This is a genomic window from Streptomyces sp. NPDC018833, assembly GCF_044390825.1.
Lineage (GTDB): Bacteria > Actinomycetota > Actinomycetes > Streptomycetales > Streptomycetaceae > Streptomyces.
Map to the genome: position 1 here is coordinate 320682 of NZ_JBIRZM010000004.1, position 115343 is coordinate 436024.

General features: G+C 70.9%; 93 protein-coding genes and 1 pseudogene (1 of these 94 only partly in view). 31 read left to right on the forward strand and 63 right to left on the reverse strand.

What is annotated here, in order from left to right:
- Positions 1-129: 129 nt before the first annotated feature.
- The 9 genes from ACH5AF_RS11190 to ACH5AF_RS11230 form a co-directional block, all read right to left on the reverse strand.
- Positions 130-3777, reverse strand: coding sequence for a LamG domain-containing protein (locus ACH5AF_RS11190; RefSeq protein ID WP_398901280.1), 3648 nt, complete (start codon positions 3775-3777; stop codon positions 130-132).
- A 23-nt stretch (positions 3778-3800) separates the two neighbouring features.
- Positions 3801-5327 (reverse strand): FG-GAP repeat protein, encoded by a 1527-nt coding sequence (locus ACH5AF_RS11195; protein WP_398901281.1) that lies wholly within the window; start codon positions 5325-5327, stop codon positions 3801-3803.
- 556 nt (positions 5328-5883) lie between these two features.
- The gene (locus ACH5AF_RS11200) at positions 5884-7452 is read right to left on the reverse strand and encodes an FG-GAP repeat domain-containing protein (RefSeq protein ID WP_398901282.1); all 1569 of its coding nucleotides are present in this window, start codon (positions 7450-7452) and stop codon (positions 5884-5886) included.
- A 515-nt stretch (positions 7453-7967) separates the two neighbouring features.
- Positions 7968-10637, reverse strand: a complete 2670-nt coding sequence (gene glgP / locus ACH5AF_RS11205) for an alpha-glucan family phosphorylase (RefSeq protein ID WP_398901283.1) — start codon at positions 10635-10637, stop codon at positions 7968-7970.
- A 287-nt stretch (positions 10638-10924) separates the two neighbouring features.
- Positions 10925-12214, reverse strand: coding sequence for a flavin-dependent oxidoreductase (locus ACH5AF_RS11210; RefSeq protein ID WP_398901284.1), 1290 nt, complete (start codon positions 12212-12214; stop codon positions 10925-10927).
- Positions 12215-12259: 45 nt separating this feature from the next.
- Positions 12260-13381 carry a monodechloroaminopyrrolnitrin synthase PrnB family protein gene (locus tag ACH5AF_RS11215; RefSeq protein ID WP_398901285.1) on the reverse strand — a complete coding sequence of 374 codons (1122 nt, stop codon included), beginning with the start codon at positions 13379-13381 and terminating at the stop codon, positions 12260-12262.
- A gap of 119 nt (positions 13382-13500) precedes the next feature.
- A complete protein-coding gene (locus ACH5AF_RS11220) occupies positions 13501-14961 on the reverse strand; it encodes an MFS transporter (RefSeq protein ID WP_398901286.1) in 1461 nt (486 codons plus the stop codon).
- On the reverse strand, positions 14958-16418 hold the full coding sequence (locus ACH5AF_RS11225; protein WP_398901287.1) for a 4-hydroxyphenylacetate 3-hydroxylase family protein: 1461 nt from the start codon (positions 16416-16418) through the stop codon (positions 14958-14960). The genes ACH5AF_RS11220 and ACH5AF_RS11225 overlap by 4 nt, the downstream gene beginning before the upstream one ends.
- A 148-nt stretch (positions 16419-16566) precedes the next feature.
- The gene (locus ACH5AF_RS11230) at positions 16567-17532 is read right to left on the reverse strand and encodes an AraC family transcriptional regulator (protein ID WP_398901288.1); all 966 of its coding nucleotides are present in this window, start codon (positions 17530-17532) and stop codon (positions 16567-16569) included.
- A gap of 118 nt (positions 17533-17650) precedes the next feature.
- Here ACH5AF_RS11230 and ACH5AF_RS11235 point away from each other — a divergent pair, with 118 nt between their 5' ends.
- The 5 genes from ACH5AF_RS11235 to glgB all read left to right on the forward strand — a co-directional run bounded on the left by ACH5AF_RS11235 (position 17651) and on the right by glgB (position 27713).
- The gene (locus tag ACH5AF_RS11235) at positions 17651-18598 is read left to right on the forward strand and encodes an SDR family oxidoreductase (protein ID WP_398901289.1); all 948 of its coding nucleotides are present in this window, start codon (positions 17651-17653) and stop codon (positions 18596-18598) included.
- A 344-nt stretch (positions 18599-18942) separates the two neighbouring features.
- Positions 18943-20940, forward strand: coding sequence for an alpha-1,4-glucan--maltose-1-phosphate maltosyltransferase (locus ACH5AF_RS11240; RefSeq protein ID WP_398901290.1), 1998 nt, complete (start codon positions 18943-18945; stop codon positions 20938-20940).
- Complete coding sequence (gene treS, locus ACH5AF_RS11245; protein WP_398901291.1) at positions 20937-22709, forward strand: maltose alpha-D-glucosyltransferase; 1773 nt, start codon at positions 20937-20939, stop codon at positions 22707-22709. The genes ACH5AF_RS11240 and treS overlap by 4 nt, the downstream gene beginning before the upstream one ends.
- Positions 22710-22885: 176 nt before the next feature.
- Positions 22886-24250: a maltokinase gene (locus ACH5AF_RS11250; protein WP_398901292.1), complete on the forward strand. Its 1365-nt coding sequence runs from the start codon at positions 22886-22888 to the stop codon at positions 24248-24250.
- Between the two features lie 745 nt (positions 24251-24995).
- On the forward strand, positions 24996-27713 hold the full coding sequence (gene glgB, locus ACH5AF_RS11255; RefSeq protein WP_398901293.1) for a 1,4-alpha-glucan branching enzyme: 2718 nt from the start codon (positions 24996-24998) through the stop codon (positions 27711-27713).
- Between the two features lie 46 nt (positions 27714-27759).
- Here glgB and ACH5AF_RS11260 read toward each other — a convergent pair whose 3' ends face one another.
- The 4 genes from ACH5AF_RS11260 to ACH5AF_RS11275 all read right to left on the reverse strand — a co-directional run bounded on the left by ACH5AF_RS11260 (position 27760) and on the right by ACH5AF_RS11275 (position 31659).
- Entirely contained in the window at positions 27760-30027 is a 2268-nt protein-coding gene (locus tag ACH5AF_RS11260; RefSeq protein WP_398901295.1) for a HelD family protein, read from the reverse strand.
- Between the two features lie 320 nt (positions 30028-30347).
- Positions 30348-30686, reverse strand: coding sequence for a thioredoxin (trxA, locus tag ACH5AF_RS11265; protein WP_398901296.1), 339 nt, complete (start codon positions 30684-30686; stop codon positions 30348-30350).
- A gap of 3 nt (positions 30687-30689) precedes the next feature.
- On the reverse strand, positions 30690-31082 hold the full coding sequence (locus ACH5AF_RS11270; protein ID WP_398901297.1) for a MerR family transcriptional regulator: 393 nt from the start codon (positions 31080-31082) through the stop codon (positions 30690-30692).
- 55 nt (positions 31083-31137) lie between these two features.
- Positions 31138-31659: an Lrp/AsnC family transcriptional regulator gene (locus ACH5AF_RS11275; protein ID WP_398901298.1), complete on the reverse strand. Its 522-nt coding sequence runs from the start codon at positions 31657-31659 to the stop codon at positions 31138-31140.
- A gap of 85 nt (positions 31660-31744) precedes the next feature.
- Between ACH5AF_RS11275 and ACH5AF_RS11280 the strand changes: the two genes are divergently transcribed.
- Positions 31745-32665, forward strand: coding sequence for an NAD-dependent epimerase/dehydratase family protein (locus tag ACH5AF_RS11280; protein ID WP_398901300.1), 921 nt, complete (start codon positions 31745-31747; stop codon positions 32663-32665).
- On the forward strand, positions 32662-33540 hold the full coding sequence (locus ACH5AF_RS11285) for an aldo/keto reductase (RefSeq protein ID WP_398901301.1): 879 nt from the start codon (positions 32662-32664) through the stop codon (positions 33538-33540). The genes ACH5AF_RS11280 and ACH5AF_RS11285 overlap by 4 nt, the downstream gene beginning before the upstream one ends.
- A gap of 352 nt (positions 33541-33892) precedes the next feature.
- Here the strand turns inward: ACH5AF_RS11285 and ACH5AF_RS11290 are convergent, their stop codons facing one another.
- Positions 33893-35266, reverse strand: coding sequence for a cation:dicarboxylate symporter family transporter (locus ACH5AF_RS11290; RefSeq protein WP_398901302.1), 1374 nt, complete (start codon positions 35264-35266; stop codon positions 33893-33895).
- A 128-nt stretch (positions 35267-35394) separates the two neighbouring features.
- Between ACH5AF_RS11290 and ACH5AF_RS11295 the strand changes: the two genes are divergently transcribed.
- From ACH5AF_RS11295 to ACH5AF_RS11305, 3 genes are all read left to right on the forward strand, one after another.
- On the forward strand, positions 35395-37077 hold the full coding sequence (locus tag ACH5AF_RS11295) for an ATP-binding protein (protein WP_398901303.1): 1683 nt from the start codon (positions 35395-35397) through the stop codon (positions 37075-37077).
- Positions 37078-37648: 571 nt separating this feature from the next.
- Positions 37649-38329 (forward strand): response regulator, encoded by a 681-nt coding sequence (locus ACH5AF_RS11300; RefSeq protein WP_398901304.1) that lies wholly within the window; start codon positions 37649-37651, stop codon positions 38327-38329.
- A 508-nt stretch (positions 38330-38837) separates the two neighbouring features.
- Positions 38838-39449, forward strand: a complete 612-nt coding sequence (locus ACH5AF_RS11305) for a helix-turn-helix domain-containing protein (protein ID WP_398901468.1) — start codon at positions 38838-38840, stop codon at positions 39447-39449.
- Positions 39450-39470: 21 nt separating this feature from the next.
- On the opposite strand, the gene ACH5AF_RS11310 is transcribed toward ACH5AF_RS11305, so the two are convergent.
- The 4 genes from ACH5AF_RS11310 to ACH5AF_RS11325 all read right to left on the reverse strand — a co-directional run bounded on the left by ACH5AF_RS11310 (position 39471) and on the right by ACH5AF_RS11325 (position 45128).
- On the reverse strand, positions 39471-40445 hold the full coding sequence (locus ACH5AF_RS11310; RefSeq protein WP_398901305.1) for a LuxR C-terminal-related transcriptional regulator: 975 nt from the start codon (positions 40443-40445) through the stop codon (positions 39471-39473).
- 189 nt (positions 40446-40634) lie between these two features.
- Entirely contained in the window at positions 40635-42185 is a 1551-nt protein-coding gene (locus ACH5AF_RS11315) for a M4 family metallopeptidase (RefSeq protein ID WP_398901469.1), read from the reverse strand.
- Between the two features lie 477 nt (positions 42186-42662).
- Positions 42663-43763 (reverse strand): RICIN domain-containing protein, encoded by a 1101-nt coding sequence (locus ACH5AF_RS11320; protein ID WP_398901306.1) that lies wholly within the window; start codon positions 43761-43763, stop codon positions 42663-42665.
- Between the two features lie 339 nt (positions 43764-44102).
- Positions 44103-45128, reverse strand: coding sequence for an ATP-dependent 6-phosphofructokinase (locus tag ACH5AF_RS11325; protein WP_398901307.1), 1026 nt, complete (start codon positions 45126-45128; stop codon positions 44103-44105).
- A 336-nt stretch (positions 45129-45464) separates the two neighbouring features.
- Between ACH5AF_RS11325 and pta the strand changes: the two genes are divergently transcribed.
- The 3 genes from pta to pyk all read left to right on the forward strand — a co-directional run bounded on the left by pta (position 45465) and on the right by pyk (position 50334).
- Positions 45465-47615, forward strand: coding sequence for a phosphate acetyltransferase (gene pta, locus ACH5AF_RS11330; RefSeq protein WP_398901470.1), 2151 nt, complete (start codon positions 45465-45467; stop codon positions 47613-47615).
- On the forward strand, positions 47612-48829 hold the full coding sequence (locus ACH5AF_RS11335; protein ID WP_398901308.1) for an acetate kinase: 1218 nt from the start codon (positions 47612-47614) through the stop codon (positions 48827-48829). The genes pta and ACH5AF_RS11335 overlap by 4 nt, the downstream gene beginning before the upstream one ends.
- 74 nt (positions 48830-48903) lie before the next feature.
- On the forward strand, positions 48904-50334 hold the full coding sequence (pyk, locus tag ACH5AF_RS11340) for a pyruvate kinase (RefSeq protein WP_398901309.1): 1431 nt from the start codon (positions 48904-48906) through the stop codon (positions 50332-50334).
- A gap of 74 nt (positions 50335-50408) precedes the next feature.
- Here the strand turns inward: pyk and ACH5AF_RS11345 are convergent, their stop codons facing one another.
- From ACH5AF_RS11345 to ACH5AF_RS11360, 4 genes are all read right to left on the reverse strand, one after another.
- Positions 50409-51716, reverse strand: coding sequence for a hypothetical protein (locus tag ACH5AF_RS11345; protein ID WP_398901310.1), 1308 nt, complete (start codon positions 51714-51716; stop codon positions 50409-50411).
- 1 nt (position 51717) lies between these two features.
- Positions 51718-52266 carry a DUF6114 domain-containing protein gene (locus ACH5AF_RS11350; RefSeq protein WP_398901311.1) on the reverse strand — a complete coding sequence of 183 codons (549 nt, stop codon included), beginning with the start codon at positions 52264-52266 and terminating at the stop codon, positions 51718-51720.
- 97 nt (positions 52267-52363) lie between these two features.
- The gene (locus ACH5AF_RS11355; RefSeq protein WP_398901312.1) at positions 52364-53020 is read right to left on the reverse strand and encodes a DUF6230 family protein; all 657 of its coding nucleotides are present in this window, start codon (positions 53018-53020) and stop codon (positions 52364-52366) included.
- Positions 53021-53670: 650 nt separating this feature from the next.
- A complete protein-coding gene (locus ACH5AF_RS11360; RefSeq protein WP_398901313.1) occupies positions 53671-54639 on the reverse strand; it encodes a tetratricopeptide repeat protein in 969 nt (322 codons plus the stop codon).
- Between the two features lie 216 nt (positions 54640-54855).
- On the opposite strand from ACH5AF_RS11360, the gene ACH5AF_RS11365 reads away from it, so the two are divergent.
- The gene (locus ACH5AF_RS11365; protein WP_398901314.1) at positions 54856-55503 is read left to right on the forward strand and encodes a TetR/AcrR family transcriptional regulator; all 648 of its coding nucleotides are present in this window, start codon (positions 54856-54858) and stop codon (positions 55501-55503) included.
- Between the two features lie 181 nt (positions 55504-55684).
- Here ACH5AF_RS11365 and ACH5AF_RS11370 read toward each other — a convergent pair whose 3' ends face one another.
- The 8 genes from ACH5AF_RS11370 to ACH5AF_RS11405 form a co-directional block, all read right to left on the reverse strand.
- Entirely contained in the window at positions 55685-57385 is a 1701-nt protein-coding gene (locus ACH5AF_RS11370) for a methylmalonyl-CoA mutase (RefSeq protein WP_398901315.1), read from the reverse strand.
- A gap of 78 nt (positions 57386-57463) precedes the next feature.
- On the reverse strand, positions 57464-57793 hold the full coding sequence (locus ACH5AF_RS11375; RefSeq protein ID WP_398901316.1) for a DUF3817 domain-containing protein: 330 nt from the start codon (positions 57791-57793) through the stop codon (positions 57464-57466).
- A gap of 53 nt (positions 57794-57846) precedes the next feature.
- Positions 57847-58356, reverse strand: a complete 510-nt coding sequence (locus ACH5AF_RS11380; RefSeq protein WP_398901318.1) for a MarR family winged helix-turn-helix transcriptional regulator — start codon at positions 58354-58356, stop codon at positions 57847-57849.
- 532 nt (positions 58357-58888) lie between these two features.
- Positions 58889-59545 (reverse strand): TetR/AcrR family transcriptional regulator, encoded by a 657-nt coding sequence (locus tag ACH5AF_RS11385; RefSeq protein ID WP_398901319.1) that lies wholly within the window; start codon positions 59543-59545, stop codon positions 58889-58891.
- Positions 59542-60222 (reverse strand): DUF4166 domain-containing protein, encoded by a 681-nt coding sequence (locus tag ACH5AF_RS11390; protein ID WP_398901321.1) that lies wholly within the window; start codon positions 60220-60222, stop codon positions 59542-59544. Before ACH5AF_RS11390 ends, ACH5AF_RS11385 begins: the two co-directional genes overlap by 4 nt.
- Positions 60219-60908, reverse strand: a complete 690-nt coding sequence (locus tag ACH5AF_RS11395; protein WP_398901322.1) for a hypothetical protein — start codon at positions 60906-60908, stop codon at positions 60219-60221. The genes ACH5AF_RS11390 and ACH5AF_RS11395 overlap by 4 nt, the downstream gene beginning before the upstream one ends.
- A 160-nt stretch (positions 60909-61068) precedes the next feature.
- A complete protein-coding gene (locus ACH5AF_RS11400; protein WP_398901323.1) occupies positions 61069-61362 on the reverse strand; it encodes an MTH1187 family thiamine-binding protein in 294 nt (97 codons plus the stop codon).
- Entirely contained in the window at positions 61359-61703 is a 345-nt protein-coding gene (locus ACH5AF_RS11405; protein ID WP_398901324.1) for a DUF3817 domain-containing protein, read from the reverse strand. The genes ACH5AF_RS11400 and ACH5AF_RS11405 overlap by 4 nt, the downstream gene beginning before the upstream one ends.
- 169 nt (positions 61704-61872) lie before the next feature.
- Between ACH5AF_RS11405 and ACH5AF_RS11410 the strand changes: the two genes are divergently transcribed.
- The 4 genes from ACH5AF_RS11410 to ACH5AF_RS11425 all read left to right on the forward strand — a co-directional run bounded on the left by ACH5AF_RS11410 (position 61873) and on the right by ACH5AF_RS11425 (position 64544).
- Positions 61873-62511, forward strand: a complete 639-nt coding sequence (locus tag ACH5AF_RS11410; protein WP_398901325.1) for an AIM24 family protein — start codon at positions 61873-61875, stop codon at positions 62509-62511.
- A gap of 1 nt (position 62512) precedes the next feature.
- Complete coding sequence (locus ACH5AF_RS11415) at positions 62513-63163, forward strand: AIM24 family protein (protein WP_398901326.1); 651 nt, start codon at positions 62513-62515, stop codon at positions 63161-63163.
- Positions 63160-63942, forward strand: coding sequence for an AIM24 family protein (locus ACH5AF_RS11420; protein WP_398901327.1), 783 nt, complete (start codon positions 63160-63162; stop codon positions 63940-63942). The genes ACH5AF_RS11415 and ACH5AF_RS11420 overlap by 4 nt, the downstream gene beginning before the upstream one ends.
- A 125-nt stretch (positions 63943-64067) precedes the next feature.
- The gene (locus tag ACH5AF_RS11425) at positions 64068-64544 is read left to right on the forward strand and encodes a MarR family winged helix-turn-helix transcriptional regulator (protein WP_398901328.1); all 477 of its coding nucleotides are present in this window, start codon (positions 64068-64070) and stop codon (positions 64542-64544) included.
- Positions 64545-64593: 49 nt separating this feature from the next.
- Here ACH5AF_RS11425 and ACH5AF_RS11430 read toward each other — a convergent pair.
- From ACH5AF_RS11430 to ACH5AF_RS11440, 3 genes and pseudogenes are all read right to left on the reverse strand, one after another.
- Positions 64594-64824 (reverse strand): annotated as a pseudogene (locus ACH5AF_RS11430) (ATP-binding protein); the annotation flags it as partial.
- A gap of 232 nt (positions 64825-65056) precedes the next feature.
- Entirely contained in the window at positions 65057-66013 is a 957-nt protein-coding gene (gene meaB / locus ACH5AF_RS11435; RefSeq protein ID WP_398901329.1) for a methylmalonyl Co-A mutase-associated GTPase MeaB, read from the reverse strand.
- Between the two features lie 25 nt (positions 66014-66038).
- Positions 66039-67241: an acetyl-CoA C-acetyltransferase gene (locus ACH5AF_RS11440; protein WP_398901331.1), complete on the reverse strand. Its 1203-nt coding sequence runs from the start codon at positions 67239-67241 to the stop codon at positions 66039-66041.
- A 143-nt stretch (positions 67242-67384) separates the two neighbouring features.
- On the opposite strand from ACH5AF_RS11440, the gene mce reads away from it, so the two are divergent.
- From mce to ACH5AF_RS11475, 7 genes are all read left to right on the forward strand, one after another.
- Positions 67385-67813, forward strand: a complete 429-nt coding sequence (gene mce / locus ACH5AF_RS11445) for a methylmalonyl-CoA epimerase (RefSeq protein ID WP_215184991.1) — start codon at positions 67385-67387, stop codon at positions 67811-67813.
- Positions 67814-67980: 167 nt separating this feature from the next.
- Positions 67981-72024 carry a polarized growth protein Scy gene (gene scy, locus ACH5AF_RS11450; protein WP_398901332.1) on the forward strand — a complete coding sequence of 1348 codons (4044 nt, stop codon included), beginning with the start codon at positions 67981-67983 and terminating at the stop codon, positions 72022-72024.
- A gap of 113 nt (positions 72025-72137) precedes the next feature.
- Entirely contained in the window at positions 72138-73076 is a 939-nt protein-coding gene (locus tag ACH5AF_RS11455; RefSeq protein WP_398901333.1) for a cellulose-binding protein, read from the forward strand.
- A 143-nt stretch (positions 73077-73219) separates the two neighbouring features.
- Positions 73220-74203 carry an ABC transporter ATP-binding protein gene (locus ACH5AF_RS11460; protein WP_398901334.1) on the forward strand — a complete coding sequence of 328 codons (984 nt, stop codon included), beginning with the start codon at positions 73220-73222 and terminating at the stop codon, positions 74201-74203.
- Between the two features lie 3 nt (positions 74204-74206).
- A complete protein-coding gene (locus ACH5AF_RS11465) occupies positions 74207-74986 on the forward strand; it encodes an ABC transporter permease (RefSeq protein WP_398901335.1) in 780 nt (259 codons plus the stop codon).
- A 138-nt stretch (positions 74987-75124) separates the two neighbouring features.
- Positions 75125-76276, forward strand: coding sequence for an ABC transporter ATP-binding protein (locus tag ACH5AF_RS11470; protein ID WP_398901336.1), 1152 nt, complete (start codon positions 75125-75127; stop codon positions 76274-76276).
- Positions 76273-77106, forward strand: a complete 834-nt coding sequence (locus tag ACH5AF_RS11475; protein ID WP_398901337.1) for an ABC transporter permease — start codon at positions 76273-76275, stop codon at positions 77104-77106. Before ACH5AF_RS11470 ends, ACH5AF_RS11475 begins: the two co-directional genes overlap by 4 nt.
- A gap of 15 nt (positions 77107-77121) precedes the next feature.
- Here ACH5AF_RS11475 and ACH5AF_RS11480 read toward each other — a convergent pair whose 3' ends face one another.
- Entirely contained in the window at positions 77122-77451 is a 330-nt protein-coding gene (locus ACH5AF_RS11480; RefSeq protein ID WP_398901338.1) for an ATP/GTP-binding protein, read from the reverse strand.
- A gap of 214 nt (positions 77452-77665) precedes the next feature.
- Here ACH5AF_RS11480 and ACH5AF_RS11485 point away from each other — a divergent pair, with 214 nt between their 5' ends.
- Positions 77666-78697, forward strand: coding sequence for an LLM class flavin-dependent oxidoreductase (locus tag ACH5AF_RS11485; RefSeq protein ID WP_398901339.1), 1032 nt, complete (start codon positions 77666-77668; stop codon positions 78695-78697).
- A gap of 136 nt (positions 78698-78833) precedes the next feature.
- Here the strand turns inward: ACH5AF_RS11485 and ACH5AF_RS11490 are convergent, their stop codons facing one another.
- Entirely contained in the window at positions 78834-79226 is a 393-nt protein-coding gene (locus tag ACH5AF_RS11490) for an SCO5389 family protein (RefSeq protein WP_215185009.1), read from the reverse strand.
- 242 nt (positions 79227-79468) lie between these two features.
- Between ACH5AF_RS11490 and nucS the strand changes: the two genes are divergently transcribed.
- Entirely contained in the window at positions 79469-80131 is a 663-nt protein-coding gene (gene nucS, locus ACH5AF_RS11495; RefSeq protein WP_398901340.1) for an endonuclease NucS, read from the forward strand.
- Positions 80132-80606: 475 nt separating this feature from the next.
- Here nucS and ACH5AF_RS11500 read toward each other — a convergent pair whose 3' ends face one another.
- The 3 genes from ACH5AF_RS11500 to ACH5AF_RS11510 all read right to left on the reverse strand — a co-directional run bounded on the left by ACH5AF_RS11500 (position 80607) and on the right by ACH5AF_RS11510 (position 84725).
- Entirely contained in the window at positions 80607-83138 is a 2532-nt protein-coding gene (locus ACH5AF_RS11500; protein ID WP_398901342.1) for an ATP-binding protein, read from the reverse strand.
- Between the two features lie 266 nt (positions 83139-83404).
- Positions 83405-83728 (reverse strand): STAS domain-containing protein, encoded by a 324-nt coding sequence (locus ACH5AF_RS11505; protein ID WP_215185013.1) that lies wholly within the window; start codon positions 83726-83728, stop codon positions 83405-83407.
- Positions 83729-83876: 148 nt separating this feature from the next.
- Positions 83877-84725: a 3-hydroxyacyl-CoA dehydrogenase family protein gene (locus ACH5AF_RS11510; RefSeq protein WP_398901343.1), complete on the reverse strand. Its 849-nt coding sequence runs from the start codon at positions 84723-84725 to the stop codon at positions 83877-83879.
- Positions 84726-85000: 275 nt separating this feature from the next.
- Here ACH5AF_RS11510 and ACH5AF_RS11515 point away from each other — a divergent pair, with 275 nt between their 5' ends.
- Positions 85001-85573, forward strand: a complete 573-nt coding sequence (locus ACH5AF_RS11515; RefSeq protein WP_398901344.1) for a cob(I)yrinic acid a,c-diamide adenosyltransferase — start codon at positions 85001-85003, stop codon at positions 85571-85573.
- A gap of 188 nt (positions 85574-85761) precedes the next feature.
- Here ACH5AF_RS11515 and ACH5AF_RS11520 read toward each other — a convergent pair whose 3' ends face one another.
- Complete coding sequence (locus ACH5AF_RS11520) at positions 85762-86358, reverse strand: hypothetical protein (protein ID WP_398901345.1); 597 nt, start codon at positions 86356-86358, stop codon at positions 85762-85764.
- A gap of 153 nt (positions 86359-86511) precedes the next feature.
- Here ACH5AF_RS11520 and ACH5AF_RS11525 point away from each other — a divergent pair, with 153 nt between their 5' ends.
- The 3 genes from ACH5AF_RS11525 to ACH5AF_RS11535 all read left to right on the forward strand — a co-directional run bounded on the left by ACH5AF_RS11525 (position 86512) and on the right by ACH5AF_RS11535 (position 90540).
- Positions 86512-87717: a sensor histidine kinase gene (locus ACH5AF_RS11525; protein ID WP_398901346.1), complete on the forward strand. Its 1206-nt coding sequence runs from the start codon at positions 86512-86514 to the stop codon at positions 87715-87717.
- A complete protein-coding gene (locus ACH5AF_RS11530; protein WP_398901347.1) occupies positions 87714-88520 on the forward strand; it encodes a response regulator in 807 nt (268 codons plus the stop codon). The genes ACH5AF_RS11525 and ACH5AF_RS11530 overlap by 4 nt, the downstream gene beginning before the upstream one ends.
- Positions 88521-88773: 253 nt before the next feature.
- Positions 88774-90540, forward strand: coding sequence for a glycosyl hydrolase family 18 protein (locus ACH5AF_RS11535; RefSeq protein ID WP_398901471.1), 1767 nt, complete (start codon positions 88774-88776; stop codon positions 90538-90540).
- Positions 90541-90756: 216 nt separating this feature from the next.
- Here ACH5AF_RS11535 and ACH5AF_RS11540 read toward each other — a convergent pair whose 3' ends face one another.
- From ACH5AF_RS11540 to lysA, 24 genes are all read right to left on the reverse strand, one after another.
- Complete coding sequence (locus ACH5AF_RS11540; protein WP_398901472.1) at positions 90757-91203, reverse strand: DUF2550 domain-containing protein; 447 nt, start codon at positions 91201-91203, stop codon at positions 90757-90759.
- Positions 91204-91333: 130 nt separating this feature from the next.
- Positions 91334-91708, reverse strand: coding sequence for a F0F1 ATP synthase subunit epsilon (locus ACH5AF_RS11545; protein WP_392325535.1), 375 nt, complete (start codon positions 91706-91708; stop codon positions 91334-91336).
- Between the two features lie 196 nt (positions 91709-91904).
- Positions 91905-93347 (reverse strand): F0F1 ATP synthase subunit beta, encoded by a 1443-nt coding sequence (atpD, locus tag ACH5AF_RS11550; RefSeq protein WP_398901349.1) that lies wholly within the window; start codon positions 93345-93347, stop codon positions 91905-91907.
- The gene (locus ACH5AF_RS11555) at positions 93347-94264 is read right to left on the reverse strand and encodes a F0F1 ATP synthase subunit gamma (RefSeq protein WP_398901350.1); all 918 of its coding nucleotides are present in this window, start codon (positions 94262-94264) and stop codon (positions 93347-93349) included. The genes atpD and ACH5AF_RS11555 overlap by 1 nt, the downstream gene beginning before the upstream one ends.
- A gap of 20 nt (positions 94265-94284) precedes the next feature.
- Entirely contained in the window at positions 94285-95883 is a 1599-nt protein-coding gene (gene atpA, locus ACH5AF_RS11560; protein WP_398901351.1) for a F0F1 ATP synthase subunit alpha, read from the reverse strand.
- Positions 95884-96020: 137 nt separating this feature from the next.
- Positions 96021-96836 carry a F0F1 ATP synthase subunit delta gene (locus tag ACH5AF_RS11565; protein WP_398901353.1) on the reverse strand — a complete coding sequence of 272 codons (816 nt, stop codon included), beginning with the start codon at positions 96834-96836 and terminating at the stop codon, positions 96021-96023.
- Positions 96833-97378, reverse strand: coding sequence for a F0F1 ATP synthase subunit B (locus ACH5AF_RS11570; RefSeq protein WP_398901354.1), 546 nt, complete (start codon positions 97376-97378; stop codon positions 96833-96835). Before ACH5AF_RS11570 ends, ACH5AF_RS11565 begins: the two co-directional genes overlap by 4 nt.
- Before the next feature lie 40 nt (positions 97379-97418).
- The gene (gene atpE, locus ACH5AF_RS11575) at positions 97419-97643 is read right to left on the reverse strand and encodes an ATP synthase F0 subunit C (protein WP_030545783.1); all 225 of its coding nucleotides are present in this window, start codon (positions 97641-97643) and stop codon (positions 97419-97421) included.
- 70 nt (positions 97644-97713) lie between these two features.
- Complete coding sequence (gene atpB / locus ACH5AF_RS11580; RefSeq protein WP_398901355.1) at positions 97714-98535, reverse strand: F0F1 ATP synthase subunit A; 822 nt, start codon at positions 98533-98535, stop codon at positions 97714-97716.
- A gap of 225 nt (positions 98536-98760) precedes the next feature.
- Positions 98761-99198 carry a hypothetical protein gene (locus ACH5AF_RS11585; protein ID WP_398901356.1) on the reverse strand — a complete coding sequence of 146 codons (438 nt, stop codon included), beginning with the start codon at positions 99196-99198 and terminating at the stop codon, positions 98761-98763.
- Between the two features lie 398 nt (positions 99199-99596).
- Positions 99597-99974: a hypothetical protein gene (locus tag ACH5AF_RS11590; RefSeq protein WP_398901357.1), complete on the reverse strand. Its 378-nt coding sequence runs from the start codon at positions 99972-99974 to the stop codon at positions 99597-99599.
- A gap of 204 nt (positions 99975-100178) precedes the next feature.
- Complete coding sequence (locus tag ACH5AF_RS11595; protein ID WP_398901358.1) at positions 100179-101516, reverse strand: MraY family glycosyltransferase; 1338 nt, start codon at positions 101514-101516, stop codon at positions 100179-100181.
- 101 nt (positions 101517-101617) lie between these two features.
- Positions 101618-102877, reverse strand: a complete 1260-nt coding sequence (gene glyA / locus ACH5AF_RS11600; protein WP_398901359.1) for a serine hydroxymethyltransferase — start codon at positions 102875-102877, stop codon at positions 101618-101620.
- 161 nt (positions 102878-103038) lie between these two features.
- A complete protein-coding gene (locus tag ACH5AF_RS11605; RefSeq protein WP_398901360.1) occupies positions 103039-103689 on the reverse strand; it encodes a protein-tyrosine-phosphatase in 651 nt (216 codons plus the stop codon).
- Positions 103690-103717: 28 nt separating this feature from the next.
- Positions 103718-104365, reverse strand: coding sequence for an L-threonylcarbamoyladenylate synthase (locus tag ACH5AF_RS11610; RefSeq protein ID WP_398901361.1), 648 nt, complete (start codon positions 104363-104365; stop codon positions 103718-103720).
- Between the two features lie 259 nt (positions 104366-104624).
- Entirely contained in the window at positions 104625-105470 is an 846-nt protein-coding gene (prmC, locus tag ACH5AF_RS11615; protein WP_398901363.1) for a peptide chain release factor N(5)-glutamine methyltransferase, read from the reverse strand.
- Positions 105471-105511: 41 nt separating this feature from the next.
- Positions 105512-106591 (reverse strand): peptide chain release factor 1, encoded by a 1080-nt coding sequence (gene prfA, locus ACH5AF_RS11620; protein ID WP_398901364.1) that lies wholly within the window; start codon positions 106589-106591, stop codon positions 105512-105514.
- A 103-nt stretch (positions 106592-106694) separates the two neighbouring features.
- The gene (gene rpmE / locus ACH5AF_RS11625) at positions 106695-106919 is read right to left on the reverse strand and encodes a 50S ribosomal protein L31 (protein ID WP_187811819.1); all 225 of its coding nucleotides are present in this window, start codon (positions 106917-106919) and stop codon (positions 106695-106697) included.
- 205 nt (positions 106920-107124) lie between these two features.
- Entirely contained in the window at positions 107125-108234 is a 1110-nt protein-coding gene (locus ACH5AF_RS11630) for an LCP family protein (RefSeq protein WP_398901365.1), read from the reverse strand.
- 201 nt (positions 108235-108435) lie between these two features.
- Entirely contained in the window at positions 108436-110460 is a 2025-nt protein-coding gene (rho, locus tag ACH5AF_RS11635) for a transcription termination factor Rho (RefSeq protein ID WP_398901366.1), read from the reverse strand.
- 390 nt (positions 110461-110850) lie between these two features.
- On the reverse strand, positions 110851-111771 hold the full coding sequence (gene thrB / locus ACH5AF_RS11640; protein WP_398901367.1) for a homoserine kinase: 921 nt from the start codon (positions 111769-111771) through the stop codon (positions 110851-110853).
- Between the two features lie 299 nt (positions 111772-112070).
- Complete coding sequence (thrC, locus tag ACH5AF_RS11645; RefSeq protein WP_215185062.1) at positions 112071-113141, reverse strand: threonine synthase; 1071 nt, start codon at positions 113139-113141, stop codon at positions 112071-112073.
- Between the two features lie 7 nt (positions 113142-113148).
- Positions 113149-114438: a homoserine dehydrogenase gene (locus ACH5AF_RS11650; protein WP_398901473.1), complete on the reverse strand. Its 1290-nt coding sequence runs from the start codon at positions 114436-114438 to the stop codon at positions 113149-113151.
- Positions 114439-114536: 98 nt separating this feature from the next.
- On the reverse strand, positions 114537-115343 hold the 3' portion of the coding sequence (gene lysA / locus ACH5AF_RS11655) for a diaminopimelate decarboxylase (protein ID WP_398901368.1). The gene runs 585 nt beyond the window's last position; only the last 807 of its 1392 coding nucleotides appear in the window; its start codon lies beyond the right edge, outside the window; the stop codon is at positions 114537-114539.

The following is a 115343-nucleotide window of genomic DNA, read 5'->3' on the forward strand; positions in this document are numbered from 1 at the left end:
GGGTCGGCGCGGTAACACCACCGGCCCACAAAAGGCAAACCGGTGTCCCCCACGTTATAACGGGCGGAAAAAACCCAGGGGGGGGGGGGCCCGCCCCGGGGGGGGCCCCGCCACCCCCGCCCGCGAGGACTACATGTCCGGCAGAGCCATCGGGTTGGACATCTGCTGGATCGCGGTCTTGTCCGCGGCACCGCTGTAGACGCGGACCTCGTCGATCGCGCCCGCGAAGTACTCGCTGCCGCCGCCGAGAGCCGAACGGCCCACCTGGAGGGCGCCGGTGGCGGCCCACAGGGTGTCATCGGTGCCGTGCGCGATGTCGGCGAGCTGGCCGTTCACGTACAGCCGGATCTCGTTGGCGAACGCGTCGTACACGACGGCCAGGTGCTGGCCCGCCGGGTCGGTGTCCGGCAGCTCCTGGTCGTCGGCGAACTTCTTCACCGGGGCCGTGGCCGAGTCGGACTCGGCGACCGCGAGCTCCCACATCGACGGGGTCTCGGCGTTCGGGGCGGGCCGGTAGCGGACCGCGAGGCGGTTGGCCGCCGTACCCGGCAGCGAGAGGACCGTCTGGGCCTTCTCCGGGTCGAGCGTGGTGAGCAGGGTCCGGGCGCTGACCGTGAAGCTGCTCGCTCCGGTGACCGGCGCGGTGGCCGTGGACGCGTAGTCCCCGTCACCGTCGAGCACCAGGTGGCCCGCCCCGACCAGGGGGTACGGCTCCAGCGACAGCGGGTCGGTAGGCGCGCCCATGACGGCGGCGTTGCCGGCGAGTGTCAGCGCCTGCCCGGTCCCGGTGTCCGGGGACGAGCCAGAGGAGGCCGAGTCGAGCTGCCAGTAGTTCTTGCGCTCCGGCTTGACCGTCATCATCTCGGCCACCTGGGCGGCGGGCAGGACGCGGTCGAAGACGCGGACCTCGGCGAGGTCGCCGTCGAGGTTGTCGCGGTAGCCGCTCTTCGCCGTGGTACGGCCGAGCTGCAGCGGGCCGTAGGACCGCCACACCGAGCGGCGGGAGGCGACGCCCTTGGAGTACTGGTTGACGTACAGCCGCAGTTCGGACTTGGTGGCGTCGTAGACGCCGGTCAGCAGGACCCACTGGTCGGCGAGCACGCTGACGCCGGTGGCGACGGCCTTCCACTCGCCGAGCGAGTCGACGTCGGTCACCGGGACGGAGAATGCCCAGGTGCCCGCGGTGTGGTCGTAGCCCAGGGTGAAGCCGGGCTCGCCGGTGCCGTCCTGGCTGACGACGGCCATGTCACGGGTCGGGGTGCCCTTCGGGCGGACCCAGGCGCTGACGCTGAAGCTCTTCGAGGAGTCGAGGACCGTCTCGTTGACATCCGCGTAGGCGGCGGAGGTGCCGTCGAAGCGGGCGGCCGCGTCGACCTTGCCGCCGGGACCCTCCACACCAAAGGTGACGCCCGTGCCCGCGTCCGCGGAGAAGGCTCCGGTCTCGTCGTGCGCCTCGGTGCTGGTCGGCGCGTCGGCGAGGTTCCACTGGGCGGTGACGGGGGTGCCCTCGGTCACGAGGAACTCGTAGTGCGCCTTGGTGCTCGGGTTCTCCGCCTTGTCGACGGCGATGACGTCGACCCAGTGGCGTCCGGAACGCGTCGGCATCCAGCTCACGGTCGCGGGACCGCCGGCCGTCGTGGCGGGGACCGTGGTGGCCGGGGTGGCGGTGCTGTCGAACGCGTACCGGTACTTCACGATGTCCGTGTCGGGCACGGAGTCGTTCGGGTTGGGCGAGAAGGTGAACGAGCCGTAGGTGCCGACGCCGTCGTGGTAGACGCTGTCGGACGGGTACTGCTTGGACAGCACGTTCGGCTTGCCCGGCAGGGTCTTGTCGTAGATGAACTCGCAGCGGACCGTGTCGCCTTCATAGCTCCACGGGCCGTAGCCGTCACCGTCGTAGGCGCGGGCACTCCAGTAGATGACGGTGTTCTGCGGGATCGTCGACTTCACCGTGTGGGTGAACTTGGTGCCGGACGTCGGCGCCAGCCAGGTCGGGGTGAGGTACGTGTAGCTCTTGGCCTCGTTGGTGACCGGGTCCGTCCAGTCGACCTTGAACTCGACCTTCACCTTGTCGGTGCTGGTGCTCGTGTGGTCCGGGTCGCTGGCGATGGCCTGGAGCTGCGGCGGGACCTCCGCATAGGGGCGGCCCGCGCCGGAGGTGCACACACCGCCGGGGTTCTGCGACAGCGAAGTGATCTTGCGGGGCAGGTTGTTGTAGCTGATGGAGAGGTAGGCGTTGCCGCAGATCCGCTTCCACTCGGGCAGCCGGGTCTCGTCCGCCGCGCGCAGGCCGAGCGTCATCGAGGACCAGCCCTCGGCCGCGGCGGTCTTCACCTCGGTGGTCAGTTCACCCGTGGCGCCGGCCTCGAAGTGCAGATTGGCCTGGCTGGAGCAACTGGTGGGCGAGATCGCCTTGTCGACCGTGCCGATGTGGTCCAGCCAGTCGTCCGAGGTGTTGGACCAGCTGGAGGAGGAGGTGATGCTGTAGTTCTTGCCGCCGATGCGGTAGAGCCGGATCGGCTCGGCGGTCGGCGAGGCGCTGTAGATGTGCTCGACGCGCGCGGAGAACGAGGCGCCGAGGATCTGCTTGCCCTGGTAGAACGACATCGGCATCGTGAACAGCAGCCGCCGCACCCCCACGCCGTTGCATGACACCGGGCTGTAGTCGGTGGGGCACTTGCCCACGCCGGCGCTGCCGGAGTACTTCCAGTCCTGCTCGCTCGGCATGCCCGACATCACGCCAGTCCACGCGGTGCGCGAGGTGGTGCGCTGGATCGGGTCGATGACGACCGGGAAGACCGTGTCCTTGCCCTTGAGCATCTTCTGGTCGGGCACCAGGGACAGCTTCCCCTTGCCGACCTCGACGCCGAGCGGCGACGTCTTGCCACCACCGCCGGGACCCGCGAGCGCGGGCTCCGGGGCGACGGCCGGGGCGGGAACCGCGTCCGCGGACGCGGCGGCGAGCGCCTTGGAGACGGCCTTCGGGCCCTGCTTCCTGGCAGCGGCCTCCTTGACGGCGGCCGAGTCCCACATGACGGGCTTGCCGGCCTCGAAGACGGTGCCGCCGACCGCGGCGTCCTCGGCCTTGAGCGCGCCGGTGGCGGCCTCGGTCACCTTCAGCCCGTCGGTCTTCAGCCCCAGGTCAAGCCGGGCGAGCTTCGGATCGGCGGCGGCCTCGGGGGTCTTGACGATCAGCAGGTGGCCGAAGCCGTCGGCCTCCGCGCGCACCGCGAGGTCCACGCCGGGCAGCGCGTCCTTGTACGTGGCCGTCTCACCGTCGAGGACGGGCGCCGGCAGCTTTCCGTACGGCCAGGTCAGGGACAGCTCGCGGCCGGCCTGGTTCATCGTGACGAACGGCCTGCCGGCCGTGCCGTCCGAGAACGACAGGGCCACGGCGGTGGCCTTGGGCGTCACCCTGCCGTCGGACCGGCGCACCAGGGTCTTGTCGATGTCGACCCAGGAGCCGTCCTGGAAGGTACGGATCGGGTCGGTGTACTCCCGTGCCGTGAACGTTCCGTTGGGCTCGGCGTAGATCTCCCGGCGCGCGGTGCGCATGCCGAGGATCTCGATCTTCTTGTTGCTCTTCTTGGCGACCGCGAGGGCCTCGGCCTCCGTCTGCACGGGGGTCCCCGTGCCGACGGCTGCCTGCTTCGGCGCGGCGTCGGCGCCGTCCGAATCGTCCGGCAGGGCGCTGAAGCCGCCGGTCAGTACGGCGCCGGCCGCCACCGCGGCGATCGCGCCGCGCAGCACGAGGCCGCGTCGCATACGTCTGGACACGTGTCCGTTCTCCTTGTTGTCCATCAGCGGACCGTCGCACCGAAAGCGGTGTCGCCCGCGGGAATACCGCCCTCGCCGGGCCTCAATGTCTGCGTCGGAGCACCACCGTTCGCCGTGTTCCACGGGAAGAGGTGGACCGCGTGACCCGCCGCCGGCCCGTAGGGCATACCGACATACAGCCCGCCCGGCGTGGCAGCCAGGCTCAGACCCGCGAGCTGGAGCGGCGCCGGTTCACCGGGGATGCCCCAGCCCGGGTCGATCCAGGAGTCCGACGCTCCGGGCACACCGACCATCGGCACGATGTGGACGCCGCCCTTCTCGCGGTGCTCCTCCGACGACTCCTCACCGGGGACACCGATGGCAAGCCGGGTGTTCGTCCCCGAACTGGTGCTGCTCGGCGCCGTATTGACGGCCGCGAGACGCTGCCCGAAGAAATCGCCCGGCTCGCTCGCCTGCTCGACCTCGGCGCTGTCCTGCTCGATCCACATGGTCTCGGTGAAGGCACCGCTCGCCGAGATCTTGAAGACCTGCACGGCGCCCGCGTCGACCACGCTCTTGAGGTCCTCACCGGGCACGCCAACCGCGAGCAGCGACTCGGTGGTGGAGGTGGCACCCGACGCCCGGTACGGCACCATCGCAAGAGCGGTCCCGAAGCCGTCGCCCGGTTCCTCGGCCCCGGTGATCACGTCCTGGTCCTGGGCCAGGCCGGCAAGGGGCTTGGGGTAGCCCGAGGACAGCGTGTGGCTGAAGACAGCCACGCCACCGGCGAACGGCACGGTGCCGAGCGCCTCGCCCGGGGTGCCCACGGCGAAGTGGGTCGGCGTGGTGGCGAGCGACGCGCCGAACCGGTCGTCCGGCTCGGCGACACCCGGCACCGCACCTCCGGTCTCGACGTCCTGGTGGATGATGCCGACGACGGTCTGCGCGGTCCCATGGATGTAGACGAAGCCGCCGGCGTCCTCCACGGTGCCGATGGACTCGCCCGGTACGCCTGCGATGAGGTACGGGCTTCCCGTGGACGTCCTGCCCGCGGCGAGTGCGTACCCGAGCCAGTCGCCCGGCTCGGCCGCACCGCCGATGGTCGTTCCCTCGCCCTGGAGGTGCTCCTTGGGAACCTTGCCGCCGTTGAGGCCTGCGGCTGAGCCGTAGACGATGTGCACCAGGCCGGCGTCGGCGTTGGTGGAGACGTCCTCGTACGGGGCACCGACGGCCAGGTCGGCACAGCCGTCGGCGTCGGCGTCGTAGACGGCGAGGGCGAATCCGTACCGGTCTCCCCGCTCGGCCCAGCCCTGTACGTTCGGCGAGTCCTGCGAGAGTTCGTACGTCCCCTTGCCGCCGCCGTAGACGATCCTCACGAGCCCCGCCTCGGCGTGACCCGCGACGGTCGCCTCCGGATCCGCGATGGCGGTGTCGCGGATTCCGTCGCCGTTGAAGTCCGACTCCACGCCGGAGCAGCCGGCGGCGGTCGCGGCGTGGGTCGGCGAACCGACGCCCAGGACCGAGGCGGTCAGGACGAGGGCGCCGGCGGTGAGCGCCGTTCGTCCCCGCATGGTGCGTCGTGGCCGACGCGTTGGACTGGTCACTGCGTTGGGTCCTCCCCATTTGATCCCGGCGGCTTCCGCCGGTGGTTTCGGCGTGGGCGCCGTGCGTGGCATCCACGTGTGTCGATGGGCCGTTCGGTCCTGAGCGGCCGTTCCTTCGAACGGCCCGCGGGGCCCGGGGGTTGGAGGTCGGTTTGCTTTCCGGCGGTTTTCGGTGGACGGACTGTGCGTGGCCGAGGGCGCCGCTGTGTCCTGACCGGGGAGGGCCGCCGCGTCGCCCTGCGGTCCCGGCCGCCGATTGCCTGCTGGACGCGGCCCGCCGGAGAGCCGGTCGCTGCCCTCGCGCAAGCGAGGTGCTGTGTCCGGGCGGGGGCCGGGCTGCCCGGGCGGGCGTGGCCCGGCCGGAGCCGGGCTGCCCGCTTCACTGGCGCGACCCGTTCGGCCAGGGCCTGGCACCGTCATGGGGCTGGACCGGTCTGCCGGTGAGCCGTCACCGCCCCTGCGGCACGGCAGGATGCGACGGCCCCGTGGCGCCGGGCCCCGCGAGGACCGGCCGCCGCGCCCGTCAGCTCAGGAACGCTCCGAACGCGACGTTGTCCAGCGGGATGCCGCCCTCACCCGGCCGCCAGCTCTGCGTGGGTGCACCGCCGTTGGGGGTGTTCCAGGGGAAGGCGTGTACGGCCCTGTTCGCCACGGGCCCGTACGGGACACCGACGTACAGCGCGCCGGGGCTCGATCCGAGGCCCATGCCGGTGAGCATGCGGGGCGCACGGGTCGCGGGGATGCCGTTCCCGGGCGAGATCCAGCTGTCACCGGTTCCGGGGTCACCGAGCAGGGGCAGGATCTGCACCCCGCCCTCTTCCGGATACTCCTCCGTCGACTCCTCGCCCGGGGCCCCGGCGGCGAGCCGCATCGTCGCCGCCGTGCCCGTCACGGTCGGGGACGTGTTGACGGCGGCGAGCCGCTGGCCGAAGAAGTCGCCCGCCTCGGCCTCGCCCTCCACGCCCGGCTGGTTCTGGTCGATCCACTTGAGGTGCTGGACGGTGCCGTCGGCCTTGATGTGGTAGGTGTGCACGGCGCCGGCGTCGACGGTGGTCGCCAGGTCCTCGCCCGGTACGCCGACCGCGAGGAGCGAGTCGTTGTTCGCGGTGGCACCGGCGGGGCGGTAGGGCGCCATCGCCAGGGAGGAGCCGTACTGGTCTCCGGCCTGGGCGGTGGTGTCACCGGTGCCGCTGCGGCCCTGCCCCATGCCGAAGAGCGGGTCCGGGATCCCGTCGGTGTTGATCGACGGCCGGAAGGCGATCACGGCACCGGCGAACTCCATGTTCTGCGTGGTGGTGGCCGTGGACTCACCGGGAGCACCGACGACGAAGTGGCGGTCGGTGGCGGCGATCGACGCGCCGAAGCGGTCGTTGGGCTCGGGGTCCTCCCACACGCCGGCGCTGTCCTGGGCGACGTGCGCCACGTTGTAGCCGGTGCCGTAGACGTAGTGGAACATCCCCATGTCCTTGCCCTCGGCACCGTCCTCGCCGGGGGCGCCGATCACGAGGAAGGGGATGTTGGTGGCCGACCTGCCCGCTGCGACGGCGTATCCGACCCAGTCCTCGGCCTCGTAACCACCGCCGAGTTTCCCGTCGGCTCCCTGCCGGAAGCCGTAGGTGCCGAGTCCGGCCGAGGCGACGCCGGTGGGCGAACCGTAGATCAGGTGAACCAGGCCGGCGTCCTTGACGGTCCGGTCGGTCAGGTTGATGTCCTCGAACGGGATGCCGACGGCGATGTCGCTGCACCCGTCGTTGTTGGCGTCGTAGACGGCGAACGAGAAGCCGAACTGGTCACCGGTCTCGGCTGCGTCCGACACGTTCGGCGAGTCCTGCGACAGAGCGAACGTGCCCTTGCCGCCGCCGTAGACGATGTGGATCTGCCCGGCGCGCTCCTTGCCGGAGACCGTGGCCTCCGGGTCCGCGAAGGCCATGTCGCGGATGCCGTCACCGTTGAAGTCGTTCTGCGCTCCGGCGCAGCCCGTGGCCGCGGCGGCCTGCGGCACCGGTGCCGCCCCCTGCCCGAGCAGGGTGACCGCGGCGCCCAGAGCGAGCGCCGTCACCCCCCGGGCCGTACGCGTGCCGACACGCGGCATTCTTCCCCCCACCTGCTGTGCCGTGTGGCGTCCTTCGAGCAACGAGAAGCACGGCATCCATGTGACTGGTCCACGAGGCAGCCCGGATCGGTCGTCCGGGCAGCCTCATGCCTCTGCCGGCCGGTACGGAGGTGGGGGACACCACCGGCACAGCACATTGGTGCCGATCCGGCCGATGCCAAACGAAGCCTCCCTGCTCCGCCGACTCCCCGTCACATCCTGGTTCCGGCCCCCCGCGACCAGCAGAAGCGGAACGGGACTATGACATGAACGGCGCAACCTCACAAGATCACAAGTCCGACATCGACTCATCAGTGATCATCAGTGATCATCACGCCTTGATCACATCGGCTGCACCAGGGCGTCATGGAACGGTCACGAACCGGGCGCACTCGACCGGACCGGACGCCGCTCCGCGGCCACACCTCCGCGGTGCGGCCGCGTCGGCTCCGGGCAGCAAAACGGGCGCGGTCCTCCCCGAACCGGGAAGGACCGCGCCCGAACAGCGGCCGGACTCAGCGCATCAGCATGCCCGCTTCCTGCCCCGCCGCCTCCGACGGCAGGGCCACCAGACCCATGTCGGCGCCCGCCGGGATCAGCCGGTGGGCGGGCAGCACCCGCACCGTGTAGCCGAACGGTCCCGTGCGGTCCAGCGCCATCGGGCCCTCGTACACCCAGCGGCCCTCCAGATCCGGGCCGCTCGACGGCTTCAGCGGGAAGGTCTGGGCGTCGCGGATCGCGTCGTCGGCGTCGACCCGGCCGGCCACCGCCTGCACCTCCACATCGTCCGGCCGCAGGTCACCGAGTCTGGCCTGCACCCGCAGCGTCAGCGTGGAACCCAGTCCCGCCGTCGCCGCGGCCCCCGCACCCGCGTCCTGGTCCACAGCCTCCACATGGTCGACCGCGACCTGTGGCCAGCCAGCGCGGACCCGCGCCTTGAAGTCCGCCAACTCTCCGGCGGCCGAGGCGTCCAGGGCCCGGTGGGCCTTGGCGGCGGGGGTGTACAGCCGCTCGACGTACTCGCGCACCATGCGGCCGGCCAGCACCTTGGGTCCGAGCGTGGTCAGCGTGCGGCGGACCATCTCGATCCAGCGGTCGGGCAGTCCGCCGGCCCCCCGGTCGTAGAAGCGGGGCGCGACACGGTCCTCGATCAGCGAGTACAGCGCCGCCGCCTCCAGTTCGTCGCGGCGGTCCTCGTCGGTGGCCGCGCCGTCGGCGGTGGGGATCGCCCAGCCGAAGTCCGGCTCGTACCACTCGTCCCACCAGCCGTCGAGCACCGACAGATTGAGGGACCCGTTCAGCGCCGCCTTCATGCCGCTCGTGCCGCAGGCCTCCAGCGGACGAAGCGGGTTGTTGAGCCAGACGTCGCAGCCCGGGTAGAGCTTCTTGGCCATCGCCATGCCGTAGTCGGGCAGGAAGACCAGGCGGTGGCGCACCTTCGGGTCGTCGGCGAAGCGCACCAGCTCACGGACGAGACGCTTGCCCCCGTCGTCGGCCGGATGGGCCTTGCCCGCGACGACGATCTGGATCGGCTGGGTGGGGTGCAGCAGCAACTCGGTCAGCCGGCGGCGGTCGCGGAGCATCAGCGTGAGCCGCTTGTACGAGGGCACCCGCCGGGCGAACCCGATGGTGAGCACGTCGGGGTCGAGCACCCCGTCGATCCAGCCCAGTTCGGCCGCGCCCGCACCGCGCTGGCGCCAGGAGGCGCGCAGTCGCTCGCGGACCTCCAGCACCAGCTGTTCGCGCAGCGAGCGGCGCAGCTCCCAGATCTCCGCGTCCGGAATGTTCGCCACGGCGTCCCAGCGCGAGGACCCGCCGACCGACAGGGCGTCCTCCGCGCGCCCCGGGCCGATCTGGCGCGCTCCCAGCCGGAAGACCTCGGGTGCGACCCAGGTCGGCGCGTGCACGCCGTTGGTGATCGAGGTGATGGGCACCTCGACGGCGTCGAAGCCGGGCCACAGGCCGGAGAACATCTCGCGGCTGACGGCCCCGTGCAGCCGGGACACGCCGTTGGCGAGCTGGGCGAGCCGCAGGCCCATCACCGCCATGTTGAACAGGCCCGGCTCGCCGCCGGGATAGCTCTCGGTGCCCAGCTGGAGCACCCGGTCGACGGGGACTCCGGACAGTTCGGCGTCGTCCGCGAAGTGGCGGGCGACGAGGTCGCGGTCGAAGCGGTCGATCCCCGCGGGCACCGGGGTGTGGGTGGTGAACACCGTGCCCGCGCGCACGGCTTCGAGGGCCGCGTCGAATCCGAGGCCGCTGCCGCCCTTGTCGGGGGACTCACCCAGTTCGCGGATGCGTTCGAGGCCGAGGAAGCCGGCATGGCCCTCGTTGGTGTGGAACACCTCGGGCGCGGCGTGCCCGGTGATCCCGCAGTACGCACGGACCGCCCGTACGCCGCCGATGCCGAGCAGCATCTCCTGGAGCAGCCGGTGCTCGCTGCCGCCGCCGTACAGCCGGTCGGTGACGTCGCGGGCGCCCGGTCCGTTGCCCTCGACGTCGGAGTCGAGCATCAGCAGCGGGACGCGGCCGACCTGGGCGACCCAGATGTGGGCGTGCAGCAGGCGGCCCCCCGGCAGGGCCAGGGACACGCCGGCCGGGGTGCCGTCGGCCTCCCGCAGCAGATCGAGCGGCAGTTCGTTGGGATCGAGCACGGGATAGTGCTCCTGCTGCCAGCCGTCGCGGGAGAGCGACTGGCGGAAGTAGCCGTGCCGGTAGAGCAGGCCGACGCCGATCAGCGGCACGCCGAGATCGCTGGCGGCCTTGAGGTGGTCACCGGCGAGGATGCCGAGGCCGCCCGAGTACTGCGGCAGGGCGGCGGTGACGCCGAACTCCGGTGAGAAGTAGGCGACGGCGGCCGGGAATTCGGTGGTGTCGGGGCCGCCGTCGCCGGACTGGTACCACCTGCGGCCGTGCAGATAGTCGTCCAGGTCGTCGGCGGCCGCGGCGAGCCGGCGCAGGAAGCGCCGGTCCTTGGCCAGGTCCGCCATCCGGGCGGCGGACACGTTCCCGAGGAGCCGCACGGGATCGCCGGCGACGGCCTGCCACCCCTCGGGATCGACGGAGCGGAACAGTTCTTGGGTCTCGGTGTGCCAGGACCAGCGCAGATTGCGCGCCAGGCCGCTGAGCGGTTGCAGTGGTTCGGGGAGGACGGGGCGGACGGTGAATCGACGAATGGCCTTCACAGGTCCCACCTTCGCAGGGGATGTACGCATCCGAGCGGACGCACGGCGGTGTGCGCCCTTTTCCGTCGGTGCGACGTTAGTCGCACCCCGTCCCCGCCCACCACGGCGCACGGTTCGCCAGGGGGCGCACACCCCTACCGGTCGCATTGCCCGACCGCCCCGGTGTGGCCCCCGCCGCACGGCGAATTCAGGCCCGTTCAGGACCTGCCGTCGGCCCCAGGCTCAGGACCTGCCGCCGACCCGAGGAGGCCCATTACAGGCAGCAACCGCCACCGACCGCTGCCCCGTCAGCCACGGCCCCCGCCGCTCACCGTTCCTCCGTACGGGGAGCCCTGGTTGACGCTCCCCGGGTCGAACGCGCCGGTGGCCGCGTATCGTGCCGCGATACCGGTGAGTTCGGCCTCCGGGATCACGTCGTGGATGTCGGTGAATCCGCCGGGTGCACGCCGGTGGGCCAGGTCGATGACCACCTCGGGTCCCTTCTGCCGGTTGGACAGCTGCAGTCGGGTCATGACGGGCCGGCGGTCCGCCTCGTAGGCGGCGAGCGCCGCCACCGGGTCGCGGTGGCCGGCCAGCGCGTGGGCGAGGGCCCGGCCGTCGACGACGGACTGGGTCGCCCCGTTGGAGCCGATCGGGTACATCGCGTGTGCCGCGTCGCCGATCAGCGTCGTACGGCCCCGGGACCACACGGGCAGCGGATCGCGGTCCACCATCGGATACTCGTACGCCGCGTCGGCGGCGTGGAGGATCTCCGGGACGCTGACCCCGTCGAACTCCCAGCCCGCGAATCGGCCGGCGATCGCGGCCACGGGGACGGACCGGTTCCAGTCGCCGCGGAAGGTCTTCCCGGCGGTCTCGGAGGGCGCGGCGAGCGCCCAGTTGACGAGGACGTCACCGCCGTCGGCGGGCTCGGAGATCGGGTAGACCACGGCCCGCAGCCGGTCGTCCCCGGCGATGAACATGAAGTCGCCCGCGCGCTGCGCGGGCACGCGCGAGACCCCGCGCCAGACGAGCATGCCGTTCCACGGTGGCTCGCCCTCGCCGGGACGGAGCGCGGCGCGTACCGCGGAGCGGATGCCGTCCGCGCCGATGAGCAGGTCCGGTTCCAGCGAGGCCCGGCCGCGGCGTGCGCCGTCGCTGTGTTCCAGGGTGACGCGGGGGCGGCGGCCGTCGATCCGGTCGACGCGCGTCACTCGTACGCCGCTGAGCAGTGCGCTCTCGCCGAGCCTGTCCCGTACGGCCTCGGCGAGCGTGAGCTGCAGCGCGCCGCGGTGGACGGACAGCTGGGGCCAGTGGTACCCGGCGGCGAGTCCGCGTGGATCGCGGGAGATCAGGCAACCGCTGCGGTGGTAGTAGCGCAACTCCCGGGTGCGTACGGCGTGTCCCTCGATGCGGTCGAGCACACCGAGCGCGTCGAGTTCGCGCACCGCGTTGGGCATGAGGTTCAGGCCCGCGCCGAGCGGGCGTATCTCCGGGGCGGCCTCGACCACTGTGATCCGTTCGAACCCGGCCGTGTGCAGGGCGAGCGCGGCGGTGAGGCCGGCGATGCCGCCGCCGACGATCATGATGTGGGTCATGGGGACGAAATCTCCTCGAACTCTCCTGTGGCTCTCCTGTGGCGGTCAGCGGGCGCTGGTGCCCGGCCGCTCCACCGAGCGGCGCACCAGGGTCTCGTTCTCGCGGGTCAGGTCGAGGACGGAGCGCAGGAGGGCCACCGGTGCGCCGCCGCTGCCGGCGTCGTAGAGCCGCACCTCCTCGCTGTAGGCCTTGCGGGCGATGGTGAGGTGGCGGGCGCGGAAGGTCTTGAGGATGCGCAGCACACGGGCGAGGGAGACGGCCGACGCGGTGAGCGTGGCCGGCACGCGGCCCCCGCCCTCCCAGCTGAAGGCGGCGGAGAGCTTGGAGACGGCGGAGACGCCGCCCCGGTGGGCCGCGTAGTGGGCGCGCCAGGACGGCAGGCTGTACTGGACGGACTCCTCGAGGAAGGCGTCGTAGCGTTCGTCGCCGCGGTCGCACTGCCAGAGCGTCAGGTCGACGAGCCACAACGGGACCTGGGCGGCGGCGGGGCCGAGGTAGTCGCGCCCGGCGACGTCGATCTCCTCGAAGTAGGAGCGCATTTCGCGGGCGAAGAAGACGGGGGAGACGCGGGCGACGGTGAAGTCGATCGAGTCGACCATGGACTGCACGTGCTGGGCGGTGCGGTCGAGGGCCAGGGCGAACCCCGGGTCGTACGGCTCCAGTCGGGCGAGCTCCGCGCAGGTGTCGAGCGAGGCGACGAGGCTGGGGAAGACCATGCGGACGGCGTCCTGGAGGTTGCCCTCCATGGGGTCGCCCGTGTACATCCGCCGGCGCCGTCCCGAGGGGTTCCAGGTCGTGTAGTGGTGCACGGTGTCCCGGGGGACCATGTCCGTGCGGCGGCCCAGTTCCTCCAGGACGGGCAGGGCCTCCGGAACGGCGGCGAGCGGCTGTACGCCGTGACGCTTCAGCGAACCGAGGAGGATGCCGAGGTCGCGCATCGCGGCGAGCGCGTCGACGATGCCGAGCGAGGCGACCCGGTTCTCGTCGGGTACGAGCGTGCGCAGGGCGACGGTGAGCGCGGGCACGTCCGCGTCCGCGTTCATGGCCGGGAGCGCGGCGAGCAGCGCGTCGGCACCGAGCGGGTCGGCCGCACGTATCTCCCCTATCCGGTAACGCGGTTCGCCGAGCACATCGAGACCGGGCGCGACAAGGTCGTACAGGGTCAACGGAATGTCCCTTCGGACAGAAAACGGTTCACTGGTGGGATGTGGGGCGGGCGAAGCGCGGGGCAGCCCTGTGCCGCGGTGGGCGCACGGCGTGTACCCGGCACCGTCCCCGCCCCCGGTCACTCCACGGCGCCGCCGACCCGGTCCTGGCGTGGCGGCGCCATAGCGGGCGCGGGTAGCCGCAGCCGGGAGGAGAGCAGGGCGGCCAGGGCCGCGAACGCGGCTCCGGCCAGAAGGGCGGACCTGAAGCCCGCGGTCTCGGCCGCGGCGTCGCCGGGCGCCGCGGTTCCCGCGGTGGCGACGGCGACGAGTACCGCGAGCCCGAGGACCGAGCCGAACTGCTGGCTGGTGTTGACCAGTCCGGAGGCGAGTCCCGTCTCCTCGGGCGAGGCCTCGGCCGTGGCGGCCACGTTGGTGGTGACCATCACCAGCGGAAGGGCGGCGCCCAGGACGAGGCTCGGGGCGAGGACGGTGGTGAGGAAGGTGCCGTCGGCATCGAGGGCGAAGGCGAGCCAGACCATGCCGGAAAGGAGCAGCCCGAAGCCGAGGGTCATGGCGGGGCGCAGCCCTAGTCGGCCGATGAGCCGGCCGGTCTGCGGGGCGACGGCGACGACGACGAGGGACAGCGGCAGCAGGCCCAGTCCGCCGGTGAGCGGCGAGTGTCCGAGCACCTTCTGCAGGTGGAGGCTGACCAGGAAGAACATCGGGAACAACGCCATCTGGGCCAGTGCGCTCAGGATGTTGGCCCGTCGCAGGGCAGGCCGGCGCAGCACGGCGGGCGGTACGAGCGGCCGGGCGACGCGCCGCTCCAGCAGGGCGAAGGCGGCGAGCAGGCCGAGTCCTCCGGCCCCGCTCACGAGGGTCCGCGCACCGGTCCAGCCCGCCTCGCCCGCGCCGACGAGGGCGTAGGCGAGGAGTCCGAGACCGCCGGTGGCCGTGAGCGCACCGCCGAGGTCGAAGCCCGTGCCGCGCCCGCGGGCGCCCGGCGCGAGCAGCCGCAGCGCCGCCGCGGCGAGCACGAGCGAGACGAGGACGTTGAGCCAGAACGTGGAGCGCCAGCCGAGGACATCGGTCAGTACGCCCCCGAGCACGGTGCCGAGCACGCCGCCGAGGCCGCCCATCGCGGCGAACACGCCGAGCGCCCTGTGCCGGGCGGGCCCGTCGGGGAAGAGGGTGAGCAGCAGGGCGAAGGCGGCGGCCGCGGCGAGTGCGGCGCCGATGCCCTGTGCGGCCCGCGCGGCGACGAGCTGCCCGACGCTGCCCGCGACGCCGCCCGCGGCGGACGCGGCTGCGAGCAGCCCGAGTCCGGCGAGGTAGAGCCGCCGGTGCCCGAGGAGGTCGGCGGTCCGCCCGCCGAGCAGCAGCAGCCCGCCGAAGGTGATGAGGTACGCGTTGGCCACCCACGACAACCCGGCGGACCCGGACCCGAGGTCGTCGCCGACGGAGGGCAGGGCGACGTTGACGATCGCGGTGTCCATGATGAGGAGCAGCTGGGTGGCGGCGAGGAGCGGGAGCGCGGGGCCGGCCCCGGACGCGGCCCGGTCGGCTGGGGCAGCGTCCGTGGTGCGGTCGTGGGTCACCGCTGTGCGGTCCTCTCGTCGAGCGCGTACCCCGACAGGCACGCCCGCGCCAGCGACTCGCAGCTGTCCGTGTCGCCCTCCCACACCTGCTGCATCAGATAGACGTGCGGCGCGCCGTGGTAGAAGCGCTCGTACTGCTCGTGGCGGGAGGCGAACTCCGAACCCAGCGCGTCCCACGCCAGCTTGAGCAGCTTGATGCGGTCCTCCGCCGGATGGCCGGGCGAGCGGATGTACTTCCTCACCAGCGGGCCCAGCTCGGGGTGGAGCAGGTCGTCGGCCGACGCGGGGAGCTGGATGACCCCGCCGCCCGCCAGCGTCTTGATCTCCTGCACGGCCGCCGGGTACAGCTCCCCCGCCATGATCCGCTGCGCGTAGGAGATGTCCTTGCCGGGCATCACCCCGCCGCGTCCCCCTTCGACCACCTCGTACGACGCCTCCGCCGCCAGCACGAACGCCTTCGCCTGTGCCACCCTGCCCATGAGCCGGCCGATCGCCTGGGTGACCGGCGGCAGCCGGTAGGTGTTGTTCGCCTTGGTGAGGAGGATCGCGATGCCGGTGAGGAACTCCAGTTTGGTCCAGAAGCGCGTGGCGGCCTGGTGCACGAAGTTCACGTACGCCGGTGTCCGCCACCACATGCCGAACGTGGCGTCGACGTTGCGGTAGGTCAGCACCCGTTCCCAGGGCACGAACACGTCGTCGCACACCAGCAGCGCGTCGTTCTCGTCGAACCGCGAGGAGAGCGGGTTGTCGAAGACACTCCGGGCCTGCGCCTCGTAGGAGGTGCGGGAGAGGAACTTCAGACCGGGTGTGTCGATCGGCACCGAGAAGCACAGGGCGTGGTCGACGTCCTCGGGTGCGAGCGGTTCGATGGTGCCGACGATCACCTCGTTGCCGAAGACGGCCGCCGTGCCGATCATCTTGGCGCCGCGCACCACGACCCCGCCGTCCTTCTCCGCGACGACCCGGACGACCAGGTCGTCCTCCTCCTGCTGCGAGGCCCCCTTGGTGCGGTCGATCTGCGGATTGGTGATGGTGAAGGTCGGGTAGAGGTCGCCCTCGGCCAGTCTGCGGTGGTAGGCCAGCGCGTTGTCCGCGCCGTCGAAGCCGTCGGTGGTGAACAGGCCCGCAGCCGCGGCGAATCCGGCCGCCCCGCCCGCCATGTAGTCCGGGGTCCGCCCGAGGAAGCCGAAACTCGACTCGGCCCACACCTTGTAGGCGCGCCGCCGGGCGACCAGGTCCTCGTAGGTCTGCGGGACCTTGTACGCGCGATGCGCGCCGTCCGCGGTGAGCACGGACGCGTACTGCGGATCGTGTGCCAGGTCGTACAACCGCGCGAGCGAGGACGCGGTGTTGCGGAAGGCGGCATGGCGGGTGACATCGGCGACGCGCTCGCCGTCGAGCCACACCTCGCGCCCGTCACGCAGCGATGCGAGGTATTCCTGGCCGGACCTGGTCAACGTCTCTCCTCGAAGGGGCTGCGGATGGACGGGCCGCCGCCGGCCGCGCTGGAGCCGGCCGGGCGGCGGCTGGTTTCAGCCGAGCCTGTCCCCCGCCGAGGACACAGGGCAATGAACGACCGTCCAGCGGTCCTTAAGAACCGGCCAATCATGCGGCTGAGGCGCCTTTGCTGCGGTACTCGCCGGGCGTCATCCCGTACCACTTGCGAAAGGCCAGGTGGAAGCCGACCGCACTGAGGTAGCCGACCCGTTCGGGCACGGCGGACTGCGGGAGCGAGGTCTCGCCGAGCAACCGGGCCGCCTCCTGCATCCGGCGGCCCGTCAGATGCCGTGCGGGCGCTTCGCCGACCAGGTCCCGGAAGGCAGCGGTGAAGGCGGAGCGGGACATGCCGACCTCGCGGGCGAGCGACTCGATGGTCCACGGTTCGGCGAACCGGGTCGCGATGATCACCATGGCCTTGCTGATACCGGGATGCCTGAGGACGGGCAGTACGGACGGGTTGCCGGCCAGCTCGCGCAGCAGTGGCCGCAGCGCGAGCACGAGCGCCATCTCGAAGGCGCGCAGGGTGATCAGCCGGTCCCCCGGCCCCACGGGCCGGTCCGTCGTGGCGAGCAGCCGCAGGGTGTCGCGCAGCAGCGGCTCCTGGTCGACCTGCGAGCCGTCGAGCACCAGGGCCCAGGGCAGCGCCTCGTACAGGCCGGTCGCCGCACTGGCGTCGTAGTGCAGCCCGGCGCACAGCAGTCTGCTGACGGGTCCCTCCCCCTCGATGCGGATCTCGCCGGAGGTGCCGGGCTGCCGCTCGGGCAGCACCGCGGCGAGCGAGACGCCCCGCCGGTCGGGGCGGTCGGCGAGCCGGTGCGCGGATCCGGTGGGGAAAACGGCGAGGTCTCCCGCACGCAGTTCGATCGGCGTCTGGTCCTCGCCGGTGATCCAGCAGCCCCCTTCGGTGATGAAGTGCAGTACGGCGCAGCTCTGTTCCGCGTCCCCCTCGATGGCCCATGGCGCGCGCAGATGCCAACGGCTGTCGAAGACACCGGTGAGCCTCAGCGGCTTCAGCAGCTCGCTCAGCAGGTCGTCGCGTTCGCTCTGGGTTGGTTTCAGTGGTCGTTCCATTGGACGATCCTTCAACCCCCGCCCCGGATTGTTAATTGATCGGCCGAAGCCGTCGCCGCGAGCCTTGAGGAGCCGTTCACGGCAGCAGTGACACCCTATCGAAGGGCCCTTCTGAGACATGTCCGATCACATTCCTATGCGCGTGGCCGTGGTGGGGGCGACCGGTTTCCAGGGCGGTGCGACGGCCCGTCTGCTGGCCGAATGCGGCCATCGGGTACGCACCCTGAGCCGTAAGCCCGAGGAGGACCGCCCGAAGCTGCCCGGGGTCTCCGTCGCGAGCGGTGACCTGGGGCGGCAGGAGGACGTACGGCAACTCTTCGCGGACGCGACCCATGCCGCGGTGACGATGCCGCTGGTCTACGAGGCCGAGAAGGTCATGCGCTACGCCCAGCACATCGCGAAGGCGGCGCGGGACAGCAAGGTGCACCGGATCGTGTACAACGCCAACACGCGTGTCCCGCGGGGGACGACGAACATCGCGGCCTTCGAGACGCGCCGCCTGGTGGAGACCGTGCTGCGCGAGGGCCTCGCCGAGAGCGGCGTGGAACTGGTCGTCGTGCGCCCCCCCGTGTACCTGGACAACCTCTTCAGCCCGTGGAACGGCCCGGCGCTGGTCGACGAGGGCGTGCTCGCCTACCCGCTGCCCGCCGACGTCCCCACGGCGTGGATCTCCCACCGGGACCTGGCGCAGGCCTTGTACGCGGCCCTGCGGGCGGACGGGGTGGCCGGCCGCACGTTCGACATCGGCGGCGCACAGAGCCTCACCGGGCCCCAGTTGGCCGAGCAGTTCGCCCGTGGGCTGGGGCGTCCCGTGCGCTACACGGCTCTGGAGCCGCACGTCTTCGAACAGGGGCTCGCACAGATCGTGGGCCCGCGGACGGCGGGCGGGGTGGCGGGGATCTATCACTTCATGGCGAGCGGGGTGGAGCCGGGGCTGATGGCGGGTGACGGCGGCGGCTCGGCGCGCGAGCTGGGCTTCACGGCCGCCGCGGTGGACGAGTGGGTCACCCGGCAGCCGTGGCAGATGTGGTCGGGCCGTACGGCCGAGTCCGCCGGGACCGCCTGACGGCGCGTCGGGGAGGCCCGTATACAAAAGACAACGAGGAGGACCGGTTCCGTCCAGGTGACGGGTCCGGTCCTTTTTCGTGCGTCTTGCGCGTCCCGCTACGTCCTAGTAGTTAACACATCGCCGGATTGACCTCCCCGAAGGCGTGGGAAGGCTCATCCGGTACGTACGCGAGCACACCCTTCGCATCGCATCCTTTCCGTCCACCCGAGTGAACGCGGACAGGAGCCGACATGCCCGCACCCGGCCAGTCACCGACCGAGCAGTTACAAAGAAGACACACACTGCGCAAATCACATCTACGTGCTCGACCCGACCTGCCCGCACAGCCCTCAGGTGATGTTGTGAACTCGCTCATTGGCCGCATTCCCGTCCTGGACGTACGCCCGCTCGTCGACTGCGGCAGAAGGCCGGCGAAGGCCGTGGCGGGTGAGACCTTCCGGGTCACCGCCACGGTCTTCCGCGAGGGCCATGACGCGGTCGCCGCCAATGTCGTGCTGCACGATCCGAAGGGCCGCCCGGGGCCCTTCACCCCCATGCGGGAGCTCGCCCCGGGCACCGACCGCTGGGGCGCCGAGGTCACGCCCGACTGCGAGGGGGAGTGGACCTACACGGTGGAGGCGTGGAGCGATCCGGTCGCCACCTGGCGGCACCACGCCGAGATCAAGATCCCGGCCGGCATCGACACCGAGCTGGTTCTCGCGGAGGGCGCCGAGTTGTACGAGCGCGCCGCGGCCGCGGTGCCCAAGAAGGACGGCCGGGAGGCGGTCCTCGCCGTCGTCGACGCGCTGCGCGACACCGCGCGGCCCGCCGCCGCGCGCCTCGACGCAGCCCGCTGCGCCGAGGCCGCCGCCGCGCTGGCCCGTCATCCCCTGCGTGAACTGGTCAGCTCCGCACCGCCCCTGCCGCTGAAGGTCGAGCGCCGGCGTGCGCTGTACGGCTCCTGGTACGAGATGTTCCCGCGCTCCGAGGGCGCGGTGGTCAAGGAGGGCGAGCCGCCCGTCTCGGGGACACTGCGCACCGCGGCCGAGCGGCTGCCCGCCATCGCCGCGATGGGCTTCGACGTGGTGTACCTGCCACCGGTCCACCCGATCGGCACCACTCACCGCAAGGGCCGCGACAACTCCCTGACGCCCGGTCCGCATGACGTGGGCGTGCCGTGGGCGATCGGTTCGGCGCAGGGCGGTCACGACGCGATCCACCCGGATCTCGGCACGCTCACGGACTTCGACCACTTCGTCCGGGCGGCCCGCTCGCTGCGTATGGAGGTCGCGCTGGACTTCGCGCTCCAGTGCTCGCCCGACCACCCCTGGGTGAAGGAGCACCCCGAGTGGTTCCGTCACCGGCCCGACGGCTCCATCGCGTACGCCGAGAACCCGCCGAAGAAGTACCAGGACATCTATCCGATCGCGTTCGACGCGGACATGCCCGGCCTGGTCCGTGAGACGGTGCGGCTGCTGCGCTTCTGGATGGACCGCGGGGTGCGCATCTTCCGCGTCGACAACCCGCACACCAAGCCGGTCGTCTTCTGGGAGCAGGTGATCGCCGAGATCAACGGCAAGGACCCGGACGTCATCTTCCTCGCCGAGGCCTTCACCAGACCGGCCATGATGCACACGCTCGCCGCGATCGGCTTCCAGCAGTCGTACACGTACTTCACCTGGCGCACCGCCAAGCACGAACTCACTGAATACGTCACCGAACTGTCGGGCGAGCCCGCCGCGTACATGCGGCCGAACTTCTTCGTGAACACCCCCGACATCCTGCACGCCTACCTCCAGGAGGGCGGCCGGCCCGCGTTCGAGGTGCGGGCGGTGCTGGCGGCGACGCTGTCCCCGTCGTGGGGCGTGTACGCCGGGTACGAGCTGTGCGAGAACGTCCCGCTGCGCGTCGGCAGCGAGGAGTACCGCTGCTCGGAGAAGTACCAACTGCGGCCTCGGGACTGGGAGTCGGCCGACCGCGAGGGCCGCACGATCACCCCGCTCATCACCCTGCTCAACCGGCTCAGGCGCCGCCACCCGGCGCTTCAGCAGCTGCGCGACGTCCACTTCCACCACGCCGACAACGAGGCGGTGATCGTCTACTCCAAGCGCTCGGGCCAGGACGTCGTGCTCGTCGTCGCCAACCTCGACCCCCACCACACCCAGGAGGCCACGGTCTCGTTGGACATGCCGCGGCTCGGACTCGCAGCACACGAGACCGTACCGGTGCGCGACGAGCTCACCGGTGAGACCTATCACTGGGGCAGGGCGAACTATGTGCGCCTCGAGCCGGGCACCACGCCCGCGCACATCGTCACCCTGCGACCGTCCCCGCAGACCGGAGGGTCACCCACATCATGATCGTCAATGAACCCGTCCCCGACACCTTCGAGGACACCCCCGCTCGCGACCGCGACCCCGACTGGTTCAAGCGGGCCGTCTTCTACGAGGTCCTCGTCCGCTCCTTCCAGGACAGCAACGGCGACGGCATCGGCGACCTCAAGGGAATCACCGCCAAACTGGACTATCTGCAATGGCTGGGCGTCGACTGTCTGTGGCTGCCGCCGTTCTTCAAGTCCCCGCTGAAGGACGGCGGTTACGACGTCGCGGACTACACCTCCGTGCTGCCGGACTTCGGTGACCTGGCCGACTTCGTGGAGTTCGTGGACGCCGCCCACCAGCGCGGCATGCGCGTCATCATCGACTTCGTGGTGAACCACACCAGCGACCAGCACCCGTGGTTCCAGGAGTCTCGGGCCAACCCCGACGGGCCGTACGGCGACTACTACATCTGGGCCGACGACGACAAGCAGTACCAGGACGCCCGCATCATCTTCGTCGACACCGAATCGTCGAACTGGACCTTCGACCCGGTACGCAAGCAGTACTACTGGCACCGGTTCTTCTCCCACCAGCCCGATCTCAACTACGAGAACCCCGCCGTGCAGGAGGAGATCATCTCCGCGCTGCGGTTCTGGCTGGACCTGGGTATCGACGGATTCCGGCTCGACGCCGTGCCGTACCTCTACCAGGAGGAGGGCACCAACTGCGAGAACCTGCCGCGCACCCACTCCTTCCTCAAGCGGGTGCGCAAGGAGATCGACGCGCACTACCCGGACACGGTGCTCCTCGCCGAGGCCAACCAGTGGCCCGAGGACGTCGTCGACTACTTCGGCGACTACGCGGCGGGCGGCGACGAGTGCCACATGGCGTTCCACTTCCCGGTGATGCCGCGGATCTTCATGGCCGTGCGGCGCGAGTCCCGCTACCCGGTGTCGGAGATCCTTGCCAAGACACCGGCCATCCCGAAGAACTGCCAGTGGGGCATCTTCCTGCGCAACCACGACGAGCTCACGCTCGAGATGGTCACGGACGAAGAGCGCGACTACATGTACGCGGAGTACGCCAAGGACCCGCGGATGCGGGCCAACATCGGCATCCGCCGCCGTCTCGCGCCGCTGCTGGACAACGACCGCAACCAGATCGAGCTGTTCACCGCACTGCTGCTGTCCCTGCCCGGCTCGCCGATCCTCTACTACGGCGACGAGATCGGCATGGGCGACAACATCTGGCTCGGCGACCGGGACGCGGTGCGCACGCCGATGCAGTGGACCCCCGACCGCAACGCGGGCTTCTCCTCGTGCGATCCGGGCAGGCTGTACCTGCCGACCATCATGGACCCGGTCTACGGCTACCAGGTCACCAACGTCGAGGCGTCGATGTCCTCGCCGTCGTCCCTCCTGCACTGGACCCGGCGGATGATCGAGATCCGTAAGCAGAATCCTGCCTTCGGACTGGGGTCCTACACGGAACTGCCTTCGTCGAACCCGGCGGTGCTGGCGTTCCTGCGCGAGGCCCCGTCGAACGAGGACGGCGGCGACGATCTCGTGCTCTGCGTGCACAACTTCTCGCGGTTCGCACAGCCGACCGAGCTCGATCTGCGGGCGTTCAGCGGCCGGCACCCGGTGGAGCTGATCGGCGGTGTGCGGTTCCCGGCCATCGGCCAGTGGCCGTATCTGCTGACGCTGGCGGGGCACGGCTTCTACTGGTTCCGGCTGCGCAAGGACGCCGCACCGGCGGCGGCACAGGTCGCCAAGCCGGGAACCGGGACAGGCACCACTCCGGCCTGACAGCCCTGAGGAGGGAATCACGGGTCCGAAAGGCGCCCCCTGCGCCGGCGGGGCGGTTTCTGCCGCCCCGCACCGGGCACTCTCCCCCTCATCCCCGCGCGCCGCCGGACAGCCACAGCTGCAATCCGGGACACTTTGCGCATTCGTGGTGTACCCGGGGAAAGGACGCGATGCCCATGTCGGAGGCTGCTTCCACCCGGATCCCGCTCGCTCTGCTTCCGTCACTCGCCCCCCTGCTGCACCAATGGCTGCCCCGGCAGCGCTGGTTCGCGGGCAAGGGAACGCCGGTCACCGGCTTCTCCCTCGTGTCGGCAACCGAGTTGCTGCCGCTGCGGAGTCCGGGGCCGGGACTGTTGCACCTGCTCGCACGGGTCGAGCAGCCCGGTTCACCGGGTGACTGCTACCAACTGCTCATCGGTGTACGTGAGACCCTGCCGCCCACCCTCGCCCCGGCGCTCATCGGCCACCTCGCCGACGGTCCGCTCGCCGGGCGCACGGTGTACGAGGGCACCCACGACCCCCGGCTCGCCGCCCTGCTCCTGGAGCGGCTGCGCACGCCCGGGTCGCTGGGGCCGCTGCGCTTCCAGCGGTACGACGGCTCGCCGGCGATTCCCGGCGCTCTGGCCCCCCGGCCGCTCGGCGCCGAGCAGTCCAACTCCTCGCTCGTGTACGGCGACGCGTACATTCTCAAGCTCTTCCGCCGCCTCCACCCGGGACCCAACCCCGACCTGGAACTGCCGCTCGCGCTGGCCCGCGCCGGTTGCGAGCGGGTGCCCACCCCGATCGCCTGGTACGAGTCGGCCACGCCGGAACCTTTCACCCTCGGAGTGCTGCAGCCGTTCCTGCGCGGTTCGCGCGACGGCTGGGTGCTCGCCCTGGAGGCCCTGGCCGAGGGCCGCTCCTTCCGGACCGAGGCCGGCGAACTCGGGCAGGTCACCGCCGAGGTGCACACGGCGCTGGCCCGGGCACTGCCCAGCGTGAAGCTGAGCGGCGCGCACAGCGAGGAGTTGGCCGCCGCGATGATCCGGCGGCTTGAGGCAGCCGTCCGCACGGTGCCCGCGCTGGACCCGTACGCGCCCCGGCTGCGGAAGGCGTTCGAGGCGGTCTCGCTGCTCGGGCGGCGCGGCCGCATCTGGGCGGCTCAGCGGGTGCACGGCGATCTGCATCTGGGCCAGATACTGCGTGGTCCGGTCGCCACACCCTGGTCCGTCATCGACTTCGAGGGGGAGCCGGCCCGGCCGCTCACCGAGCGCTGCAGACCGCAGCCGGTGGTGCGCGACGTCGCCGGGATGCTCCGCTCCTTCGACTACGCGGCCCGTACGCACCGGCCGTGGAACCCGTCCTGGGCTGAGGCGTGCCGCGACGCGTACTGCTCGGGCTACGCGCAGGCGTGCGGCGCCGATCCGCGCGCCGAGCCCGAACTACTGCGCGCCTACGAGACCGACAAGGCCGTCTACGAGGTCGTGTACGAGGCCAGGCACCGGCCGGACTGGCTGCCGGTACCGATGGCCGCGATCGACCGCCTCGCGACGCTCGACTGACCCCACCGCTCCCTTACTCGCGCCCAGGAGGCCGACCCCCGTGACCCCCCGCCGCTCCCACCGCCCCAAGACCGACGCCACTCCCCCGCCCCCCGGCGACGTGCCGACCGCGCCCGGCGGCGGCACAGGAGCGACCGCCCCGCAGCCGTCGGAACGGACAGCCACGCCGGATTCCGAGGCGGGCCCCGCGGACGCACCCGGGCCGGCCGCGACCGCAGGGCCGACCGGGGACGCGCCCGAGGAGCGCGACACGGCCGCCGGGCCCGGGCACCCAACGGCGGCAGCCGGGCCCTGGGCCGTGTCCGGCGCCGGCCGGGAGCCGGGCGGGACATCCGCACCGGGCACCGAGCCGGCGGGCCGGCCCGCGCCCGGGACGTCCCCGAGCCAGGCCCGTGAGCCCGGCGCGGCGCACACCGGGCCCGCGCCGACAACGACCGAGGGGCCGACCGGGGACGCGCCGATGCCGACCGGGGACGCGCCCGAGGAGCGCGACACGGCCGCCGGGCCCGGGCACCCAACGGCGGCGGCCGGGGCGGGCAGGGGCACCGCGTCCGGGACGTCCCGGGCCGTGTCCCGACCGGCCGACGGGGCCGCGCCGGTGGCCTCGGACGCGCCCGGGACCTCCCTGACCGCGAGGCACAGCGCGGGCGCTCGCGACGAGACCCCCACGCCGGAGCCGACCGGTGGGGCGGCGCAGAGGAAGCCCGCCCCGGACGGGCGGAGCCGGACCCACAGGTCCGCCGACATGACGGGCACGCCGCGACCGGTGTCCGACGCCCAGGCGGCATCGGCCACGGCACGCCGGCCCGCGGCCGCCGCGCCACCACCGGCCGGTGAGCCCGCCCGCCGGGCCGCCGATGTCCCGGCACAGGCCGACGCGGCCGCTTCCGATGCCCGCAACGACGTGGCGGACGACGCCCCCGCAACCGGCGGCACGGGGCCCACCGCGCGGCGCGTGGCCTCCGCCCGCAGGGCCGGGGCCGAGGAACAGACAGACGCCCCCACGCCCAGCGGCACGGCACCCACCGCGCGACGCGTGGCCTCCGCCCGCAAGGCCGGGGGCGACGCACCCGACCGGCGGCGTGTCACCGCCGCGCGCAATGCCGACACCGCCGAAGAGGAAGGCGTCCGCCGGCCATTGGGGGTGGGCGGGTCCACGGCGCGGGCCGTGGCGGCCGGCACGACGAGCACGCCTGCCAAGAACTCCGGCCGCGGGCCCGCGAAGGGCACGGGCGGCGGGGGCCGGGGCGGCGGGGGCACGCCGCGCCCCCGGGCCGGCGGTGTGCGCGCCGCCAAGCCGCTCGGGGACGACGACCGCGGCCGGCTGCTGTACGGCAGTCACCACGACCCGCACGCGATCCTCGGCGCCCACCCCGTCCGCGGCGGTATCCAGCTGCGCGTCCTGCGCCCGCACGCGCTGTCCGTCACCGTCGTCGCCAAGGGGCTGCGTGCCGAGCTGAACAGCGACGGCGACGGCTTCTTCTCCGGCGTACTTCCCCAGCGCACCGTTCCGGACTACCGGTTGCTCGTGACCTACGAGGGCCACGAGGACGGCTTCGAGGTCGAGGACCCGTACCGCTTCCTGCCCGCGCTGGGCGACCTCGACCTGTATCTCATCGGCGAGGGCAGGCACGAGGAGCTGTGGAAGGCCCTCGGCGCGCACCTGATGACGCACCAGGGGGTGACCGGCACCCGGTTCACGGTCTGGGCACCCGACGCCCAGGGCGTCCGCGTGGTCGGTGACTTCAACTTCTGGGACGGCACCGGCCACCCCATGCGCTCACTCGGTGCGACGGGCGTGTGGGAGCTGTTCCTGCCGGGCGTCGCCGAGGGCACGCTGTACAAATTCGAGATCACCCGCCCGGACGGCTGCCACACCCAGCGGGCCGACCCGATGGCCCGGCGTACCGAGGTGCCGCCCGCGAACGCCTCGATCGTGACCGCGTCGCAGCATGTGTGGCAGGACGGCGAGTGGATGGCGCACCGCGGCGACCGCCCGGTCCACGAAGCGCCGTTCTCGGTGTACGAGGTGCACCTGCCGTCCTGGCGACCCGGCCTGACGTACCGGCAGCTCGCCGAGCAGCTGCCTCGGTATGTGAAGGAGCTCGGTTTCACGCACGTGGAGTTCATGCCGGTCGCCGAGCACCCCTTCGGCGGTTCGTGGGGCTACCAGGTCACCGGTTTCTACGCGCCGACCTCCCGGATGGGCACCCCGGACGACTTCCGCTTCCTCGTCGACAGCCTGCACCGGGCCGGGATCGGCGTCCTGGTGGACTGGGTGCCGGCGCACTTCCCGCGGGACGACTGGGCGCTCGCCCAGTTCGACGGGCGCCCGCTGTACGAGCACAGCGACCCGACGCGGGCCGCGCACCCGGACTGGGGCACGCTGGAGTTCGACTACGGCCGCAAGGAGGTGCGCAACTTCCTGGTCGCGAACGCCACGTACTGGTGCGAGGAGTTCCACATCGACGGGCTGCGCGTGGACGCCGTCGCGTCGATGCTCTACCTCGACTACTCCCGCGAGGACGGTCAGTGGTCGCCCAACGAGCACGGCGGCCGGGAGAACCTGGACGCGGTCTCGTTCCTGCAGGAGATGAACGCCACCGTCTACCGGCGCAATCCGGGCGTCGTCACGATCGCCGAGGAGTCCACGGCGTGGAACGGCGTGACGCGGCCCACCGACCACGGCGGTCTGGGCTTCGGCCTGAAGTGGAACATGGGGTGGATGCACGACTCGCTGCAGTACGTGTCGAAGGAGCCGGTGCACCGCAAGTTCCACCACAACGAGATGACGTTCTCGATGGTGTACGCGTACAGCGAGAACTACGTGCTGCCGATCTCGCACGACGAGGTGGTGCACGGCAAGCGCGCGCTGGTGAGCAAGATGCCGGGCGACTGGTGGCAGCAGCGGGCCAACCACCGTGCGTACCTCGGCTTCATGTGGGCCCACCCCGGCAAGCAACTCCTCTTCATGGGACAGGAGTTCGCCCAGGGCGCGGAGTGGTCCGAGGGCCATGGGCCCGACTGGTGGCTGCTGGATCCGTCGTACTCGGCGGAGCCCGACCACCGCGGTGTACGCGACCTGGTGCGCGAACTCAACGCGGTCTACGGCAAAGCGCCCGAGCTGTGGCAGCTCGACACGGTGCCGGAGGGCTTCGCCTGGGTGGACGGCGGGGCGGCCGAGGACAACGTCTTCGCGTTCCTGCGGTTCGGCAGGGACGGCACGCCGCTGCTCTCGGTGAGCAACTTCTCGCCGGTGGTGCGGCATGACTTCCGGCTGGGGGTGCCCGAGTCGGTGTCCGCCTGGAGGGAGGTGCTGAACACGGACGAGGAGCGGTTCGGCGGCTCGGGCGTGCGCAACGCGGACCCGATGAAGCCGGAGCAGGTCGAGTCGCATGGCCGGCGGACGTCGATCGCGCCGACGCTGCCGCCGCTGGCCACGATCTGGCTGCGCCCAACCTGACGGGCCGCGTGCCCCGCCGCGACCGGCAGCGGGGCACGGGCACGGTCTAGGCGTCGGTGCGCACCAGGCCCAGCCGCTGGGTGGCGCGGGTGCAGGCCACGTAGAGATCGTTCACGCCGCGCGGGGAGCCGGAGCGGATCAGCTCCGGCTCGACCACGATCACCGTGTCGAACTCCAGTCCCTTCGCCGCCTTCGGGTCGAGCAGCACGACGGGCCGGGTCAGATCCGGCTCATCGCCCGCGGCCGCCTCCGGCAGCTCGGCCGCGAGCGCGGGGAGCAGCGCGGCGGGTGCGATCACCGCGAGCCGCCCCTCGTGCGGCGCCCGGGCGACCTCCGCGGCCACCGTGCGGGCGAGGTCGTCCGGGGCGACGGCGACCTGACGGGGTGCCACGCCGGTCGAGCGCACGGAGCGCGGCGGCTCGAACGCCGGGTCCTCGCTGCGCCGCACCTCGGCCGCGAGCGCCATGATCTCTGCGGGCGTACGGTAGTTGACCCCCAGCCGGGTGTGCGTGAAACGGTCGCCGACGTACGGCTGGAGGATCTCCTGCCACGATCCGCTGCCCGCCGGGTCCCCGGTCTGCGCCGGGTCGCCGACGAGGGTCATCGACCGGGTCGGGCAGCGGCGCATCAGCAGCCGCCAGGCCATCGCGGACAGCTCCTGCGCCTCGTCGACGATGATGTGCCCGAACGCCCAGGTGCGGTCGGCCGCGGCGCGGGCGGCCGCGCTGCGGTGGTCGGCCTCCTCCTGGCGTTCGGCCATGCGCTCGGCGTCGATGATGTCGTGCGCGGCGAGCACCTCGGACTCCTCGTCCTCGAACTCGTACGTCTGCGAGCCGTGCGACAGCTCCAGCACGCCCTGCGCGTAGGCGATCCGGTCCTGGCGCTCGGCCTCGGCCGCGGCCCGCTCCGCGCTGTCGTCGACGCCGAGGAGCTCGGCGGCCTCGTCGAGCAGCGGTACGTCGGCCGGTGTCCAGGGACCCGTGGCGCGCCGGACCGCTTCCGCGTCCTCGGGGTCGAGGTACGGCTCCGGCTCGGTGAAAAAACCGGCGACGACCTGCTGCGGGGTGAGCGGGGGCCACAGCGCGTCGATGGCGGCGTGGACCTCGGCGCTGGTGGCGATCTCCTTGCCGAGCTGGGCGATGTCGTCGGGCCCCAGCAGGTTTCCGCCGCCGTACGGGTCGGCGCCGAGCCGGTCGGCGAGCTGCTCGGTCAGGGCGTCGATGACACGGAACGCGAAGTGCGGGCGGGCCAGGTTGTGCGGCAGACCGGTGGCGCGGGCCCGGTCGCGGGCCTCGTACGCCATCTCGCGGTGCAGCAGCAGCGTCCCGTACTCGGCGTGGTCGATCTCCAGGGCCGGTTCGGGCAGGGTTCCACCCTCCTCGCCCGTGGAGGCCGGCAGTGTCTCGGGGAGTGTCTGCCAGTCGGCGACGACGCGGGCCAGGACGTCCGCCATCGTGGCCGCGCCCTTGACAGCCGCGGCGCGCGGGGTGTCGGTGCCGGTGGCGTGCACGCCGGGGAACAGCTCGCCCATGGTGGACAGCAGGACGCCGGTCTCGCCGAGGGAGGGCAGGACTTCGCCGATGTAGCCGAGGAAAGCGGGGTTGGGACCGACGATCAGGACGGCGCGGCGGGCGAGCTGCTCGCGGTGGGCGTACAGGAGGTAGGCCGCGCGGTGCAGCGCCACCGCGGTCTTGCCCGTGCCGGGCCCGCCCTCGACGACGAGCACGCCGTGGCGGGGGGCGCGGATGATGCGGTCCTGTTCGGCCTGGATGGTCTGCACGATGTCGGCCATACGCCCGGTACGGGCGGCGCCGAGCGCGGCGAGCAGCACCTCGTCGGCGTCGTGCGCCTCGTACCCGGTGCGGGTGGTGTCGGCGAGGTCGAGGATCTCGTCGTGCAGAGCCGTGACCGTCCGGCCTGCGGTGCTGATGTGCCGCCGGCGTCTCAGATCCATCGGTTCGTGCCCGGTGGCGAGGTAGAACGGCCGGGCGACGGGTGCGCGCCAGTCGATGAGCAGCGGGGTGCGCTGCGGATCGTCCCTGCGCATTCCGATTCGGCCGATGTGATGGCGTGTGCCGTCCTTGAGATCGATGCGGCCGAAACACAGACCGTTGTCGACCGCATTGAGCGCGGAGAGGTGCGCACCGTGTTCGGCGACGCCCACGTCCCGTTCCACGCGCGACTGGGCGAGACCGGTGCTGGCCTGCCTCAACGTGGTCGCGATGGCGCCTTCGGCCTCCTCGCGGAGCGCGTCGAGACGCTCGTAGAGCCCGGTGATGAATTGCTGCTCGTTCTGCAATTCCTCGGTTGACAATTCCGCTCCTGCCGCGATATGGTGTCGCCAATGAACTTATCCGCGCTATTGCCCTACCGCGAAGTGGGCGAACACGGAAACAATTAATATACGCAGAGAAAGACCCCGGCCGTCAATTCGGTCCGGGGTGTTTTTCTGCGCATGGACACATCGGCGGAGCTGTCGCTGGGGATTGTCGCGGCGACGGCGCTGCTGCGGAGGTTCGGCGCGGAGGACATCGCGCATCCCGGGGATGCTCCTCGCTCATCCGGAGCGGGTCGAGAACCGCCCCGCCGGCTGGGGCGCCCGGCCGGCGCTGTGGCCGGCCGGACTGGTGTCCGTCAGCGGGCGAGCACCTCCTGAAGTTCTTCCAGGAGCCTGCGCTTGGGGCGGGCGCCGACCATGGAGCGGACCGGCTCGCCGCCGTCGAAGACCAGCAGCGTCGGCAGCGACAGGACCCCGTACCGGGTCACGGTCTCCGGGTTCGCGTCCGCGTCGATCTGCACGACCTTCAGCCGGTCGGCCTCCTCGTGGGAGACCGCGCTCAGCACGGGCGCGAGCTGGCGGCACGGGCCGCACCAGTCCGCGCCGAACTCCACCAGGACCGGGCGGTCGGCGCCCAGCACCTCGCCGTCGAAGTCCGCATCGGTCACCACGGCCACGTCCTTGGCCAGAATCATCACTCAGCCTCCGAATTCGCATCTGGGTTCCGGACCGTCCCGCAGCTCCGCCTCGGCGCGCAGCAGTTGCGCGCCGACGTGCGCACGCACCGATCGCAACCGGTCGATGAGCGCGTCCAGCTCGGCGAGCTTGGTCCGGTACACGGCGAGCGAGGCGGGGCAGGAGTCTCCGGCCGGGTGGCCGGCACGCAGGCATTCGACGAACGGCCGCGTCTCCTCCAGGTCGAACCCGAAGTCCTGAAGGGTCCGGATCTGCTGGAGCAACCGCAGATCGTCCTCGTCGTAGGTGCGGTAGCCGTTCACCGCGCGCCGGGCGGGCAGGAGCCCGCGGGACTCGTAGTAGCGCAGAGTGCGGGTGGTGGTGCCGGCCCGCTCCGCAAGCTCGCCGATTCGCATGTCCCCGACCGTAATCCTTGACGCCGACGTCAAGGCAACGGCCCGGGACCGTCGCTCAATCGCGGCGCGGCAGCAGCGGCTTGCGCTCCAGAGGTGAGGTCAGCACGATCGACGTCGTGGTGCGGCCGAGCGCCGACACCTGTTCCAGCACGTCCTCCAGGTGGACCGTGTCGGTCACGGCGACCTTGAGGATCCAGCAGTCCTCGCCCACGACGTGGTGCGCCTCGATCACCTCGGGGCGTTCCAGCAGTTCCAGCGTCCTCGGGTGCTTGAAGTTGTATCCGCCGTGCGGATCGACCCGGATGAAGGCCTGGATTCCATGACCGAGCCTGGCGGGCGAGACATGCGCCCCATACCCCGTGATCACACCGGACGCCTCCAGCCTGCGCACGCGTTCGGTGACCGCCGCCGGACTGAGCCGGACCCGGCGCCCGAGCTCGCTGAGCTTGACGCGACCGTCGCTCTGGAGGATCTCAAGGATGTGCCGGTCGACGGCGTCCAGAGCGGCCACCGACGTTTCGTCGGCAGCGGGCCTCGATTGCCGTGATTCTTTCGGCGCAGCGGCCCCATCTCCCATGACTCCCCCTTCATGACGCGGCCCGCAAACATAACACTGGTGACCCGTAAGGAAATCGGCGGCAGGAAATGAGGATCCGGGGCGTATGAGAGACGTACTGGTCATCGGAGGGAATCGGTATTTCGGAAAGCGGCTGATATCCCGGCTGCTGGATTCCGGCGACCGGGTCACCGTCCTCAATCGCGGTTCGTCGGCCCCGCCCGCGGGCGTGACCCGGCTGACCGCCGACCGTTCCGACGAGCCCGCGCTGCGATCGGCGCTCGGCACGCGCACCTTCGACGTGGTGATCGACCAGGTCTGCTACACACCGCGCCAGGCGGACATCGCCCGCCGGGTGTTCGCGGGCCGCACCGGCCGTCATGTCATGACGTCCACCGTCGAGGTGTACGAGTACGAGGACTCGGCCGCGCCGGTCCGCGAGGAGGCGGTCGACCCGCTCACCGTTCCCGTCGACCTCGCAGCGCCCTGGGACGACGCCGGCTACCGCGACGAGCACTACGGCGACGGGAAGCGGCAGGCGGAGGCGGTCTTCGCGGCGGGCACGGCCTTCGACTGGGTCTCGGTACGGGTCGCCCATGTGCTGGGCGGTGACGACGACTTCACCGGCCGGCTGGAGCACTACGCGACCCGGATGCGCACCGGCAGCCCGGTCGCGGTGCCCATGAGGAATCACCCCGCGACGTACATTCATGTGGAGGAGATCGCCGACTTCCTTTTCTGGACGGCCGGTCAGGACTTCACGGGCCCGGTGAACGCGAATGCGCACGGCCCGCTCACCACCGGCGACATCTGCACGGCCATCGGGCGCCGGACGGGCACCGAAGCGCAATTCACTACGGTGGAGGTGGGTGAGACGTCGCCCTTCTCGTTCGCCCGCTCCTACGGCATGGACAACACCCGGGCCACCGCACTGGGCTTCACGTTCGGGCACACCTCCGACTGGCTCGACCGGGCCGTGGCCGAGACGCTCGGCGAGCACGCGGCGGACGCGGAGGCCCGGCGATGAGGTACCGCATGGTCGGCGACATCCGCGTCGGGGCGATCGGATACGGGGCGATGCCCCTGTCCATCGAGGGGCATCCGGACGAACGGCAGGCCGTCGCCACCGTCCACGCCGCACTGGACGCGGGCGTCACCCTGATCGACACGGCCGACTCGTACCACGTACCCGGCGGTGAACCGGGGGCCGGCGAATCGCTCGTGGCCCGCGCCCTCGCCGCGTACGGCGGGGACACCGACACCGTGCTCGTCGCCACCAAGGGCGGCCGGGGCCGCACGGCCGACGGCGGCTGGACGGTCGACGGCGACCCGCGCTCCATCAAGCGGGCCGCACGGGCTTCCCTCGCCCGGCTGGGCGGCGCCGCGATCGGGCTGTACCAGCTCCACAAGCCGGACCCGGCGGTCCCGTACGCCGAGTCGGTCGGCGCACTGCGGGACCTGCTCCAGGAGGGGACGATCCGCTACGCGGGAATCTCCAACGCCGACACGGACCAGATCGCGCTGGCACACGCCATGCTGGGCGACCGGTTGGTGTCCGTACAGAACCGCTACTCGCCAGAGGTGCGCTCCAGCGAGCCCGAACTGCGGCTGTGCGCGCACCTGGGGACGGCGTTCCTGCCGTGGAGCCCGCTCGGCGGGATCTCGCGCAGTTCCCTGGACGGGCCGTCGGCACTCGCCGCGGCCGGGCCGTACGCGGCCTTCCACTCGGTGGCGCGTGAGCGGGGCGTCAGCCCCCAGCGGGTCGCCCTCGCCTGGCTCCTGGCGAAGTCGCCCACGGTCGTGCCGATTCCCGGGGCGAGCCGCCCGGGCAGTGTCACCGACTCCGCCGCGGCGGCGGATCTGGTGCTGACGGAGGCGGAGTTGGCGGCGCTGGACGCGTGAGCATCCCGCACAGGCCGCCCCGGAGTCCGGAGGTATCCCGGAGGCCCGGAGGCCTGGAGATCCCGGAGATCCCTGAGGCCCGGAGATCCCGGAGTCCGGAGATCCCGGAGTCCGGAGATCCCGGAGTCCGGAGGACCCGGAGGACCCGGAGGACCCGGAGGACCCGGAGGACCCGGAGGACCCCGAGGACCCGGAGGACCCCGAGGACCCGGAGGACCCGGAGGACCCGGAGGACCCGGACAACGGTGTGCGCAGTCCCCGGGGTGGCCCCGGACGCGACGCCGGGCGCCGGACAGCGGGGTGCGCCGGGCCCGAGGGGGTGGGGCCCGGCGCACACCGGTGGCGGCGAGGATCAGACCTTCACGGGCTCGCGCTCGTCGTCCCGCGGGTGCGGAACGCCGGTGTCCGTGTCCGCGGCCTCGTGCGGTGCGTGGTCGTCGAGCAGTGTCTTCTCGTCGAACGGCAGGCGTCCCGCGAGGACGTCCCGTACCTGTCCCTTGTCGATCTCCTTGGTCCAGGTGCCGATCAGTACCGTCGCGACGGCGTTGCCCGCGAAGTTCGTCAGGGCGCGCGCCTCGCTCATGAAGCGGTCGATGCCGACGATCAGGCCCACACCGTCGACCAGCTCCGGCCGGTGCGACTGCAGGCCGCCCGCCAGCGTCGCGAGGCCGGCTCCCGTGACACCCGCCGCGCCCTTCGAGGCGACGAAGAGGAACAGCAGGAGCCCGATCTGCTCACCGATCGACATCGGGTTGCCCATGGCGTCGGCGATGAAGAGCGAGGCCATGGTCATGTAGATCATGGTGCCGTCGAGGTTGAAGGAGTATCCGGTCGGCACGGTGATGCCGACGACCGGCTTGCTCACGCCCAGGTGCTCCATCTTCGCGATGAGCCGCGGCAGGGCGGACTCGGAGGAAGAGGTGGACAGGATCAGCAGGAACTCGCGGCCCAGGTACTTGAAGAGGGAGAGGATGTTGAGGCCCGCGACGATCCGCAGCAGCGCGCCGAGCACGATGACCACGAAGAGGAAGCAGGTCACGTAGAAGCCGAGCATCAGCACGGCGAGGCTCTTGAGCGCGTCGAGACCGGCCGAACCGGTGACCGCGGCGATCGCGCCGAACGCGCCGATCGGGGCCGCCCACATCACCATGCCGAGAATGCGGAAGACGAGGCGCTGGATGTGCTCGACGCCGCGCAGCACCGGCCGGCCGGCCGGGCCCATGGCCTGGAGAGCGAAGCCCGCGAACAGGGCGACGAGGAGAGTCTGCAGGACCTCGCCGCCGGTGAAGGCGGAGACGATCGTGGTCGGGATGATCCCGAGCAGGAACTCGGTCGTGTCCTTGGCCTCGGCAGTGACCTGCCCCTGGCCCGCTTCCTTGACCGCGTCGGTCACCGCGAGGCTCGAACCGGGGTCGAGGACGTTGCCCACGACCAGGCCGATCCCCAGGGCGACCAGCGACATCACCACGAAGTAGCCGAGCGCGATGCCGCCGACCGCGCCGACCTTGGCGGCCTTGCGCACCGAGCCGATGCCCAGCACGATCGTGCAGAAGATGATCGGCGAGATCATCATCTTGATCAGGTTCACGAACCCGGTGCCGATCGGCTTGAGCTCGACGGCGAAGTCGGGAGCGACCAGGCCGACGGCGATACCGAGCGCCACCGCGATGATCACGGCGATGTAGAGATAGTGGGTACGGTCCCGCCTGACGGCTCCTGTGGCCACGGGGTCCTCCTCGTTTTTCCGTTGCGTCCATGTCCCGATGGATGCCGTGAATATCCACCAGCCCTGTGACCCCGGTCACCCTTGCGTTCGTTTCGTTCACACAAAACCGGGCCAGGCAGACTTAACCCATGCGCATTCCCCGTCCCCGCAGCCTCGCGGGCCAGCTTTTCGCGATGCAGGTCGTGCTGGTCGCCGCCGTCGTGGCGGGCTGCGCGCTCTTCGCGTACGTCATCGACCGCTCCCAGGCCGAGGAGTCGGCCCGGCTGCAGACCAGCGCCGCCGCGTCCGCCGCCGCCCGCTCCCCGTCGGTCGTCGAGGCGGTCCGCTCCGACGACCCGTCGGCGACGCTCCAGCCGTACGCGGAGGCGCTCCGCAAGGACGCGGGCATGGACTTCGTGGTGATCATGGACCCGCGGGGCCGGCGCTGGAGCCATCCGGAGCCCGGCCAGATAGGGCGGACGTATCTCGGCCACATCGAGCCCGCTCTGCGCGGCGAGATCTACAGCGAGCAGTACACGGGCACGCTCGGTCGGTCCGTACGCACCGTGGCGCCGGTGCGTGACGGCGGGAAGGTCGTCGCACTCGTCAGCGCCGGCATCACGATCGAGGAGATCAGCGAGCAGGTGGCGAAGCAGCTCACGGCGCTGCTCGGCATGGCGGGCGGGGCGCTCGCCCTGGGCGGCGTCGGCACATACGTGATCAACGCCAGGCTGCGCCGGCACACGCACGGCATGAACGCCGCCGAGCTGGGCCGGATGCACGACTACCACCAGGCCGCGCTGCACGCCGTCCGCGAGGGCCTGGTCATGCTCGACGGCTCGCGGCGCATCGCGCTGGTCAACGACGGGGCCCGGGAGCTGCTGGGACTGGGCGACGACGTCGTCGGCCGCCCGGTCGCGGAGCTCGGCCTGCCGGCCCCGCTCACGGGTGCACTGCTGGCGTCCGAGCCGCGGGTCGACGAGGTGCACCTGACGGCGGACCGGGTGGTCGTGGTGAACACGCAGCCGGTCGTGGGGGGCGAGAAGCGCGGCACGGTGGTGACCCTGCGCGACCACACGGAGCTTCAGGCGCTGTCGGGCGAGCTCGACTCCGAGCGCGGGTTCTCCCAGGCCCTGCGCTCACAGGCCCACGAGGCGGCGAACCGGCTGCACACGGTGGTGTCGCTGATCGAGCTGGGGCGCGAGGACGAGGCGGTCGACTTCGCCACCGCGGAGCTGGAACTGGCGCAGGCCCTGACCGACCGCGTGGTGGGCGCAGTCGGCGAACCGGTCCTCGCGGCGCTGCTGCTGGGGAAGGCGGCGCAGGCGAACGAACGCGGTGTGGAGCTGGTGCTCGCGGAGGACAGCAGCATCGACGACGGCGTGCTGCCCTCGTCGCTGCCGTCGAGGGACCTGGTGACGATCCTGGGCAACCTGATCGACAACGCGGTGGACGCCGCGGGCGGCGTCGTGGCGGAGCAGGCGGCCCTGGTACCGGCGGACGTCGACGGCACGGGGCCGGTGCCCGCGGATCTACGGGTCGCGCCGCCCCCGCCCGGCGGGGCCCGGGCGCGTGTCAGCGTGACGGCACGGGCCGAACGGGACGAGCTGCTGCTGCGGGTCGTCGACACCGGTCCCGGTGTCGACCCCGGGTCCCTCGAGGACGTCTTCCGCCGCGGCTGGTCCACCCACGGCCCCGGGCGCGGCATCGGGCTGGCGCTCGTCCGCCAGGCGGTGCACCGTGGCCACGGCACGATCACACTCACCCACGGCCCGGACGGCGGCGCCGAGTTCACGGTCCGGCTCCCCCTGCACACGGAGGCCCGCGAATGACGCACCCTTACGGCCCCGCCCACCACGGCCGCCCGCCCCGCCACGGCCCGATCCCGGGCCGGCAAGCGCGCCCCCTCACCGTGCACCACGCACGCCCGGCCGCCGCGCCCCACAAGCCGGGCCACCGGGCCCACGCCCCTGAGCAGCCGCCCGCATCCGACGGGTCGGTCCCCGCCCCGCAAGCGCGCCCCCTCACCGTGCACCACGCACGCCCGGCCGCCGCGCCCCACAAGCCGGGCCTCACCGTGCCCCACGGCCGCAGGCCGGCGGCCGGCCCGGCGGCGCAGCCCGGCCACGGCCGGCAGCTCCACGCGCGCCAGGCCGCCACCGCGGCTCACCACGCCGGCTACGCGGCCCATCCCCCCGGACAGCCCGGATCCGGCACGCCGCACCGCGGCCATCGGCCCGAGACCGGTCCGGCGACGCAGCCACGGCCGCGCCGGGCCGCCCACACTCCCGAGACCGCGCCGGCGACGCAGCCTCGGCCCGTCGGCCCGGCCCGGGGACCGCGGATTCGCCTCACCGCACCACGACGGCCGGCGGATGCGCCCCCCGCCGCGGAGGCACGCTCATGACCATCCGGGTACTCGTCGTCGAAGACGACCCCGTCGCCGCCGACGCGCACGCGCTCTACGTCGGGCGCGTGCCCGGCTTCGCCGTCGTCGGGGTCGCCCACTCCCGCGCCGAAGCCGTGCGGGCGCTGGAGCGCGGGGGCGTCGACCTGCTGCTGCTCGACCTGTACCTCCCGGACGGGCACGGTCTTCATCTCGTGCGGTCGCTGCGCGCTGCCGGGCACTCCGCCGATGTCATCGCCGTCACCTCCGCCCGCGATCTCGCCATCGTCCGGGAGGGCGTCTCGCTCGGAGTCGTGCAGTACGTGCTGAAGCCGTTCACGTTCGCCACGCTCCGCGACCGCCTCAGCCGCTACGCCGAGTTCCGGGCGGCCGCCGGGGAGGCCAGCGGGCAGGAGGAGGTCGACCGCGCCCTCGGCGCACTGCGGGCACCGCGTACGGCGACGACGCTCCCCAAGGGCCTGAGCGGGCCCACTCTGGAGGCGGTCACCCGCACCCTGCGCGAGTCCGCCGAGGGGCTGACCGCCGCCGAGGCGGCCGCGGCCGTCGGCATCTCGCGGATCACGGCCCGCCGTTACCTGGAGCATCTGGTCACCGGCGGCCGAGCCGTCCGCAGCCCGCAGTACGGCCAGATCGGCCGCCCCGAGCTCCAGTACCGCTGGGTCAGCACCCGGCGCTGACATCTGGGCAGGCAGCCAATTCCTGTGCCTGCACGGGGATTGCCTTGTCAACTGACGGGTCATACGGTCACGGGCAGCCGCCCGCAGCCCGCACCCACGGCCCTGCGTCCGGCTCCCCGGCTCGGAGGCGGTCGTGCCCCTGCATCCCAAGCACGGCGCTGTCCCTCGCCGCCGCCCAACTCCCCTGGTACGTATGGCTGATGAAGAACTTTACGGACGGCGTGGCGGTGGTGCCGGAAGAGGCGGCTCGGCGGCGGGTTCGCCTCGGCGGGGCGGTCAAGGGGTGATCAGGGGAGGGACGATCAACGGCCCTCACGCCCGTACCCTTCGGTAGCCCCCGCCTACGTCGACCGCTGTTGATCAGCTCGGAGATTCCTACGACATGTAACTTGGGGGAAACGCACTGTAGTCGCCAAGGCATGTGTTCCCTTACCTTGAGCGCGTGCAGCACATCCCCTCCCCACCCTTCAACGCCCCCGCCGCGCGCCGACTGCGCCAGGCCCTGGGGATGGCGCCCGGCCATGTCGCGTACGGGCTGCGCGCCCAGTACGGGCTCCAGGTCACACCGGACACGGTCATGGCATGGGAACGCGGGCTCGCCGCACCCGGCTCCCGTGAACTGACCGCCCTCGCGGGTGTGCTGTGGTGCTCCCCCGGCGAACTGCTCGCCGCCGCGACGACCCTGCGCGAGCACCGCATAGCGCGTGGCATGGCGGTCGAGGACGTCGCCCGCCGCGTCGGTCTCGACACGGCCGCGTACCGGCGGATGGAGGACTCGGGCCGCTGGCGCGGCAACGAGCGCCAGACCACCGCGCTCGCCGACACCCTCGGCCTGACGCCACGTGAGCTGCTGCAGGCGACAGGTCGCGACGAGGAGTTGGCCGAGCTGCTGCGCAGCGCGGTGACCGCGCGCTGGCAGGCGTACGTCCGCCCGGCGGGCAAGATGCTCCCGCTGGACCGCGGCCGACTGGAGGACGTGCTCCAGCAGTTGCACGCCGACTACCAGTCCCGGATGGTGGCGACCCTCAGCTGGGGCGAGGCGTCCAGGGACACGGGTGGAGCGGGCCGCGACTTCCTGGAGCGCATCGTGGACCACTTCTGGGCCCTGGCCGACGTCTGACCCGCGCCGGCCGCGGCGTTTTCACAGCCAGCCGCGGCGGGCGGCGAGCGCGCCGGCCTGGAACCTGCTCGTGGCGCCCAGCCGTTCGAGCACGGTCTTGATCCTTCGCTCGACGGTGCGGGAGGAGACCCCGAAGTGGCGGGCGATGCGCAGATCGGTCGAGCCCGCGGCCATCAGGCACAGCAACTCCCGGTCCTCGTCGCCGAGAGCGGTGTCGAGCGTGCCTTCGACACCGAGCGGCATCGCCATCTCCCACACGGTCTCGAAGAGGCTGAGGAAGCCGTCGAGCAGGTCGGACGGGCCGATCACCAGCGATTCGGAGGTCCGGGTCCGCGACACCACCGGCACCAGGGCGAGATCCTCGTCGAAGATGACCAGTTTCATCGGGGTGCGGGCGATGAAGCGTCCCTCCTCGCCGTGCGCGAGGGTGTGCAGCATGCTCGCGCGGGCGGCGGGGTGGTTCAGCGCCTCGGCGGCGTAGATCGTCCGGTACGAGATGCCGTCGCCCATCCGCCGCAGCTGGCGCTGGTCGTTGGTGCCGATCACCGCCGCGAAGGGCGGCGCGGCTATGCCCCGCACGCCGACGCGGCAGTTCTCCTGACCGGTCTCGAAGAGGTGCAGCATCTCCTCGGCGGAAACGGCCCGGATCCGCGACGCGCTGCCCGCACCGCGGGCGGCGAGGTACTCCTGGGTGAGTGATTCGACGGCCTGGTGCGACTGGATCACCTGGTCCTCAAGGCGACGCACCCACTCGGCGGCCACCGCGCTCGGCGGCAGGAGCGCCACCTCGAGCGGCAGCCCGGTGGCGGGCTCGGCGGCCCCGAGGTCGACCAGGCGGTCCAGCGCCTCGCGGGTCTCGCGCTCGGTGAGGGAGGCCAGGGCGGCGAGCTCCCCGAGGTCGAGCCAGGGCGCGCGGGCGAGCTCGGCGTAGACCTTTTCCAGGACGGGGTCGTCGACCGGGAGGACGCGGCCCTTGCCCCTTGTCCGCTCCGCCATGACTGCTCGCTCCCCTCGGCCTGTTGCGTACGGCGCAAGGGATGATGTCAGAGGCCCGGCGGGGTGCGGTGGGGGGACCACAGTCTTTGCGGGAACCTTGCGGAACAGGGCCGTGCCGTCCGGCCCGGTGCGGCGGCGGTACGGCACGGCCCGGGGACGACGGGGTCGTCCCGGCGGCTCAGCGGGTGGTCACCTGACGTTGACCGCGGCCCAGGCGGCGTTCACCGCCTGGTACTCTGCGCTGCTCCCGCCGTAGAGGTCGGTCGCGGCGGACAGGGTGGCGGTGCGGGCGCCCGCGTAGTCGGTGGTGGAGGTCATGTACGCGGTCAGCGCCTTGTACCAGATCTGCTCGGCCTTGACGCGGCCGATGCCGGCGACGGCCCTGCCGTCGTAGGTCGGGCTGTCGTAGCTCACGCCGTTGATCGTCTTGGCGCCGCTGCCCTCGGAGAGAAGGTAGAAGAAGTGGTTCGCCGGGCCCGAGGAGTAGTGGACGTCGACGCGTCCGAGGCCCCTGTACCAGTAGTCCTTGGAGTTGCCGTCCCTGCTCGGCTTGTCCATGTAGCGCAGCGGGGTGCCGTTGCCGCGGATGTCGATCTTCTCGCCGATGAGGTAGTCGCCGGGGTCGGCCGTGTTCGACGCGCCGAACTCGGCGGCGGTGCCGAAGATGTCGGACGTGGCCTCGTTGAGGCCGCCGGACTCCCCGCGGTAGACGAGCCTCGCGGTGTTGGACGTGACGCCGTGGGTCATCTCGTGGGCGGCGACGTCCAGCGAGGTGAGCGGCTTGGCGTTGTTCGCACCGTCGCCGTAGGTCATGCAGAAGCAGGAGTCGGACCAGAAGGCGTTGACGTACGCGTTGCCGTAGTGGACGCGGGAGTACGCGGCGACGCCGTCGTTCTTGATGCCGCTGCGGCCGTGGACGTTCTTGTAGTAGTCCCAGGTGACCGCGGCGCCGTAGTGAGCGTCGACCGCGGCGTTCTGCCGGCCGCCGCCCCAGAGGTCGTCGGCGTCGTTGAAGAGGGTGCCCGAGCCGCTGGTGGACTGGTTCATGTCGAGGGTGCGGTGACCGCCACGCGCCCCGTCCTTGAGGTCGAAGGTGCTGCCGTTGGGCGTGGTGGTGAGCGGGACCGTGCCGTTGTAGTCGCCGGTGCCGGTGCCGGTGTGCACCGTCTCGTACGCGTACAGCTCGGCGCCGGTGGCCGCGTCGGTGACGACACGCAGCTCGCTGGGCGTGCCGTCGTGCTGCACGCCGGTGACGACGGTCTCCCAGGCCAGTACAGGCTTGCCGGATGCCGCCCAGACGACCTTGCGCGGGGCGCCCTCGGCCGCGGCCTTGTCGGTCTCCCCGGCCGCGGCGGTCTTCAGCGCGGACTTCTCGGCGGCCGACGCGGACACCTTCGCTTCGGTGCCGGGCACGGATATACGGGCGGCGGTCGCCTTGGTGACGGCGCGCTTGCCGTTCTTCCTCTCGTGGACAACGAGGTCGCCGCCGAGGACCGGCAGTCCGGCGTAGGTGCGCTCGTAGCGCGTGTGCACGGTGCCGTCGGCGTCCCTGATGACGTCACGGACGACAAGCTTCTCCTTGTCCCCGAGGCCGAGGGCCTTCGCCTCGGCGCCGGCCCGCGCCTGCGCCGCCCTGACGGCAGTGGCCCGGTCGGCGGACGCCGGCGCGGTCGCCGCCGCGCCGTCCGCCCGGTCGGCCTGGGCGGTGGCCGGACCGGTCTGCATACCCACGACGACCATCGCGGCCGAGGCCGCGAGAACGGCGGCTCGGGTGGTCGCCCTGCGGGTGGTACTGCGTGTCACTCAAGTCTCCTCGGCAGGGGGCCGCGCGGTGTCCGCGGCCCGGCGGGGGGTGAGCGGCGGGGTGTGGCCGCCCTGATGCGGTGTCAGGAGCTCGCGGGCACGCCGACGCCGGGCCCCGGCGGACATCGTGGGGAACAAGTGCCGGGTGGGGCGGGGGTGTTCGGCATGCCCGGTGGAACCTGGCCGAGACTGCCAGTAACGGATGACTGAATGACAGAGGTCAGACAAATGAAGGGCTGTCGTATACCCGACATGCCGAATCGCGTCAGCGGCTACGTCCGGTTTGCCAGCCCGAGGTGCCCCGCCGAAAGGCCGTTCGCGCGCATTGATGGCGATATGACCCCGTCAGCGCGAAGGTGCGTTTCCTCCGGGGCGGGCGAGCGGCCCTTCCCCCCTCGGCAGGCGGGCGCCGGTTCATCCCGCCGCGGCGGGTGTCCTGCGATCGAAGGCGAAGAGCTGCCCCTTCATGTCACCGGCGCACTCCAGCTGCCGTACCGGCTCCCCCGCCCGCGTGGTGCCGTCCGCCACGCCGACACACAGGTCGCTGTGGAGCGGCCGCAGCCGGTAACCGCGTACGGGTGAGCCGACCGGCTCCAGGCGGAACGCCTCGGCCGGGCCGCGCTTGCCGCACTCCTGGTCCTCGACCGGCGCGCCGGCTGCCGCCGACCTGTCCCGCACACCGGTGCAGCCCTCCCCGAACCGCTGATGGAACGTCACCAGCAGCCAGCCGCCGTCGATCCGCTCCAGCGAGAAGCGCGGGATCGAATCCGGTGCACAGGTGCGCTGGAACAGCTGGCCGTTCTGGCCGCCGTCCTCCGCGAGGCACAGCCCGGAGTGAACGGCTCTGATCGACACGGCTCCGGGCGCCGGCGCGGGCCCCGGCCCGGACGCGACGGGCAGGGGCGCGGACCTCTCCGTGCGTCCGCCGCCACTGCCGTCGCTGCCCTCGCCGCCGACGAGGGTGACGGCGGCGGCCACGGCGGCGGCGACGATCAGGACTCCGGCGACGGCCGGCACCCCCCATGTCCGGCGGCGCGACCGGTGCACCGGGGAGCCGGGTGCGGATGCCGATGCCGGTGCGGGGGAGGCGGGCGCCGGAGCGTGCGCCGCCGGGGCGGCGGGCCCGCCGACGGCCCGGCCGGCCGCGGGCGTCACGGCGTCCGGTGCCTCCCCCGCGGCCCCGGCGGCCGCCGACGTGACGTCCGGTGACTCCCCGGCCTGCCGCTCACCGCGCGCCAGCTCCTTGCGCACCCGCAGCCAGGTGTCCAGCTCGCCCGGATCGCATCCGCAGGCCCGGACGAAGGCGGCGACCAGCTCCTCGCGCGGCACCGTGCCGCGGCCGAGCATGTTGGCGACCGTGGAGCGCGGGAGCACGTCGCCGATGGTCTCGGCGCGGGAGGACAGTTCCCGGTACGTCAGCCCCGACCAGTCCTTGAGTGCCTGCAGAGCGGCCACGAACTCAGGTGCGCCGCCCGCCCGTTCCGGATCCGGAGCACCGCTCCTGGCCCCCGTCATCCGCTCTCCTTCTGCCGTCTCACCAGGCGGGACAGGGTGGGACATGTCCCGGACGGGCAACAGCCTTGCGAGGAGCGCCGCGGAACTCAAGAGTGATCTGCGCCAACCGGATTCACGCACTCACCACGACGCGGGCAGGCCGGGGGGCAGGGGGCACGGGGGATCACAGAGAGGGGCGACGGGGGAAGAACGAGTGGCCTTGACCGTCCACGGGGGGCGGCCAAGGCCATTCGGGCAGAAGCTCGGGCAGAACCGGCGAGGAGGACCCGCTCAGAACACGGACCCGCTCAGAACATTGGACCCGCTCAGAACACGGACCCGCTCAGAACGAGGACCCGCTCAGAACACGGACTCCGCCTCGAACATCCGGTCCTTCGGCACGGTCTTCAGCTGGGTGACCGCCTCGGCCAGCGGCACCATCACCACGTCCGTGCCGCGCAGGGCCGTCATCTTCCCGAAGTCGCCGCGGTGCGCCGCCTCCACCGCGTGCCACCCGAACCGGGTCGCGAGCACACGGTCGTACGCGGTGGGCGTGCCGCCGCGCTGCACATGGCCGAGGATGACCGGCTTGGCCTCCTTGCCGAGGCGCCGCTCCAGCTCCGCGGCCAGCCGGTTGCCGATGCCCTGGAAGCGCTCGTGCCCGTACTGGTCGATCTCGCCCTTGGCGTACTCCATCGATCCTTCGGCCGGGTGCGCGCCTTCGGCGACGCAGACGACCGCGAACTTCTTGCCCCGTGCGAAACGCTCCTCGACCATCTTCACCAGGTCGTCGACCTCGAAGGGCCGCTCGGGCAGGCAGATGCCGTGCGCACCCCCCGCCATGCCCGACTCCAGGGCGATCCAGCCCGCGTGCCGGCCCATGACCTCGACGACCATCACCCGCTGGTGCGACTCGGCGGTGGTCTTCAGGCGGTCGATGGCCTCGGTGGCGACCATGACGGCCGTGTCGAAACCGAAGGTGCGGTCGGTGGAGGAGATGTCGTTGTCGATCGTCTTGGGGACGCCGACGACGGGCATCCCGGCCTCGGACAGCATGCGGGACGCCGTCAGCGTGCCCTCGCCGCCGATGGGGATGAGCGCGTCGATGCCGTACTGCTTCGCCAACTCGGCCGCGTTCTCCGCCGCTTCGCGCAGTCGGCCGCGCTCCAGGCGGGTGGAGCCGAGGATGGTGCCGCCCCGGGCGAGGATGCCGCCCACCGCATTGAGGTCGAGGGGACGGTAGTGGCCGTCGAGCAGACCCCGGAAGCCGTCCTCGAAGCCGATGACCTCGTCGCCGTGACCGGTCAGGGCGCGGTGCACGACCGACCGGATCACTGCGTTGAGGCCGGGACAGTCGCCACCTGCGGTGAGAACTCCGATGCGCATCGTGCCCTGTCTCCTGCCCGTCGTGATACCTGTGAGCCCGGTCCGATTGTCCCACGGTGCCCGAACCGCCCGCGCTCCCAGCCTCACAGGACGGCCCGCGGATGGTCGGCGGACGGTCGGCGGACGGTCGGTGGACGGTCCACGCCCCGTCGTGCCCGACGGGCGCTTTATCTACCCCCAGGGGTATTGTCAAGAGGGCGATGCCGCCCCGGGCGGTTTTTCTGCACGCCCACAGTCGGCCGCCCGCGGCACGGCCTGCACGACGTACCGAAACGACGCGATGGACGGAGAGCACGCGTGACGAGCAGGGGGCACCACCCGCCGAAGGCAGGGGGAGTGTACGTGACCGGGATCGACCGCGGAGACGGACGGCAGGTGGTCGAGCTGGGGGTCATGGAGCTCCTGACCCGCCAGGTGGACCGGGTCGGTGTCTTCCGCCCGCTCGTCCACGACGGGCCGGACCGGCTATTCGAGCTGCTGAGGGCGCGCTACCGGCTGTCCCAGGACCCCGCGTCGGTGTACGGCATCGACTACCACGAGGCGGCGGCGCTGCAGGCCGAGAAGGGCACCGACGAGCTGGTCGCCGCCCTGGTCGAACGCTTCCTGCGGGTGGCCAGGGACTACGAGGTCGTCCTCGTACTCGGCACGGACTACGCGGGCACGCAGCTCCCGGACGAGCTGGCGCTCAACGCCCGGCTCGCGAACGAGTTCGGCGCCTCGGTGATCGCGGTGGTCGGCGGCAAGGGCCAGACGCCTCAGTCCGTCCGGGCGGAGACCCGCAACGCCTACCGGGCGTACGAGGGCCTGGGCTGCAACGTCCTCGCGATGGTGGCCAACCGGGTCGCGCCCGCCGACCGCACCGCGATAGCCGAGCGGCTCGCGGCCCGCCTTCCCGTCCCCTGCTATGTGCTGCCCGACGAGCCCGCGCTGTCCGCACCCACGGTCGCCCAGATCACGCACGCCCTCGGGGGCACCGTGCTCCTCGGGGACGACTCCGGCCTCGCGCGCGACGCCCTGGACTTCGTCTTCGGGGGCGCGATGCTGCCGACCTTCCTGGGTGCCCTGACGCCCGGCTGCATGGTGGTCACGCCCGGCGACCGCGCCGACCTGGTCGTGGGCGCGCTCGCCGCGCACTCCGCGGGCACGCCGCCCATCGCGGGCGTACTGCTGACGCTGAACGAGCGCCCGAGCGAGCAGATCCTCACGCTCGCCTCGCGCCTCGCGCCCGGCACGCCGGTGATCTCGGTCCCGGGCAACAGCTTCCCGACGGCCGGTGAACTGTTCGCGATGGAGGGCAAGTTGAACGCCTCCACACCCCGCAAGGCGGAGACCGCGCTCGGTCTGTTCGAGCGCCATGCGGACACCGCCGATCTGCTGGCCCGGCTCGCGGTCGCCCGCAGCGGCCGGGTGACGCCGATGATGTTCGAGCACGAGCTGCTGGAGCAGGCCCGTGCCGACCGCCGCCGCGTGGTGCTGCCCGAGGGCACGGAGGAGCGGGTGCTGCGCGCCGCCGATGTGCTGATCCGCCGCGACGTGTGCGACCTGACGCTGCTCGGGGACACCGAGCAGATCCGCAAGAGGGCCGCCGATCTCGGCATCGACCTCTCGGCGGCGCAGCTGATCGACCCGCAGACCTCGGAGCTGCGCCAGACCTTCGCCGAGCGGTACGCGGGGCTGCGCGCGCACAAAGGCATGACGGTGGAGCTGGCGCACGACGTCGTCGCGGACGTCAACTACTTCGGGACGCTGATGGTCGACGAGGGCCTGGCCGATGGCATGGTGTCGGGCTCGGTGCACTCCACCGCGGCGACGATCCGCCCCGCCTTCGAGATCATGAGAACAAAGGGGGCCGCGCGAAGGGGGTCCCCCCGGACGGAGTCCGGGGGAGCGTCGGACGGGGCGGTGGCGGGAGACGGGAGGGCCAAGCCCGAAGCGTCGATCGTCTCGTCCGTCTTCTTCATGTGCCTGGCCGACCGGGTGCTCGTCTACGGCGACTGCGCGGTCAACCCGGACCCGGACGCCGCGCAGCTCGCGGACATCGCGATCCAGTCGGCCGCCACGGCCGCCCGCTTCGGTGTGGAGCCGCGGATCGCGATGCTGTCGTACTCCACGGGCACATCGGGCACGGGCGCGGACGTGGACAAGGTGCGGGAGGCGACGAAGCTGGTCCGCGAGTCCCGGCCGGACCTGCGCATCGAGGGCCCGATCCAGTACGACGCGGCGGTCGAGCCGTCCGTCGCGGCGACGAAACTGCCCGACTCCGAGGTGGCGGGCCGGGCGACGGTCCTGATCTTCCCGGACCTGAACACCGGCAACAACACGTACAAGGCCGTGCAGCGCTCGGCGGGCGCGGTGGCGGTCGGCCCGGTGCTGCAGGGCCTGCGCAAGCCGGTCAACGACCTCTCGCGCGGCGCACTCGTCAGCGACATCGTCAACACGGTCGCGATCACCGCGATCCAGTCCCAGGCTCAGGAGCTCCCGGCATGACCGCCACCCGTGTACTCGTCCTCAACTCCGGCTCGTCGTCGGTGAAGTACCAGTTGCTGGACATGCGCGACAGCGCGCGGCTGGCGGTCGGCCTGGTCGAGCGGATCGGCGAGTCCACCTCGCGCCTGGTGCACACCCCGCCGGCCGGCGACGGCGAGCGGCGCGCGCGTACGGGAGCGATCGCCGACCACTCGGCCGCGCTGAAGGCGGTCGGCGACGAACTGGCGCGCGACGGCCTCGGCCTGGACTCCCCTGAACTCGCGGCGATCGGCCACCGGGTGGTGCACGGCGGCCTGCGGTTCACCGAGCCGACCGTGATCACGGACGAGGTGCTGGCGGAGATCGAGCGGCTGGTGCCGGTCGCACCGCTGCACAACCCGGCGAACATCACGGGGATCCGTACCGCGCAGGCGCTGCGGCCGGACCTGCCGCAGATCGCGGTGTTCGACACGGCCTTCCACACGACGATGCCGGAGTCGGCCGCCCGGTACGCCATCGACGTCGAGACGGCCGACACGCACCGCATCCGCCGTTACGGCTTCCACGGCACCTCGCACGCCTATGTGTCGCGGGCGACGGCGGCCCTGCTGGGCAAGGACCCGTCCGAGGTGAACGTCATCGTGCTGCACCTGGGCAACGGCGCCTCCGCGTCCGCGGTGCGGGGCGGCCGCTGTGTGGACACCTCGATGGGGCTGACGCCCTTGGAGGGGCTCGTGATGGGTACGCGCTCCGGTGACATCGATCCGGCGGTGACCTTCCACCTCATGCGGGTGGCGGGAATGTCGGCCGACGACGTCGATGTCCTGCTCAACAAGAAGAGCGGCCTGGTGGGCCTGTGCGGCGACAACGACATGCGGGAGATCCGGCGCCGTGTCGACGCGGGTGACGAGCGGGCGGGGCTGGCGTTCGACATTTACGTCCACCGGCTGAAGAAGTACATCGGGGCGTACTACGCCGTACTCGGCCGGGTGGACGCGATCGCTTTCACCGCCGGGGTCGGCGAGAACGCCGCGCCGGTCCGTGAGGCGGCGATCGCCGGTCTGGAGGCGCTGGGCCCGGTGGTGGACGCGGAGCTCAACGCCGTGCGCTCGGGCGAGGCGCGGCTGATCTCGCCGGCTTCCGCACGGGTCGCGGTGGCCGTGGTTCCGACCGACGAGGAGCTGGAGATCGCCAGGCAGAGCTACGACCTCGTGAAAAACATGGTGAACGCCTGAGCGGGCCGGCGCCCATTTGTACATTCCACCAGACGGAATATTCCGCAGGGAAACAAACCGATAGGATCCGCCTTATGCGCCGTTCCAAAATCGTCTGCACACTGGGCCCCGCCGTCGACTCCTACGAGCAGCTGAAAGCGCTCATCGAGGCCGGCATGAACGTGGCCCGTTTCAACATGAGCCACGGGACCCACGCTGAGCACGAGGAGCGGTATCACCGCCTGCGTCAGGCGTGCGAGGAAACGGGGCGCGCCATCGGCGTGCTGGCCGACCTCCAGGGTCCCAAGATCCGCCTGGAGACCTTCGCCGAGGGGCCGGTCGAACTGGTCCGCGGCGACGAGTTCACCATCACCACCGAGGACGTCCCCGGTGACAAGTCCATCTGCGGCACCACGTACAAGGGCCTGCCCGGCGACGTCTCCAAGGGCGACCAGATCCTGATCAACGACGGCAACGTCGAGCTGCGCGTCGTCGAGGTCGACGGCCAGCGGGTCAAGACGATCGTCGTCGAGGGCGGTGTGATCTCCGACCACAAGGGCATCAACCTGCCCGGCGCCGCGGTCAACGTCCCGGCCCTGTCCGAGAAGGACATCGACGACCTGCGCTTCGCACTCCGCATGGGCTGCGACCTGGTGGCGCTCTCCTTCGTCCGCGACGCGAGCGACGTCAAGGACGTGCACAAGGTGATGGACGAGGAGGGCCGCCGGGTCCCGGTCATCGCCAAGGTCGAGAAGCCGCAGGCGGTCGCCAACATGCAGGACGTCGTCATGGCGTTCGACGGCGTGATGGTGGCGCGCGGCGACCTGGCCGTCGAGTACCCCCTGGAGCGGGTCCCGATGGTGCAGAAGCGACTCATCGAGATGTGCCGCCGCAACGCCAAGCCGGTGATCGTGGCGACGCAGATGATGGAGTCGATGATCACCAACTCGCGCCCCACGCGCGCCGAGGCGTCCGATGTCGCCAACGCGATCCTGGACGGTGCGGACGCGGTCATGCTCTCCGCGGAGTCCTCGGTCGGCGCGTATCCGATCGAGACGGTCAAGACGATGTCGAAGATCGTCGTCGCGGCGGAGGAGGAACTGCTCTCCAAGGGCCTGCAGCCGCTGGTCCCGGGCAAGAAGCCGCGTACCCAGGGCGGTTCGGTGGCCCGGGCGGCCGCCGAGATCGCCGACTTCCTGGACGGCAAGGCGCTGGTCGCCTTCACCAAGTCCGGCGACACGGCCCGCCGCCTGTCCCGCTACCGCGCGTCCCAGCCGATCCTGGCCTTCACGACGGACGAGTCCACCCGCAACCAGCTGGCGCTGAGCTGGGGCGTGGAGTCCTTCCTGGCACCGTTCGTGGCGACGACAGACGCGATGGTGGAGCTGGTGGACGCGGCGCTGCTGAAGCTCCAGCGCTACAACGCGGGCGACACGATGGTCATCACCGCCGGCTCCCCTCCGGGTGTCCCGGGCACGACGAACATGGTCCGGGTGCACCACCTGGGCGGCGAGACGAAGTCCTGACACACGCCTGTGGGCCGCACCCCCGAAGGGGTGCGGCCCACAGTCTTTCGCGGCTCCCGGTGGCTTTTGGGAAATCAGGATTTTCCGCCCGTGAAGTAGTTGTGCAGGCCGGGGACCGTCAGGGTCCCGCCGAACTGGCCGGCCTGGGTCACCTTCACATCGGTGAAGAAGGCGAACGGGACGTTCAGCGGCGGCGGTGTCTGAGGGGTGAACGTGACCGGGATGATGCCGAAGAGGTTGCCCTTCAGCTCCTCCGTGTACATCGTCACCTCGCCGTCGCGGATCGTCGACGTGGAGCCCTTCGACGCCTCGACGTGCGCGGTCGTGCCGTTCGGACCGACGACCAGCTGGTGCAGGTCCTTGATGTCCACACCCGTCGCGGTGAACTTCAGCACCTTCTTGGTCTTTCCGCTGCCCGTCTTCACCTCGACGATGCCCTTGTAGTCCAGGCCGTTGAGCGTCAGCCGCGAACTCTCCAGGACCCACGGGTCGTCCGGGAGCAGCGGGAGGCCGGGCTCCATCTGGGCGTCGGCCAGCGCCTCGGGGTCGGCGGTCGGGCACGGGAAGGGCGGCTTGGCGCCGTCCGGGATGTCCTCGTCCTGCTTGGGGTCGAGTCCCTTGACGTCCTCGTCCAGCTCTTCCACGGTGGCGCCGGCCTTGTCCGCCGCGTCCTTGATCGCGTCCTTGGTCTTGTCGACCGCGCCGTCGACCGTGTCGTCCGCCGTGCCGTCGACCGTGTCGTCGACCGTGTCGGCGGGCTCCTCGGCCGGCTTCTCCACGGGCTCCTCGGCAGACTCGCTCGGCTCGTCCGACGGCGTACCGCTGTCGGTAGGCGTCGGCGTCGGCGTCGGACTGGCCTCCGGCTCCTCGTCGGGGCCGTCGAACAGGTCCTTGAGCGCGTCGCCCACGCCCAGCGGGTCGAGCGGGTTCGCGGTCTCGCTCGGGGTCGCCTCCGGCGGCGCGACCTCCGCGGTCTTGTCGGCCGGGGCCGCGGACGGACTCTCGGACGGCTTCGGCTCCAGGACGTCCGGGACCGACGTGTCACTCGGCGTCGGCGTCGGCTTCGCGCTGTCGGAAGGCGACGGCGTCAGGGACGGCTTCACCGACTCGGAGGGCGAGGGGGACTCGGACTCCGCCGGCTCGTCCGAGCGCGTCACGCACGGCCCGGGGGCGAAAGGAATCTCCTTGTCGTCGGCGAGTGCCAGCTTGGGGGTGAGACCCATGCCCACGAAGACGGCAGTGGGCATCGCCGCCAGGGCTATCGCCTTGCTCGCCGGCATCTGGATCCTGGTCAGCAGCGACTTCTTCGGGGCGGCGTGCCGCGGCCCTCGTCGCTCGCGCGAACCGTCGCCGCCCGCCCCCGCGGTCAGCGGTGGTGTCACGTCACCCGGCACTGTTCCTCCCGCCGTTGCCTTCGATGGTTGTCTCGTGCGCGTACGCGCCGGGGCCGTCCCACTGCTCCGGTACGGGAGAGACGTGCACGTCGCTCGCCGGGGCCGGCGCCTGATTGGTCGGGGCGGCTGCGGGCTTCGCCGGCGCCCACGACAGCGCGAGCGCGCCGCCGACGAGCGAGAACACGAAGCCGACGATGAAGCCGCCCAGGTTGGCGATCGGGATGGAGATCAGCGCCAGGAGAATGGTGGCGACGCCTGCGAACACCCGGACGATGTGGTGGAACCACATCGTCAGACCCAGCGTGACCAGCAGTACGCCGATGATGAGAGAGCCCGCGCCCGCCGTCGTCGCCATCGAGAGCGTCATATGGCCGAGCTTGAGGCTCGCGTACGGGAAGTAGGCGATCGGGATTCCGCCGAGCACGGTGAACAGGCCTGCCCAGAAGGGCCGTTGTCCCCGCCAGATGCGGAAGTTCCGCCGAATGACGCGGATGTAGTTCTCGTCCCGCCCCGGTGACACTGCAGACTCGGCGCTCATGGAAAACAGCTCCCTGGTACTGGCGTTGCTGTGTGAAGAGGGTGACGGGCGGGCGAAGCTGCCAGAGTTTCACCCGCCCGCCCGGACGGGATGACCGTCAGTAGCACTCGACCTTGGGGCCGTCGCCCTTGTGCAGGCGCATGCTCAGGCCACTCAGTTCGAAGGTGCCGGCGGTGGTCGCCCACGCCTTCTGAGTGACACCGGTCAGCTGCGCCCGGTCGGCCTGCTGGGCGAAGCCGTTCTCAAGGATCGACTTGTCCTTGACCGCGGGACCCTTGCCCACACCGGGGTTGTCCGTGTCCTTGGCCGCGACGCCGATGTCGATGTTCGTGAACTTGGCGTTCGCGTCCAGTTCGGACACGTCCAGGTAAAGGTTCTTCGCCTTGACCGCCGTGCCCTTGTCACCTGCGGTCAGGCGCAGCGTGACCTTGCCGAGGAACGGCACGTCGGTGACGACCGACTGGCACATGTCCTCGATCGAGGCGTTCTTGAACGTCGAGATGGCGACGGGGTGCGCGACCTTCTCGTCACCCTTGAGGTCCTTGTACCCCATGTCGACGCCACCGTACTGGGCGAACCCAGTACCGTCGAGGTATCCGGCCTTGACCTTGAACTCCTGGCCGGACACGGCGAAGGACGCGGCGAGCGCCCCCTGTGCCAGACCGATGCCTATCGCGGCCGTCGCGGCCACGCTCGGCACCATGACAAGGGCGAACCGCTTCCATCTGGTTCCGCCACGAGCCACAGACTCCATGACTTTCCTCCTTCTCGGACGTACATCTCCGGTACGGGCCCTCGGGCCCGTCCTGGGATGGGAGAAGCGCTACGTCCTCGGGAAGGAGAGCGCCTGTACTTTCAGGCGCTGACTGCGTCCGAAACACCGGCGATCACCCCCGAGCGACAACCACTGGCCGCACTCTCGCGCAACCGGTCGGACAGGCCCTGCGGTTCAGGCAGGAACCCCCCTGTCCGCGGCCGGCGCCACTGCCGCCGACCGGCCCGGTGGGGACCCAACGGACCGCGGCACGGCTGGAGGCCGGGCTGATGCGGTATTGGACCGAGCGTGGCCGATCGTGGTCCATTCACGGCGCGGACACAAGTGGTTCGTTACTCGCTAGTAACGGCCTGATAACCGCCCCACGACCGCGTGACGCCGACCGAGCACACAGGGTGCCAGCGACCGTGGGAGCAGAGCGGGAGATTGCCGTCAATAAACGGACAGAACCAGCGGGTTGATGTACTCGGAGTAACAGCTGCTCGCATTACCAAGTTTTGGTAAAGCGGTGTCGCAAATTGTCGCTGTGTCGCCAAAACGGCGGTGGCACCGCACTCGGTACCACCGCCGCAAAACTGCCAGATCGGCACACTCAGGGCGCCGTTGTCAGAATCGCTGTCAACGCGATCTCAGAACAGCACCCGTGCGAGTGCCTGGCGCGATGCCGTCACCCGCGGATCATCCGGACCGACGACCTCGAAGAGTTCGAGCAGGCGCACCCGTGCCGCGTCGCGGTCCGCGCCCGCGGTGCGCCGGACGGTCTCGACGAGTCGGCCGAAGGCGTCCTCGACGTGGCCGCCGACGAGGTCGAGGTCGGCCGCGGCGATCTGGGCCTGCACGTCGCCGGGGTTGTCGGCGGCGTCCTTGCGGACCCGCTGCGGGTCCATGTCCTTGACACGGCCCAGCAGTTGGGCCTGAGCGAGGCCCAGCATGGCCTCGCTGTTGGCCGGGTCGTCCGCCAGCACGTTCTTGTACGCCTGGATCGCGCCGCCGAAGTCGCCCGCGTCCAGCGCGTCCATGGCCGCGCCCAGCAGGGCGTCGTACGGGCCGGCCGGAACGGGGGCCTCGGCCGCCTCGCCGGATGCGTCCTGGTCCACGGTGATGCCGGTCAGTCCGAAACGCTCCTCGGCGACCTGGATCAGCTGGTCGAGCGTCTGGCGGATCTGCGCCTCGGGTGCCGCCCCCTGGAAGAGGGGCAGCGCCTGGCCCGCGACCACGGCGAAGACCGCCGGGATGCCCTGGACACCGAACTGCTGCATGAGCATCTGATTGGCGTCCACGTCGATCTTGGCGAGGACGAACCGGCCGTTGTACTCCTTCGCGAGACGGTCCAGGAGCGGGCTGAGCTGCTTGCACGGCTCGCACCACTCGGCCCAGAAGTCGATGACGACCGGGACCTCGGCGGAACGCTGCAGGACATCGTGCTCGAAGCGGGCCTCGTCGGTTTCGATCACCAGGGCGGAAGGCGGCTCGGCACCGCCGCCGCCCTGCCGGGCGGCCTGCGCGCGGGCCTGCTCCGCCTTCGCCTTGGCCTCTCCGGCCGCCTTCACCGCGGCGAGGTCGACGACGCCGCTCATGGACATGTTCCTAGGCTGCATGCGTACATCCTCCCCCTTCCGCACGCGCATGTGAAAAGCCGGCCGTAAGATCCGGCTTGGGTCGGCGCCGGGTCCCCACCTCGGCGCCTGTGGTCGTCGCTCCCGCCCTGTCGCTCGGACAGGGCTTTCGCTACGAGTCGTAGCGTATCTCCATCGCGTTCACCCGTGTGAGATTTCCCCGGTGAACTGCCTCACAGAGTGTGCTTACCGGCCGGTATGGTCTCGGACATGTCCAGCAGCGCCCACCCCGAACCTGTACGTAAGGGTCGTACGGGACGGCCCCGCAGCGCGGAGACCGATGCCGCGATCCTGGCCGCGACCCGCGCCTCGCTCGTCGAGCTGGGCTGGTCGAAGCTGACCATGGGCGAGGTGGCCGCCCGCGCGGGAATCGCCAAGACCACGCTCTACCGCCGCTGGACGAACAAGAACGAGCTCGTCGTCGACGCCGTGGCCGTGCTCTTCGACGAGCTCGAACTCCCCGATCGCGGCAGCCTCGTCGCCGATGTGGAGGGCGTGGTCCTTCAGTTCGCCGACCTGCTCGGCCGACCGGAGACCAAGACCGCGCTCATGGGTGTCGTCGCGGAGTCCACGTGCGACGACGCGCTGCGGGGCCGGATCCGTGAGGCGATCGTCGACCGGCAGAAGCGGCTGGTGGTGGAGGGCCGGGCACGCGCTCAGGCCCGCGGCGAGCTTCCGTACGAGGCCGATCCCGAGACGGGTGCCCGCAACACGGACCTGATCTTCGACGTGGTGGCGGGCGCCGTCGTCCACCGGGCGCTGGTGAGCGCGAAGCCCGTGGACGCGGAGTGGGCGCGCCGGTTCACCGCACTGCTGGTGTCCGGGCTCGGCGCGCTCTCCGTGTGACGGCCGACCGGGGCACGGCACCGGTGACTCCCGTGTGACAGTCGGCCGGGGCACGGCACCGGTGACTCCCGTGTGACAGCCGGCCGGGGGCACGGGAACGGCCGACCGGCCCCGCTCCAAAGCCCGACCCCGCCCCGACCGGCCCTGCTCCAAAGCCCGGCCCCGCCCTGACCGGCCCCGCTCAGAAGCCCGGCGGCTCCGTGTAGACGCCCCACTCGTCGCGCAGCACCCCGCAGATCTCGCCGAGGGTCGCCTCCGCACGGACCGCGTCGAGCATCGGGCCGATCATGTTGGAGCCGTCGCGTGCGGCGGCGAGCATCGTGTCCAGCGCGGCGCGCACCGCGGCCTCGTCCCGCCGGTCCCTGCGCTCGCCGAGCACGCGGACCTGCTCCCACTCGACCTCGTGGCTGACCCGCAGGATCTCCAGATCGCCGGTGACCGAGCCGTGGTGGACGTTGACGCCGACCACCTTCTTCTCGCCCTTCTCCAGCGCCTGCTGGTAGCGGAAGGCGGACTCGGCGATCTCGCCGGTGAACCAGCCGTCCTCGATACCGCGCAGGATGCCGGACGTCATCGGGCCGATGGGGTGCCGGCCGTCCGGGTGGGCGCGGCGGCCGCGCTCCTTGATCTGCTCGAAGATCTTCTCGGCGTCGGCCTCGATCCGGTCGGTGAGCTGCTCGACGTACCAGGAACCGCCCAGCGGGTCGGCGACGCACGCGACGCCGGTCTCCTCCATCAGCACCTGCTGGGTGCGCAGCGCGATCTCGGCGGCCTGCTCGCTCGGCAGGGCGAGCGTCTCGTCGAGGGCATTGGTGTGCAGGGAGTTGGTGCCGCCGAGGACCGCGGACAGCGCCTCGACGGCGGTGCGTACGACGTTGTTGTACGGCTGCTGGGCGGTGAGCGAGACACCGGCGGTCTGGGTGTGGAACCGCAGCCACTGGGCCTTGTCTGTCCGCGCCCCGTAGACCTCCTTCATCCAGCGCGCCCAGATCCGGCGTGCCGCGCGGAACTTGGCGATCTCCTCGAAGAAGTCGAGATGCGCGTCGAAGAAGAAGGACAGGCCGGGTGCGAAGATGTCGACGTCCAAGCCGCGGGACAGGCCGAGTTCGACGTAACCGAAGCCGTCGGCAAGGGTGTACGCGAGCTCCTGCGCGGCCGTCGCGCCGGCCTCGCGGATGTGGTAGCCGGAGACGGACAGCGGTTTGTACGCGGGGATCTTCTCCGCGCAGTGCTCCATCAGGTCGCCGATGAGGCGCAGATGGGGCTCGGGCTGGAAGAGCCATTCCTTCTGGGCGATGTACTCCTTGAAGATGTCCGTCTGGAGCGTGCCGTTGAGGACGGACGGGTCGATGCCCTGGCGTTCGGCGGCGACCAGGTACATGCAGAAGACGGGCACGGCCGGGCCGCTGATCGTCATGGAGGTCGTGACCTCGCCGAGCGGGATGTCCTTGAAGAGGACCTCCATGTCGGCGGCCGAGTCGATGGCGACGCCGCAGTGGCCGACCTCGCCGAGCGAGCGGGCGTCGTCGGAGTCGCGGCCCATGAGCGTCGGCATGTCGAAGGCGACGGAGAGGCCGCCGCCACCGTTGGCCAGGATCATCTTGTAGCGCTCGTTGGTCTGCTCGGCGTTGCCGAAGCCGGCGAACTGGCGGATGGTCCACGTCCGGCCGCGGTAGCCGGTGGCGTGCAGGCCGCGGGTGAAGGGGTACTCACCGGGCCAGCCGATGCGCTCGAAACCCTCGTAGGTGTCCCCGGGCCTCGGCCCGTAGACCGGCTCGACCGGGTCCCCGGAGAGCGTGGTGAAGTCGGCGTCCCGCTTGCGGGCCTTGTCGTAACGGGCCTGCCAGCGTCGGCGGCCTTCCTCGATCGCGTCAGCGTCCATGCTTCAAATTTACTAGGACGTCCTAGTAAATGTCGACGGCTGACGGCCGCGAGCCTTGCTCGCGGCCGTCACATGGTGTTACGCCTCGGCCTCGACCGGGGCCGCGGCGTCCGTGATCAGGGCGCGGGCCTCGCGGGTGACCTTCGGCTCGACGAAGAAGGAAGCGAACGGGATGCAGCCGGCGGCCAGCACCCACAGCAGCTTGCCGAAGGGCCACTTCGCCTTGGAGCCGAGGTCGAAGGCGAAGACGACGTAGATGATGAACAGCACACCGTGGATCTGCGAGATCAGCATGGTGTCGCCGGTCTCGAACCCGTACTTCAAGGCGATGGCGCCGGTGAAGACGAGCAGCCACACGGCGGTGATGTAGGCCATCACCCGGTAGCGGGTCAGCACATTCGCTTTCATGGCATCGAGCGTAACGGGGCGCAAGGGGCGATCTTCGCCGGGGTTGCCCGGGGCTACTTCTCCTTGAAGTCGTGCGCCGCCACCCGCAGCGGCCGCAGCATCGCGAAGATCTCGGCACACTCCTCGTCGTCGTACACGCCGAGTCCGAAGTCCATCGCCATCAGTTCGCGGGTGGCGGCCTCGACCACCTCGCGGCCCTTGTCGGTGATGGAGGCGAGCGTGCCGCGCCCGTCGTTGGGGTTGGGCCGCTTGTCGACCAGTCCGGACCGCACGAGGCGGTCGACGGTGTTCGTCACGGAGGTCGGGTGGACCATCAGACGCTCGCCGATCTTCGACATGGGCAGCTCGCCCGCCTTGGAGAAGGTCAGGAGCACCAGCGCCTCATAGCGGGCGAAGGTCAGCCCGTACGGCTTGACGACGGCGTCGACCTCGGCGAGCAGGATCTGGTGCGCGCGCATGATGGAGGTGATCGCTGCCATCGAGGGCACGGGCCCCCATCGCTGCTGCCAGAGCTCGTCGGCTCGGGCGATGGGATCGAAGGGAAGACTGAGCGGCTTCGGCACGGCACCGACCTTACCGACTGGTCATATCGTGGTCAGCCCCGTCTCGCTCTTCGGTCGAAGCCGCCACTGACGCTGCCGCTCCGGCAGACCGGCCCGGCGTCGGGCCGGTCCCCCGCCGAGGCCGCCGGGTAGGCCAGGCTCACACCCGTCGGCACCAGCAGGACCAGCGCCGGGGGCGAGGCGGTCCGCTCCGCGCAGCCGACCATGGGCAGCAGGCCGACCGCGGCGCGCGGGACCCTGGAGCGGGCGCGGATCCGGGAGCGGGCGCGCGGTATCGGCGGCCTGGGGACCAGTGGCCGGCCGACCGTGCGTCCGAGGCGCCGGCCGACCCGCTCGGGTGGGTGCGCGCAGACGTGCGGTGCGCGCTGGAGGAACCGGTCGACACGACGACACCGGCGCGGCTGTTCGCTCTGGCGCCGTCGTCGGTGTCGGGGCCACGGGCTGCTGACCTCCCGCCGCCGCTACGGCCACCCGGCGCAGGACGCGCGCAGCCCGCAGGGGTCGCACAGGCTCGGACATAGCTGACTGATCGTCAGGACCTGGCGCCCCCGGCCACCTCGCCCCGTGCGGAGCGCTTCAGCCGGTGCCTGACGGCGCGCTGTGCCATGGGCCCGAGTTCGTCGAGGGCCGCGACGAGGGCCGCCAGTTGGCCGAGGGCACCCAGCGCGCGTTCCGCGCCTTCGGGGTCGACCCCCTCGTAGAGCTCCAGGCCGACGAACGACGCGGCGACGGCCCGGGCCAGGCCCGTGGGGTCGGTGAACTCGGCGATCGGGGACCCGGCGAGCACCCGGGCGAGCACGTTCTCGATCTCGGTGATCCACAGGTCGAGTCCGGCGGCGGTCGCGGGCGCGAGGCGGGACTGCGTCTGGGCACCGGCCAGCAGTTGACCGAGGACCGCGACATGGCCGCCCGCCCGTTCCTCCTCGTGCATCCGGCGGCCGAACTCCAGCAGTCCGGCGAGCGTGGTGATGCCCGCCAGGCGGTCGCGGTAGCGGGCGACGCGCTGCTCGGCGCCGAACCGGCAGGCGGCGGCGAGCAGTTCGTCGACCGAGCCGAAGTGGTAGAAGACCAGGGCCTGGTTCACTCCCGCCGCGGCCGCGACGGAGCGGGCGGAGGTCTTGGCGATGCCCTGCTCCGTGAGGGTGCGCAGGGCTCCTTCCAGCAGCTTCTGCCTGGTCTCCTGGCTCACGCCCGCATCTCCTCACGTACCGGGCGCAGCCCTGCGCGCACCCCGTGGGAGCGTACGTCGGTGTACGCGGCGGTGAACGAGCCCTCGTAGCCGAAGAGCGGGCCGAAGCGGCGGTTGGTGACCCGGACCCGGATGCGGAAGCGGCCGCTGTCCTCGTCGTACGACTCGCGGACCTCGGCGTCGCCGCCGATCAGGTGCGGGACGGGCAGGTCGAACGGGCCTTCCCGGAAGCGGTGTTCGCCGGAGCGGATGAGCAGCGACCCGTCCGGTCCGGCGGACAGGTGGAGGTCGCTGGCCAGGTGCTGATGGGTGCCGAGGTAGTCGAGCACGCGGTCGCCTTCGGGGGCGAGGACCATGGTGGCGTCGAACCGGCGGGGGCGGCCGGGCAGGGCGAAGGTGCGCACGAAGGTGACGGTCTCGCGGCCGTAGGAGTCGGCGTACGGGACGTTCTCGATGGTGAAGGGAACGTTCCGGCCGGTGCGGGGGACGAGGATGTTGCGGCTGCCCCCGAGCGCGAGGAAAGGTTTGACGAAGGCCGGGCCGTGCCAGATCCGGTCCATGACGCCGTGTCCGGTGCACGCCTCGCCGCTGTCGAGGCCGACGGAGAAGCGCCGCTGGAGCTGGGGGTGCAGGCGGTCGAAGGCGTCGCCCATGGCGGCGCGGAAGATCGAGGTCATGCGGACTCCAGGGTGGCGAGCAGAGCGGGCGGGGCCGTGCGCGGCGGCGGAGTGCGCAGGCAGCGCCGGGCCGCGGGGGTCACGGGTGAGGGCGGCAGCACCAGGGCGGCCGCGGCGACGGCGACGGCCGCGGCGGGCGGTGCGTACACGGCGGCGGCGCTGACGGCGGCGAGCCGTGCGCCGGACTCCGCGAGCGCGAACGCCAGCGATCGCCCGGGACCGATGTCCCGCTCGCACCACAGGCGGAGCCGGTCGAAGGACCAGGCCGTCGCCCATCCCATGAGGGGCCGGAAGACCACGCGGTCCGCGATACGGCCGAACCGGCCCCAGCGCGGCCGGTAGTCGTACCCGGTCAGGAAGCGGACACCGTCGCCGGCCGGCACATAGCGCCAGTAGCCGCTGCCCTCCTTCAGCAGGGACAGCGGGTGCGGGGAGGCGAACCGCAGGGCGGAGACCCGCTCCCCGGCCCGGTGCCGCTCGCCGGCGCTGATGCCCGTGCCGGCGACGGTGACGAAGGGCAGCACGCGCGTGGCGTACCGGAAGCTCTGGGGCGCATCGGGGGCACCCGGCAGCCGGTGGATCTCGGTGAAGCGCAGATCCCACCGCTGATGCTGCGCGGGCTCCTGGGTGCGCTCCCAGAGCGTGTCCATGTCCGCGCGGATACGTATCTCGATGTACAGGCCCACCGGTCCCCCGGATCTCGCTTTGAGCAACCGCTCAACTGCGGTAACGGACGGACCGTAGCGTCTCTTGAGCAATCGCTCAAGCCGGAAAGGCGGCCAGGGCCCCAGGACATGCGAAACCCCCGGTCACAAAGACCGGGGGGCTCGAAGAAGAGGCGGCTGATCAGGCCCGCAGATGGCGTTCCACGGTGTCGACCTTGGAGGTCAGACCGTCGGTGACGCCGGGGCGGATGTCGGCCTTCAGAACGACGGAGACGCGCGGGGCACGGGCCTCGACCGCGGCGACGGCGCGCCTGACGACGTTCATCACCTCGTCCCAGTCGCCCTCGATCGAGGTGAACATCGCGTCGGTACGGTTGGGCAGGCCCGACTCACGCACCACGCGGACCGCGTCGGCGACATACTCACCGACGTCCTCGCCGACACCGAGGGGCGTCACGGAGAACGCGACGATCATGCGTTGACCTTGCCTTCCTGACGGGCACGGGAGGCGACGACCGCATCCTCGGCCGCACGCTTGAGCCTGCGCTCGGCGAAGAAGCCGCCGAAGGGCAGGACCGAGAGCACGAAATAGAGCGCGGCCGTCTTCGGGTTCCACTTGGTGCGGTTCCAGGCGTCCAGCCAGAACAGGACGTAGAGGATGAAGAGCACACCGTGGATCGCACCCATGACCGGGACCGCGTTGAAGTCCGTCGTCCGCTTGAGTACCGAGCAGACGAGCAGCAGGAGGAACGAGACGGCCTCCGGCGTGGAGACCAGGCGGAGGCGGTGGAGGGAGGAGGCGGTCTTGATGTCCACGGAAGGCACCTTCGACGTCGGAGCGGGCATGGCCGGGCAGGCGATCTTGTGAATGAATGCACAAGCGCCGGGCCCCATTGTGGCAGCTCCCATTGCCACTCCTTTGTCAGGGTCCGGATCATCCCTGAGGACTCTGTCGGGGGCACAGACCACCGGATAACGTCACTGCGTGGCAACGTTCCGACTCCAAGGCAGCAAGGTGCTCGCCGTCGACATGACCGGCGACGCCGTCAAAGCGAAGAACGGCTCGATGGTCGCGTACGACGGCCAGATGGCCTTCAAGAAGATGTCCGGCGGCGGTGAGGGCATCCGGGGGATGGTCACCCGCCGGCTCACCGGCGAGCAGATGGAAATCATGGAGGTGAAGGGGCAGGGCACCTGTTATTTCGCCGACCGGGCGAGCGAGATCAACCTGGTGCGGCTGCACGGCGACAAGCTCTACGTCGAGGCGAGCAATCTGCTGTGCACCGACGGCGGACTGCGCACCGGCACGAGCTTCACCGGCCTGCGCGGCGCCTCCCAGGGCAACGGCCTGTTCACGACCACCGTCGAGGGCACGGGCCAGGCCGCGATCATGTCCGACGGCCCGGCTGTGATCCTCCGGGTGACCCCGCAGTATCCGCTCACCGTCGATCCCGGTGCGTACATCGCCCACCAGGGAGACCTGCGCCAGGACTTCCAGTCCGGCGTGACCTTCCGGACGTTCATGGGCGAGGGCGGCGGCGAGGCGTTCCAGATCCGCTTCGAGGGCGACGGGCTGGTCTACGTCCAGCCGAGCGAGCGCAACACGGTGGGAGGGGACGTCTGACATGCCGTTCCGTGAGATCAACTCGAAGATGGTCGAGGCGACCGTGTCGCCCGGTCAGACGCTGTACTCCCAGCGCGGCGCGATGCTCGCCTACAACGGGGACGTCTCCTTCACGCCGAACATCCAGGGCGGCCAGGGCGGCCTGATGTCCATGATCGGCCGGCGGGTCGCGGGCGAGGCGACGCCGCTGATGACCGTCGAGGGCAACGGCACGGTGATGTTCGGCCACGGCGGCCACCACATCCAGGTGATCCAGCTGACCGGCGACACCCTGTACGTCGAGGCCGACCGGCTGCTCGCCTTCGACGGCAGTCTGCAGCAGGGCACGATGTTCATGGGCTCGCAGGGCGGCGTCATGGGCATGGTGCGCGGTCAGGTCACCGGGCAGGGGCTGTTCACCACGACCCTGGCCGGCCACGGCGCGGTCGCGGTGATGGCGCACGGAGGGGTGATCGAGCTGCCGATCACTCCGGGCCGCGCGGTCCACGTCGACCCCCAGGCGTATGTCGCGCACCACGGTGACGTGCGCAACAAGCTCTCCACGGCGCTCGGCTGGCGCGACATGGTGGGGCGCGGCTCGGGCGAGGCGTTCCAGCTGGAGCTCAGCGGCAGTGGTGTGGTGTACGTCCAGGCGTCGGAGGAGAAGCTGTGAGCACGCCCGTCATCCACGACCCGACGACCCTTCCGAGCGACGACAACGTCGACGCGTACACCTTCTGTGTGGAACTCAAGGGCAGCCAGTGGTTCCTCCAGAAGGGCAAGATGATCGCCTACTACGGGCGCATCGACTTCAACGGAATCGGCCACGGCCGGTTCGACCGGCTGCTGCGGACGTCCTTCCATTCACCGCTGCACGCCGGCGACTGGGTGGTGGCCGAGGGCAGCGGCAAGATGCTGCTCGCCGACCGCGCCTTCGACGTCAACTCCTACGACCTCGAGGACGGCAATCTGACGATCCGGTCGGGGAACCTGCTCGCCTACCAGCCTTCGCTGGCGCTGAAACAGTCGATCGTGCCGGGCTTCCTCACCCTGATCGGGACGGGGAAGTTCGTGGCAGCCTCCAACGGCCCCGTGGTCTTCATGGAGCCGCCGATCAGGGTGGATCCGCAGGCGCTGGTGGGGTGGGCGGACTGCCCCTCCCCCTGTCACCACTACGACCATGGCTATATGACGGGCGTGATGGGCGGACTGCGGGCGATCACCGGGATCGGCGGGGCCTCGGGCGAGGAGCACCAGTTCGAGTTCGTCGGTGCCGGTACGGTGCTGCTGCAGTCGAGCGAGGTGCTGATGCCGGATCAGCGGACGGGCACCGTAGGGGCGGAACCGGGCGTTCCCGGCGGTCGTCCTCCCGGTGGAGGTGCCGGTCAACCCGGATCCGCACCGCGCCTTCCCGGCCAGCTCGGGGACCTCCAGCGTCGCTTCGGCCTGTGAGCGGTAGTCTGCGGAGTGTGACGTCGAACGTCTGCGCACCCTGTGCGGCCTTCGGGCGGCACAGGTGCCGGACGTCACACCCCCCAACTTCGTCCGCTTTTCAACTTCTTAGGTAGAATGCATATATGGAGACCGAGACGGCCACTCGCTGGCTGACCGATGACGAGCAGTGCACGTGGCGCACGCACCTGGAGGTCAACAAGCTCCTGATGCATCAGCTCGAGAAGGACCTCCAGCCGTTCGGCCTGACCAACAACGACTACGAGATCCTGGTCAACCTCTCCGAGTCGGCGGAACGGCGTATGCGGATGAGCGACCTCGCCGCCGCCACGCTGCAGTCCAAGAGCCGCCTCTCGCACCAGATCACCCGTATGGAGAACGCCGGGCTCGTCCGACGGGAGAACTGCGAGTCGGACCGGCGCGGCCTGTACGCGGTGCTGACCGACGACGGCATCGCGACGATGCAGAAGGTCGCCCCGTACCACGTCGCCTCCGTGCGAAAGCACTTCATCGATCTGCTGACGCCCGAGGCGCTCTCCGACCTGCGGGAGGCCCTGTCCCCGGTCGCGGAACACCTGCGCGGGCGGCGCGGCAAGCTCTGAACCCCCGGGCCGAGCGTCCCCGGGGCCGCCACCCCGGCCCGCGCCCGCCCTACGAGGGCTCCGCCGCGTGCGGCAGGCGCAGCTCGAACAGCGCTCCGCCCGCCGGGGAACGGCTCACCGTGAGCGTCCCGTCGTGGCGCCGCGCCACATCACGGGCGATGGCAAGCCCCAGACCGGCCCCGCCCTCGTCCCGGCTGCGGGCGTCGTCCAGGCGCACGAACCGCTCGAAGATCCGCTCCCGCTGCTCCTGGGGCACGCCCGACCCGTCGTCACCGACCGCGAACACGACCCGGCCGCGGTCCTCCCGTACGGCCGCGGTGACCGCGGCGGACGCGTGCCACGCGGCCGTCAGGCCACAGCCGTAGGGGGGCCAGGGGCCGAAGCCCCCGAATCCCGCCCGCCGAGTCCCGGCCGGTGTCCCGGGCGGGCCCGGCTACGCGAAGGGGTGGGGGCGAGGGAAGAACCCCCCGGCCGCCACTGCGTAAGGCCCGCCTGCCATGCGTCAGGCCCGCCTACGACTGCGTCAGGCCCGCCACCAGTTCGTCCGCCGCTCCGTACGGGTCCAGCTCGCCCGCCACGATGCGCGCCGCCAGCGCGCCCAGGCGGCGGTCGCCGTGGAGGTCGCCGATGCGTTCGCGCAGCGCCGTGACCGCGATCGTCTCGACCTCGGTCGCGGCCCGGCTGGCCCGGCGCTCCGCGAGAACGCCGTGCTCCTCCATCCACGCGCGGTGCTTCTCCAGCGCCTCGACGACCTCGTCCACGCCCTCGCCCCGCGACGCGACCGTCTTCACGATCGGCGGCCGCCAGTCGCCCGGACCACGGGCCTCGCCGAGGCCCAGCATGTGGTTCAGCTCCCGGGCCGTCGCGTCCGCGCCGTCTCGGTCGGCCTTGTTGACGACGTACACGTCGCCGATCTCCAGGATTCCGGCCTTCGCCGCCTGGATGCCGTCGCCCATGCCGGGCGCGAGCAGCACCACGGAGGTGTCCGCCTGGGAGGCGATCTCCACCTCCGACTGGCCGACGCCCACCGTCTCCACCAGGATCACGTCGCAGCCGGCCGCGTCCAGGACGCGGATCGCCTGCGGCGCGGCCCACGCCAGGCCGCCCAGATGGCCGCGGGTGGCCATCGAGCGGATGTAGACGCCCGGGTCGGAGGCGTGGTCCGACATCCGGACCCGGTCGCCCAGCAGCGCTCCGCCGGAGAAGGGCGAGGACGGGTCGACGGCCAAGACGCCGACCCGCTTCCCGGCCCGCCGGTAGGCGGAGACCAGCGCGGACGTGGAGGTCGACTTGCCGACGCCCGGCGAGCCCGTCAGGCCCACCACGTAAGCACCGCCGGTCAGCGGAGCCAGCGTCGCCATCACCTCGCGCAGCTGCGGGGACGCCCCCTCCACGAGTGAGATCAGCCGGGCCACCGCACGCGGCCGGCCCTCCCTCGCCTGGGCGACCAGCTGGGGGACGTCCACCATCACGTATCGCTCCTTGCCTGGCGGGTTACTTGGCCGGTACGCGGACGATCAGCGCATCGCCCTGACCGCCGCCACCGCACAGCGCCGCCGCACCGACGCCGCCGCCGCGGCGCTTGAGCTCGAGCGCCAGGTGGAGCACCACGCGCGCGCCGGACATGCCGATGGGGTGGCCGAGCGCGATCGCGCCACCGTTCACGTTCACCATTTCCGGCGTCACGCCGAGGTCCTTCATTGACTGGTGGGCGACGGCGGCGAAGGCTTCGTTGATCTCGATGAGGTCGAGGTCCTCGACCTCCAGGCCCTCCTTCTTCAGCGCGTGCCGGATGGCGTTGGACGGCTGCGACTGCAGGGAGTTGTCGGGGCCGGCCACGTTGCCGTGGGCGCCGATCTCGGCGATCCACTCCAGGCCCAGTTCCTCGGCCTTGGCCTTGCTCATCACGACGACGGCCGCGGCACCGTCCGAGATCTGCGAGGACGTGCCCGCGGTGATCGTGCCGTCCTTCGCGAACGCCGGGCGCAGCTTGCCCAGCGACTCGGCGGTCGTCTCGGCGCGGATGCCCTCGTCCTTGGCGAACAGGATCGGGTCGCCCTTGCGCTGCGGGATCTCGACGGGCGTGATCTCCGCCTCGAAGAGGCCGTTCTTCTGCGCGGCGGCGGCCCGCTGGTGGGAGAGCGCCGCGATCTCGTCCTGCACCCCGCGCGGGATGCCGAGTCGGGTGTTGTGCTTCTCGGTGGACTCGCCCATGGCGACGTTCTCGAAGGCGTCGGTGAGGCCGTCGTACGCCATGGCGTCGAGCACCTCGATCGCGCCGTACTTGTAGCCCTCACGGGACTTCGGCAGCAGGTGCGGCGCGTTGGTCATCGACTCCTGGCCGCCGGCGACGACCACGTCGAACTCGCCGGCGCGGATCAGCTGGTCGGCGAGCGCGATGGCGTCCAGACCGGACAGACACACCTTGTTGACGGTGAGGGCCGGGACGTTCATCGGGATGCCGGCCTTGACGGCGGCCTGGCGGGCGGGGATCTGGCCGGCGCCCGCCTGGAGCACCTGACCCATGATCACGTACTGCACCTGGTCGCCGCCGATGCCCGCGCGGTCGAGGGCGGCCTTGATGGCGAAGCCGCCGAGGTCGGCGCCGGAGAAGGACTTGAGCGAGCCGAGCAGACGGCCCATGGGCGTACGGGCACCCGCGACGATCACGGAGGTGGTACCTGTCGTTCCAGACATGTGCAGGATCCCCTTTCAGCCGCAGCTGAGGAGTGAACGAGGGTTTACTCAAATGTACTGAGCAGTACCGTCGCCGGTCACCGGTCGGCCGGTGTGATCGCGCGCACGTTGCGTAACCGGCCGCCGGGGGCTGCACTGGAGCAATGCTGACGCGAATCGACCACATCGGGATCGCCTGTTTCGACCTGGACAGGACTGTCGAGTTCTACCGTGCCACCTACGGCTTCGAGGTCTTCCACTCCGAGGTCAACGAAGAGCAGGGCGTACGGGAGGCCATGCTCAAGATCAACGAGACGTCCGACGGCGGCGCCTCCTACCTCCAGCTCCTGGAGCCCACCCGGGAGGACTCCGCGGTGGGCAAGTGGCTGGCGAAGAACGGCGAGGGGGTGCACCACATCGCCTTCGGCACCGCCGACGTGGACGGCGACGCGCAGGACATCCGGGACAAGGGTGTGCGCGTGCTGTACGACGAACCGCGTATCGGCTCCATGGGATCGCGTATCACCTTCCTGCACCCCAAGGACTGCCACGGCGTTCTCACCGAACTCGTCACCTCTGCAACGGAGCACTGACCGACACGTTTCCCGGCCCGGTAGAGTGAGCCGTTCCGGGCCGGGGCCGGGTCGGGGCCGTGCCGCGTCTCCGTCGTTGATCTGTCACCATTCCCCGGGGGGCCGTTCGCCGGCGAACGGTGCTCGTGTGGAGACAATTGCGACCAGGGGACGGATGGGACCGCGCAGTGCGGGGCTACGAACGCCAGGAGAGCCACCGAGCTGACGACGACCACCTCTCGCGGTTCGAAGCCGAGATGGACCGGCTGAAGACCGAGCGGGAGAAGGCCGTCCAGCATGCCGAGGACCTCGGCTACCAGGTCGAGGTGTTGCGCGCCAAACTCCATGAGGCGCGCCGCACTCTCGCATCCCGTCCTGCCTATGACAGCGCCGACCTCGGCTACCAGGCCGAGCAATTGCTCCGTAATGCCCAGATCCAGGCGGACCAGCTGCGCTCGGACGCCGAGCGGGAGCTGCGCGAGGCGCGCGCCCAGACCCAGCGCATCCTTCAGGAGCACGCGGAGCACCAGGCGCGCCTGCAGGCCGAGCTGCACGCCGAGGCCGTGCAGCGCAGGCAGCGCCTCGACCAGGAGCTGGCCGAGCGCCGCCAGACCGTCGAGTCACATGTCAACGAGAACGTCGCCTGGGCCGAGCAGTTGCGTGCCCGCACAGAGTCGCAGGCCCAGCGGCTGCTGGAGCAGTCCCGCGCCGAGGCCGAGCAGTCCCTCGCCGCGGCGCGTGCCGAGGCCGCCAGGATCAGCGAGGAGGCCCGCCGCCGGCTCGGCAGCGAGGCCGAGACGGCCCGCGCCGAGGCCGAAGCGATCCTTCTTCGTGCCCGCAAAGACGCCGAGCGCCTGCTGACCGCGGCCTCCAACCAGGCGCAGGAGGCGACCTCCCACGCCGAGCGGCTGCGTTCGTCGACCACCGCCGAGTCCGACCAGGCCCGCCAGCAGGCCACCGAGCTCAGCCGTGCCGCCGAGGCGCGGATGCACGAGGCCGAGGAGAAGCTCCGCGAGGCTCGGGCGGAGGCCGAGAAGCTGGTCGCCGAGGCCAAGGATTCCGCGGCCAAGCAGTTGTCGTCGGCCGAGTCGGTCAACGAGCAGCGCACCCGTACGGCCAAGGCGGAGATCGCCCGCCTCGTCGCCGAGGCCACCAAGGAGTCCGAGGCGCTCAAGACGGACGCCGAGCAGGCGCTCGCGGATGCCCGCGCCGAGGCCGAGAAGCTGCTCGCGGACGCCACCGATAAGGCCCGTACGGCCGCCGCCGAGGACTCCGCCGCCCACCTCGCCAAGGCCGCTCGCACTGCGGAGGAGGTGCTGACCAAGGCGTCCGAGGACGCCAAGGCCACCACCCGCGCGGCGAGCGAGGAGGCCGAGCGGATCAGGCGCGAGGCCGAGGCGGAGGCGGACCGGCTGCGCGGCGAGGCGGCCGAGCAGGCCGACCAGCTCAAGGGCGCGGCCAAGGACGACACCAAGGAGTACCGCGCCAAGACGGTCGAGTTGCAGGAGGAGGCGCGCCGGCTGCGCGGCGAGGCCGAGCAGCTGCGCGCCGAGGCGGTCGCCGAGGGCGAGCGGATCCGCGGCGAGGCGCGGCGCGAGGCCGTCCAGCAGATCGAGGAGGCGGCCAGGACCGCCGAGGAGCTGCTGACCAAGGCGCGTACGGACGCGGACGAGCTGCGGACGAAGGCGGCGGGCGACTCCGAGAAGGTGCGCACCGAGGCGATCGAGCGCGCCACCTCACTGCGCAGGCAGGCCGAGGAAACCCTGGAGCGCACGCGCGCCGAAGCGGACCGGCTGCGCGCGGAGGCCGAGGAACAGGCGGACGGCGTGCGCGCGGCGGCCGAGTCCGCCGCCGAGCAGTTGCGCGAAGAGACCGAGCGCGCCATCGCGGCCCGGCAGGCCGATGCGGCCGAGGAGCTGACGCGCCTGCACGGCGAGGCCGAGGCCAGGCTCGCGAGCGCCGAGGAGAACCTTGCCGGGGCCCGTGCGGAGGGCGAACGGATCCGCCGCGAGGCGGCGGAGGAGACCGAGCGGCTGCGCACCGAGGCCGCGGAGCGGCTGCGCAACCTCCAGGCGCGGGCCGAGCAGGAGGCGGAGCGGCTGCGCACCGAGGCCGCCGCCGACGCGTCGGCCTCCCGTGCGGAGGCGGAGGCCGTCGCCGTACGGCTCACCAGCGACGCGGCGACCGAGGCGGAGCGGCTGCGCACCGAGGCCCAGGACACCGCCGTCCGGGTGCGGGCGGAGGCAGCGGCGGCCGCGGAGCGCCTCGGCGCGGAGGCCGCCGAGGCGCTGGCGGCCGCGCAGGAGGAGGCGGTCCGCCGGCGCCGGGAGGCCGAGGAGACCCTCGACTCCGCGCGTGCCGAGGCCGGCCAGGAGCGCGAACGCGCCCGCGAGCAGAGCGAGGAGCTGCTGGCGTCCGCCCGCAAGCGGGTCGAGGAGGCGCAGGCCGAGGCGCAGCGGCTGGTGGAGGAGGCGGACCGGCGGGCCACCGAGATGGTCTCGGCCGCCGAGCAGACCGCCCAGCAGGTACGGGACTCCGTGGGCGGGCTCCAGGAGCAGGCCGAACAGGAGATCGCCGGGCTGCGCAGCGCCGCCGAGCACGCGGCGGAGCGCACCCGCGGCGAGGCGCAGGAGGAGGCGGACCGGGTCCGCGCCGACGCGTACGCGGAGCGGGAGCGTGCCTCCGAGGACGCGGCGAGGCTGCGGGAGCGGGCCCAGGAGGAGACCGACGCGGCGCAGGCGCTGTCCGAGCGGACCGTGGCCGAGGCGATCGCCGAGGCGGAGCGCATGCGGGCGGACGCCTCGGAGTACGCGCAGCGGATGCGCACCGAGGCGTCGGACTCTCTCGCCGCCGCCGAGCAGGACGCGGCGCGGGCGCGCGCGGAGGCGCGCGAGGACGCGAACCGGATCCGTTCGGAGGCCGCCGCCCAGGCGGATCTGCTGGTCGGCGAGGCCACGAGCGAAGCCGAGCGGATGCGCACGGAGGCCGCCGGGCTGCTGGCCGCCGCGGATGCGGACGCGACACGGCTGCTCACCGAGGCCGAACAGATCAAGGTGGACGGCGAGGCCGAGGTCGAGCGGATGCGCGCGGCCGTGCGTGCCGACCGGGAGCAGGTGCTCGACGAGGCGCGGCAGGCGGCGGACAAGCGCCGTGCCGACGCGGCGGCGCAGGCCGACCAGCTGATCGCCGAGGCCACGAGCGAAGCCGAGCGGATCGCGGCGAAGACGGCCGCGGATGCGGAGCGGGTGCGGGCCGAGGCCGCCGGCGACGCCGAGCGGATGCGCGCCGAGGCCGCCGAGACGGTGGGCTCCGCGCAGCAGGCCGCCGAGCGGATGCGGGTGGAGGCCGAGCGGCACCGTGCCGACACGGAGGCCGCCGCCGAGCAGGTGCGCGGCGAGGCCCGGGCCGAGGCGGACCGGCTGCTGGACGAGGCGCGCGAGGCGGCGGCGAAGCGTCGCGCGGACGCCGCCGAGCAGGCCGATCAGCTGATGGCGAAGGTGCAGGAGGAGGCGCTCCGCGCGGCCACCGAGGCGGAGGAGCAGGCCGACACGATGGTCGGCGCGGCCCGCAAGGAGGCCGAGCGGATCGTCGTCGAGGCGACCGTCGAGGGCAACTCGCGGGTGGAGAAGGCGCGTACGGACGCCGACGAGCTGCTGGTCGGCGCCCGCCGGGACGCCACGGCGATAAGGGACCGTGCCGAGGAGCTGCGGGCCCGGGTCGAGAGCGAGATCGAGGAGCTCCACGAGCGGGCCCGCCGGGAGACCGCGGAGCAGCTGAGGACGGCGGGCGAGCGCGTCGACAAGCTGGTGAAGGCGGCCGAGGAGCAGCGGGCCGAGGCGGAGGCCAAGGCCAAGCAGCTGGTGTCGGATGCCGATTCGGAGGCCGGCAAGGTCAGGATCGCCGCCGTGAAGAGGGCGGAGGCCCTCCTGAAGGAGGCCGGGACCAAGAAGGCCGAACTGATCCGGGAGGCCGAGCGCGTGAAGGCCGAGGCCGACCGCGCGGCCGAGCGCACGATCGCCGAGGGCAAGCGCGAGCTCGATGTGCTGGTGCGCCGGCGCGAGGACATCCAGGCCGAGATCTCGCGAGTGCAGGACGTTCTTGAGGCGTTGGAGTCTTTCGAGGCGCCGACGGGGGGTAAGGCTTCGGGCAATGGCGGCTCGGGTGCGGGGGCCGTCAAGGCAGGTGCGTCAGCGGGGGTTACACGTTCGAGTGGCAAGTCGTCCGACGGCTAGCCACTCAAAAGGCTGGACATTCTCCAGATCAAACCGACATCCGCTCGATGACACGCCGCTTCGGCCCCTAGGATTCCCCCTAACACCTCACCGGTCTCATTGACAGGAACCCCATGAGCGACACTTCCTCCCCCTTCGGCTTCGAGCTCGTGCGGCGTGGTTACGACCGCGGTCAGGTGGACGACCGCATTACCAAACTCGTCGCCGACCGTGATAGTGCTCTGGCCCGAATCACCTCTCTGGAAAAGCGCATCGAGGAGCTCCACCTCGAGACGCAGAACGCCCAGGCCCAGGTCAACGACGCGGAGCCGTCGTACGCCGGGCTCGGCGCCCGTGTCGAGAAGATCCTCCGCCTCGCGGAGGAGGAGGCGAAGGACCTGCGCGAGGAGGCCCGGCGCGCGGCCGAGCAGCACCGTGAGCTGGCGGAGTCCGCCGCCCAGCAGGTCCGCAACGACGCCGAGTCGTTCGCCGCCGAGCGCAAGGCCAAGGCCGAGGACGAGGGCGTCCGCATCGTCGAGAAGGCCCAGAGCGAGGCGAACACGCTGCGCGCCGAGGCGCAGAAGGACGCGCAGTCCAAGCGCGAGGAGGCGGACGCGCTCTTCGAGGAGACCCGCGCCAAGGCCGCCCAGGCCGCCGCGGACTTCGAGACGAACCTGGCCAAGCGCCGCGAGCAGTCGGAGCGCGACCTGGCCTCGCGTCAGGCGAAGGCGGAGAAGCGCCTGGCGGAGATCGAGCACCGCGCCGAGCAGCTGCGTCTGGAGGCCGAGAAGCTGCGCACGGACGCGGAACGCAGGGCCCGTCAGACGGTGGAGACCGCGCAGCGTCAGGCCGAGGACATCGTGGCCGACGCGAACGCCAAGGCCGACCGTATCCGCAGCGAATCGGAGCGCGAGCTGGCGGCGCTGACGAACCGCCGCGACTCGATCAACGCCCAGCTGACCAACGTTCGCGAGATGCTGGCGACGCTGACCGGTGCGGCCGTCGCCGCGGCGGGTACGCCGGCGGACGACGAGCCGATCTCCCGCGGGGTTCCGGCGCAGCAGACCCGCTGACGCCTTCCGCAGGCAGGATCCGACGAGTGCCCGGTGCCGCTTCGGCACCGGGCACTCGCGCGTCGCCGGCCCGGCGCGAAACGGCCTTCTCCCGTTGGGCGAACCCGGTGGCGTGGGCCACCACGCCCCCGTAGCGTGAACGCATGATCGAGCTCGAGGGCCTCACCAAGCACTTCGGTACGAAGGTCGCCGTCGACCATCTGTCCTTCAGCGTCCGCCCCGGAATGGTGACCGGTTTCCTCGGTCCCAACGGCGCGGGCAAGTCGACGACGATGCGCATGATGCTCGATCTGGACAACCCCACCAGCGGCACGGTCCGGATCGACGGCAAGCACTACCGGGATCTGGACGAACCGCTCAAGTACATCGGTGCGCTGCTGGACGCCAAGGCGATGCACGGCGGCCGCAGCGCCTACAACAACCTGCTCTGCCTGGCGCAGGCGAACCGGATCCCGGCGAGCCGCGTGGCCGAGTCCCTCGACCTGGTGGGGCTGACGGCGGTGGCACGGAAGAAGACCAAGGGCTTCTCGCTCGGTATGGGCCAACGGCTCGGAATCGCTTCGGCCCTGCTCGGCGATCCGGAGATCCTGATGTTCGACGAGCCGGTCAATGGTCTGGACCCAGAGGGAATTCACTGGATCCGCAATCTGATGAAGGCCCTTGCCGCCGAAGGCCGGACGATCTTCGTCTCGTCCCATCTGATGAGTGAAATGGCGCTCACCGCCGACCACTTGATCGTCATCGGCCAGGGCAGGCTGCTCGCCGATACATCGATGGCCGATTTCATTCACGAGAACTCCCGCAGTTATGTCCGGCTCCGAACTCCCCAGCGGGAGAAGCTGCTGGACGTGCTGCACACGGCCGGCCTGATCGCCGTCGAGTCGGGCAGCGCACTCGAGATCGACGGGGCGTCCACGGAACAGCTGGGCGAGCTGGCCGCAGAGCACGGCATCGTCCTGCACGAGCTCAGCGCCCAACGCGCCTCGCTGGAGGAGGCGTTCATGCAGATGACGGCCGGCGCCGTGGAGTACCACGCGCATTCCACCGGCCCGGCCGGACCGCCCCCCGCACCGGCCGCCACCGGCACCACCGCCCCGCAGTGGGCCCCGCGCAACGAGGGAGCCTGACCGATGGCATCCGTACCCGCCGTCCTCCAGTCCGAGTGGACCAAGATCCGTACGGTCTCCTCGACGCGCTGGACCCTGATCTGCGCGCTCGCGGTCACGGTCGCCCTGAGCGCCGCGCTCTGCGCGCTGATGAACTCCACCTTCGACGATCTGCCCCAGGCCGAGCGGCTGACCTTCGACCCGACGCTCATCAGCTTCTCGGGGATGGTGCTCGGCCAGCTCGCGATGGTCGTCTTCGGCGTCCTGGTGGTCGGTACGGAGTACAGCTCCGGCATGATCCGCACCTCGCTCGCGGCCGTCCCGCAACGCGCCACCTTCCTCTACAGCAAGATCGCTGTGGCCGGACTGCTGGCGCTGGCGGTGGGGATGGCGACGAGCTTCCTCACCTTCTTCCTCGGCCAGGCGCTGCTGGGCGAGCACCGCACGACGATCGGCGAGGAGAACGTGCTGCGCGCGGTGGTCGGCGGCGGCATCTACATGGGCCTGATGGCGATCTTCTCGATGGGCGTCGCGGCGATGCTGCGCAGCTCGATGCTGTCGCTGGGCATCTTGATGCCCTTCTTCTTCCTGGTTTCCCAGATCCTCTCCGCGGTCCCGGGCGCGAGGGACGTGGCACGCTACTTCCCCGACCAGGCCGGCGCCAAGATCATGCAGGTCGTCCCGGGCGCGATGAACAGCGCGGACTCCCCCTACGGTCCCTGGGGCGGCCTGGGCATCATGCTGCTGTGGGTGGCGGCGGCGCTGATCGGCGGCTTCCTGGTGCTGAAGAAGCGGGACGCGTAGGCGGCGCGCTCACGAAGTGGGGCGATCGCACCGGCGTGAACGGAACCGTCAAGGCACGGATATCCTCCTAACTCTTACGGGGGCGTACGGCATGCATGGCCTGTGCCCCGACGACCCGAATGTCGATGGGGCTGGAGAATGATCGAGGCAGTCGGCCTGACGAAGCGCTACGGCGCCAAGACAGCCGTGTACAACCTTTCCTTCCAGGTGCGGCCCGGCACCGTCACCGGATTCCTCGGGCCCAACGGCGCCGGCAAGTCCACGACCATGCGCATGATCCTCGGGCTCGACAAGCCGACCGAGGGGCAGGTCACCATCAGCGGCCGGCCGTACCGGCAGCTGCCGAACGCGCCGCGGCAGGTCGGTGCGCTGCTGGACGCCAAGGCCGTGCACGGCGGGCGCAGCGCGCGCAGCCACCTGCTGTCGCTGGCGCAGCTGTCTGGCATCCCGGCCCGCCGCGTGGACGAGGTGCTCGGCGTCGTCGGTCTCCAGGACGTCGCCAAGCGCCGCTCCCAGGGCTTCTCGCTCGGCATGGGGCAGCGGCTCGGCATCGCCGCGGCACTGCTCGGCGACCCGCAGGTGCTGCTCTTCGACGAGCCGGTCAACGGACTCGACCCCGAAGGCATCCTCTGGGTGCGCAATCTGATGAAGCAGCTGGCCGCCGAGGGCCGCACGGTCTTCGTCTCCTCGCACCTGATGAGCGAAATGGCGCTCACCGCCGACCACTTGATCGTCATCGGCCGGGGCCAGCTGCTCGCGGACATGAGCGTCAAGGACTTCATCTCGCACAACTCCGCTGATTTCGCCCGCGTGCGCACGCCGCAGACCGACCCGCAGCAGCGGGAGAAGCTTCTCGCCGCACTGACCGAGGCGGGCGGACAGGTCATGTCCGAGCCGGACGGCGCCCTGCGCGTCACCGGACTCGCGCTGCCGAGGATCAGCGACGTGGCCCATGAGGCGGACGTACGGCTGTGGGAGCTGTCGCCGCACCAGGCGTCGCTGGAGGAGGCGTACATGCGGATGACGCAGGGCGCCGTCGACTACCGCTCCACCGACGACCAGAAGGCGGGGCTGATGCAGCAGCCGCCGATGGGCTACCTGCCGCCGCAGCCGCAGATCCCCGAGGTCCCGCAGCAGGGCTGGTACGCCCCGCCGCCGCCCGGAGCCGGCCAGAACCCGTACGCGGCGGTGGCACCGGGCGCGCCCGCGCAGCCCACGGCGCCGGCCGCTCCGCCCGTTGCTCCTCCTGCCGCCCCCGCCGACCCGAACAAGCCCGAGGACGCCCGATGACCACCCCCTACCAGCAGCCGGGGGCCGCGGCCCCCACGTACGCATCCCCGATCCCGGTCCGCGGCGCGCATCTCGGGGACGCACTCGCCTCCGAGTGGACCAAGATCCGCTCGGTGCGCTCCACGATGTGGACGCTCGGCGTGATGATCGTGCTGATGCTCGGAATCGGTCTGGGAGTCGCCGCGATCGTGGCCGCCAGCGATGTCGACCTGCAGGGCGACTCGGCGCTCGGCTTCGGCTTCTTCGGCGTGCTGCTCGGCACGATCTGCGTGATGACGCTGGGCGTGCTGACGATCGCCTCCGAGTACGGCACGGGCATGATCCGTACGACCCTGACGGCCTGCCCCAGCCGCGCACGGGTGCTGGCCGCCAAGGCGATCGTCTTCTTCCTCCTCGTCTTCACCATCACGGTGGTCTTCGCCGCGCTCGTCGCCGTCATCCAGGTGGGCATGGTGGACACCGTCGAGCCCACCGGGGACGAGTGGCTGCGCTCGACGGTTGGCGTGGCGCTGTTCGTCGCCTCGATCGGCCTGCTGTCGCTGGCCGTCGGCACCATGATCCGGCACTCGGCCGGCGCGATCACGATCATGATCGGCGTGATGCTGCTGCCGCTCGTCGCGGCCATGTTCATGTTCTCGGAGTCGCTCGCGGACGTGCAGGAGTTCCTGCTGAACTACGCGATCCCGAGCCAGCTCATCGGTATCTACGGCGAGGCCGCGGCCGGCGGCTCCTCGGGTCCGGTCGGCTGGGAGCCGGTGTGGATCATGCTCGGCATCACCACCGTCGCGCTGGGCGGCGCGTTCGCCGTCATCAACAGCCGGGACGTGTAGACGTCACAGAAGACGTCAGTACCTGGGCGCGTTTCGGGACCGCTGCACCCGTGTGGTGCGGCGGTCCTTCGCGTTCCAGCACGCCTTGTGCCAGTGGCGCCGGTCCTCGACGCCCCCGTGTTCGGGCCAGGCCACCACGTGCGGGAGGCCGGAGGGGATCTCCTGGTCGCAGCCCGGGCAGCGGTACGTCTTACCGGCGGCACTCGCGCCCGCGACAAGGCGCACCGACCAGTCCTCGCCCTGCCACGACTCGCTGCGCCCGAACCCGCCGTACCGGTCGCCGCCGCCTGCTGCTCGCTCGGTCGGCTTCTCGCCGCCTCGGGGGCGGTTGCGGCGCGGGGACACGTGACACCTCACGGGACTCTAAGGAACGGATCCTTTCCAGCGTAAGGGCCGAGAAGAAGGGCACTCGCCCTCCCGGCCATGACACCGTGACCACTGACAGCGGCCGGTTACCGGACAATCGCAACAACTTCACGCGCGGCCGTGCCTTTGGCACGTGTCAGACGTTATTGCCGGTAGGGGGAGTGACGCGTCGGCCGCAAGGAGGCTAAAGGCGATGCGCGTTGGGACTTTTGTACTGGCGGCCCAGTTCCCGGGACAGGGACAGGGGGAGGCGCTGCACCGCGCGCTGCGGTCCGCCGAGGTCGCGGAGGAAGCCGGGCTGGATTCCGTGTGGTTGGCGGAGCACCACTTCGTACCGTACGGCGTGTGTCCGTCGGCGGTGACCCTCGCCGCACTGCTCCTCGGCCGCACACGCCGGATCGGGGTCGGCACGGCCGTGAGCGTGCTGCCGAGCGTCCATCCCGTGGCGCTGGGAGAGCAGGCGGCGTTGCTGCACCTCACCTCCGGTGGGCGGTTCACGCTCGGCGTGGGGCGCGGCGGGCCGTGGGTCGACCTGGAGGTGTTCGGCGCGGGACTCGCGGCGCACGAGAGCGGGTTCCCGGAATCGCTCGATCTGCTGATGCGGTGGCTGCGCGAGCCGCGGGTCGGCGCGGACGGGGAGCGGTTCTCCTTCCGTGAGGTCGCGGTCGTCCCGCGTCCCGACGAGCTGATCGGCGGCCCGCCGGGCGGGCCGGAGGTCGTCGTCGCCTGTACGTCGCCGAAAAGTGTGAAGCTCGCCGCCGAGCGCGGGCTGCCGATGCTGCTGGGGATGCACTGCGGGGACGAGGAGAAGGCGGAGATGGTCGCCCTGTGGCGCTCGCACGCGCTCCGCACGGGCCACTCCCCCGACGAGGTCGCGGACGCGGGGCATGTGTCGGCGGGCGTCGTCCAGATCGCCGACCGGGTGGCGGACGCGACCGAGAGCCTGGTGAAGGCGATGCCGGGCTGGCTCAAGCAGGGCCTGGAGGCGCATGTCACGATCGACGGCCGGCACCGCACGATGCGCGACCCGGTGACCTACACGGAGCTGCTTTGCGCGCTGCACCCGGTGGGCACGCCGCGGCTTGCCGCCGACCGGCTCGCCGCGACGGCGGAGCGGACCGGCATCAGGCGCTTCGCGCTGCTGGCCGAGGGCTCGGGTGATCTGGCGGCCACCGAGGAGAACCTACGGCGCCTGGGCGCGGAGGTGCTCCCCCAGCTCGCCTGACCGGCGCCCGTGTGCGGTCTCCGGCCGGGCCCGTCGTCCCGGCCGGAGTCGTACGCATGCACACGTGCACACATGCAGCGCCGACGCTCTGGCGGGGACGACAGCGCCCCACGGTGCGGAGCGGCAGCGGAAGATCTCAGCAGTCGCGCAGTTCGGGCGACTGGTTGAGCAGCTGGGCCCGCACGGAAGTGAAGCGGGCGAGCCGCTCGTCCACCGAGGAGTCCAGCGGGAACACCGCGACGCGGTGGCAGTTCTGGAAGGCCAGACGCACACCGAAGTGCCGCTGGAGCGCACCGCGAATGGCGTCACTCGCGAGTGCGCGCAGCAGCTGGCCACGTGCCTGCTCGTCCGGCGGGGGCGTCTGGTTGTCGGCGAAGTCGCCGCCGTCCACCTTCAGCTGAGCCACCAGAGAACTGATCATCTCCCATGCGTAGGGCAGGGAGGTCCGGACGCAGTCGACGAAAGCTGCTTCGTCGACCTCGCCTCGCTCGGCCTGTTCCAACAGCACCGGTGAGACGTCGAGCGACATGGGTTCTCCTCTCGCGGCCCCGGTGAACGGGGCCTTACGGGCAGGGAAGGAGGCATCCGACGAAACGACGGCATACGAACGATGTAGGACGACGCAGAGTGCACGAGCGGCAACCTCCCGCTTCCACGGTAAGTGCGGTGTCTTGAGGGCACCAGGAGATTGGGAACACAACCGGCCAAATAAGAAGGGGGCTTCCGGGGCGAATCGCGCGGGGCCGCGTCGGTCGAGTAGCGTTGCCGACCATGCGCCTCGTCATCGCCCGCTGCTCCGTGGACTACGCGGGCCGGCTCACCGCCCATCTGCCCTCCGCCCCCCGGTTGATCCTGGTCAAGGCGGACGGCAGTGTGTCCATCCACGCAGACGACAGGGCCTACAAACCGCTGAACTGGATGTCGCCTCCCTGCACGTTGAAGGAGGGCGACGACAAGGTGTGGACCGTGGTGAACAAAGCGGGCGAGAAACTGATCATCACGATGGAGGAAATCCTCCACGACTCCTCGCACGAGCTCGGGGTGGACCCCGGCCTCATCAAGGACGGCGTGGAAGCGCACCTCCAGGAGCTTCTGGCCGACCGGATCGAGACACTCGGCGAGGGATACAGTCTCATCCGGCGCGAATACCCCACGGCGATCGGCCCCGTGGACATCCTCTGCCGCGACGCGGACGGCAGGACGGTGGCGGTGGAGATCAAGCGCCGCGGTGAGATCGACGGCGTGGAGCAGCTGACCCGCTACCTGGAACTGCTGAACCGCGACCCGCATCTGGCCCCGGTGAGGGGCTTGTTCGCGGCACAGGAGATCAAGCCCCAGGCACGCGTGCTGGCGACGGACCGGGGAATCGGCTGCGTGGTGCTGGACTACGACGCGCTGCGCGGCATCGAGGACGACAAGCTCCGCCTGTTCTGACACCCCTGGGGCCGGCGACCCGACGGTTGCCGGTGCCGGCTTCATGCCGGAGGCCGCGCATCACATCCGGCCGGGACACGTCGCCCCACGGCCCAAGGCGCGCTTCGCGCACGGAAACCCGGCCCACGCGCCGCGGACCCGGAGTCGCCCCCACGCAGCGCGCGAGCCCACGGGCAGGCGCCACGGACGCTGCCTCCGGCCCGGGGCCCCCACGGCGCACGAGCCCACGGGCAAGCGCTCACCTGGGCATGCCGCGGCACACTCCGCTCGGCGCGCACCAGCCCTGGCAAGCAACCGGGCAACCGCGACGCCGTGGACCCTCCACCCGCCGCCGACGCCACGTCCCGCAGCACGCGTGACACCACATCTCCCCGGCACGCGCGCCGACCCCGAGCGCGTCGCCCCACGGCCCAAGGCGCGCCTCCGCGGCCAGGGCGCCTCGTGTTGCCCCGGGCCGGAAAGGGCCCGTGGTTCGTCACATCACCGGCGCCGAGGCGCTCTCCGTCTCCGTCGGGCCGCTCGCCGACGTCTCTGCGCCGGGCGACGCCGATTGCGAGCCGGACGGCGACGGCGACGGGGACTGCGAGGGCGGCTCGGACGCGCTCGGCGTCGGTGACGACGGCGGCTTCGGCGTCGACCGCGTCGGCGTCGGCTTCGGCGGCGCCTGCGTCTCCGACGGGCTCCCCGGCCCGGACGGGGCCGGCGACGGGCTCGTGCCGGGCCTCGGCGGCGCGTCCGGGTACGTCGAGGAGGCGGGCCGCGGCGTCGACGACGGGCTCTTCGTCGCGCCCTTGTCGTCCGGCCTCTCCGACATGTCGTCCGCCGGGTCCTGTGGGGTGTCCCAGTCGTCCGGGAGGTCGTCGTCCTCCGTCTGCTGCCCGTTCCTGACCTTGTCCGTCGGCGCGTCGTCCTTGTCGGAGGTGGCCCCGAGCGTCACCACCGTGCCCAGGACGACCGCGAGCAGCGCGCCCGCCCCCGCAGCGACCACGTTGCGGCGGTTGCCGCCGAGGAAGGCCAGGCCCCGGCGGGCCGGCGGCTCGGTGGCGGTGATCAGCGCCGTGGGCTCCTGCGCCGGCCCCGTACGCGGAAGCTGCGGCATCGTGGTCGTGAACGGCGACGACAGCGGCGGCACGGGCGGCGGCGACGCCCCCTCCATGCGTATGGTCAGTGCCTCCGGCTTCGGCGCGAGCCCTGCCGTACGGTCCCCGACGAGCGCCAGCGCCCGCCGCCCCGCGACCGTGCCGCGCTTGTCGGCGAGCGCGCCACGCATGGCGATGGAGGCCTCCAGCTCGGCCCTGGCCCGTTCGAGGTTGCCGGTGCAGAGCGCGAGGACGCCCAACTCGTGGTGGAAGTACGCCTCTTCGGCGACCTTGCCCGCGATGCGGGCAGCCTCCGAGCCGACCCGCAGGGCCCGCTCCCAGGCGTTCCAGTTCAGCCCCGCGGCGAACACGGGTGCGGCGCTGCGGGCGAGCAGCACCGCCGTGCTGAGGTGTCCCGCGTCCCGGCCGGGCACCAGCGCGCTGAGCGAGGTGAGCACCGCGTCCGCCTCGGCGATCGCGCGCTCGGGTGTGACCGAAGGGTGGCCCGACCACCAGGCGTAGTGCTGTGCGGCGGTGTGGGCGTGGGTGACGGAGTCCTCGTCGTAGCCCTTCTCCCGCAGCTGGGCGAGCACTCCGGCCGCGAGGCGGTAGCGCGTGCCGACGGGCGACAGCAGCCCGCAGCCCATCAGCTCGCCGAGCGCCGCGTCCGCGTGGGTGTCGCCGACGAGCGCCGGCAGATGGGCCTGGTGCGGCACCTCGCCGCCGAGGGCGACGGCGAGCCGCAGGGTCTGCTGCGCGGACTCGCTGAGCCGCGAGGCGAGCAGCGGCGCGGGCGCGGCCCCCTCCCCCAGCGTCGGCAGCGGTACGTCTTTGCCCCGCGTGGCGTCGAACGCGGCGAACTCGTCCGGGTCCCCGCGCAGCCCGTCGCCCTGTCTCAGCAGCGCACCGGCCTGGACGAAGCGCAGCGGCAGGCCCTCGGACTCGAACCAGAGGTCGCCCGCCCAGTTGGTCTCCTCCTCCGTGAGCGGCCGCTCGACGATGTGCGAGAGCAGCTCCAGCGCGGTCGCGCGGCCGAGGCCGCCGAGGAAGACCTCTTCGAGGGACGAATCCGCGGAGGGCGCGGGGACGTCGGGCGTCGCGGCGAGCAGGAAGGCGCACTCGGGGGCGGCGTCGAGCAGCTCGTCGAGCGCCGCGCCGCCGAACTCCAGGTCGTCGAGGACGACGACGGCTCCGATGTCGCGGATGAATCCGGCGAGCGCGTTGCGGTCAGGCCGGTGCCGCGGCGCGGAGAAGACGATGGCGAAGAGGTCCCGGAGCAGCTCTCCGGGCGCCCGGTGACGGCCGTTCAGGCGAACGACACCGTCGGGGGCGAGGTCCGCGCAGTCCTCGGCGACGACGTCGAGGAGGGTACTGCGCCCAGAGCCCGCGGGGCCCGTGAGCCGTACGGAACGGCCCTGGCCGAGCAGCCGGACGAGCCGCTCGCGCTCCTCTCCCCGTTCCAGCAGCGGCAGCCGCGGCGACGCCGGGCCCGGCGGTACGGGCGGTAGTGCGGCGCGCTGCAACTCGACACGTTCGGCCGCGGAGCGCCGGGCCGGCCTTTCGGGCTGCTCCCCGGGCGGGCAGGGTTCGATCTCGCTGCCGTCGAGGGGGTTGACGGTGAGCAGGAAGTCGCCCGAGACGAGCTTGACGGTGCGCATCTGCGCCGGGGCGGACTGCCCCGCGGGTGTGATGGCGTCGCGCGGCGGGCGGGCCGGGCCGTTGCCCAACCCGCCGTCGCTGCCCGAGCCGCCGTCGCCGCCGAAGCCGCCGTCGCCGCCGAAGCCGCCGAAGCCGCCGTCGCTGCCCGAGCTGCCGTCGCTGCCGAAGCCGCCGTCGCCGCCCGGGCTGCCGTCGCCGCCCGACCGGGCGACATTGCCGAAGCCACCGCCGTCGCCGAAGCCGCCCTCGCCGAAGCTGTCGTTGTTCATGGTGAAAGCCCCCAGATACGGTTCGCCCGGCCTCGCTCCGCCAAGATCCTCGATCCTGGGGCCCGAGCCGCGTGCGGATGCCCTCCCGGCCTTGTCTCGCACGCTCGCCGTCGCTTCGGTCCGGTGCCCACCTGATGGGTCCTTCACAAGGGTGGGCGATGGAACCCTAGACGCTCCGTCGGCGTCGCGGAACCGGCGGGGTCCCGCGCCGCCTGGGACGTCACAGTCTCGGGAGATATGCCCAGCTCGTGCCGGTCGCGCCGGAGTCAGACCCGGGGAAGCGATTCGGCGGCGATGCCGCCCTCGATCGCCAGGATGCGGTGCAGCCGGGTCGCGACGAGAAGTCTCTGCATCTGCGGCGGGACGCCGCGCAGCACCAAGCGGCGGCCGCACCGGCCGGCCCGCCGGTGCGCGCCCATGATGACCCCGAGCCCGGTGGCGTCCCAGGAGTCGAGATGCGTCAGGTCGAGCACCAGGTCGCCGTCGCCGTCGTCGACGGCCGAGTGCAGGACCGTACGGGCGTCCGCCGCGCTCCGGACGTCGAGGCGGCCCCCGACGACCAGCTCGGCGTGGTCGCCCCTGATGTGCATATGCGCTCCCCGAGAACTCTGCGTTACCCCGAAACCCGTACTTCTCCGTCTAGAACAACTGACTGTCCGACACACGGAGGGGTTGCTGCTTGTAAGCGAACCGATACCAAATTCACCCCGGCGGGCGATACCGAATCGGTCCATAAGGTCAGTGCTTGTAAAAGCCCTGCCCGCTCTTGCGGCCGATGTCACCCGCGTCCACCATCCGGCGCATCAGCTCCGGCGGCGCGAACTTCTCGTCCTGCGACTCGGTGTAGATGTTGCTTGTGGCGTGCAGCAGGATGTCGACGCCCGTCAGGTCGGCGGTGGCAAGCGGTCCCATGGCGTGGCCGAAGCCGAGCTTGCAGGCGATGTCGATGTCCTCGGCGCTGGCGACGCCCGACTCGTACAGTTTCGCGGCCTCGACGACGAGCGCCGAGATGAGGCGAGTGGTGACGAAGCCGGCGACGTCACGGTTGACGACGATGCAGGTCTTGCCGACGGACTCGGCGAATTCGCGTGCGGTGGCGAGGGTTTCGTCGCTGGTCTTGTAGCCGCGCACCAGCTCGCACAGCTGCATCATGGGCACCGGCGAGAAGAAGTGCGCGCCCACGACCCGCTCCGGACGCTCCGTCGCGGCCGCGATCTTCGTGATCGGGATGGCGGAGGTGTTGGAGGCGAGGACGGCATCGTCCCGTACGAGCTTGTCGAGCGCACGGAAGATCTCGTGCTTGACCTCGAGCTTCTCGAAGACGGCCTCGACGACGATGTCCGCGTCGGCGACGGCGTCCAGGTCGGTCGTGGTGGTGATGCGGGCCAACGCGGCGTCGGCTTCGGCGGCTTCGAGCTTGCCCTTGGAGACGAACTTGTCGTACGACGCCTTGATGCCGTCCCGGCCGCGCGTCAGGGCTTCGTCGGTGACATCGCGGAGTACGACGTCCCAGCCCGCCTGGGCCGAGACCTGCGCGATTCCGGACCCCATGAGTCCGGCCCCGATGACGGCGAGCTTCCTGGCCACTGCGGCACCCCTTAACGGCTGTTTACCTATGCGCTCTCTGGCGGAGGTTAGCGCCCGTGAGGTGCCGTGTGGCCGCGAAGAGATGCGCGTCACGTCTCGAATGACGGACGTCACACCGAGGGCCGGTCACGGACCGCCGCGGACGGCTCGGCCGCGGTCCCCGGCACTCATCTCGTCGACGAGGACAAGGGCTTCACGCGAATGCCGCTCGCGGCTCGCCGTGACGGTCGGCACACGTGCCCTCCGTGGCGGCGGAGCCTCACTACGCTGGCCGTATGGTCAATCTGACGCGCATCTACACCCGTACCGGCGACCAGGGCACCACCGCTCTGGGCGACATGAGCCGCACCGCCAAGACCGATCTGCGCATCGCCGCGTACGCCGACGCCAATGAGGCCAATGCCGTCATCGGCACGGCCATCGCCCTCGGACAGCTGGGCGAGGACGTGGTGAAGGTCCTCGTCCGCGTGCAGAACGACCTGTTCGACGTGGGCGCGGACCTGTCGACCCCGGTGGTCGAGAACCCGAAGTACCCGCCGCTGCGGGTCGAGCAGTCGTACATCGACAAACTGGAGGCGGACTGCGACCGCTTCCTGGAGGTCCTGGAGAAGCTCCGCAGTTTCATCCTCCCCGGCGGCACGCCGGGGGCGGCGCTGCTGCACCAGGCGTGCACGGTCGTACGGCGGGCCGAGCGCTCGACATGGGCGGCGCTGGAGGTGCACGGCGAGACGATGAACGCGCTGACGGCGACGTATCTGAACCGCCTGTCCGACCTCCTGTTCATTCTGGCCAGGACCGCGAACAAGAAGGTCGGCGACGTGCTGTGGGTGCCGGGCGGCGACCGCTGAACCCGGCTGAACCCGATCACCCCGGCCGGGGGTCCGGGGGTCGCCCCCCGGAAAAACACAGCATTCTGGCCAGGACCGCGAACAAGAAGGTCGGCGACGTGCTGTGGGTACCCGGCGGCGACCGCTGAACCCGACCGCCCCGTTCCGGGGCCCGGGGGTCGCCCCCGGAACAACACAGCTGCCGTCAGTCAGTTCCGCCAGTTCCGTTCGGCGCTGACCGGTTCGCGTTCCGTTTCGCGTTCCGGCTCGCCCTTCGGCGCCTTCGGCGGCCAGAGGGTGTACGACAGGGCGATCAGTCCGTGGATGCCGGCCGCCTGCCACGCGGTCCTCATCCAGCTCTCCAGGGAGCCGGTCCGGCTCGCGTCGCCCACGTACCAGATGGCTATCTGCAGCAGCACCGTGGTGACGCCGGCGGCGATCAACGTGCCGAGCCAGACGCGGCCCTCGTGCTTGGCGCGGGCCATCCCGTAGCGCGGCGGCTTGACGGGGGGCGGGGCGCCGCCGAAGCGGTGGGCGGCATGGCCGTCGAGCCATTGGACCGTGCGGTGGCCGTGGCCGACCGTGTAGCCGATGTAGAGCGCGGCCAGGCCGTGTTTCCAGCTCGGTTCGGCACCGTTCTCGAGGTCGACGGCCGTGGCGACGAGGAGCACGACCTCCAGCAGCGGTTCGCACAGCAGCAGCGCGGCCCCGGTGCGCGGCATCTTGAGCAGATAGCGGGTGGCGAGTCCTGCGGCCAGCAGTACCCAGAAGCCGACCTCGCAGACCACGATCAGCGTGACGATCACGACGGCTCTCCTTTCGTACGGTTCCAGCGTGTCGGCCGGGGACCGCGGATTCGTCGTCGTGAGTGACGAGCTGCGACTGCATCGTTCGATGTAGTCGCGGCTCCGACCACGCGGTGAGGCACCGGGTGGCCCGGTGCGTGTTGGATAAGGGCCGTGACCGTTCCCCGCCCGCACCGTGAGGACGTCCTCATCGCGGTCGTCGGCCTGCTCGGCGGACTGCTGCTGTGGTCGCTGGGACTGTACTCCCAGGGCGACCACGCGCTGCTGCCGCCCTGGGTGACGCTGGTGCCGCTGGGGGCACTGGCCGTGCTTGAGCTGCTGCGCCGCACCATGCCGCGCACGGCCCTGATCGCCGGTACGGCCGCGGTCGTGGTGGACCCGTTCACGCCCGGCAGCATCGTGTCGCTCCTGATGTTCGCGGACATCGTCTACGCGGCCGTCGTCTACGGCACAGCCGCCTCTGCACGCCGTATCCCGGTCAGCACCGGAATGATCACGCTCGCGGTGACGATCGGCTTCCTGGCCTGGTTGCGGGACCCCGTAGCCCTGCTGATCGGCCTGGTGACCGGCATGGTCTCGTTCGGACCCGCCACCACCGGTGCCATCGTCCGCAACCACCGGGAGGCCGCGGAGGCGGCCCGGCTGCGCGCCGAGCAGACCGCGCTGCTGGCCGAGATGGACCGGGCGCAGGCGGTCGTCGCCGAGCGCGCGCGGATGGCCCGGGAGCTGCACGACATGGTCGCCAACCATCTCTCGGCCATCGCCATCCACTCCACGGCCGCCCTCTCGCTCGACGATGCCGCGACCACCCGGCAGGCCCTCACCGTCATCCGGGAGAACAGCGTCGAGGGGCTGGCGGAGATGCGCCGGCTGATCGGGCTGCTACGGGACAGCAGCGGTGACGCGGAACCCGCCGCCGCCCCGACCCTGGCGGGTCTGGAGGCCCTGGTGGAACAGGCGCGGGCGAACGGGGCGTCGAGCGGGCTCACGTTCGTGCTGCACGACACACGGGACGCCGGCGCCCGGCTGCCCGCCCCGGTGGAGCTGGCCGCCTACCGGATCGTGCAGGAGTCGCTGACCAACGCCATCAAGCACGCCGATGAGGGCGAGGTCCTCGTGGAGGTGACCGCCGACGGGGGCCGCTCGCTCCTGGTGACGGTGACGAGCGCGTTCGGGCGGCGGCCCGGGCCGCGGGCGCCCGGAGCCGGTGCGGGGCTGGTCGGGATGCAGGAGCGGGTGGCCCTGCTGGGCGGGGCGTTCGAGGCCGGTCCGGCCGCGAGCCCCGGGCAGGGAACGGAGAAGATCTGGCGGGTACGGGCGGAGCTGCCCGTACCGGACGACAAGGAGCCTTCGGCATGACGTTCGCAGCGGGACCCTCGAACGCCCCCGACACCCCGAGGGCCTCCGCGGCATCCGGTGTCCCGGTCGCCTCGGTGGCATCCGGCATTCGGGCGACCTCGGACGCACCAGGCACTCAGGCGCTTTCGGACGCACCCGGCGAGCCGGCATCCCGGACGATCCGGGTGCTCGTCGCCGAGGACCAGAGCGCCGTTCGCGCCGGTCTCGTGCTGATCCTGCGCAGCGCGCCGGACATCGACGTGGCGGGCGAGGCCGCCGACGGCGAGGAGGCGGTGCGGCTGGCACGCGAACTACGGCCGGATCTGGTGCTGATGGACGTGCAGATGCCGAAGCTGGACGGTGTCTCGGCGACCCGCCAGGTGGTCGCCGAGGGCTTGGCCGACGTGCTCGTGCTGACGACGTTCGACCTCGACGAATACGTCTTCGGTGCGCTGCGGGCCGGGGCCGCGGGCTTCCTGCTCAAGAACACGGAGGCGAAGCACCTGATCGGGGCGGTCCGCACGGTGGCGCGCGGTGAGGGGATGATCGCCCCGGCGGTGACACGCCGGCTGATCGCCGAGTTCGCCGCGCCGCGCGCGTCCCGACCCGCTCAGGGGGCCGACCCCTCGGTCGTCGACGCACTCACGCGCCGCGAGCGCGAGGTGCTGTCGTGCCTCGGCGAGGGACTGTCGAACGCCGAGATCGCCGGCCGCCTGTCGATGGCGGAGGCGACGGTGAAGACGCACGTCAGCAGGCTGCTGGGGAAGCTGGAGCTGCGCAGCCGGGTGCAAGCGGCGGTACTGGCGCAGGATTTGGGGATCTGACGGCATCCCGCCCCACCCGCATCGCCTATGGTCTGGACCTATTGACGATTGGTCCAGACCTTCCTACTCTCACGGCACAGACGCCGCGGTGAGCCTCGCGGCGTGCGCAGTGCACGGACCACCCCGACTTGTCCGTCCGCAAACTCGAGGAGCTTCCTTGAGCACTTCCGTCAGCGGGGCGCCGCGCCCCAGAAGCAGCTTCAGATCCAGAGCCACCGCGGGCCTGACCGCGCTTCTCCTCCCCCTCGCCGCCATGGTCGGCCTCGCCTCCCCCGCGGAGGCCGCCGCATCGGCCACGGCCTCGTACACCAAGGTCTCCGACTGGGGATCCGGCTTCGAGGGCAAGTGGACGGTGAAGAACACCGGCACCACCACCCTCAGCTCCTGGACCGTCGAGTGGGACTTCCCCGCCGGTACCTCCGTCACCTCCGCGTGGGACGCGGACGTCACCGGCTCCGGCACCCACTGGACCGCGAAGAACAAGAGCTGGAACGGTTCGCTGGGGCCCGGCGCCTCCGTCTCCTTCGGCTTCAACGGCACGGGCTCCGGCTCCCCGGCCGGCTGCAAGCTCAACGGCGCCTCCTGCGACGGCGGCTCCGTCCCCGGCGACAACCCGCCGTCCGCCCCCGGCACCCCGGCCGCGAGCAACATCACGAACACCTCGGTCACGCTCAGCTGGAGCGCCGCGACCGACGACAAGGGCATCAAGAACTACGACGTGCTGCGCGACGGCGCCAAGGTCGCCACGGTCACCGGCACCACGTACACCAACACCGGTCTGACCGCCGGCACGGACTACTCGTACACCGTCCAGGCCCGCGACACCGCCGACCAGACCGGTCCCGTCAGCGGCGCCCGCGCGGTACGCACCACCGGCGGCGGCACCGACCCGGGCCCCGGCCCCGGCGGCAAGGTCAAGCTGGGCTACTTCACCGAGTGGGGCATCTACGGGCGCAACTACCACGTGAAGAACCTGGTCACCTCCGGCTCGGCGTCGAAGATCACGCACATCAACTACGCCTTCGGCAACGTCCAGGGCGGCAAGTGCACCATCGGTGACGCCTACGCCGACTACGACAAGGCATACACCGCCGACCAGTCGGTCGACGGCGTCGCCGACACCTGGGACCAGCCGCTGCGCGGCAACTTCAACCAGCTGCGCAAGCTGAAGGCGAAGTACCCGCACATCAAGGTGCTGTGGTCGTTCGGCGGCTGGACCTGGTCCGGCGGCTTCGGCCAGGCCGCGGCGAACCCGGCCGCCTTCGCGCAGTCCTGCTACGACCTGGTCGAGGACCCGCGCTGGGCCGACGTCTTCGACGGCATCGACCTGGACTGGGAGTACCCGAACGCCTGCGGTCTGTCCTGCGACAGCAGCGGACCGGCGGCATTCAAGAACATGATGCAGGCCATGCGTGCCAAGTTCGGCACGAACAACCTGGTCACCGCCGCCGTCACGGCCGACGCGTCCTCCGGCGGCAAGATCGACGCGGCCGACTACGGCGGCGCCGCGCAGTACATCAACTGGTACAACGTGATGACGTACGACTTCTTCGGCGCCTGGGCGGCACAGGGCCCCACGGCCCCGCACTCCCCCCTCACCTCGTACCCGGGCATCCCGCAGGCGGGCTTCAACTCCGCCGAGGCGATCGCCAAATTCAAGGCGAAGGGCGTGCCCTCGTCCAAGCTGCTGCTCGGCATCGGCTTCTACGGCCGCGGCTGGACGGGAGTGACCCAGTCCGCACCGGGCGGCACCGCGACCGGGCCCGCGGCCGGCACGTACGAGCAGGGCATCGAGGACTACAAGGTGCTCCGCAGCACCTGCCCGGCGACCGGCACCGTCGCGGGCACGGCGTACGCGCATTGCGGCAGCAACTGGTGGAGCTACGACACCCCGGCCACCGTCGGCTCCAAGATGAGCTGGGCCAAGGGCCAGGGGCTCGGCGGAGCGTTCTTCTGGGAGTTCAGCGGTGACACCGCGAACGGCGAGCTCGTGACCGCGATCAACAGCGGCCTGGGGTGACCGGGCCGGACACACGAGCGGGGGCGGTGCCTGTGCACCGCCCCCGCTTCACGTCCTGGGCGACTCCCCCGACCAACGAGCAGCCCATTCACGCAACATTGACTCTCCCCCAGACGTCGTCCGGGGGCACCCCCAACCAACGAGCAGCCCATTCACGCAACATTGGCTCTCCCCCAGACGTCGCCCGGGGGCACCCCCCACCAACGAGCAGCCCATTCACGCAACATTGACTCGTTGGCCGGGCGGCGCCGCCTCCAGCCAGGCGAGGAAGCCGGTCAGCGCGTCCTCGCTCATCGCCAGCTCCAGCCGGATCCCGCGGTGCAGACACCCCAGGACGATCGAGTCCGAGAGCAGCGCCAGCTCCTCCTCGCTGTCCGGCGTACGCCGGGCGAGCACCTCGATCGCCCCGCGCTCCAGGGTGCGCCGCGGCCGGGGGGCGTACGAGAAGACCCGGAACCACTCGATCCGATCACCGTTGTAGCGGGCGACCCCGTACACCCATCCCTTACTGGACGGGTCGCCCTTCTCGGGGACGTTCCACCGCAGGCTGCAGTCGAATGTGCCGCCGGAGCGCTGGATCAGGCGCCTGCGGAGACCGAAGACCAAAAGAGCGACCACTACCAGTAGGACGACCAGGCCACTCACAAGAAGAGCGAGGAACATCTCCACCGACCTCCTCGCATCGTCCCGTAATACCGAATACCACGTGCACCTGCATCGCCTCAGCCGCGGCACGGTCTGGAGTAGCTCCAGCCCGGGCCGCGGCTGAGGGACAAATCTTGTCGACGGTGCGCTAGTGCGCCGCCACCGCGCGCAGCCGGACCTCGGCACGACGCTCGGCGGCGGCGTCCGTCTCCGACTTGGCACGCTCCAGCGCACGCTCGGCGCGCTGGACATCGATCTCGTCCGCCAGCTCGGCGATCTCCGCCAGCAGCGACAGCTTGTTGTCGGCGAAGGAGATGAATCCGCCGTGCACGGCGGCGACGACAGTGCCGCCCTCGCTCGTACGGATGGTCACCGGGCCCGACTCCAGCACACCGAGCAGCGGCTGGTGACCGGGCATGACGCCGATGTCGCCGGACGTGGTGCGCGCGACGACCAGGGTGGCCTCGCCGGACCAGACACTGCGGTCCGCGGCGACCAGCTCGACGTGCAGCTCAGCAGCCAAGGTTGGCTCCTCGGGTCACCACCCGGCGGTACTGCCGGGTGTTGGGTCATAAGTCTAGTAGGGCTCGGGATGCCGAAGCGTCCCGGCCCGCCCCGGCTCAGGGGCCGGGTGTCCGGGGATCGCCCCCCGGACTGTGCAGCAGGGGCGTACCGAAGGGGGCGGGACGACGCCCGCCCCCTTCAGCGAGTCCGAGGACTCAGGAGACGCCGAGCTCCTTGGCGTTCTTCTTCAGGTCCTCGAGACCACCGCACATGAAGAAGGCCTGCTCGGGGAAGTGGTCGTACTCACCGTCGCAGATCGCGTTGAACGCGGAGATCGACTCGTCGAGCGGCACGTCCGAACCGTCCACACCGGTGAACTGCTTCGCCGCGTGGGTGTTCTGGGACAGGAAGCGCTCGACACGACGGGCGCGGTGGACAACGAGCTTGTCCTCCTCGCCCAGCTCGTCGATACCGAGGATCGCGATGATGTCCTGGAGGTCCTTGTACTTCTGCAGGATGCCCTTGACGCGCATGGCGGCGTCGTAGTGGTCCTGCGCGATGTAGCGCGGGTCCAGGATGCGGGACGTGGAGTCCAGCGGGTCCACCGCGGGGTAGATGCCCTTCTCGGAGATCGGACGGGAGAGAACCGTCGTCGCGTCGAGGTGGGCGAAGGTGGTCGCCGGCGCCGGGTCGGTCAGGTCGTCCGCGGGGACGTAGATCGCCTGCATCGAGGTGATCGAGTGACCACGGGTCGACGTGATGCGCTCCTGGAGGAGACCCATCTCGTCGGCCAGGTTCGGCTGGTAACCCACCGCAGACGGCATACGGCCGAGCAGGGTGGACACCTCGGAACCGGCCTGGGTGAAGCGGAAGATGTTGTCGATGAAGAACAGCACGTCCTGCTTCTGCACATCGCGGAAGTACTCCGCCATGGTCAGACCGGCGAGAGCGACGCGCAGACGGGTGCCCGGGGGCTCGTCCATCTGGCCGAAGACCAGGGCGGTCTTGTCCAGAACGCCGGACTCCTCCATCTCCGCGATGAGGTCGTTGCCCTCACGCGTACGCTCACCGACACCCGCGAAGACGGAAACGCCCTCGTGGAGGTTGGCGACACGCATGATCATTTCCTGGATCAGCACGGTCTTGCCGACACCGGCGCCACCGAACAGACCGATCTTTCCACCCTTGACGTACGGGGTGAGAAGGTCGACGACCTTCAGGCCGGTCTCGAACATCTCGGTCTTGGACTCGAGCTGGTCGAAGGCCGGGGCCTTGCGGTGGATCGGCCAGCGCTCACCGACGTTGGCGTTCTCCTCGGGAAAGTTCAGCACCTCACCGAGGGTGTTGAACACCTTGCCCTTGGTGAAGTCGCCGACCGGGACGCTGATGCCCACGCCCGTGTCGGTCACCGGGGCCTGGCGGACCAGACCGTCGGTGGGCTGCATCGAGATGGTGCGGACGATGCCGTCACCGAGGTGCTGGGCGACCTCGAGCGTCAGCGTCTTCTTGGCACCCTCGAGGGCCGGGTCGGCAACCTCGACGTGCAGCGCGTTGTAGATCTCCGGCATCGCGTCGACGGGGAACTCCACGTCGACGACCGGGCCGATGACCCGGGCGACGCGGCCCGTGGCGGCGGCCGTCTCAACAGTGGTCGTCATTACTTGTCACTCCCCGCGGTCGCGTCGGCCAGGGCACTGGAGCCACCGACGATCTCGCTGATTTCCTGGGTGATTTCGGCCTGGCGGGCCGCGTTGGCAAGTCGGGAGAGCGTATTGATCAGCTCGCCCGCGTTGTCGGTCGCCGACTTCATCGCCCGGCGGCGGGCCGCGTGCTCGGAGGCAGCGGCCTGCAGCAGGGCGTTGTAGATACGGCTCTCGACGTAGCGCGGCAGAAGAGCGTCGAGGACGTCCTCCGCCGACGGCTCGAAGTCGAACAGCGGAAGGATCTCGCCCTTCGCGCCGGTCTCCTGCGCGGCCTCCTGAAGGCTGAGCGGCAGCATCCGGTTGTCGACGGGGTTCTGCGTCATCATCGACACGAATTCCGTGAAGACGATGTGCAGCTCGTCGACGCCGCCCTCCGAGGTGTCCAGCTGGACGGCCTCGATGAGCGGGGCGGCGACCTTCTTGGCGTCCGCGTATTCCGGGCTGTCCGTGAACCCGGTCCACGAGTCCGCGACCTTGCGCTCACGGAAGCCGTAGTAGGCGACACCCTTACGGCCGACGATGTACGTGTCGACCTCCTTGCCCTCGCCGCGGAGCCGCTCGGTGAGCCGGTCGGCCGCCTTGATGGCGTTGGAGGAGTAGCCGCCGGCCAGACCGCGGTCGCTCGTGATGAGCAGAACCGCGGCACGGGCCGGGGTGTCCGCCTCCGTGGTCAGAGGGTGCTTCGTGTTCGATCCGGTCGCCACCGCCGTGACCGCGCGGGTGAGCTCGGTCGCGTACGGCGTGGAGGCCGCCACCTTGCGCTGCGCCTTGACGATGCGCGAGGCGGCGATCATCTCCATCGCCTTGGTGATCTTCTTCGTCGCGGTGACGGACCGGATGCGACGCTTGTAGACCCGGAGCTGCGCTCCCATGAGTCAGGTCCCTTCCGTCGTCACTTGGAGACGTTGACGGCGGCCGGGGCGTCCTCGCCGAGCAGCTTGCCGTCGAAGGTCTCGAACTGCTTCTTGAAGTCCGCGATGGAGTCCGCGACCTTCGTCAGGGTGTCGTCCGACATCTTCCCGCCCTCGCGGATCGACGACATCAGGCCGCCCTCCTCGCGGTGGAGGTAGTCCAGCAGCTCGCGCTCGAAGCGACGGATGTCCTGCACCGGGACGTCGTCCATCTTGCCGGTGGTGCCGGCCCAGACGGAGACGACCTGGTCCTCGGTCGACATCGGCTGGTACTGCGGCTGCTTCAGCAGCTCGACCATGCGCTTACCGCGCTCCAGCGAGGCCTTCGAGGCGGCATCCAGGTCGGAACCGAAGGCGGCGAACGCCTCCAGCTCACGGTACTGGGCGAGGTCCACACGGAGGCGGCCGGAGACCTGCTTCATGGCCTTGTGCTGGGCGGAGCCACCGACACGGGAGACCGAGATACCGACGTTCAGGGCCGGACGCTGACCGGCGTTGAACAGGTCGGACTCCAGGAAGCACTGGCCGTCGGTGATGGAGATGACGTTGGTCGGGATGAACGCCGACACGTCGTTCGCCTTGGTCTCGACGATCGGCAGACCGGTCATCGAACCGGCGCCCATCTCGTCGGAGAGCTTGGCGCAGCGCTCCAGCAGACGCGAGTGCAGGTAGAAGACGTCACCCGGGTAGGCCTCACGGCCCGGCGGGCGGCGCAGCAGCAGGGACACGGCGCGGTAGGCGTCGGCCTGCTTCGAGAGGTCGTCGAAGATGATGAGGACGTGCTTGCCCTCGTACATCCACTGCTGACCGATGGCCGAACCGGTGTAGGGGGCGAGGTACTTGAAGCCCGCCGGGTCGGACGCCGGGGCGGCGACGATCGTCGTGTACTCGAGCGCGCCGGCCTCTTCCAGGGCGCCGCGCACGGACGCGATGGTCGAGCCCTTCTGGCCGATGGCGACGTAGATGCAGCGGACCTGCTTCTTCGGGTCGCCGGTGCGCCAGTTGTCGCGCTGGTTGATGATCGTGTCGACGGCCAGAGCGGTCTTGCCCGTCTGACGGTCGCCGATGATCAGCTGACGCTGGCCACGGCCGATCGGGGTCATCGCGTCGACGGCCTTGTAGCCCGTCTCCATCGGCTCGTGGACCGACTTGCGCTGCATGACCGTGGGGGCCTGCAGCTCGAGGGCGCGGCGGCCCGAGGTCGCGATCTCGCCGAGGCCGTCGATCGGGTTGCCGAGCGGGTCGACCACACGGCCGAGGTAGCCCTCGCCGACGGCGACGGACAGAACCTCGCCGGTGCGGGTGACCGACTGGCCTTCCTCGATGCCGCTGAACTCACCGAGGACGATCGCACCGATCTCGCGCTCCTCGAGGTTGAGGGCGAGACCGAGGGTGCCGTCCTCGAACTTCAGCAGCTCGTTCGCCATGGCCGAGGGCAGACCCTCGACCTTCGCGATACCGTCGCCGGCCAGGCTGACCGTGCCGACCTCCTCGCGCGAGGCCGCGTCCGGCTGGTACGACTGGACAAAGTTCTCCAGCGCGTCCCGGATCTCCTCCGGCCGGATCGTGAGCTCCGCCATCTGGGTTCCCTGCTCTCCTTGTTGGGCCCGAAGTTTCTTTGGGGGTCTGGGGGCCGACCCCCAGGAATCTTCTGCAATCTCTGCACGGCCCAACCGGGCCGCTGGTGTTGCCAATTCAGTTGATCGACTGAGCGGTGTCAGCCGGCGATCCGACGCTTGGCCTCGTCGAGCCGCTCCGCGATGCTGCCGTTGATGACCTCGTCACCGACCCGGACCGAGATCCCGCCGAGGACCTCGGGGTCCACTTCGAGATTCAGGTGCATCTCACGGCCGTACATCCGCGCAAGGCCGGCACCGAGGCGCTGCTTCTGCACGTCGGTCATCGGCACCGCGGAGGTGACCACGGCGACCATCCGGTCCCGGCGCGCCGCGGCCAGCTTGGACAGGGACTCGAGTCCCGCCTCCAGGCTACGTCCCCGCGGGTGCGTGACGAGACGGACGACCAGGCGCTCGGTGACCGCCTGGGCCTTGCCGCCGAGCAGGCTGCTCAGCAGCTCGCCCTTGGCGGCCGCCGTGGCGGCCTGGTTGGTCAGCGCGGACCGCAGCTCCGTGCTGGACGAAAGGATCCGGCCGAACCGGAACAGCTCGTCCTCGACGTTGTCGAGCGCACCGTCCTTCTGCGCCGCCGTGAGGTCTGCGGTGTTCGCCAGCTCCTCCAGCGAGTCGACCAGGTCGCGCGACTGCGACCAGCGGGACCGGACCATGCCCTTGACCAGGCCGGCAGTCTCGCCGCTCACCTGGCCGCCGAGCACACGGCCCGCCAGCTCGGCCTTGGCCTCGCCGGCCTGCGCCGGGTCGGTCAGGACCCGACGCAGCGACACCTCACGGTCGAGCAGCGCGGTGACGGCAGCCAGCTCGCCGGCGAGCTTCGCCGCGTCGACCGACGTGTTGTCGGTCAGCGCGTCGAGGGACTCGTGCGCGACGGCCAGTGCCTCGCGGCTGGCTCCGTTCATCGTGCGACCTCGGCCTTCGCCTCGAGCTCGTCGAGGAAGCGGTCGATGGTGCGGCTCTGCCGGGCGTGGTCCGCGAGGGACTCACCGACCAGCTTGCCGGCCAGGTCGGTGGCGAGCTTGCCCACGTCCTGACGCAGCGCCGCGGCCGCGGCCTTGCGGTCGGCCTCGATCTGGGCGTGGCCGGCCGCGATGATCTCCTCACGCTGCCGCTGGCCTTCCGCCTTCATCTCCTGGATGATCGCGGTGCCCTGCTCGGTCGCCTCCTGGCGCAGCCGGGCGGCCTCGTGTCGGGCCTCGGCGAGCTGAGCCTTGTACTGCTCGAGCACGCTCTCGGCCTCGGTCTTGGCAGCGTCGGCCTGCTCGATGCCGCCCTCAATGGCCTCACGACGCTCTTCCAGAACCTTGTTGATGTTCGGGAGGAGCTTCTTGGCGAGGAAACCGAAGACGATGACAAAGGCGATCAGGCCGATGACGAGCTCGGGAATCGGCGGGATGAGCGGGTTACCCGGCTCTTCCTGCGCGAGCTGAACCAGGGGGTTCACATCAGTGCCTTTCGTCGGTTAGGGCTGGTCGCAATTCGTCTTAGTAGACGAACGGCATGACCAGACCGATGAGGGCGAGGGCCTCACAGAAGGCGAAGCCGAGAATCTGGTTGGCGCGGATCAGACCGGCAGCCTCGGGCTGACGGGCAAGAGCCTGGGTGCCGTTACCGAAGATGATGCCGACGCCGACGCCGGGGCCGATGGCCGCGAGGCCGTAACCGACCGAGCTGAGGGAGCCTTCGACAGCAGCAAGGGTCTGGGACATGCCAGTTCTTCCTTCTCTTTACGGACCGGTGGGGGTTGGCCACCGGACGGATATGGGTTCAGCGCAGGGCTCAGTGGTGCTCGGCGAGCGCGCCCTGAATGTAGGTGCAGGTCAGGAGGACGAAAACGTACGCCTGAACTGCCTGGATGAAGAGCTCGAAGGCGGTCATCACGATGACCATGACGAACGAGACGCCGGCGTAGGCAATGCCGATGCCGTTCAGCAGGTACCAGCTGGCGATGGTGAACAGCAGCAGCAGCGTGTGACCAGCGAACATGTTGGCGAAGAGTCGCACGGCGTGCGTGAAGGGCCGGACCAGGAGGTTCGAGAAGAGCTCGATAAAGGCTGCGAGGTAGGCAACCGCGCCGAGTGACTTGTCGAAGCCGGTGAAGTTCTTGAAGGCACCGACGAAGCCGTGGCGCTTGAACGTGAGGCTGACCCAAGTGATGTAGACCAGCACGGCCAGCACCATCGGATACGCGATGATCGACGTCACCGGGAACTGCGCGACCGGGATGATCGACCAGAGGTTCATCATCCAAACGAAGAAGAACAGCGCGACCACGAACGGGACGTACTTCTCGCCCTCGCGCTTGCCGATGGTCTCGTAGACGACACCGCGGCGGATGAAGTCGTAGCCGGACTCGGCGACCATCTGGAGCTTGCCGGGGACGACCTTCGGGTTACGGAAGGCGGCCCAGAAGAACCCGACGATGATGATGGAGCCGAGGAGCGCCAGCAGCATCGTCTTGTTGAAGTACAGATTGCTGTCCCCGTCGCCCCAGAGCGGCTCGAACAGGAACGAGTGCAGGCCTGGTGCCGGAAAGCCACAACCGTCGAAGATGTGGCAGTCGGTCTCGAAGGCGAGCACCTGCGTCGGGTCAGCACTCACCGCGGGCTCCTTCAGCGTGGCGCATAGGTACGGCAACCTCGTTGTGTCGGCGCGGCGCGCAGCCGCGGGTCGGCACTGGACTGGTATTACGAATGGTGGGGCGGCAGTGGGGCATCAAGCCTCGCGAATAGGCAGGCGTCAGCTCGGATGCCCGCGCCCGCGATGCCGCAGTTGGCACCGGACGATAGCAGGATCCCGAACACGCACTTATACCGGCCCTACCCCTCACGACGACTGGCCCTTCTTACCGGGCTTGGTGTCCGTAGAGGAGTCGGGCTCGACGTAGAGAATCTTGGCCTTCATGTGAGCACGCGTCTGGGCACCGATCCAGACGAGGGTCAGCGCGACGAGCGTGATGGCAAAGGCCTTGGGGTGGAACAGCGTGGTGTCCTTGAACACCGCGACAAAGATGAAGAGCAACAGCAGCTGGGCCGTATAGAGCATCAGCCCCATCGCCTGGAACAGCTGCGGCAGCGATTTGGCCACGCGCTGCAGGACGTACAGCCCGATCCCCATGAAGAGAAGAACCACGCCGGTCGCGATGGCCGCCCCGAGCGCACCCTTGCCGCCTGCGACCACGGCGCTGATACCAACGGCAATGACGCCGGCGGCTGCGGTGGGCACGGCAGCGTGAAGAAGGGTGCGTGCGTCGTTGGACGGCATGGCGGCATCTCCGCTTGCTGGTGGGGGCAAAGTGGTGTCGTCATGGACGAGCGTAGGCCGGTCCCGAGATGGGCCTCGGGGGCCAACGGACCGTCGCACTACGGTCCTTCGGCGCTGTCTCCGGTTCTCGTGAACGGTATCACAAACTATTTGATGAGGTCTTTACCCAGGGGTGTGCCAACGCTCACACATGAGAGTGACCGCGCCCGTGTGTGCACGACAAGAGGGTGTTTTGTTTGGTAATGCACCCTTAAGGGCCCGTCAGGGTCATGAACCCCTGCCCCTGCTCTCAACCCCACGAAGGTGTGACCGGCTTTTGGCGCTCACCTCATTGACGGAGCACGCGAAGGGCACCAGGCCGGCCGGCCTGGTGCCCCGAAGCTGGACTGCAGCCTTGCTCAGTTGTGCACCGTGGCACACGCCAGGGAGTTGGTGAACCTCCAGCCCGTGCACAGCTTCGTGCCGTCCGGATACCTCTTGGCGTAGTGCCCCCAGTCATGGTCGACCGGACGCCCCTGCCGAGCGCTGTCGTTCTCCCAGTACGTCTTCGCCGACTGGCCGGGTACCTCAACCTTAAGCTTCGCTATGTTCCCGGACATCGTCCGGGGCGCCGGCGAGTAGCTGGACACGATGTCCGTCACGTTGAGCCCGGATCCGCTCACCTCGATGCAGTTGGATCCGGCCTCGGTGCAGTTGTGGGCGCGAGCAGCGGCGGGAGCGGCGCTCAGCGCACCGACGGTCAGCGCGGCGACGCCGACAACGACGGTTCGTTTCACTGCAGCGGTAATTGCCACGTTCGAGTTCCCCATTCTCTCGATCGAGCGGTGGTCTGCCGCTCTTGATCGATCCTATGGATCACCCTCTGATGCGGTAAAGGTAATCACGCAGGAGCACTGAGTGATGATGCTCACGTAATGTAATCAAGCCATGCCATAGCGTTTCCGCCGTTTTCCCCGGGGGATGCGCGAACGACGTTCCGATCAGCGGGCGGAGCCCGCGTTGTCGCGTTCGCGGAAGCGGGAGCGGCCCCCGATGGCGGTCGCCCCGTTGGCGCCGCTCACGCCCACACCCACCGGGACCCTCGGATCGTCCTCGTACGACAGGGACGAGGCGCCCGGCGACGCCGTGAAGGCGGGCGTCTGCGCCGGCCTGCGGCGGCGGTAGCGCGGCGGGACGAAGGCCTCCGCCCACCGCGGCGCCCTCGGTGTGAAGCGGGGCAGCAGCAACAGCACCAGGCCCACCGCGCTCAGCGCCACGATCACCAGCACGATCCACATCGACGCCGAATGCACCGAATAGGCCACCGTGCCGAAGGCGATCAGGGCCGACCAGAAGTACATGATCAGCACCGCGCGACTGTGGGAGTGGCCGATCTCCAGCAAGCGGTGGTGGAGGTGTCCGCGGTCCGCCGCGAACGGCGACTGGCCTCGCCAGGTACGGCGCACGATCGCCAGCAGCAGGTCCGCCACCGGCAGCGCGGTGATCGTCAGCGGCAGCAGCAGCGGGATGAAGACCGGGAGCATCGCGTGCGTGGCCGCGCGCTCGCCGCCCACGAAGATACCCAGCCGGTCGGGGTCGACCTGGCCCGTGATGGAGATCGCCCCGGCCGCGAGCACCAGACCGATGAGCATCGAGCCGGAGTCGCCCATGAAGATCCGCGCCGGATGCATGTTGTGCGGCAGGAAGCCGAGGCACATGCCCATCAGGATCGCGGCGAACAGGGTCGCGGGGGCGGCTGACTCGATCCCGTACCCGTACCAGAGGCGATAGGCGTACATGAAGAACGCGCCGGAGGTGATGCACACCATGCCCGCCGCGAGTCCGTCCAGGCCGTCCACGAAGTTGACCGCGTTGATGGTGAGGACCACCAGCGCGACCGTCAGCAGATTGCCCTGCCAGGCGGTGAGCGAGACGGTGCCGACCCCGGGCACCGGAATCCACAGGATGGTCAGACCCTGCACGACCATCACTCCGGCGGCGATCATCTGTCCGCCGAGCTTGATCAGGGCATCGATCTCGAACTTGTCGTCAAGGACACCGATCAGCCAGATCAGGGCGGCGCCCGAGAGCAGGGCCCGCGGCTCGTTCGACAGCTCGAAGACGTCGTTCAGGTTCGCCAGGTGGTCCGCGAAGAGCAGCCCCGCGCACAGACCGCCGAACATGGCGATACCGCCGAGCCGCGGTGTCGGTTCCCGGTGCACGTCACGCGCACGGATCTCCGGCATCGCGCCGGCGGCGATGGCGAACTTCCGCACCGGTCCGGTCAGCAGATAAGTCACTGCGACCGTGACACAGAGCGTCAGCAGGTACTCGCGCACTGATTCCCCATGTGTTGGACGACGCGCCGCTCCACACCCTAAGACATAGGACGACCGGGCACGCCCGACAGTTGCACTACCCTCCCCGGCCCGCCACGCCGTCAGCGCGGGTACGGCGGGAAGCGGCCGGCCAGCTCCCGTACCCGGTCGAGCACCCGCCCGTCCTCGTGAACGGCCGCCGCGAACAGCGCCGCTATCCGCGTCATCTCCGGACGGCCCATGCCCTGGGTGGTGACCGCGGCGGTCCCCAGCCGGATGCCCCGGCCGTCCCCGTACGGCAGGGCGCATGTGTCGAGGACCATTCCGGCGGCGGCGAGCCGGCCGCGGGCGGTCCGGCCGTCGACACCGAGACCGGCCGGGTCCGCGCCGACGATGTGCGTGTCCGTGCCGCCCGTCAGCACCGCGAAGCCCTCGTCGGCGAGGCCATCGGCGAGTGCCCGTGCGTTGGCGACCACCTGATGGGCGTACGCCGTGAAGGCGGGAGTGGCCGCCTCGCCGAAGGCGACTGCCTTGGCCGCGATCGTGTGCATCTGCGCGCCGCCCTGGGTGAAGGGGAACACCGCCCGGTCGATGCGGTCCGCCAGCTCGGCCCCGCACAGGATCATCCCGCCGCGCGGACCGCGCAGGACCTTGTGCGTGGTGGCGCAGACGACGTCGGCGTACGGGACGGGGCTGGGCGCCGCACCGCCCGCGACCAGACCGATGGGGTGCGCCGCGTCGGCGATCAGATACGCGCCCACCTCGTCGGCGATCTCCCGGAAGGCCGCGTAGTCCGGGTGGCGGGGGTAGGAGATCGAGCCGCAGACGATCGCCTTCGGCCGGTGCTGAAGAGCGAGGTGGCGCACCTGGTGGTAGTCGATCAGGCCGCTCTCGGCGTCCACGCCGTAGGCGACGAAGTCGAACCAGCGGCCGGAGAAGTTCGCGCGCGAGCCGTGCGTGAGGTGCCCGCCGTACGGCAGCCCCATCGCGAGGACGGTGTCGCCGGGCTTCAGCAGCGCCGCGTATGCCGCGAGGACCGCGGCGGACCCCGAGTGCGGCTGGACATTGGCGTGTTCGGCGCCGAACAGCGCCATGGCGCGCTCGACGGCGAGCCGTTCGGCGGCGTCCACGAGCTCGCAGCCGCCGTGATGGCGGGCGCCGGGGTAGCCCTCGGCGTACTTGTTGGCGAGTGGCGAGCCGAGGGCCGCGAGGACGGCGGGCGAGGTGAAGTTCTCCGCCGCGATGAGCTGCAGCGTGGTGGCCTGTCGCCGGGCCTCGCCGTAGAGGATGTCGGCGGCCTGAGGGTCCTGGCGGCGCAGCGCCTCGAAAGCCGGGCTGTCGTAGACGGCCGGTACGGAACGCACTTCGGGAGTGACGGACATGACGGCTCCGGGTCCTCGGGGGGAGCGCTGCGGCACCTCCAATGTAGGACCGGGCCGCCTTTGCCGCGCGGTGTACGCCGGAGTCCGTGAGCGGGTGCGGCGTGGCGGCCGCCCTGTCGGGAACGGGCCGACGTGAGCGGGTGCGGCGTGGCGGCCGCCCGTCAGGAACGGGCCGCGACGCCGGTCAGCGCCGTGACCACCGGATCGAGCGCCTGATGGATCTCGTCGCCGATCGAGCGGAAGAACGTGATCGGCGCGCCGTACGGGTCGAAGACCTCGTCCGCGTCGGGGCTCGGCGCCAGCAGCCACCCGCGTAGAGCGGCGGCCGCCCGCACCAGCGCACGGGCGCGCTCGACCACGCCGTCCTCCCGCGGGTCGGGCAGCGTGGCCGGGTCGATCGCCCGCACCAGGCGGGTGAACTCCTTGAGCGTGAAGGTCCGCAGGCCCGCCGAGTGCCCCATCGAGATCACCTGGGCGCGGTGGTCCCGCGTCGCGGTGAGGACCAGGTCCGCGCGGATGACGTGCTCGTCGAGCAGTTCGCGGCCCACGAAGCCGCTCGCGTCCGCGCCGAAGTCCGCGAGGACGACCTCGGCGTTGGCCTCCATGGGGGCGCCCTCGTGGCCCCAGGTGCCGGCGCTCTCCACGATGAGGCCGCCCGTGAGGTGATCGCCGAGGCGGTCGCTCAGGGCATGGCGGGTCAGCCGCTCGGTGATGGGCGAGCGGCAGACGTTGCCGGTGCTGACGTGGAGGATGCGGAAGGTCGAGGCCGTTCTGCCGGATTCCGCTATGCCACGCCCCTCAGGGGCCGTCACTGGGCCTGTCCTCGGATGTTCGCTCGGTTCACGGAGCCACCTCGAGGTCGGGTACGACCTTGCGCAGCTCGTCCGCCGAGAGGGCACCCTCGCGCAGCAGCACGGGGACCTTGCCGGTGACGTCGACGATGGAGGACGGCACGTTGCCCGGGGTCGGACCGCCGTCCAGGTAGACGGAGACGGAGTCGCCGAGCATCTCCTGCGCGGCGTCGCAGTCCTCCGGCGCGGGGTGTCCCGTGAGGTTGGCGCTGGAGACCGCCATCGGGCCCACCTCGGTGAGCAGTTCGATGGCGACCGGGTGCAGCGGCATACGGATCGCGACGGTCCCCCGGGTGTCACCGAGGTCCCACTGAAGCGACGGCTGGTGCTTGGTGACCAGCGTCAGCGCGCCCGGCCAGAAGGCGTCGACGAGCTCCCACGCCTGCTCGGAGAAGTCGGTGACGAGGCCGTGCAGGGTGTTCGGGGAACCGATGAGGACGGGCGTGGGCATGTTGCGGCCTCGGCCCTTGGCCTGGAGGAGGTCGGCCACGGCCTCGGAGGTGAAGGCGTCGGCCCCGATCCCGTACACGGTGTCGGTGGGCAGCACGACGAGCTCGCCGCGGCGGACCGCGGAGGCGGCTTCGCGCAGCCCGGTGGTGCGGTCCGTCGCGTCGTTGCAGTCGTATCGCCGAGCCATCAGCGGGCCTCCCTTTTCATGGTCACTCGGTTCTCCCCCAGCCTTCGGCGGGGACACCCACACGGGGCGCTGGAGACTGCGCCGACGGTCGACCGTGCTCGGTCGCTCACGCGGCGGCAGCCACATGTGCGGCACAGCCCTCGCGCCCGGCGCGCTCCCCCCGACTTCGTCCGGGGGCGCCCCCATTCCCCCTCGGCGGCGCAGCGCCCCTCCGACTCACTCGCTCCCGGCGCCTTCGGCGCCCTCGGGGTCGACGCCGTCATGGCATCGCCTTGCGTGCGGTCGCGAAGCGCGGCCGGTTGTTCAGGTCGGGGTGGTCGGCGGCGTCGGCCCAGCCGGATTCCTCACTGAAGATCCACGGCACCTGGCCGCCCTGGGTGTCGGCGTGCTCGATGACGACGAGGCCGCCCGGCCGCAGCAGCCGGTGCGCGGTGCGCTCGATGCCACGGATGGTGTCCAGGCCGTCCTCGCCGGAGAACAGGGCCATCTGCGGGTCGTGGTCGCGCGCCTCGGGGGCGACGTACTCCCATTCGGTGAGCGGGATGTACGGCGGGTTGGAGATGACCAGGTCCACCTGACCGTCGAGCTCGGGCAAGGCGGAGAGGGCGTCGCCCTGGTGGACGGTGACCCGGGATCCCTCGGCGTTCTTGCGGGTCCACATCAGGGCGTCCTCGGACAGCTCCACGGCGTGCACGCGTGAACGGGGGACCTCCTGCGCCATGGCCAGCGCGATCGCGCCCGAGCCCGCGCACAGGTCGACGATGAGCGGCTCGACGACGTCCATGGCCCGTACGGCCTCTATGGCCCAGCCGACGACCGACTCGGTCTCGGGTCTGGGTACGAAGACACCGGGCCCCACCTGGAGCTCCAGGTAGCGGAAGAAGGCCCGTCCGGTGATGTGCTGCAGCGGCTCGCGGGCCTCACGGCGTGCGACGGCCTCCCAGTAACGGGCGTCGAAGTCCGCGTCCTTGACGTTGTGGAGCTCTCCGCGCTTCACACCGTGGACGTAAGCGGCCAGCTCCTCCGCGTCGAAGCGTGGCGACGGCACGCCGGCGTCGGCCAGCCGCTGGGTGGCCTGGGCCACCTCGGCAAGCAGCAGGTTCACGCGCCCACCCTTCCTGTGACGCTCGTGGGACTGATCGCGGGTTACTGCGCGGCCGCGAGCTTGGCCGCGGAGTCCGCGTCGACGCACGCCTGGATGACGGCGTCGAGGTCGCCGTCGAGCACCTGGTCCAAGTTGTACGCCTTGAACCCGACGCGGTGGTCCGAGATCCGGTTTTCCGGGAAGTTGTACGTCCGGATCTTCTCGGACCGGTCGACGGTACGGACCTGGCTGCGACGGGCGTCCGCCGCCTCCCTCTCGGCCTCTTCCTGCGCGGCTGCGAGCAGCCTGGAACGCAGGATACGCATCGCCTGCTCCTTGTTCTGGAGCTGGCTCTTCTCGTTCTGGCAGGAGGCGACGATGCCGGTCGGCAGGTGCGTGATGCGCACGGCCGAGTCGGTCGTGTTGACGGACTGGCCGCCGGGACCGGAGGAGCGGTAGACGTCGATCCGCAGGTCGTTGGCGTGGATCTCGACGTCGATCTCCTCCGCCTCGGGCGTGACGAGCACACCGGCCGCGGAGGTGTGGATACGGCCCTGGGACTCGGTGGCGGGCACGCGCTGCACGCGGTGCACCCCGCCCTCGTACTTCAGCCGCGCCCAGACGCCCTGGCCGGGCTCGGTCGCCCCCTGGCCGCCCTTGGTCTTCACCGCGACCTGGACGTCCTTGTAGCCGCCCAGCTCGGACTCGGTGGCGTCGATGATCTCGGTCTTCCAGCCGACGCGCTCCGCGTAGCGCAGGTACATGCGCAGCAGGTCGCCGGCGAAGAGAGCGGACTCGTCGCCGCCCGCGCCCGCCTTGACCTCAAGGATGACGTCCTTGTCGTCGCTGGGGTCGCGCGGGACGAGCAGCAGCCGCAGCTTCTCGGTGAGCGCCTCGCGCTGCCTCTCCAGGTCCTTCACCTCGGCGGCGAAGTCGGGGTCGTCCTGGGCGAATTCCCGGGCCGTCTCGATGTCGTCACCGGTCTGCTTCCAGGAGCGGTACGTGCCGACGATCGGGGTCAGCTCGGCGTAGCGCTTGTTCAGCTTGCGCGCGTTCGCCTGGTCGGCGTGGACCGACGGGTCAGCGAGCTTCTTCTCGAGATCGGCGTGCTCGCCGATCAGTTCCTCGACCGCCTCGAACATCTTCGGGCTCCTGGTTCGTACATGTGGGGTGGCTGCTCAGAACGGACAAAGCGCCGGTCCCGGCCGCCCCGGAGGGGCAGCCGGCGACCGGCGCAGTGGCTCGCTACTTCTTGGCGGAGCCGGCAGCCTTGCCGAAGCGGGCCTCGAAGCGGGCCACACGGCCACCGGTGTCGAGGATCTTCTGCTTGCCCGTGTAGAACGGGTGGCACTCGGAGCAGACCTCGGCGCGGATGTTGCCGCTGGAGATCGTGCTGCGGGTGGTGAACGACGCACCGCAGGTGCAGCTGACCTGGGTCTCGACGTACTCGGGGTGGATGTCGCGCTTCAAGGTGTCTCCTAGTTTCGGGAGGGCACCGGGTCGTACGCGCGGATTGCTCGTACGTGAACCGGGGCCGACGTACCAGTCTGCCAGGACAGGCCGTATCTCCCAAACCGGGGTGGAGCCCCAGGTATTCCGGGCCGCCTTCGGGGGTATGGGCGCCTTCCACGGCCACGCACCGTACCGAAGCGGCTACCGGTCGCATCGCCCCGGGCTACTGGCTGCTCACCACGCCTGCGGCCTCGCCCTTGTCACCGGCGGAGTCCTCGAGCGCGGCCGCAGGGATCGGCCGGTCCCCCTTGAGCGCCCGCCACACCTGCGCGGCGCCCGTCTCGACCGGGACGACCCGGTTGGGGTCGAGGGGGTCGTAGCGGACGGGCATGGTGACCATGTGGACGTCCTCGGCACCGAGCGAGCTCAGGCCCCGGGCGAAGCCGAGCAGCTCGTTCACGGAGTCGAGCTCGGAGTCGGGGGTGATGGCCTTGCTGCCGGCGTCGGCGAGGTCGAGAAGCCTCTTCGGGTTACCGAAGACCCCGACGTCCTTGACCTGGTCGATGAACGCCTTGATGAACGCCTGCTGGAGCTGAATGCGTCCGAGGTCGCTGCCGTCGCCGACGCTCTTGCGGGTGCGGACGAGTCCGAGCGACTCCTCGCCGTCCAGCGTGTGGGTGCCGGGCGGGAGGCTGAGGTGGCTCTTGGAGTCGTCGATGGGCCGTGTCGTGGTGATCTCCACGCCGCCGAGCTCGTCGATCAGGTTCTTGAAGCCGGTGAAGTCGACCTCGATGTAGTGATCCATGCGGATGCCGGACATCGCCTCGACGGTCTTGACGGCGCAGGCCGGGCCGCCGACCTCGTACGCGGTGTTGAACATCGCGCGGGAGGCCCCGGGGACGGCGGTGCCCTTGCCGTCGGTGCAGTCCGGCCGCTCGATGAGGGTGTCGCGGGGTATGGAGACCACGCTGGCCTTCTTGTGGCCCTGGTGGACGTGCACGACCATCGCGGTGTCGGAGCGGGCTGCACCTTCGTCGGTGCCGTACTCGGCGTTAGCGCCGGAGCGGGAGTCCGAGCCCAGGACCAGGATGTCCATGGAGCCGTTGTCGATGTTCTTCGGCCGGTCGGTGCCGAGGGCCTGGTTGATGTCGACGCCGTCGAGGTTTCCGTTGACCGTGAAGTAGACGTGGCCGAGGCCGGAGCCGCCGACGAGGACGAGGGCCGCGGCGGACCATGCGGCGGCGGTCCACAGCCTGCCGCCCGTCGCGGGCGGCCTGCGGCGCCTGCCGCTCAGGGGGAGTATCCCGCCGCCGTCACTGCTCGTGTCGGTCATGGTCTCCTCGACTCTGTCGGACCGTTGCCCCTGGGATTACAGACGGTGAAGCGTCGTGAAGGGTTGCACGGCCGTCTGAGAAGTCCGTGAGAACGTCCGACCGGAACGACGTGTGCCCACCGCGCATCGCAGCACGGTGGGCACAGTGGCCGTTCAGCACCGGGACCCGTGGCCGGGCCCCGCTGCCGTGTCGAAGACCTCTCAGTCGTTGCCGTTGGCGACGCCGGGAGTGGTCTTCTGGATCTGGAGCAGGAACTCGCCGTTCGACTTCGTCTGCTTCATCTTGTCGAGCAGCAGCTCGATCGCCTGCTGCTGGTCCAGCGCGTGCAGCACACGGCGCAGCTTCCAGGTGACGGCGAGCTCGTCGCTGCCGAGCAGGATCTCTTCCTTGCGGGTGCCGGACGCGTCGACGTCCACCGCCGGGAAGATGCGCTTGTCGGCGAGCTTCCGGTCGAGCTTGAGCTCCGCGTTGCCGGTGCCCTTGAACTCTTCGAAGATCACCTCGTCCATGCGCGAACCCGTGTCGACCAGGGCGGTCGCGAGGATGGTCAGAGATCCGCCGTCCTCGATGTTGCGCGCGGCACCGAAGAAGCGCTTCGGCGGGTACAGCGCGGTCGAGTCGACACCACCGGACAGGATGCGTCCGGAGGCCGGGGCCGCGAGGTTGTACGCGCGGCCGAGGCGGGTGATCGAGTCCAGCAGGACGACCACGTCGTGACCCAGCTCGACGAGGCGCTTGGCGCGCTCGATGGCCAGCTCGGCGACGGTGGTGTGGTCCTCGGCCGGACGGTCGAAGGTCGAGGAGATGACCTCGCCCTTGACCGACCGCTGCATGTCGGTGACCTCTTCCGGACGCTCGTCGACCAGGACGACCATGAGGTGGCACTCGGGGTTGTTGTGCGTGATCGCATTGGCGATCGCCTGCATGATCATGGTCTTACCGGTCTTCGGCGGGGCCACGATCAGACCGCGCTGGCCCTTGCCGATCGGCGCGACGAGGTCGATGATGCGCGTCGTCAGCACGCCCGGGTCCGTCTCCAGGCGGAGGCGGTCCTGCGGGTAGAGCGGGGTCAGCTTGTTGAACTCGGGGCGGCCGCGGCCCGATTCGGGCGCCATGCCGTTGACCGAGTCGAGGCGGACCAGCGCATTGAACTTCTCGCGGCGCTCGCCCTCCTTGGGCTGACGCACGGCACCGGTGACGTGGTCGCCCTTGCGCAGGCCGTTCTTGCGGACCTGGGCGAGGGAGACGTACACGTCGTTCGGGCCGGGCAGGTAGCCGGAGGTCCGGATGAACGCGTAGTTGTCGAGGATGTCCAGGATGCCCGCGACGGGGATCAGGACGTCGTCCTCGGAGACCTGCGGCTCACCGGCCGCGAAGTCGTCACGGCCACGGCGGCCACGGCGGTCGCGGTAGCGGCCACGGCGGCCGCGCCGGCCGCCGCCGTCCTCGTCGAAGTCGTCCTGCGGGCCGCCGCCCTGCGGGCCCGGGCCCTGCTGGCCGCCCTGGCGCTGCGTGCGCTGGCCGCCCTGCTGGTCATCACCCTTGCCCCGGCGGTCACGCTGCCGCTCACGGCGCTCACCGCGCTCGCCCCGCTCACCACGCTGGCCGCGGTCCTGGCGGTCGCGGCGGCCTTCGGCGGTGTCCACGGCGGACTCGGCCTTGGGCTCGGGCTGCGCGTCCGTCCGGACGTCGGTCCTGACCTCGACGGCGGTGTCGCCGCGCGCCTCGGTACGCGTCTCCGGGCTGCCCGCCTGCGCGGTGGCACGGCGACGCCGGCGCTCACCGGCCGACTGGTCGTCGCTGGCCGGCTGCCCGGGGATCTCGATCTGCTGCTGGGCGACAGCCTTCTCGGTCTTGTCCGCCTTGTCCGCCTTCTCAGCGGCCGGGGCGGCGTCCTCACCCGTGCGCGTCTTGGCGGTGGCGCGGCGCTTCGGCTTCGCCGGCGCCTCGGTGGACGCGGCGTCGGCGCTCTTCGCCGGGGAGGCCCCGGAGCCGGCCTGCGCCTCCTTGATGACCTCGATCAGCTGGCTCTTGCGCATCCGCGCGGTGCCCCTGATGCCGAGGCCGGACGCGACCTGCTGCAGCTCGGCCAGGACCATGCCCTCGAGGCCGGTGCCGGAGCGGCGGCGCCGTGCGGTGGTGCCGGAGGCAGCACCTTCGGCGGGCGCGGCGGTGTCGACGTTCTTGTCGGCAGTCACGCCCATCAGATCGGTGGTGTCGCTCACGAAGGGTCCTTCCCTGGAGCGGACGTCGGCCTTCTGGCTCGGCGACCGGTTGTGCTGTCCGGCATCGGTCCGCCGCAGCGGATCGTGTCGGAGCGGTGGTCCCGCCGGTGCAAATCAACGGCGGAGAGATATACATGCATACGTGCAGGCCCGGCCCGAGGTCCCCCCGCTCGGCCCACTCCTGGAAAAGCGAGGGGTGTCGTGCCGGTTCCGGAGCGTGCTCGAAACTGCTCAGGCAGGCTGCTCAGGCAGTGTGGGAGGCTCTCGGAAGAATGGTGGTCCCGATGAGGGACACGCAGCACCGCGTCTCGATGACGACGGTTGCAGGTTTGAGGTTAACACTACCGGCTCCAACAAACATTCCCCCTCTCTGTCACCGGCAATCGCGTGTCACTGCGGAGCGAGCGGCAGAACGCTCGCTCCCGCGGTGTCGAAGGCGAGGCGGTTGGCCGCCCATCCCTCGCCCGCCAGCAGTGCGACCTTGTCGGCCACACCGTTCTCGGCCAGCGCGAGCACCGTGGGGCCCGCGCCGGAGATGACTGCGGGGACGCCGTCGGCGCGCAGTCGGTTCACCAGCTCAATGCTCTCCGGCATGGCCGGCGCCCGGTACTCCTGGTGCAGCCGGTCCTCGGTCGCGGGGAGCAACAGCTCCGGGCGCCGTGTCAGAGCCTCGACCAGCAGCGCCGCGCGGCCCGCGTTCGTCGCGGCGTCGACATGCGGGACGGTGCGCGGCAGCAGTCCGCGGGCCGTCTCGGTGAGCACCGGCTTCCCGGGGACGAAAACCACCGGAACGACGGAATCGGAGGGGTCCATCCTGATCGCCCGCGCCGCTCCGGCCTCGGTCCAGGCCAGGGTGAAGCCGCCGAGCAGACAGGCGGCCACATTGTCGGGATGGCCCTCGATCTCGGTGGCGAGTTCCAGCAGGGCCGCGTCGTCGAGCTTGGCGTCGCCGCCTATGGTGACCGCCCGGGCGGCGACGATGCCGGCGCAGATGGCGGCCGAGGAGGAGCCGAGACCGCGGCCGTGCGGGATGCGGTTGGCGCAGACGACCTCCAGGCCGCGCGGCTGCCCGCCGAGCAGGTCGAAGGCGGTGCGCAGGGAGCGCACGAGCAGGTGGCTCTCATCGCGGGGCAGCGTCGTGGCGCCCTCACCCGCGATGTCGATGTGCAGACCGGAATCCGCGACCCGGACGACGACGTCGTCGTACAGACCCAGCGACAGCCCGAGGGCGTCGAAGCCCGGACCCAGGTTGGCGCTGGTGGCAGGGACGCGCACCCGGACGGCGGCGGCGCGGAACGCTGGACCGGCCATCGCTCGACGACTCTCCTTGGTTCTGAACTGTGAGATGTACGAGATTTGTTCGAGAGGACGAACACCCGATGGCCTCAATGGCAACAACACCGCGGCATATGCGGCGGGGCGGGTTCGGGTACAGCCTATCGAAGGAAAGTTCACCTGCGACATAGGGCGCACAGGAGGCGCACGATGCGTGTCGCGGGCGCCCTGTGCCCCTGCGGGTGCCGTTGTCCTGGTTGCCCTGCGTTCCCGCAGGGGCAACCAGGCGGCCGCAAGAGGACGTTGAACCGGGTCCCGGAGGCTGGGCAGGCCCGCTACGCGAGGCCGAGGCGCTCGGCCGCGGCCGAGGCGTCCACCGGGACGGTGACCGGCTGGGGTGCGCCGGCGACGGCCCAGTCAGGGTCCTTCAGACCGTTTCCGGTGACCGTGCACACGATCTTCTGGCCCGGATCGACCTTGCCCTGCTCGGCGGCCTTGAGCAGACCGGCGACGGAAGCGGCCGACGCCGGCTCGACGAAGACACCCTCCTGCGACGCCAACAGCCGGTAGGCGCGCAGGATCTCACGGTCCGTCACCTCGTCGATGAAGCCGCCGGACTCCTCGCGCGCGGCCAGCGCCTGCGTCCAGGAGGCCGGGTTGCCGATCCGGATCGCGGTGGCGATCGTCGACGGGTCCTTGACGACCTCGCCCCGCACGATCGGCGCGGAACCGGACGCCTGGAAACCCCACATCCGGGGCGTGCGGGAGGACATGCCGTCCGCGGCATACTCCTTGTACCCCTTCCAGTACGCCGTGATGTTACCGGCGTTGCCGACGGGCAGCACATGGATGTCTGGGGCGTCGCCGAGCGCGTCGACGATCTCGAAGGACGCGGTCTTCTGGCCCTCGATACGGTACGGGTTGACCGAATTGACCAGCGCCACCGGGTAGTTCTCGGACAGGCTGCGGGCCAGGTTCAGGCAGTCGTCGAAGTTGCCGTCGACCTGGAGGATCTTCGAGCCGTAGACCAGCGCCTGGCCCATCTTGCCGAGCGCGATCTTGCCCTGCGGCACGAGGACCGCGCAGACCATCCCGGCGCGTACCGCGTACGCGGCGGCGGAGGCGGACGTATTGCCGGTGGAGGCGCAGATCACGGCCTGCGCGCCCTCCTCCTTGGCCCGGGTGATGGCCATCGTCATACCGCGGTCCTTGAAGGACCCGGTGGGGTTGGCGCCCTCGACCTTGAGGTGCACCTCGCAGCCCGTGCGCTCGGAGAGGACCTGCGCCGGAACGAGCGGCGTGCCACCCTCACGGAGCGTGACGACCGGCGTCGTGTCCGTGACCGGAAGGCGGTCCCGGTACTCCTCGATGATGCCGCGCCACTGGTGGGTGCCGTTGGTGGTCATGGGTCCCTTACTCCCCTTCAACACGCATGATGCTGGCGACACCGCGCACGGTGTCGAGCTTGCGCAGCGCCTCGACGGTCCCGGACAGGGCGGCGTCGGGCGCGCGGTGGGTGACGACGACGAGTGATGCCTCGCCGTCCTTCCCCTGCTGACGGACCGTGTCGATCGACACGCCGTGCTCGGCGAAGACCGTCGCGACCTGGGCGAGAACGCCCGGCTTGTCGGCCACGTCGAGGCTGATGTGGTACCGCGTCACGACCTCGCCCATGGAGCTCACGGGCAGCTGGGTGTACGCGGACTCGCCGGGACCGGTCGCCTCGGCAAGCTTGTTGCGGCAGACGGCGACGAGGTCGCCGAGGACCGCGGAGGCGGTGGGCGAGCCGCCGGCGCCGGGGCCGTAGAACATCAGACGCCCGGCTGCCTCGGCCTCGACGAACACCGCGTTGTACGCCTCGCGGACCGACGCCAGCGGGTGGCTGAGCGGAATCATCGCCGGATGCACGCGGGCCGTGACCGACTGCCCGTCCGCCGCCCGCTCGCAGATGGCGAGCAGCTTGATGGTGCAGCCCATGCGCTTGGCGGAGGCGAAGTCCGCGGCGGTGACCTCGGTCATGCCCTCGCGGTAGACGTCGTCGAGCCGTACGCGCGTGTGGAAGGCGATCCCGGCCAGGATGGCGGCCTTGGCGGCGGCGTCGAAGCCCTCGACGTCGGCGGTCGGGTCGGCCTCGGCGTAGCCGAGGGCGGTCGCCTCGTCGAGCGCCTCGGAGTAGCCCGCCCCGGACGTGTCCATCTTGTCCAGGATGAAGTTCGTCGTGCCGTTGACGATGCCGAGCACGCGGTTGACCTTGTCGCCCGCCAAGGACTCGCGCAGCGGCCTGATCAGCGGGATGGCGCCCGCGACCGCCGCCTCGAAGTAGAGGTCGCGGCCGTGCTGCTCGGCGGCGGCGTACAGCGTCGCGCCGTCCTCGGCGAGGAGCGCCTTGTTGGCGGAGACGACCGACGCACCGTGCTCGAACGCCGTGGTGATGAGGGCGCGAGCGGGCTCGATGCCGCCGATGACCTCGATGGCGACGTCGATGTCGCCGCGTTTGACGAGCGCGGTGGCATCGGTGGTGATCAGGGAGGGGTCGATGCCCTCGCGGACTTTGGAGGGGCGGCGCACGGCGACCCCGGCGAGCTCGACCGGGGCGCCGATGCGCGCGGCGAGGTCGTCGGCGTGCGTCGTCATGATGCGCGCCACCTCTGAGCCGACCACACCACAGCCCAGCAGCGCCACCTTCAGCGGACGCGTACGCATCATCCGACCTCGTTTCTCTTACTTCTACGGTTGGACCAGTCTCACCCACCGGACCGGAGTTTCTATCCCTCGTCCGGTATGCGAGACATCTATCTCAATTAGCCGACGTCGAGACGCAGGAGATCTTCCTCCGTCTCACGCCGGACGATCACCCGCGCCTCACCGTCCCTGACGGCGACGACGGGCGGGCGAAGTGCGTGGTTGTAGTTGCTGGCCATGGAGCGGCAGTACGCGCCGGTCGCCGGCACGGCGATCAGGTCGCCGGGCGCCAGGTCGGCGGGCAGGAACGCGTCCTTGACCACGATGTCGCCGCTCTCGCAGTGCTTGCCGACGACTCGGCTGAGCATCGGCGCGGCTTCACTGGTGCGGGACACCAGGGCGACGCTGTACTCGGCGTCGTACAGGGCGGTGCGGATGTTGTCCGACATGCCGCCGTCGACACTGACGTACGTCCGCAGACCCTCCAGCGGCTTGACGGTACCGACCTCGTACAGCGTGAAGGCCGTTGGCCCGACGATGGCGCGGCCCGGTTCGACGGAGATGCGGGGGGTGCGAAGCCCGGCGGCCTCACACTCACGGGTGACGATCTCGCCAAGGGCCTTCGCGATCTCGTGCGGCTCGCGCGGGTCGTCGTCGGGGGTGTACGCGATGCCGAGGCCGCCGCCGAGATCGATCTCGGGCAGCTCGACGCCGTGCTCGTCGCGTACCTCGGCCAGCAGCTGCACCACGCGCCGGGCGGAGACCTCGAAGCCCGCCATGTCGAAGATCTGCGACCCGATGTGGGAGTGGATGCCGATGAGCTCCAGCCCGTCGAGCTTCAGCGCGCGGCGCACCGCCTCGGCGGCCTGCCCGCCCGCGAGGGCGATCCCGAACTTCTGGTCCTCGTGGGCCGTGGCGATGAACTC

Bases quoted from the DNA above. Each gene is read 5' to 3' on its own strand.
- ACH5AF_RS11630 (WP_398901365.1), bottom strand. From the start codon at position 108,234: ATGACCGACACGAGCAGTGACGGCGGCGGGATACTCCCCCTGAGCGGC.
- ACH5AF_RS11315 (WP_398901469.1), bottom strand. From the start codon at position 42,185: ATGGTCGTCGTGGGTATGCAGACCGGTCCGGCCACCGCCCAGGCCGAC.
- ACH5AF_RS11490 (WP_215185009.1), bottom strand. From the start codon at position 79,226: ATGTCGCTCGACGTCTCACCGGTGCTGTTGGAACAGGCCGAGCGAGGC.
- ACH5AF_RS11235 (WP_398901289.1), top strand. From the start codon at position 17,651: ATGTCCGATCACATTCCTATGCGCGTGGCCGTGGTGGGGGCGACCGGT.
- pyk (WP_398901309.1), top strand. From the start codon at position 48,904: ATGCGCCGTTCCAAAATCGTCTGCACACTGGGCCCCGCCGTCGACTCC.
- ACH5AF_RS11250 (WP_398901292.1), top strand. From the start codon at position 22,886: ATGTCGGAGGCTGCTTCCACCCGGATCCCGCTCGCTCTGCTTCCGTCA.
- trxA (WP_398901296.1), bottom strand. From the start codon at position 30,686: ATGATTCTGGCCAAGGACGTGGCCGTGGTGACCGATGCGGACTTCGAC.
- meaB (WP_398901329.1), bottom strand. From the start codon at position 66,013: ATGGTGGACGTCCCCCAGCTGGTCGCCCAGGCGAGGGAGGGCCGGCCG.
- ACH5AF_RS11280 (WP_398901300.1), top strand. From the start codon at position 31,745: ATGAGAGACGTACTGGTCATCGGAGGGAATCGGTATTTCGGAAAGCGG.
- ACH5AF_RS11565 (WP_398901353.1), bottom strand. From the start codon at position 96,836: ATGAACGGAGCCAGCCGCGAGGCACTGGCCGTCGCGCACGAGTCCCTC.
- atpD (WP_398901349.1), bottom strand. From the start codon at position 93,347: ATGACGACCACTGTTGAGACGGCCGCCGCCACGGGCCGCGTCGCCCGG.
- ACH5AF_RS11390 (WP_398901321.1), bottom strand. From the start codon at position 60,222: ATGACCTCGATCTTCCGCGCCGCCATGGGCGACGCCTTCGACCGCCTG.
- ACH5AF_RS11585 (WP_398901356.1), bottom strand. From the start codon at position 99,198: ATGCCGTCCAACGACGCACGCACCCTTCTTCACGCTGCCGTGCCCACC.
- ACH5AF_RS11295 (WP_398901303.1), top strand. From the start codon at position 35,395: ATGCGCATTCCCCGTCCCCGCAGCCTCGCGGGCCAGCTTTTCGCGATG.
- ACH5AF_RS11610 (WP_398901361.1), bottom strand. From the start codon at position 104,365: ATGGCTCGGCGATACGACTGCAACGACGCGACGGACCGCACCACCGGG.
- prfA (WP_398901364.1), bottom strand. From the start codon at position 106,591: ATGTTCGAGGCGGTCGAGGAACTGATCGGCGAGCACGCCGATCTCGAG.
- ACH5AF_RS11370 (WP_398901315.1), bottom strand. From the start codon at position 57,385: ATGGACGCTGACGCGATCGAGGAAGGCCGCCGACGCTGGCAGGCCCGT.
- ACH5AF_RS11515 (WP_398901344.1), top strand. From the start codon at position 85,001: ATGGTCAATCTGACGCGCATCTACACCCGTACCGGCGACCAGGGCACC.
- ACH5AF_RS11270 (WP_398901297.1), bottom strand. From the start codon at position 31,082: ATGCGAATCGGCGAGCTTGCGGAGCGGGCCGGCACCACCACCCGCACT.
- nucS (WP_398901340.1), top strand. From the start codon at position 79,469: ATGCGCCTCGTCATCGCCCGCTGCTCCGTGGACTACGCGGGCCGGCTC.
- ACH5AF_RS11365 (WP_398901314.1), top strand. From the start codon at position 54,856: ATGGTCTCGGACATGTCCAGCAGCGCCCACCCCGAACCTGTACGTAAG.
- ACH5AF_RS11300 (WP_398901304.1), top strand. From the start codon at position 37,649: ATGACCATCCGGGTACTCGTCGTCGAAGACGACCCCGTCGCCGCCGAC.
- ACH5AF_RS11440 (WP_398901331.1), bottom strand. From the start codon at position 67,241: ATGTCTGGAACGACAGGTACCACCTCCGTGATCGTCGCGGGTGCCCGT.
- ACH5AF_RS11230 (WP_398901288.1), bottom strand. From the start codon at position 17,532: ATGGAACGACCACTGAAACCAACCCAGAGCGAACGCGACGACCTGCTG.
- ACH5AF_RS11360 (WP_398901313.1), bottom strand. From the start codon at position 54,639: ATGCAGCCTAGGAACATGTCCATGAGCGGCGTCGTCGACCTCGCCGCG.
- ACH5AF_RS11320 (WP_398901306.1), bottom strand. From the start codon at position 43,763: ATGACGGGGGCCAGGAGCGGTGCTCCGGATCCGGAACGGGCGGGCGGC.
- glyA (WP_398901359.1), bottom strand. From the start codon at position 102,877: ATGTCCGTCACTCCCGAAGTGCGTTCCGTACCGGCCGTCTACGACAGC.
- ACH5AF_RS11375 (WP_398901316.1), bottom strand. From the start codon at position 57,793: ATGAAAGCGAATGTGCTGACCCGCTACCGGGTGATGGCCTACATCACC.
- ACH5AF_RS11470 (WP_398901336.1), top strand. From the start codon at position 75,125: ATGATCGAGGCAGTCGGCCTGACGAAGCGCTACGGCGCCAAGACAGCC.
- ACH5AF_RS11335 (WP_398901308.1), top strand. From the start codon at position 47,612: ATGACCGCCACCCGTGTACTCGTCCTCAACTCCGGCTCGTCGTCGGTG.
- ACH5AF_RS11530 (WP_398901347.1), top strand. From the start codon at position 87,714: ATGACGTTCGCAGCGGGACCCTCGAACGCCCCCGACACCCCGAGGGCC.
- atpE (WP_030545783.1), bottom strand. From the start codon at position 97,643: ATGTCCCAGACCCTTGCTGCTGTCGAAGGCTCCCTCAGCTCGGTCGGT.
- ACH5AF_RS11210 (WP_398901284.1), bottom strand. From the start codon at position 12,214: ATGACCCACATCATGATCGTCGGCGGCGGCATCGCCGGCCTCACCGCC.
- ACH5AF_RS11355 (WP_398901312.1), bottom strand. From the start codon at position 53,020: ATGGAGTCTGTGGCTCGTGGCGGAACCAGATGGAAGCGGTTCGCCCTT.
- ACH5AF_RS11400 (WP_398901323.1), bottom strand. From the start codon at position 61,362: ATGATCGTCGCGTTCTCCGTGACGCCCCTCGGTGTCGGCGAGGACGTC.
- ACH5AF_RS11325 (WP_398901307.1), bottom strand. From the start codon at position 45,128: ATGCGCATCGGAGTTCTCACCGCAGGTGGCGACTGTCCCGGCCTCAAC.
- treS (WP_398901291.1), top strand. From the start codon at position 20,937: ATGATCGTCAATGAACCCGTCCCCGACACCTTCGAGGACACCCCCGCT.
- thrC (WP_215185062.1), bottom strand. From the start codon at position 113,141: ATGACCACCAACGGCACCCACCAGTGGCGCGGCATCATCGAGGAGTAC.
- atpA (WP_398901351.1), bottom strand. From the start codon at position 95,883: ATGGCGGAGCTCACGATCCGGCCGGAGGAGATCCGGGACGCGCTGGAG.
- ACH5AF_RS11285 (WP_398901301.1), top strand. From the start codon at position 32,662: ATGAGGTACCGCATGGTCGGCGACATCCGCGTCGGGGCGATCGGATAC.
- glgB (WP_398901293.1), top strand. From the start codon at position 24,996: ATGACGGGCACGCCGCGACCGGTGTCCGACGCCCAGGCGGCATCGGCC.
- ACH5AF_RS11415 (WP_398901326.1), top strand. From the start codon at position 62,513: ATGCCGTTCCGTGAGATCAACTCGAAGATGGTCGAGGCGACCGTGTCG.
- ACH5AF_RS11305 (WP_398901468.1), top strand. From the start codon at position 38,838: ATGGCGCCCGGCCATGTCGCGTACGGGCTGCGCGCCCAGTACGGGCTC.
- ACH5AF_RS11475 (WP_398901337.1), top strand. From the start codon at position 76,273: ATGACCACCCCCTACCAGCAGCCGGGGGCCGCGGCCCCCACGTACGCA.
- ACH5AF_RS11275 (WP_398901298.1), bottom strand. From the start codon at position 31,659: ATGGGAGATGGGGCCGCTGCGCCGAAAGAATCACGGCAATCGAGGCCC.
- ACH5AF_RS11485 (WP_398901339.1), top strand. From the start codon at position 77,666: ATGCGCGTTGGGACTTTTGTACTGGCGGCCCAGTTCCCGGGACAGGGA.
- ACH5AF_RS11200 (WP_398901282.1), bottom strand. From the start codon at position 7,452: ATGCCGCGTGTCGGCACGCGTACGGCCCGGGGGGTGACGGCGCTCGCT.
- ACH5AF_RS11425 (WP_398901328.1), top strand. From the start codon at position 64,068: ATGGAGACCGAGACGGCCACTCGCTGGCTGACCGATGACGAGCAGTGC.
- ACH5AF_RS11535 (WP_398901471.1), top strand. From the start codon at position 88,774: ATGGTCGGCCTCGCCTCCCCCGCGGAGGCCGCCGCATCGGCCACGGCC.
- ACH5AF_RS11500 (WP_398901342.1), bottom strand. From the start codon at position 83,138: ATGAACAACGACAGCTTCGGCGAGGGCGGCTTCGGCGACGGCGGTGGC.
- ACH5AF_RS11455 (WP_398901333.1), top strand. From the start codon at position 72,138: ATGAGCGACACTTCCTCCCCCTTCGGCTTCGAGCTCGTGCGGCGTGGT.
- mce (WP_215184991.1), top strand. From the start codon at position 67,385: ATGCTGACGCGAATCGACCACATCGGGATCGCCTGTTTCGACCTGGAC.
- ACH5AF_RS11460 (WP_398901334.1), top strand. From the start codon at position 73,220: ATGATCGAGCTCGAGGGCCTCACCAAGCACTTCGGTACGAAGGTCGCC.
- thrB (WP_398901367.1), bottom strand. From the start codon at position 111,771: ATGGCCGGTCCAGCGTTCCGCGCCGCCGCCGTCCGGGTGCGCGTCCCT.
- ACH5AF_RS11350 (WP_398901311.1), bottom strand. From the start codon at position 52,266: ATGAGCGCCGAGTCTGCAGTGTCACCGGGGCGGGACGAGAACTACATC.
- ACH5AF_RS11650 (WP_398901473.1), bottom strand. From the start codon at position 114,438: ATGCGTACGCGTCCGCTGAAGGTGGCGCTGCTGGGCTGTGGTGTGGTC.
- ACH5AF_RS11505 (WP_215185013.1), bottom strand. From the start codon at position 83,728: ATGCACATCAGGGGCGACCACGCCGAGCTGGTCGTCGGGGGCCGCCTC.
- ACH5AF_RS11540 (WP_398901472.1), bottom strand. From the start codon at position 91,203: ATGTTCCTCGCTCTTCTTGTGAGTGGCCTGGTCGTCCTACTGGTAGTG.
- ACH5AF_RS11310 (WP_398901305.1), bottom strand. From the start codon at position 40,445: ATGGCGGAGCGGACAAGGGGCAAGGGCCGCGTCCTCCCGGTCGACGAC.
- ACH5AF_RS11465 (WP_398901335.1), top strand. From the start codon at position 74,207: ATGGCATCCGTACCCGCCGTCCTCCAGTCCGAGTGGACCAAGATCCGT.
- ACH5AF_RS11195 (WP_398901281.1), bottom strand. From the start codon at position 5,327: ATGCGGGGACGAACGGCGCTCACCGCCGGCGCCCTCGTCCTGACCGCC.
- ACH5AF_RS11555 (WP_398901350.1), bottom strand. From the start codon at position 94,264: ATGGGAGCGCAGCTCCGGGTCTACAAGCGTCGCATCCGGTCCGTCACC.